This is a genomic window from Neobacillus rhizosphaerae (assembly GCF_050477885.1).
GTDB classification, from domain to species: domain Bacteria; phylum Bacillota; class Bacilli; order Bacillales; family Cytobacillaceae; genus Neobacillus; species Neobacillus rhizosphaerae_A.
Window position 1 is genome coordinate 1 of record NZ_JBCNAC010000117.1, and the last position, 115,343, is coordinate 115,343.

111 protein-coding genes and 4 pseudogenes (1 of these 115 running past the window's edge) are annotated in these 115,343 nt (G+C 36.9%); 90 read left to right on the forward strand and 25 right to left on the reverse strand.

The window, feature by feature from the left end; genetic code table 11:
• The 5 genes and pseudogenes from ABES03_RS15860 to ABES03_RS15880 all read left to right on the forward strand — a co-directional run.
• Positions 1–231 (forward strand): GyrI-like domain-containing protein (locus ABES03_RS15860; protein ID WP_430118400.1); only part of this gene is annotated, 231 nt, incomplete at its 5' end.
• 65 nt (positions 232–296) lie between these two features.
• Positions 297–555: pseudogene (locus tag ABES03_RS15865) on the forward strand (DUF2199 domain-containing protein); the annotation flags it as partial.
• A gap of 299 nt (positions 556–854) precedes the next feature.
• The gene (locus tag ABES03_RS15870) at positions 855–1,661 is read left to right on the forward strand and encodes an aldo/keto reductase (protein WP_430118402.1); all 807 of its coding nucleotides are present in this window, start codon (positions 855–857) and stop codon (positions 1,659–1,661) included.
• A 435-nt stretch (positions 1,662–2,096) separates the two neighbouring features.
• A complete protein-coding gene (locus tag ABES03_RS15875) occupies positions 2,097–2,585 on the forward strand; it encodes a CBO0543 family protein (protein WP_430118404.1) in 489 nt (162 codons plus the stop codon).
• Positions 2,586–2,804: 219 nt separating this feature from the next.
• Entirely contained in the window at positions 2,805–3,080 is a 276-nt protein-coding gene (locus ABES03_RS15880) for a hypothetical protein (protein ID WP_430118406.1), read from the forward strand.
• Positions 3,081–3,311: 231 nt separating this feature from the next.
• On the opposite strand, the gene ABES03_RS15885 is transcribed toward ABES03_RS15880, so the two are convergent.
• Entirely contained in the window at positions 3,312–3,479 is a 168-nt protein-coding gene (locus tag ABES03_RS15885) for a hypothetical protein (protein ID WP_430118408.1), read from the reverse strand.
• A gap of 325 nt (positions 3,480–3,804) precedes the next feature.
• Here ABES03_RS15885 and ABES03_RS15890 point away from each other — a divergent pair, with 325 nt between their 5' ends.
• The 12 genes and pseudogenes from ABES03_RS15890 (at position 3,805) to ABES03_RS15945 (ending at position 11,599) form a co-directional block, all read left to right on the forward strand.
• Positions 3,805–4,293 carry a hypothetical protein gene (locus ABES03_RS15890; protein ID WP_430118410.1) on the forward strand — a complete coding sequence of 163 codons (489 nt, stop codon included), beginning with the start codon at positions 3,805–3,807 and terminating at the stop codon, positions 4,291–4,293.
• 564 nt (positions 4,294–4,857) lie between these two features.
• Positions 4,858–5,804, forward strand: a pseudogene (locus tag ABES03_RS15895) (helix-turn-helix transcriptional regulator).
• A gap of 276 nt (positions 5,805–6,080) precedes the next feature.
• Positions 6,081–6,485 carry a VOC family protein gene (locus tag ABES03_RS15900; RefSeq protein ID WP_430118412.1) on the forward strand — a complete coding sequence of 135 codons (405 nt, stop codon included), beginning with the start codon at positions 6,081–6,083 and terminating at the stop codon, positions 6,483–6,485.
• Between the two features lie 255 nt (positions 6,486–6,740).
• The gene (locus ABES03_RS15905) at positions 6,741–7,202 is read left to right on the forward strand and encodes an N-acetyltransferase family protein (protein ID WP_430118414.1); all 462 of its coding nucleotides are present in this window, start codon (positions 6,741–6,743) and stop codon (positions 7,200–7,202) included.
• 57 nt (positions 7,203–7,259) lie between these two features.
• On the forward strand, positions 7,260–7,553 hold the full coding sequence (locus ABES03_RS15910; protein ID WP_430118416.1) for an RNA polymerase alpha subunit C-terminal domain-containing protein: 294 nt from the start codon (positions 7,260–7,262) through the stop codon (positions 7,551–7,553).
• A 108-nt stretch (positions 7,554–7,661) separates the two neighbouring features.
• Complete coding sequence (locus ABES03_RS15915) at positions 7,662–8,159, forward strand: DinB family protein (protein ID WP_430118418.1); 498 nt, start codon at positions 7,662–7,664, stop codon at positions 8,157–8,159.
• A gap of 207 nt (positions 8,160–8,366) precedes the next feature.
• A complete protein-coding gene (locus ABES03_RS15920; protein ID WP_430118420.1) occupies positions 8,367–8,489 on the forward strand; it encodes a hypothetical protein in 123 nt (40 codons plus the stop codon).
• A 149-nt stretch (positions 8,490–8,638) separates the two neighbouring features.
• Entirely contained in the window at positions 8,639–9,295 is a 657-nt protein-coding gene (locus tag ABES03_RS15925; protein WP_430118733.1) for an HAD family hydrolase, read from the forward strand.
• A gap of 127 nt (positions 9,296–9,422) precedes the next feature.
• Positions 9,423–10,148: an alpha/beta fold hydrolase gene (locus tag ABES03_RS15930; protein ID WP_430118422.1), complete on the forward strand. Its 726-nt coding sequence runs from the start codon at positions 9,423–9,425 to the stop codon at positions 10,146–10,148.
• 37 nt (positions 10,149–10,185) lie between these two features.
• Positions 10,186–10,479: an antibiotic biosynthesis monooxygenase family protein gene (locus tag ABES03_RS15935; RefSeq protein WP_335544106.1), complete on the forward strand. Its 294-nt coding sequence runs from the start codon at positions 10,186–10,188 to the stop codon at positions 10,477–10,479.
• A gap of 156 nt (positions 10,480–10,635) precedes the next feature.
• A complete protein-coding gene (locus ABES03_RS15940; RefSeq protein WP_430118424.1) occupies positions 10,636–10,824 on the forward strand; it encodes a DUF4926 domain-containing protein in 189 nt (62 codons plus the stop codon).
• 145 nt (positions 10,825–10,969) lie between these two features.
• Positions 10,970–11,599 (forward strand): immunity protein Imm33 domain-containing protein, encoded by a 630-nt coding sequence (locus ABES03_RS15945; protein ID WP_430118426.1) that lies wholly within the window; start codon positions 10,970–10,972, stop codon positions 11,597–11,599.
• 69 nt (positions 11,600–11,668) lie between these two features.
• Here ABES03_RS15945 and ABES03_RS15950 read toward each other — a convergent pair whose 3' ends face one another.
• From ABES03_RS15950 to ABES03_RS15960, 3 genes are all read right to left on the reverse strand, one after another.
• Positions 11,669–12,187 carry a hypothetical protein gene (locus ABES03_RS15950; RefSeq protein ID WP_430118428.1) on the reverse strand — a complete coding sequence of 173 codons (519 nt, stop codon included), beginning with the start codon at positions 12,185–12,187 and terminating at the stop codon, positions 11,669–11,671.
• Between the two features lie 323 nt (positions 12,188–12,510).
• Positions 12,511–14,568: a LysM peptidoglycan-binding domain-containing protein gene (locus ABES03_RS15955; protein ID WP_430118430.1), complete on the reverse strand. Its 2,058-nt coding sequence runs from the start codon at positions 14,566–14,568 to the stop codon at positions 12,511–12,513.
• Positions 14,569–14,926: 358 nt separating this feature from the next.
• Positions 14,927–15,523 (reverse strand): hypothetical protein, encoded by a 597-nt coding sequence (locus ABES03_RS15960; protein WP_430118432.1) that lies wholly within the window; start codon positions 15,521–15,523, stop codon positions 14,927–14,929.
• Positions 15,524–15,755: 232 nt separating this feature from the next.
• On the opposite strand from ABES03_RS15960, the gene ABES03_RS15965 reads away from it, so the two are divergent.
• The 5 genes from ABES03_RS15965 (at position 15,756) to ABES03_RS15985 (ending at position 20,217) form a co-directional block, all read left to right on the forward strand.
• Complete coding sequence (locus tag ABES03_RS15965) at positions 15,756–16,253, forward strand: AAA family ATPase (RefSeq protein ID WP_430118434.1); 498 nt, start codon at positions 15,756–15,758, stop codon at positions 16,251–16,253.
• Between the two features lie 732 nt (positions 16,254–16,985).
• Positions 16,986–17,453 carry a hypothetical protein gene (locus ABES03_RS15970; protein ID WP_430118436.1) on the forward strand — a complete coding sequence of 156 codons (468 nt, stop codon included), beginning with the start codon at positions 16,986–16,988 and terminating at the stop codon, positions 17,451–17,453.
• 121 nt (positions 17,454–17,574) lie between these two features.
• Positions 17,575–18,795, forward strand: coding sequence for an aminopeptidase (locus tag ABES03_RS15975; RefSeq protein WP_430118438.1), 1,221 nt, complete (start codon positions 17,575–17,577; stop codon positions 18,793–18,795).
• A gap of 115 nt (positions 18,796–18,910) precedes the next feature.
• Positions 18,911–19,456, forward strand: coding sequence for a type II toxin-antitoxin system HicB family antitoxin (locus tag ABES03_RS15980; protein ID WP_430118440.1), 546 nt, complete (start codon positions 18,911–18,913; stop codon positions 19,454–19,456).
• A gap of 557 nt (positions 19,457–20,013) precedes the next feature.
• The gene (locus ABES03_RS15985) at positions 20,014–20,217 is read left to right on the forward strand and encodes a hypothetical protein (RefSeq protein ID WP_430118442.1); all 204 of its coding nucleotides are present in this window, start codon (positions 20,014–20,016) and stop codon (positions 20,215–20,217) included.
• Positions 20,218–20,392: 175 nt separating this feature from the next.
• Here the strand turns inward: ABES03_RS15985 and ABES03_RS15990 are convergent, their stop codons facing one another.
• A complete protein-coding gene (locus ABES03_RS15990; protein WP_430118444.1) occupies positions 20,393–20,842 on the reverse strand; it encodes a GNAT family N-acetyltransferase in 450 nt (149 codons plus the stop codon).
• A gap of 182 nt (positions 20,843–21,024) precedes the next feature.
• Between ABES03_RS15990 and ABES03_RS15995 the strand changes: the two genes are divergently transcribed.
• From ABES03_RS15995 to ABES03_RS16015, 5 genes and pseudogenes are all read left to right on the forward strand, one after another.
• Entirely contained in the window at positions 21,025–21,507 is a 483-nt protein-coding gene (locus ABES03_RS15995) for a hypothetical protein (RefSeq protein WP_430118446.1), read from the forward strand.
• A gap of 165 nt (positions 21,508–21,672) precedes the next feature.
• Entirely contained in the window at positions 21,673–22,038 is a 366-nt protein-coding gene (locus tag ABES03_RS16000) for a hypothetical protein (RefSeq protein ID WP_430118448.1), read from the forward strand.
• 131 nt (positions 22,039–22,169) lie between these two features.
• Complete coding sequence (locus ABES03_RS16005; protein ID WP_430118449.1) at positions 22,170–22,523, forward strand: hypothetical protein; 354 nt, start codon at positions 22,170–22,172, stop codon at positions 22,521–22,523.
• 94 nt (positions 22,524–22,617) lie between these two features.
• A complete protein-coding gene (locus ABES03_RS16010; RefSeq protein WP_430118451.1) occupies positions 22,618–23,079 on the forward strand; it encodes a hypothetical protein in 462 nt (153 codons plus the stop codon).
• Positions 23,080–23,433: 354 nt separating this feature from the next.
• Positions 23,434–23,562 (forward strand): annotated as a pseudogene (locus ABES03_RS16015) (IS110 family transposase); the annotation flags it as partial.
• A 541-nt stretch (positions 23,563–24,103) separates the two neighbouring features.
• Here the strand turns inward: ABES03_RS16015 and ABES03_RS16020 are convergent.
• Together ABES03_RS16020 and ABES03_RS16025 are read right to left on the reverse strand one after the other, a co-directional pair.
• On the reverse strand, positions 24,104–24,496 hold the full coding sequence (locus tag ABES03_RS16020) for a hypothetical protein (RefSeq protein WP_430118452.1): 393 nt from the start codon (positions 24,494–24,496) through the stop codon (positions 24,104–24,106).
• 258 nt (positions 24,497–24,754) lie between these two features.
• Complete coding sequence (locus ABES03_RS16025) at positions 24,755–25,330, reverse strand: dihydrofolate reductase family protein (RefSeq protein WP_430118735.1); 576 nt, start codon at positions 25,328–25,330, stop codon at positions 24,755–24,757.
• Positions 25,331–25,866: 536 nt separating this feature from the next.
• Here ABES03_RS16025 and ABES03_RS16030 point away from each other — a divergent pair.
• Positions 25,867–26,256, forward strand: a complete 390-nt coding sequence (locus tag ABES03_RS16030; protein ID WP_430118454.1) for a hypothetical protein — start codon at positions 25,867–25,869, stop codon at positions 26,254–26,256.
• A gap of 117 nt (positions 26,257–26,373) precedes the next feature.
• Here the strand turns inward: ABES03_RS16030 and ABES03_RS16035 are convergent, their stop codons facing one another.
• The gene (locus ABES03_RS16035; RefSeq protein ID WP_430118456.1) at positions 26,374–27,390 is read right to left on the reverse strand and encodes a DUF3231 family protein; all 1,017 of its coding nucleotides are present in this window, start codon (positions 27,388–27,390) and stop codon (positions 26,374–26,376) included.
• A gap of 317 nt (positions 27,391–27,707) precedes the next feature.
• On the opposite strand from ABES03_RS16035, the gene ABES03_RS16040 reads away from it, so the two are divergent.
• Both ABES03_RS16040 and ABES03_RS16045 read left to right on the forward strand, forming a co-directional pair.
• Positions 27,708–28,727 (forward strand): DNA/RNA non-specific endonuclease, encoded by a 1,020-nt coding sequence (locus tag ABES03_RS16040; protein ID WP_430118458.1) that lies wholly within the window; start codon positions 27,708–27,710, stop codon positions 28,725–28,727.
• Positions 28,728–29,279: 552 nt separating this feature from the next.
• Positions 29,280–29,408: pseudogene (locus ABES03_RS16045) on the forward strand (excalibur calcium-binding domain-containing protein); the annotation flags it as partial.
• 183 nt (positions 29,409–29,591) lie between these two features.
• Here the strand turns inward: ABES03_RS16045 and ABES03_RS16050 are convergent.
• Both ABES03_RS16050 and ABES03_RS16055 read right to left on the reverse strand, forming a co-directional pair.
• Positions 29,592–29,747: an HU family DNA-binding protein gene (locus tag ABES03_RS16050; RefSeq protein WP_430118460.1), complete on the reverse strand. Its 156-nt coding sequence runs from the start codon at positions 29,745–29,747 to the stop codon at positions 29,592–29,594.
• Positions 29,748–29,859: 112 nt separating this feature from the next.
• Entirely contained in the window at positions 29,860–30,249 is a 390-nt protein-coding gene (locus ABES03_RS16055) for a nuclear transport factor 2 family protein (protein ID WP_430118462.1), read from the reverse strand.
• Between the two features lie 164 nt (positions 30,250–30,413).
• On the opposite strand from ABES03_RS16055, the gene ABES03_RS16060 reads away from it, so the two are divergent.
• Together ABES03_RS16060 and ABES03_RS16065 are read left to right on the forward strand one after the other, a co-directional pair.
• Positions 30,414–31,304 carry a LysR family transcriptional regulator gene (locus ABES03_RS16060; protein ID WP_430118464.1) on the forward strand — a complete coding sequence of 297 codons (891 nt, stop codon included), beginning with the start codon at positions 30,414–30,416 and terminating at the stop codon, positions 31,302–31,304.
• Between the two features lie 352 nt (positions 31,305–31,656).
• On the forward strand, positions 31,657–33,726 hold the full coding sequence (locus ABES03_RS16065) for a GAF domain-containing protein (protein WP_430118466.1): 2,070 nt from the start codon (positions 31,657–31,659) through the stop codon (positions 33,724–33,726).
• A 36-nt stretch (positions 33,727–33,762) separates the two neighbouring features.
• On the opposite strand, the gene ABES03_RS16070 is transcribed toward ABES03_RS16065, so the two are convergent.
• Both ABES03_RS16070 and ABES03_RS16075 read right to left on the reverse strand, forming a co-directional pair.
• Entirely contained in the window at positions 33,763–34,698 is a 936-nt protein-coding gene (locus ABES03_RS16070; protein ID WP_430118468.1) for an acetamidase/formamidase family protein, read from the reverse strand.
• Positions 34,699–34,794: 96 nt separating this feature from the next.
• Positions 34,795–35,622 (reverse strand): GNAT family N-acetyltransferase, encoded by an 828-nt coding sequence (locus ABES03_RS16075; protein WP_430118470.1) that lies wholly within the window; start codon positions 35,620–35,622, stop codon positions 34,795–34,797.
• A 129-nt stretch (positions 35,623–35,751) separates the two neighbouring features.
• On the opposite strand from ABES03_RS16075, the gene ABES03_RS16080 reads away from it, so the two are divergent.
• Positions 35,752–36,531: a nitroreductase family protein gene (locus ABES03_RS16080; RefSeq protein ID WP_430118472.1), complete on the forward strand. Its 780-nt coding sequence runs from the start codon at positions 35,752–35,754 to the stop codon at positions 36,529–36,531.
• A 113-nt stretch (positions 36,532–36,644) separates the two neighbouring features.
• Here the strand turns inward: ABES03_RS16080 and ABES03_RS16085 are convergent, their stop codons facing one another.
• Positions 36,645–37,394 carry a hypothetical protein gene (locus ABES03_RS16085; protein WP_430118474.1) on the reverse strand — a complete coding sequence of 250 codons (750 nt, stop codon included), beginning with the start codon at positions 37,392–37,394 and terminating at the stop codon, positions 36,645–36,647.
• 321 nt (positions 37,395–37,715) lie between these two features.
• On the opposite strand from ABES03_RS16085, the gene helD reads away from it, so the two are divergent.
• The 3 genes from helD (at position 37,716) to ABES03_RS16100 (ending at position 42,532) form a co-directional block, all read left to right on the forward strand.
• Positions 37,716–40,022, forward strand: a complete 2,307-nt coding sequence (helD, locus tag ABES03_RS16090; RefSeq protein ID WP_430118476.1) for an RNA polymerase recycling motor HelD — start codon at positions 37,716–37,718, stop codon at positions 40,020–40,022.
• Positions 40,023–40,282: 260 nt separating this feature from the next.
• Entirely contained in the window at positions 40,283–40,573 is a 291-nt protein-coding gene (locus ABES03_RS16095; protein WP_430118478.1) for a RyR domain-containing protein, read from the forward strand.
• Positions 40,574–40,576: 3 nt separating this feature from the next.
• On the forward strand, positions 40,577–42,532 hold the full coding sequence (locus ABES03_RS16100) for an NAD-binding protein (protein WP_430118480.1): 1,956 nt from the start codon (positions 40,577–40,579) through the stop codon (positions 42,530–42,532).
• A 100-nt stretch (positions 42,533–42,632) separates the two neighbouring features.
• On the opposite strand, the gene ABES03_RS16105 is transcribed toward ABES03_RS16100, so the two are convergent.
• The gene (locus tag ABES03_RS16105) at positions 42,633–45,719 is read right to left on the reverse strand and encodes a tetratricopeptide repeat protein (protein ID WP_430118482.1); all 3,087 of its coding nucleotides are present in this window, start codon (positions 45,717–45,719) and stop codon (positions 42,633–42,635) included.
• Positions 45,720–46,176: 457 nt separating this feature from the next.
• Here ABES03_RS16105 and ABES03_RS16110 point away from each other — a divergent pair, with 457 nt between their 5' ends.
• The 15 genes from ABES03_RS16110 to ABES03_RS16180 all read left to right on the forward strand — a co-directional run bounded on the left by ABES03_RS16110 (position 46,177) and on the right by ABES03_RS16180 (position 64,908).
• Entirely contained in the window at positions 46,177–46,989 is an 813-nt protein-coding gene (locus ABES03_RS16110; RefSeq protein ID WP_430118483.1) for a formate/nitrite transporter family protein, read from the forward strand.
• Between the two features lie 61 nt (positions 46,990–47,050).
• Positions 47,051–50,023 carry a formate dehydrogenase subunit alpha gene (fdhF, locus tag ABES03_RS16115; protein ID WP_430118485.1) on the forward strand — a complete coding sequence of 991 codons (2,973 nt, stop codon included), beginning with the start codon at positions 47,051–47,053 and terminating at the stop codon, positions 50,021–50,023.
• Complete coding sequence (locus ABES03_RS16120) at positions 50,023–50,502, forward strand: DUF1641 domain-containing protein (RefSeq protein WP_430118487.1); 480 nt, start codon at positions 50,023–50,025, stop codon at positions 50,500–50,502. The genes fdhF and ABES03_RS16120 overlap by 1 nt, the downstream gene beginning before the upstream one ends.
• 81 nt (positions 50,503–50,583) lie before the next feature.
• A complete protein-coding gene (locus ABES03_RS16125) occupies positions 50,584–50,940 on the forward strand; it encodes a DUF2294 domain-containing protein (RefSeq protein ID WP_430118489.1) in 357 nt (118 codons plus the stop codon).
• 16 nt (positions 50,941–50,956) lie between these two features.
• On the forward strand, positions 50,957–51,772 hold the full coding sequence (gene fdhD, locus ABES03_RS16130; protein WP_430118491.1) for a formate dehydrogenase accessory sulfurtransferase FdhD: 816 nt from the start codon (positions 50,957–50,959) through the stop codon (positions 51,770–51,772).
• Positions 51,773–52,204: 432 nt separating this feature from the next.
• On the forward strand, positions 52,205–53,476 hold the full coding sequence (locus ABES03_RS16135) for an amidohydrolase (protein ID WP_430118493.1): 1,272 nt from the start codon (positions 52,205–52,207) through the stop codon (positions 53,474–53,476).
• 63 nt (positions 53,477–53,539) lie between these two features.
• Positions 53,540–55,132 carry an ABC transporter substrate-binding protein gene (locus ABES03_RS16140; RefSeq protein ID WP_430118495.1) on the forward strand — a complete coding sequence of 531 codons (1,593 nt, stop codon included), beginning with the start codon at positions 53,540–53,542 and terminating at the stop codon, positions 55,130–55,132.
• A gap of 176 nt (positions 55,133–55,308) precedes the next feature.
• A complete protein-coding gene (locus ABES03_RS16145) occupies positions 55,309–56,262 on the forward strand; it encodes an ABC transporter permease (RefSeq protein WP_430118497.1) in 954 nt (317 codons plus the stop codon).
• Positions 56,263–56,290: 28 nt separating this feature from the next.
• Complete coding sequence (locus tag ABES03_RS16150; protein WP_430118499.1) at positions 56,291–57,193, forward strand: ABC transporter permease; 903 nt, start codon at positions 56,291–56,293, stop codon at positions 57,191–57,193.
• Between the two features lie 49 nt (positions 57,194–57,242).
• Positions 57,243–58,244, forward strand: coding sequence for an ABC transporter ATP-binding protein (locus ABES03_RS16155; protein ID WP_430118501.1), 1,002 nt, complete (start codon positions 57,243–57,245; stop codon positions 58,242–58,244).
• The gene (locus tag ABES03_RS16160) at positions 58,234–59,289 is read left to right on the forward strand and encodes an ABC transporter ATP-binding protein (protein WP_430118503.1); all 1,056 of its coding nucleotides are present in this window, start codon (positions 58,234–58,236) and stop codon (positions 59,287–59,289) included. The genes ABES03_RS16155 and ABES03_RS16160 overlap by 11 nt, the downstream gene beginning before the upstream one ends.
• 34 nt (positions 59,290–59,323) lie before the next feature.
• Positions 59,324–60,649 (forward strand): amidohydrolase, encoded by a 1,326-nt coding sequence (locus ABES03_RS16165; protein WP_430118505.1) that lies wholly within the window; start codon positions 59,324–59,326, stop codon positions 60,647–60,649.
• A 34-nt stretch (positions 60,650–60,683) separates the two neighbouring features.
• Entirely contained in the window at positions 60,684–62,042 is a 1,359-nt protein-coding gene (locus ABES03_RS16170; protein ID WP_430118507.1) for a CapA family protein, read from the forward strand.
• 34 nt (positions 62,043–62,076) lie between these two features.
• Entirely contained in the window at positions 62,077–63,519 is a 1,443-nt protein-coding gene (locus ABES03_RS16175; protein WP_430118509.1) for a M20 family metallopeptidase, read from the forward strand.
• 165 nt (positions 63,520–63,684) lie between these two features.
• Positions 63,685–64,908, forward strand: coding sequence for a threonine synthase (locus ABES03_RS16180; protein WP_430118510.1), 1,224 nt, complete (start codon positions 63,685–63,687; stop codon positions 64,906–64,908).
• 23 nt (positions 64,909–64,931) lie between these two features.
• Here the strand turns inward: ABES03_RS16180 and ABES03_RS16185 are convergent, their stop codons facing one another.
• Entirely contained in the window at positions 64,932–65,828 is an 897-nt protein-coding gene (locus tag ABES03_RS16185; protein ID WP_430118512.1) for a LysR substrate-binding domain-containing protein, read from the reverse strand.
• A gap of 197 nt (positions 65,829–66,025) precedes the next feature.
• Here ABES03_RS16185 and ABES03_RS16190 point away from each other — a divergent pair, with 197 nt between their 5' ends.
• From ABES03_RS16190 to ABES03_RS16200, 3 genes are all read left to right on the forward strand, one after another.
• Positions 66,026–67,180 (forward strand): M20 family metallopeptidase, encoded by a 1,155-nt coding sequence (locus ABES03_RS16190; RefSeq protein ID WP_430118514.1) that lies wholly within the window; start codon positions 66,026–66,028, stop codon positions 67,178–67,180.
• Between the two features lie 302 nt (positions 67,181–67,482).
• A complete protein-coding gene (locus ABES03_RS16195) occupies positions 67,483–68,061 on the forward strand; it encodes a class I SAM-dependent methyltransferase (RefSeq protein WP_430118516.1) in 579 nt (192 codons plus the stop codon).
• 207 nt (positions 68,062–68,268) lie between these two features.
• Positions 68,269–69,882 carry an Ig domain protein group 2 domain protein gene (locus ABES03_RS16200; RefSeq protein ID WP_430118737.1) on the forward strand — a complete coding sequence of 538 codons (1,614 nt, stop codon included), beginning with the start codon at positions 68,269–68,271 and terminating at the stop codon, positions 69,880–69,882.
• A gap of 112 nt (positions 69,883–69,994) precedes the next feature.
• On the opposite strand, the gene ABES03_RS16205 is transcribed toward ABES03_RS16200, so the two are convergent.
• On the reverse strand, positions 69,995–71,032 hold the full coding sequence (locus ABES03_RS16205) for an LLM class flavin-dependent oxidoreductase (protein ID WP_430118739.1): 1,038 nt from the start codon (positions 71,030–71,032) through the stop codon (positions 69,995–69,997).
• A 292-nt stretch (positions 71,033–71,324) separates the two neighbouring features.
• On the opposite strand from ABES03_RS16205, the gene ABES03_RS16210 reads away from it, so the two are divergent.
• From ABES03_RS16210 to ABES03_RS16265, 12 genes are all read left to right on the forward strand, one after another.
• Entirely contained in the window at positions 71,325–71,708 is a 384-nt protein-coding gene (locus tag ABES03_RS16210; protein ID WP_430118518.1) for a J domain-containing protein, read from the forward strand.
• Positions 71,709–71,876: 168 nt separating this feature from the next.
• A complete protein-coding gene (locus ABES03_RS16215; protein WP_430118520.1) occupies positions 71,877–73,247 on the forward strand; it encodes a dipeptidase in 1,371 nt (456 codons plus the stop codon).
• A 129-nt stretch (positions 73,248–73,376) separates the two neighbouring features.
• Complete coding sequence (locus tag ABES03_RS16220) at positions 73,377–73,697, forward strand: ribonuclease E inhibitor RraB (protein ID WP_430118522.1); 321 nt, start codon at positions 73,377–73,379, stop codon at positions 73,695–73,697.
• A 206-nt stretch (positions 73,698–73,903) separates the two neighbouring features.
• Entirely contained in the window at positions 73,904–74,770 is an 867-nt protein-coding gene (locus ABES03_RS16225; protein ID WP_308079431.1) for a MurR/RpiR family transcriptional regulator, read from the forward strand.
• A 188-nt stretch (positions 74,771–74,958) separates the two neighbouring features.
• Positions 74,959–76,020, forward strand: a complete 1,062-nt coding sequence (locus ABES03_RS16230; protein WP_430118524.1) for a DctP family TRAP transporter solute-binding subunit — start codon at positions 74,959–74,961, stop codon at positions 76,018–76,020.
• Between the two features lie 76 nt (positions 76,021–76,096).
• Positions 76,097–76,606: a TRAP transporter small permease gene (locus ABES03_RS16235; protein WP_430118526.1), complete on the forward strand. Its 510-nt coding sequence runs from the start codon at positions 76,097–76,099 to the stop codon at positions 76,604–76,606.
• A 1-nt stretch (position 76,607) separates the two neighbouring features.
• Positions 76,608–77,885: a TRAP transporter large permease gene (locus tag ABES03_RS16240; protein ID WP_430118527.1), complete on the forward strand. Its 1,278-nt coding sequence runs from the start codon at positions 76,608–76,610 to the stop codon at positions 77,883–77,885.
• Positions 77,886–77,998: 113 nt separating this feature from the next.
• Positions 77,999–79,036 carry a zinc-dependent dehydrogenase gene (locus ABES03_RS16245; RefSeq protein WP_430118529.1) on the forward strand — a complete coding sequence of 346 codons (1,038 nt, stop codon included), beginning with the start codon at positions 77,999–78,001 and terminating at the stop codon, positions 79,034–79,036.
• 34 nt (positions 79,037–79,070) lie between these two features.
• Positions 79,071–79,898 (forward strand): class I fructose-bisphosphate aldolase, encoded by an 828-nt coding sequence (locus tag ABES03_RS16250; protein ID WP_430118531.1) that lies wholly within the window; start codon positions 79,071–79,073, stop codon positions 79,896–79,898.
• 17 nt (positions 79,899–79,915) lie between these two features.
• Entirely contained in the window at positions 79,916–81,424 is a 1,509-nt protein-coding gene (locus ABES03_RS16255; RefSeq protein ID WP_430118533.1) for a xylulokinase, read from the forward strand.
• Between the two features lies 1 nt (position 81,425).
• A complete protein-coding gene (locus tag ABES03_RS16260) occupies positions 81,426–82,391 on the forward strand; it encodes a 2-hydroxyacid dehydrogenase (protein WP_430118535.1) in 966 nt (321 codons plus the stop codon).
• A 54-nt stretch (positions 82,392–82,445) separates the two neighbouring features.
• Complete coding sequence (locus ABES03_RS16265; protein WP_430118537.1) at positions 82,446–83,396, forward strand: ribose-phosphate diphosphokinase; 951 nt, start codon at positions 82,446–82,448, stop codon at positions 83,394–83,396.
• 228 nt (positions 83,397–83,624) lie between these two features.
• On the opposite strand, the gene ABES03_RS16270 is transcribed toward ABES03_RS16265, so the two are convergent.
• Entirely contained in the window at positions 83,625–84,620 is a 996-nt protein-coding gene (locus tag ABES03_RS16270; RefSeq protein ID WP_430118539.1) for an LLM class flavin-dependent oxidoreductase, read from the reverse strand.
• Positions 84,621–84,638: 18 nt separating this feature from the next.
• A complete protein-coding gene (locus ABES03_RS16275; protein WP_430118541.1) occupies positions 84,639–84,923 on the reverse strand; it encodes a DUF3219 family protein in 285 nt (94 codons plus the stop codon).
• 441 nt (positions 84,924–85,364) lie between these two features.
• Between ABES03_RS16275 and spxA the strand changes: the two genes are divergently transcribed.
• The 11 genes from spxA to ABES03_RS16330 all read left to right on the forward strand — a co-directional run bounded on the left by spxA (position 85,365) and on the right by ABES03_RS16330 (position 92,370).
• Positions 85,365–85,760 (forward strand): transcriptional regulator SpxA, encoded by a 396-nt coding sequence (gene spxA / locus ABES03_RS16280; RefSeq protein WP_430118543.1) that lies wholly within the window; start codon positions 85,365–85,367, stop codon positions 85,758–85,760.
• 24 nt (positions 85,761–85,784) lie between these two features.
• A complete protein-coding gene (locus ABES03_RS16285) occupies positions 85,785–85,919 on the forward strand; it encodes a BA3454 family stress response protein (RefSeq protein WP_430118545.1) in 135 nt (44 codons plus the stop codon).
• Between the two features lie 135 nt (positions 85,920–86,054).
• Positions 86,055–86,468 (forward strand): RrF2 family transcriptional regulator, encoded by a 414-nt coding sequence (locus tag ABES03_RS16290; RefSeq protein WP_430118547.1) that lies wholly within the window; start codon positions 86,055–86,057, stop codon positions 86,466–86,468.
• Between the two features lie 103 nt (positions 86,469–86,571).
• Positions 86,572–86,910 (forward strand): IDEAL domain-containing protein, encoded by a 339-nt coding sequence (locus tag ABES03_RS16295; RefSeq protein ID WP_430118549.1) that lies wholly within the window; start codon positions 86,572–86,574, stop codon positions 86,908–86,910.
• A 420-nt stretch (positions 86,911–87,330) separates the two neighbouring features.
• Positions 87,331–88,191: a ParA family protein gene (locus tag ABES03_RS16300; protein WP_430118551.1), complete on the forward strand. Its 861-nt coding sequence runs from the start codon at positions 87,331–87,333 to the stop codon at positions 88,189–88,191.
• A complete protein-coding gene (locus ABES03_RS16305; RefSeq protein WP_430118553.1) occupies positions 88,184–88,591 on the forward strand; it encodes a hypothetical protein in 408 nt (135 codons plus the stop codon). The genes ABES03_RS16300 and ABES03_RS16305 overlap by 8 nt, the downstream gene beginning before the upstream one ends.
• A 126-nt stretch (positions 88,592–88,717) precedes the next feature.
• Positions 88,718–89,143 carry a DUF3995 domain-containing protein gene (locus ABES03_RS16310; RefSeq protein ID WP_430118555.1) on the forward strand — a complete coding sequence of 142 codons (426 nt, stop codon included), beginning with the start codon at positions 88,718–88,720 and terminating at the stop codon, positions 89,141–89,143.
• A 349-nt stretch (positions 89,144–89,492) separates the two neighbouring features.
• A complete protein-coding gene (locus ABES03_RS16315; protein WP_430118557.1) occupies positions 89,493–90,263 on the forward strand; it encodes an NUDIX domain-containing protein in 771 nt (256 codons plus the stop codon).
• 13 nt (positions 90,264–90,276) lie between these two features.
• A complete protein-coding gene (gene pnuC / locus ABES03_RS16320; protein WP_430118559.1) occupies positions 90,277–90,972 on the forward strand; it encodes a nicotinamide riboside transporter PnuC in 696 nt (231 codons plus the stop codon).
• Positions 90,973–92,004, forward strand: a complete 1,032-nt coding sequence (gene nadR / locus ABES03_RS16325) for a multifunctional transcriptional regulator/nicotinamide-nucleotide adenylyltransferase/ribosylnicotinamide kinase NadR (RefSeq protein WP_430118561.1) — start codon at positions 90,973–90,975, stop codon at positions 92,002–92,004.
• Positions 92,005–92,022: 18 nt separating this feature from the next.
• Positions 92,023–92,370, forward strand: a complete 348-nt coding sequence (locus tag ABES03_RS16330; protein WP_430118563.1) for a hypothetical protein — start codon at positions 92,023–92,025, stop codon at positions 92,368–92,370.
• Positions 92,371–92,428: 58 nt separating this feature from the next.
• Here the strand turns inward: ABES03_RS16330 and ABES03_RS16335 are convergent, their stop codons facing one another.
• The gene (locus ABES03_RS16335) at positions 92,429–92,671 is read right to left on the reverse strand and encodes a glutaredoxin family protein (protein ID WP_430118565.1); all 243 of its coding nucleotides are present in this window, start codon (positions 92,669–92,671) and stop codon (positions 92,429–92,431) included.
• 168 nt (positions 92,672–92,839) lie between these two features.
• Between ABES03_RS16335 and ABES03_RS16340 the strand changes: the two genes are divergently transcribed.
• From ABES03_RS16340 to ABES03_RS16385, 10 genes are all read left to right on the forward strand, one after another.
• Entirely contained in the window at positions 92,840–92,986 is a 147-nt protein-coding gene (locus ABES03_RS16340) for a hypothetical protein (RefSeq protein ID WP_430118567.1), read from the forward strand.
• Positions 92,987–93,043: 57 nt separating this feature from the next.
• A complete protein-coding gene (locus tag ABES03_RS16345) occupies positions 93,044–93,439 on the forward strand; it encodes a hypothetical protein (RefSeq protein WP_430118569.1) in 396 nt (131 codons plus the stop codon).
• A 277-nt stretch (positions 93,440–93,716) separates the two neighbouring features.
• The gene (locus ABES03_RS16350) at positions 93,717–94,610 is read left to right on the forward strand and encodes an EVE domain-containing protein (RefSeq protein ID WP_430118571.1); all 894 of its coding nucleotides are present in this window, start codon (positions 93,717–93,719) and stop codon (positions 94,608–94,610) included.
• 62 nt (positions 94,611–94,672) lie between these two features.
• Positions 94,673–94,987, forward strand: a complete 315-nt coding sequence (locus ABES03_RS16355) for a nucleotide pyrophosphohydrolase (protein WP_430118573.1) — start codon at positions 94,673–94,675, stop codon at positions 94,985–94,987.
• The gene (locus tag ABES03_RS16360; RefSeq protein ID WP_430118575.1) at positions 94,984–96,831 is read left to right on the forward strand and encodes a DUF2075 domain-containing protein; all 1,848 of its coding nucleotides are present in this window, start codon (positions 94,984–94,986) and stop codon (positions 96,829–96,831) included. Before ABES03_RS16355 ends, ABES03_RS16360 begins: the two co-directional genes overlap by 4 nt.
• Before the next feature lie 425 nt (positions 96,832–97,256).
• Entirely contained in the window at positions 97,257–98,144 is an 888-nt protein-coding gene (locus tag ABES03_RS16365; RefSeq protein WP_430118577.1) for a DNA gyrase C-terminal beta-propeller domain-containing protein, read from the forward strand.
• A gap of 291 nt (positions 98,145–98,435) precedes the next feature.
• The gene (locus ABES03_RS16370; protein ID WP_430118579.1) at positions 98,436–99,803 is read left to right on the forward strand and encodes a DEAD/DEAH box helicase family protein; all 1,368 of its coding nucleotides are present in this window, start codon (positions 98,436–98,438) and stop codon (positions 99,801–99,803) included.
• Between the two features lie 13 nt (positions 99,804–99,816).
• Positions 99,817–99,990 carry a hypothetical protein gene (locus ABES03_RS16375; protein ID WP_430118581.1) on the forward strand — a complete coding sequence of 58 codons (174 nt, stop codon included), beginning with the start codon at positions 99,817–99,819 and terminating at the stop codon, positions 99,988–99,990.
• Between the two features lie 3 nt (positions 99,991–99,993).
• Entirely contained in the window at positions 99,994–101,985 is a 1,992-nt protein-coding gene (locus ABES03_RS16380) for an AAA family ATPase (RefSeq protein WP_430118583.1), read from the forward strand.
• Between the two features lies 1 nt (position 101,986).
• On the forward strand, positions 101,987–102,445 hold the full coding sequence (locus ABES03_RS16385) for a DNA phosphorothioation-associated protein 4 (protein WP_430118585.1): 459 nt from the start codon (positions 101,987–101,989) through the stop codon (positions 102,443–102,445).
• Between the two features lie 21 nt (positions 102,446–102,466).
• Here the strand turns inward: ABES03_RS16385 and ABES03_RS16390 are convergent, their stop codons facing one another.
• The 6 genes from ABES03_RS16390 to dndB form a co-directional block, all read right to left on the reverse strand.
• Positions 102,467–104,365 carry a hypothetical protein gene (locus ABES03_RS16390; protein ID WP_430118587.1) on the reverse strand — a complete coding sequence of 633 codons (1,899 nt, stop codon included), beginning with the start codon at positions 104,363–104,365 and terminating at the stop codon, positions 102,467–102,469.
• Between the two features lie 71 nt (positions 104,366–104,436).
• Complete coding sequence (locus ABES03_RS16395) at positions 104,437–105,555, reverse strand: cysteine desulfurase family protein (protein ID WP_430118589.1); 1,119 nt, start codon at positions 105,553–105,555, stop codon at positions 104,437–104,439.
• Between the two features lie 9 nt (positions 105,556–105,564).
• Complete coding sequence (gene dndE, locus ABES03_RS16400) at positions 105,565–105,936, reverse strand: DNA sulfur modification protein DndE (RefSeq protein ID WP_430118591.1); 372 nt, start codon at positions 105,934–105,936, stop codon at positions 105,565–105,567.
• Positions 105,933–107,915 (reverse strand): DNA sulfur modification protein DndD, encoded by a 1,983-nt coding sequence (gene dndD / locus ABES03_RS16405; RefSeq protein WP_430118593.1) that lies wholly within the window; start codon positions 107,913–107,915, stop codon positions 105,933–105,935. The genes dndE and dndD overlap by 4 nt, the downstream gene beginning before the upstream one ends.
• A 22-nt stretch (positions 107,916–107,937) precedes the next feature.
• Complete coding sequence (gene dndC / locus ABES03_RS16410) at positions 107,938–109,530, reverse strand: DNA phosphorothioation system sulfurtransferase DndC (RefSeq protein WP_430118595.1); 1,593 nt, start codon at positions 109,528–109,530, stop codon at positions 107,938–107,940.
• Position 109,531: 1 nt separating this feature from the next.
• Entirely contained in the window at positions 109,532–110,629 is a 1,098-nt protein-coding gene (gene dndB / locus ABES03_RS16415; RefSeq protein WP_430118597.1) for a DNA sulfur modification protein DndB, read from the reverse strand.
• A gap of 204 nt (positions 110,630–110,833) precedes the next feature.
• Between dndB and dptF the strand changes: the two genes are divergently transcribed.
• The 3 genes in view from dptF to dptH are tightly spaced (at most 5 nt apart) and all read left to right on the forward strand, a layout consistent with a single transcriptional unit that may run on beyond the window.
• A complete protein-coding gene (gene dptF, locus ABES03_RS16420) occupies positions 110,834–113,164 on the forward strand; it encodes a DNA phosphorothioation-dependent restriction protein DptF (protein ID WP_430118599.1) in 2,331 nt (776 codons plus the stop codon).
• A 5-nt stretch (positions 113,165–113,169) separates the two neighbouring features.
• Complete coding sequence (gene dptG, locus ABES03_RS16425; RefSeq protein WP_430118601.1) at positions 113,170–114,585, forward strand: DNA phosphorothioation-dependent restriction protein DptG; 1,416 nt, start codon at positions 113,170–113,172, stop codon at positions 114,583–114,585.
• A protein-coding gene (gene dptH / locus ABES03_RS16430) for a DNA phosphorothioation-dependent restriction protein DptH (protein ID WP_430118603.1) crosses the window boundary here: on the forward strand, positions 114,566–115,343 show its start. 4,523 nt of this gene lie beyond the right edge of the window; only the first 778 of its 5,301 coding nucleotides appear in the window; it begins with the start codon at positions 114,566–114,568; its stop codon lies off the right edge, out of view. The genes dptG and dptH overlap by 20 nt, the downstream gene beginning before the upstream one ends.

Here is a 115,343-nt window from a genome sequence, read left to right on the forward strand (position 1 = left end):
CCTGATAACTTTTCAAAACTGGAAGTTTCTGCCTTAACATGGGCGATATTTGAAACAACAGGACCTTTCCCTGGTACGCTACAGGAAAGTTGGGGAAGGATTTATTCAGAGTGGTTTCCGTCTTCCAATTATCAGGTAACCGAAGGACCCGAAATCTTGTCGATCAAAACCAAAGATTTAACATCACCATCTGTGACGTGCGAAATTTGGATTCCAGTTTTAAAAAAATAACTTAAAAGGACCATAGGGACGGTTCTGGTGGTTTTTTTATCAAGGTTGATATTAGAGAGCCAAGAGAACCGATGTTTGGCTGGCTATCTACTGATTTAGCTTGTTATCCTGATACCCCAAACTTAAAAACAATGGTGCATCCTAGACCAGGTGGCATTCGACCTTTCATTGAACTTGAACCATTCGACCATCCTTTTATCGGTGGAATTCAGAGAGGGTATAACCATAGAACGGGTACAAGAGATTGCTGACAGCTTTGTATTAATAACGATAACTAAGAAAAAAGGCATTGAATCGAAATCAATGTTCTTTTTTACTAGATAGACTGAGCCAGTATACTTATATATGACTGGCCTTTACATTGTTTCCTAACCACTTTTTCAAACCATATTTGATACTTCGTAAACCTCTGAGAATAAGATAGAAAGGAATTTAACTTTGAAAAAATCGTAGCCTGGAATATAGACAATAGTTTGTGAAAGAATGTACTTAAACTAAAGGGGGCGTTTGATCTAAATAGGATTAATGCCTTCTCTCGTATTACTTTTTGAAAATTCTATAATTTGTTATGATGTACATTGTAAGTAAAGTAATTAGAGTATGTAGAGGGAGTGCTTAAAAATATGGAATACATAACACTTAATAATGGGTTGAAAATGCCAATTTTAGGTACAGGTACTAATACTTATGGCAAAGAAAATAACGAGTATAACGGTGCGTTAACAAATGAAATTCCAGAACTTGTTTCAGCACTTGAGTTGGGTTACCGTTCTATAGACGCAGCCATTATGTATCGAAACGAAGAACTTGTCGGAAGAGTTTTAGCAGAAAGCACTGTGCCTCGAGAAGAGTTATTCATTACGACAAAAGTTCCAGCCAACGAAGAATATACTTCTTCAAAGGAAGCTACTCGAGCAGCTATCGATAACAGTCTAAAAAACCTCCAAACAGACTATCTGGACCTGCTTCTTATTCACTTCCCTATCGAAGACAAAGTACAACTTAAAAACACGTGGGAAGTCTTTGAAGAATATTACGAAGCGGGCAAACTAAAAGCAATCGGTGTTTCAAACTTTGGAAAAAATCATCTAGATGAAATGAAAGAATTCGCTAAAGTAAAGCCAGCTGTTAATCAAATACAAGTTAACTTAAAAGAACCTAACAAAGAGCTCCTTGCCGTATTAAAAGACGAGGGTATTACACCTGTTGCATGGGGACCTATGAAAGCCGAAGCCTATCAAAAAAAAGTTTTGGATGAAATCGGTAAAGCCTATAAAAAGTCTGGTGCACAAGTCTTATTAAAATACCAAATCCAACGCGGTGTGATTGTTATTCCTAAATCTCACAATCGTGAAAATCAAGCATCTAATATAGATCTGTTCGATTTCGTATTATCTGCAGAAGATATAGAAAAAATTGAAAGCTTATAATTAGTTAGTCCTTCATCCTAGTGAATAATATCGCTAGGATTTTGTATTTTTCAAAACAATGAGATTGGAGTAGTACCGTTTTTTATTGAACTAAAGGGGCAGGGGCAGGATAGTTCAATAAAAATTCATTCTTTGTAAGCAAATGTGTACCAGTAATTGGTATTCATATCTTTGCTAACGATACAGCAATAAAATAACGAGCCTTAATGTGTTTTTCAACAAACGGGTTCTTTTGTAAAGGATGATGATCGCTGTGGCGGTCATTTTTTCTTGTTAGACTAACGGGAGGTTAGTTGAAGAAGTGAAAGCATTAATCCATAGGACCATTTTGTTAGTTTTCGTTTAAAAAATTAGTAAAAGAGGCTACAGGTATTAAAGATTAGTTATGGGTAATATAAAAATATCGTGTTACATCAAATGAGAGGATGTTAATAAGTGGAGAAAAAATTGTTAAACTTACTACTAGCAGTATGTATAGCCGCTTTTCCATTTTTATTCAAGGGACCAAAAATGAGAGAAAATCTTTTAATTTTTTTCTCAAAGGGTGTTATTGCTACTCTAGTTGATGCTTATGTTGTTGGAAAACAAAAACTTGAATATCCAGTTCGTCCTTTTCCGAAAATTTTTAAAACGAATATTATTTATGACATGCTATTTTTCCCAATTTTAAGTGTGATATGGGTGAAAATCTCGTATAATGATAATTTTGGTAAAATTTTATTAAAGAGTTTGATATTTAGTGTTCCAATGAGTGTTGGGCAATGGTTTATGGAAAAGAACACCGGTTTATTTAAATGGAAAAAATGGTCAGCTTTCCATACATTTGCCAGTGTTAATTTCACTTTGTTTATAATTAGAGGGTTTGTTGGGTTAATAAAAATTGTAGATAAGTTAAAAGGTAAGCAAGATATAACCGAATCTTAAAGGTTGATATTATAAAGAAAACGTATAAGTTAGAAGCAATTCTCTGGAGTGGTGCTTTTCCAGGCTTTGGTCAACTGTTAAATGGTCACCTTATTAAAGGAATTTTGTTTATCATTTTAGAATTCACTAATAATGTGAACAGTTTGTTTAACCAAGCTATCATGTTTAGTATTCTTAGGAAAATATTGAAGCTTCAGCAGTGGTGGATACCAATGGCTTATGTTTTATCCTTGTGTTTATATGTTTGCTATGAATGATGCCTATAAATTTGCGGAAGGGGAAATTCCTCGCTTATCATTTGTTCCATTTGCTTTTGGAGCGTATTTTATCACAATAGGTCTTATGTACTCACTAAACATCATTTTTGGTATATCATTTGGTCCAATTTGGCTTCCAATGTTGTCTTTGATTCCTGGATTAGGAGTTGGATTTATTATTCGTTATATTTTAATAAAAATTTCTTTTAAAGCTAATTTTAGTGGCAGACCTTCCTAGTATCCAAAGTACAAAGGGCGGGTCTTTTTGGAATTACTTATGGTTGCTATGGCAGCCCTTTTTTATTATGGAAGTAATATATGTGAAATAATGTACTTAAACTAACGAGTGCTTGAGCTCAAGAATGATCGCAACGGCGGTCTTTTTACTTTTTGTGCTAACGGTGCAGGTTAATTGAAGATGAACGAGGTAATAATTCCCCTCTAGTCGGCTTGACACCAAATTGTGCATTTATCTTTCTTTCTTGTCAATATATTTCCAACTATAGTACGTAATCCAAAAGACTATTAATAATAAAAAAGCGTAAAATCTTTTTTCGGCTGGAAGGATAATTATTAATGCAAACGCAGCAATAGCAAATGGTGGCATTAGTATCCAATATTTCTTATCGAACTTCATAGTCAACTCTCCCATATGGATTATTACCAATTAGTATATATTACCAGCCTAATCTAGTAAATCAAAAAACATCACGAATAGGTTTCCTTTTGACAAATAGGGCTATAATTAAGGGTCGGCTACTTCAAAAATGTCCCCTTTTATTGCGGTAACGGTGCGTTATTCTAAGAAGGATTAACGTCTCTTTTTGTTGAACTTTATTGAAGTAACGGTGCAGTTTAGTAGAACAAGTAAGAAGCTCATGTGAATATTTACTTCTATTGCGTATGCAATATAAAATAACATTTAGGCAACCCTAAACTTAAAAAAAGATGGGGTGAATGCCATGAAGAAAGTGACGTTAATGTTTGTTGTTGTATTTTTCTTTATTGTCGGAAATGCTTCTGCTTCTAATGGACCGAAGACAGAGAAGCCTCAAATTATACCAATAGGAAAGGAAGTAGAAGTAAAGGACCAAGCTACAAAGATGTTTATATATGATACAATGCAGGTATGGATGCGTCGCAGCTTAGACGATTTTTATCATAATAAATACCATGCAAACTCCATAAGTTGGAGAGGTCCCAAACCAGAAGGAATACGCATTTGGATACAACAGGTCGTTGCACCAAGCGAGTATGATGGAGTATATACCCATCTTATAAAAATCTCTTTACAGCGTGATGAATTGATTATTAATGATAAGAAAAAAATGAAAACAGAAGATACATTTACTTATGCGGTTAATGCACATTTACTTTCACTTTGCCCAGAATCAGGAAAATCGGAGAAAGAATTTAAAGTACTTCGCTTTCAACATAAAGTGCGACCTTAACTGGTTGCACTTTTTTAATAGTTATTGACAAAAGCATGTTTTGTTGAAATATCGGGGAGCTATTGGTAAAGAAGATGATCGCTGTGGCGGTCTTTTTTCTTCTTGAACGGGGCAGGTTTGTTGAATAAGGATACTTAAGATTTGTTGAGGATGTGTTGGGAAATGGAAGAGAGTTTTATCAACTGCTCATTTACTTTCGTTATTCGAAGGGAAGATTTAGACCTTGAGGAAATTACAAAAAATATAAAGATTAAAGCATCAAAAGAAAGAAAAGGGTGAACCAATCACTAAGGATAAAAAAATGAAGGATTGTTATTGAGGTTATCGAGTAATATTTTGCGACTATGGCGACTTAAATCAAATGTTTGAGAAATTCTACAAACCCTATGTCCTCGTAAAGACTTTATCCATAAAATCTATAAGGATTGTGATACTTTTATAATTTTTAGCTTTACATCTAATCTAGGACAATTGGTTTTTAATTTGCTTCTAGTTTTACTAAATTATCTTCTCCATTAAGATGTGGTATGTTTATTTTGCAGTAAATATTCAAGGGGGTAACCAATGAACAAAACAGACCGTTTGTTAGCCATCGTGCTGGAGCTACAACGGAAAGAAGTTGTACGGGCCGAAGATTTGGCGACCCTATTTGAAACTAGCGTGCGGACCATCTACCGCGACATCCAGGCGCTGAGTGAAGCGGGCGTGCCGATCATAGGAGCCCCTGGGACAGGATATTCCCTGATGAAAGGCTATTTCCTGCCGCCAATCAGTTTCACGGTACCAGAAGCCGTGAGCTTGCTGATTGGAACGGACTTTATCGAACAAAGATTTGATGATGATTATCGTATCAAGGCTCAAGCTGCCCGCGGAAAAATTGAGGCAATTCTACCGGAGAGCGTACGCAATGAAACATCTCGTGTACGCAAGGCTATGCGTTTGCTCATTTCTGATAAACAGGTTAAGCAGTCAAAAGAAAAAGAATATCTAGAAAAGATCCGTCGGGCGATATTAGACGAGAGAAAGATCAGCTTTCATTATGCAAAAAGACTTGCAGATTCCGACGGGAATCGCCATAGTTTTCGTACCGTTGCTCCCTATGGATTGGTGCTCGTTCAAGGATCATGGATGCTCGTTGCCCGGTGTGATCTGCGCCAAGACATTCGCCATTTCCGCTTGTCCCGAATGATGGAACTTATCGATCTGGGAGAACGATTCGAACTACCAACACATTTTAACTTAGGAGAGTATACCCCTCCGGATGATCGACACTTGCTAGTTCGCCTTTTATTTAACCATGATATCGCAGATAAGGTGAAAGATCGAACAATCATTACATAGAGGATATGGAAGAGCATCAAGATGGATTGCATGTGATCTTACGCGTTCGTCAACTCGAAGAATTGTTGCAATGGGTGCTTGGCTGGGGAGCTGCTGCGATTGTATTGGAGCCTGAATCATTACGAAATCGGATTCGTGAGGAAGCCCAAAAAATGTTTAAACGCTACTGACATACTGCTGTCAGTAGCGTCATTTTATAATAGGAGTAATTAAACATAAAGGGGTGAGAGATAAATGCTAAGTATGTCTTGCTTCAGTTTGTGCACACCGCCATTCAACGTCCACAGGAATTAATTCATTTCACTATGGATCAATTGAGCAACAGTCAGTAGAACCAAATGGTTCAGTTTCTGATTAAATCGGGCCTTTACGGAAACTTCACTGGTTCTGGTCCAAAATGATATGATACGATATTGTATCATTTATTATAGGAAGGATGGTATCTCGTGAATTTTGCTTCTGTACGCATCATTACCGACGACGTGGATCGTCTTGTCAAGTTCTATGAAAAAGTCATGGGTGTTTCGGCGGAACGCCCCGCGCCAGTCTTTGCCGAATTCATTGTTCCATCGTGCACCCTTGCGATCGGCCACTCGCAGACGGTGCCACTGTTTGGCGCTGGTTCCGCGGTGGCGGCCGATAATCACACTGTCATCATCGAGTTCCGCGTTCACAATGTCGATGGCGAATACGAGCGCTTGAAACCGTTTGTCGATGAGTGGGTAAAGGAACCGACCACTATGCCGTGGGGGAACCGTGCTGCGTTGTTCCGTGATCCCGACGGAAACCTCGTTAACCTCTTTGAGCCGGTGACCGAGGAAGCTATTAAACGGTTCAGCGGAAGGGGTTGAAAGACAGTTGAAGTGAGTGAGGCTTCAATTTTGTGAAGAATTACACTTAAAGTAACAGGTGCAATAATTGAATATAACCGGCACTGATCCAAGCAGGATTAGTGCCTTTTTTGTTGAAGTAAATAGAAGTAGAATATCGGCAGTTACATAAGAGAAACTTATTAGAATTCATAAAATAATCACAATTACCTTATAATGGGAATTCGGTTAGCATAGAAAGTAATAAAAGGTTCACTAATTAAAGGGGGTATTTTAATGGGGACAGATATAAGGTTTAGGGAGGCTACTGAAAAAGACTTAGATGCTATTGTTGCCATGCTTGCTGATGATGTTTTGGGAAGTAAACGTGAGCGGTATGAGCATCCACTTCCTACTAGTTACATAAAAGCATTTGAGGCCATTACAGCTGACCCCAATATCGAGTTAATAGTGGCTTGTGACGGCCAGGAAGTGATTGGGGTTCAACAAATTACTTTTACTCCATATTTAACACATCAAGGTGGGTGGAGAGCTACTATTGAAGGAGTGAGAACATCCACTTCTGTAAGAGGTAAGGGTGTAGGAACTAAACTCATAAAATGGGCCATTCAACGTGCAGAAGAACGTGGTTGTCATTTAGTACAATTAACAACGGATAAAAACAGACCAGATGCTTTACGGTTTTATGAAAGGTTAGGTTTTAAAGCAACACATGAAGGTTTAAAGCTGAAGTTATAATGATTTTTATTAAACTGTCGGGTGCGTTGATTTCATAAAGCAAGGAGGCGTTTATATATGAAAACTTTCAATGAAAATATAAGGACTTGTAACAAAGGGCATAAATATTATAAAAGTAGCGAATGTCCAACCTGTCCTATTTGTGAGCAGGAACACAAGCCTGAAAATGGATTTCTTTCATTGCTTTCGGCACCAGCAAGACGAGCATTGGAGAACAATGGTGTCACTTCTTTAGAGGAGTTATCTTCCTATAGTGAAAAAGAGATTTTGAAATTTCACGGTATGGGGCCAGCCTCTTTACCAAAACTTAGGTCTGCTTTGAAGGAAAAAGGGTTATCTTTTAAAAACTAATGTTCTATCATTTAAATAAGTAGTCATAGAATAAAAGAGTAATTACATTTTGGTTATCCATTGTTTTAACTTTGAAGGACGACACTTAACAGGGAGGAGAGTGGTTATATGCAAGTTGTAGCCAAAATGTTTTTAGAACAACTCGACATGCATTGCTATGAGAATGAGTGGTTTGCATCCATGGATCAGGCGCTTCAGGGAGTCACCGCAGCGGAGGCAGCATGGACAAGTTCGGGAAACAGCAATTCGGTTTGGCAGATTGTCAACCATTTGATATTTTGGAATGAAGACGTGATCCATCGAATGAAGGGCACAGAGAATCCGCATAAAGCAGAAAGCAACGAAGAAACCTTTGGAAATCCAGGGGATCCTGAAGACGAAATTGGTTGGTCCCAGACAGTGCAGCGCCTTCATGAAGTCATGAATAATTTAAAAACGGTCATTGCGGACCTTGATGATGAAAAGTTAACAGCTCCGTATGCAGCTAACAGTTACTCTATTGAGCGTTTACTTAGCAATATCATGATGCACGATACATATCATGTCGGCCAAATTGTTCTGTTACGAAAGTTGCAATCCGCTTGGAGTGGCGTTGATTGGTCTTAACGAAATGTTAATGCAGAACTTATATTAAAAAACACTGCGAACAGATAAATAAACCTGTTTGCAGTGCTTTTTTATTGTGCTAAACCAATTAAGTTTTCAGGAATGCTTAGGCTCTGGTATTATTCTGTGAAAGTTGGTCGAAGAAGGATTTACTATGATTGTAGGAGAATAGGTAAGGAATGGTAATGATCATTAGGAGGTACTTTAATGGATATATTTTATTATTTTTTTCCTAAAATTAGACCTTTCCTTGAAGTAACCAATACAGTTGCTTTAGTTTGGATTGTTGTTTTATTAAAGCAACTTGTTAAGTATTTGAATAATAAATAACTGGTCAAAGGCGACCTAACGTGAAGAATGTACTTCAAATAATGGGGACAAGAACTTAAGAAGGATCGTAGCGGTCCTTTTTTCTTATTGAAGTTGAACTACCGTTAAAATGAGAAAGGCTGTGGAGTTATTTGAGTGGTTATGAAGCCATGCTATTTGATTTAGATGATACCTTACTTAATAGGGATCATGCAGTAGATAACCTGTTTTTGATGATTTTAGAAGAGTGCTATGAAGATATTAAGCATTCAGCAAGAATTGAGATGCTAGAAAAGTTTAGAGTATTTGATAAAAGAAGCTATGGAAATGGTGATAAAACGAAAGTCTTGGAATCACTTTTTGATGAATTTCCACCCAAGTATAGATTGCCACACAATGACATTCAAGACTTTTGGAATAATCATTTTCCCCGTTGTTTTTCTATCAACCAAAATACTATCAATATCGTAAACTCTATAAAGAGGCAAGTGAAAGTAGGGATTATTACAAACGGCTCAACGCAGAGACAAAAAGCTAAAATACTTCAAACGGATTTAAATCACTCTTTTGATATAATCATTATTTCTGAAGAAGTGGGATTTAGTAAACCTGACAAACGCATATTCGAATTAGCATTAAATAAGATGAATGTGCAACCAGAGGCCGTATTATTCGTTGGAGATGACATAGAAAGAGACATTGCTGGTTGTCAAAATGCAAATATAAAAGGCATATGGTTCAATCCTCATATGAACAAGAATGATACCGAAATAAAACCATATGCCGAGATCCATTCTTTTGATAGTTTATTAAGATATATTACATAATGAGGGACCATGGGGACGGTTCTGGTGGTTTTTTTATAAAGGTGGTTATTATAAATCGGGAGAACCTTCCCCGTGGATTCCCCGTGGTTCCCTCGTGTTTTATTGCAAAATGAGAGGAATGGTCTAAATGACTGAAGAAATGTTTGTGCAAATAAGTGATTGTAAGCTATATGCAAAATTAGTTGGAGAAAATACTGGAAAACCAACAGTCATAATGGACGCTGGATATGGGGATTTTTCAAAGGCTTGGGATTCAGTAATTGAAGATATTTCAATACTCTCTAATATTCTAATTTATGATAGAGCAGGACTTGGAAAAAGTGAAAAAGGTTCTAATCCAAGAACTAGCCGTGAGATGGTAAAAGAATTGAAGGAACTTCTGATTAAAGCTAAGATTCAACCTCCTTACATATTAGTTGGTCATTCATTTGGCGGAGTTAATATGCGTATGTTTGCAACTGAGTATCCCAATGAAGTTTGTGGACTGATTTTAGTTGATTCTACTCCTGAAGATTACAGAGAAAGATTTCTCTCAACGATGTCACAAGAATTTCAACAAGCATACAACAAGCAATTCGTTTTGGAAGGCAATTATGATGAATTTATGGAAAGCCTAAAGCAGTTAAAAGAAACTAGACTTAAATTACATATCCCATTAATTGTTCTATCAGCGGGTAAGAAGGCTCATTATTCTATTGAATCACAAGAATTATGGAATGAAATGCAAAGAGAAATCCGTGAAATATCCTCTAATGGTGAATGGGTGATTGCTGAAAACAGTGCTCATTATATACAAAATGATGAACCAGAAGTGGTAGTCAGTGCGATAAAAAAGATGATTGACCTTATCTAAGAAAGTAACAGTATAAAAAGGGTGGGGTGGGAAATCAATGATTTTAGAAGCTGTAATGTTACAAGTTAAGCAAGGTATGGAAGGGGAATATGAGGTAGCATTTCGAGAAGCATCAAAAATTATATCATCAATGAAAGGCTACATATCTCACGAATTACAACGATGTATGGAAGTTAAGGGAAAATATTTATTGTTGGTGAAGTGGGAGACATTAGATGACCATACAGTAGGATTTAGACAATCGAAAGAGTATCAAGAATGGAAAAAGCAACTACATCATTTCTATGACCCGTTCCCGATAGTTGAACACTTTGAGAATGTTCTATTTTAATAGGTTATTTAAGTAACGGGTTCAAGAGCTTAAGATCCGAGCTGCCATTTCTGCGGCTTTTCTTATTGAAGTAACGGCGCAGGTTAGTTTAATAAAGAATTTCTAAAATATGATAATATCAAGTTAGATAAATGAAAGAGCAGGAGAGGAAAATATATGGAACAGTATGATAAATTCAGGATTTTAAAAGACTTGCCTGAAGAGGGAATTATCAAGGGGCAAACTGGATGTATATTAGAAGTTTGGGATGAAAATCATTTTGAAGTAGAAATATCTGACCCTAGTAATGGTTTCACCTTATTTTTGGGTGCATTATCTAGAGATGTACTTGAGGTGGTTAAATAACTAACGATGGCGTTGGTCCAACTAGGGTTAACGCTTTTTTTGTTGAACCTTATTAAAGTAACGGGGCAGGTTTGTTAAAGAAGATAGGAAGTTCCATTTTCTGTTATATAAGAGGTTTGAGAACAAATAAAGGTGGAATTCAAGCATGTCATGGTACTTAGACAACGTTTACGAAAGAAATGCAGAGTCCCCTTATACTTTCTATATACCAAGCAAACAAGTAATCGACATATTAAGTATAGGCGACATTGTTAAATTAAGATTTATGGGTGAGACAGAGAAAGATGGTCTTGCAGGTGAAAGAATGTGGGTTGAAATTACAGAAAGAATTGGTCAAAACTTCAAAGGTTTATTAACTAATGACCCTTATGACTTGAAAGATTTGAAAATAGGACAAGAAATTTTATTCAAGGTGGAAAACATTTGCGATACTGAATATCAAGACCCAAATTCATCTAAATGGGATTTTTATTTTGATACCTTAGTAACGGTTAGCGAGGATGTACTTGAAAAAAGAGAATTCAACTTTTTACTAAGGGATAATCCAAAAGGCGAAGACGATTCTGGGTGGTCAATTTTAAGCGGCTATGAAGATGTTGAGTTTCTATGTGACTCCGAAAACTTTCAAATTGTCTCTATTGGAGTTGTCTTGAATATCGACGATTCCATTTTGGAATTTATCCAAGAACCTCCTTTATGTGCATATGAAAGAAATGAGGAAGGCGAATTTTATAAGATTGATGATTATGATTGGGAAGGTTATTTAAACGGGTAATCCTTTCTCTTACCTAACTAATAGGCGAGGATAATAAAATACCATCCAAGAGTGCATCTCAAGGATGGTTTATTTTATCAGTTTGTCTAAACATTCTTTGGTAGGAAGTATTTTTCTTCCAGCTACCTTTTGTTTACTTATCACTCCCCAAGCTTTATCGCTTCTTCTTAATTTAATCATAACATTTGTGCCATCTGTCTGTTTGTATACCATATAACCAATAAACGAGTTATCATATTTTGGAGGTAGAGCTTCTTCTCCACTAACAATGAACAGATGTCTATTGCCCAGAGAAGTGCCAGAAAATAGAGATAATAGCGATTTAATATGGGTAGTTTCTCTACCCTCAATAATGATTGCCTTATGAAAATCATAATAATCATATTTTGTTACTTTCCCTGTTTCTTGTTTCTCTTGTAGATTTTTTAATTCGGGGAAACTTCCTTTTATATCGTCTAAAATCCTTTTGTTTAAATTACTCGAACATTCATCATTATTTAAAGAGTTGTTTGAGGCATATGTGACATTAAAATTCAAAAAAATGTTCATCAATATGAGTGTTAGTAATATTGAAAGTTTTTTAATCATTTCTAACTCCTTCCTTCTCTAATAGTCTCTCAAAATGGAAACAATGTTATAACAACAGATTGTTTGTTCATTAACCTAATGTTTACTAAAAGATTGTGAAAGAGTGTGATTAAACGAACTGGTACGTAACCACATCAAGAGTAAAGCTGTTCCTAATTGAAATAAATGGGGAAGGTTTCTTCAAGGTCTATTACACAATACCAAAAAAAGAAGGTTTATCAAATCAAAACAGATGGGAAGCAAAAGCAAAATCTTTATTAGTAAAAAACTTATTAGCAATGAAAAAGGTAAGCGGGATTGTAATGTTCGCTTACCTTTTACTATTACTGTTTTGCTGGAATAATTAGCTTTTGGCCAATATAAAGATATGCTGTTGGTTCTAGTTTATTAGCATCGACAATAGCTTGGGTGGTTACGCCGAATTTTTGAGCAATCTTCCAAAGCGTATCACCGGAAACAACTACATACGTGGTTATCGTAGGTGGTTCAGGCTGCGTCACACTCGGAATGATTAGCTTTTGGCCAATATAAAGGTAGGCAGTTGGTTCCAGTTTATTGGCATCGACAATAGCTTGGGTGGTTACGCCGAATTTTTGAGCAATCTTCCAAAGCGTATCACCAGAAACAACAACATAAGTGGTTACCGCTGGCAATGCGGGCTGCGCTACTCCCGGAATGATCAGCTTTTGGCCAATATAAAGATATGCAGTTGGATCCAGTTTATTGGCATCGACAATAGCTTGTGGAGTTACGCCGAATTTTTGAGCAATTTTCCAAAGCGTATCACCGGATACAACAGAATAAGTGGTTGCCGCTGGCTGTTCAGGTTGAGGTGCAGGCGCAGGGACTTTTAATTTTTGTCCTACATATAGATAACTGTTTGGATCAAGGTTGTTCAAGGTAACAATTTCAGAGCTGGTCGTGTTGAACTTGGATGCAATCTTCCAAAGGGTATCGCCACTAACGACTATATAATCAGTCGTTTCCTTTGCCGAAGACGGTTCAGTGACAAGTTCAACATCACTCACACTGATTGTTCCTGTGACCCCTTCTTTAACAAGAACGGTGTATTTTCCATTCTCTATCGCTTCCGACATAAGCGGGAAAGTGTCTCCTTTTATAGCAGTGTATCCTTGACCTGCAGGATCAACGCTCATTTTTGCGGTTTCGCTGATGACGCGTACTCTTTTTTCAGGCTGCATCGGTTTGATTTCGTACATGTTTTGCACTTTCACAGCGCTTGGAAACGTAATATAGCCGCTATTTGGGCCTTCTACCACATTGAGCTTGATAAAGTAGCTTCCGTTTGGTACTTTTCCGCCCATGATGTCTGAGCCATCCCATTCAAACGTGTGAGTACCCGCTGCAAATGTTTGTTCACTTACTACCAAAGCGGCGTGGGCTCCGGCGGCATTTGCGATATAAATGGATAATTTCGCAGGTACTGCCAGTGTAAATTGTCCAGTGACCTTATCGTTTATTCCATCTCCATCAGGAGTAAAGGATGGGGATTGGAAGGAAGCATCTGTAACAATTTCTTTTAATCTGGATACCGGAATATAATAATCGGCGTCTTTGATTGTAATCGTGCCGGATCGCCAGATTAACGGTGTTGTGGAAGGATAGTTATAGGCTGTTTCGATTGTTTTAAAAACAATCTCATAACTACCGTCCAATACAATCCTTCCTGTTTTATCTGTGCCATTCCAGCTTACAGTACGGCTTCCAGGAGATAGGATTTCCTTGCTGCCGGTGTATATTTCATCTCCGTTTATATTTCGGATTGTCAGCTGAACTTCAGCAGGACGGTTTAAGTTGAAAGGAATTTGGACCGATGTTGTTTGTGTTTGTCCGTATTTAGGTGAAAACACTGCTGGATTTGGAGAAACGCCATCAATCAATGGCTTGGGACTTGATTCAGAGACAACTGTGAGGTTCCCAAGCGGATATCCTTGTATTTGATTGTATTCCTGGTCCGTGAGATATCCCTTGATTTGGTATATACCTGCGGGAAGAGGTGCTTTTTTCGTATCATCCCATGGCACCCAATCCACTTTGTGTACGGTTTTATAGGCCGTAGTCGATAAATTAATTTTTGTTTGTACGTTATTCCCAACAATAAGAAGATACCCGCGCGTTGGCACGCTGGTTTGCAACTCAATTGTTGTGTAGCCAGGAACGCTGCTGCCTTGGTAGGCAACGGTAGAAGCAGAAAGTTTAAATGAAGTAACCTCAATTATTCTATACGCAGGCCGGTATCCGCCATATCCCATTCTGTAACCTTCGAAACCCATTCTAGCGGAACCGCCGTATCCCATCCCATAACCTCCGAAACCCATTCCGGGATAACCGCCGTATCCCATTCCGAATAATCTTTGCATGTTTCACTCCTCCTCGATTGTTCGTAATTAGTGTATGTGTCCATTTTGAAGAAGGCGTAGATACTTGCCTATATAGATAAATGGGACTTTTTAAATAGAGCTTAAAAAATAGATGAAGAAGCCTTAGATATGTCTTTGGTGGATTTATTGTTATTTTTGATTTATTGCAAACCAAAAGGATTGAAAAAGATAATAATTTTACAAATTAATTAAGTGGAAAATTTAGTTAGTATTAAGCCAAACGGGGGCAATTCTTCAAGAAAGAAAAATGCTCGTTTTTATGAATGAAAAAGTACAGTTAACAGGGCAATTAAAGTGATGATTAAAGGAAAGTCCGAAAGCCAATGCTTTCGGACTGTCAGACTTTTCCTTCAAGTATTTGCTTCCGGAGTTGGACGGCCGTCAGTAATTTATAACCTCTTAACTTAGGTATCATTTTTTCTAGCAGCGCAACCGCCTCATGCCTTTTCCCATCATAAACAGCTTGATCGACTTCCAGCATGTTTAAAAGAAACGCGTCATTTATCTTCTCTTTATATAGTTTGATTGAATTGGCGTCCTCTTCCTGAATAGCGATATCCGCCAACATGTACCACTTGGTCTTATGTACACTCATTTTCGCAAGGAGATCTTTTGCTTTTCCGTATTCTTTTCTTTCCCTTAAGAGCATCAATTCTGAGTGCTGTTTCGCTTTTTTCGAGCGGATATTCCCCAGCTCATGTTCTGCCGCCGACAGGTCCCCCTGAAGAAAATGGTACAGGAATTGCAATTGCGGCGCTTTTGATTTTTTTAGGTACGCCACCATTTTTTCAGGATCTTTTCCAAATACAAGCGGGTTTCGGATGAAAAAGAAAACAATCATGATCGCCAATACGCCAAACATAATCCAAATCGGAACCTGGAAAAATCCCATTACTAAAGCAAAAATAAAAACAAGCAACAAAAGCCAAATCATAGCCATCCTCCATCAACGGGTTTTATCCCTATTTTACCACATTGTTTTTTAGAACCGCCGAATTATAACCAAACGGTTCAGCTCTGTTAAAAAAAGGAATTTAAGTGAAATTGGTAGAATAAGTAAGTTTGGTGGTAAATCTTAACGTCTAAATATTAATAAGAAGAGAAGGTCTAAGGGAACTAACGAAGTAAAAATTTTAAACTAAAATAAGCGCGGGGGGTTAAAAAATATGAAACAATTGGGGACGCTATACTTTTTTTGTGGAAAAATGGGAGCTGGAAAATCAACTAAATCAGAACAATTGGCTATTGATAAACATGCGGTACTGTTATCTGAGGATGAATGGCTTTCATCTCTTTATCCCAATCAGATTGCATCATTTGAGGACTATCTAAAATTCTCAGCGCAGCTCAAACCGTTGGTGAAAAAACATGTCCAAAACATATTAAGTGTGGGTACAGATGTAGTGATGGATTTTCCAGCTAACACTCAAAAACTGCGAAAGTGGTTTTTGGATATGGCGTCAGAGGTCAATGCAAGCCATCAACTAATTTTCCTTAATCTAAATAACGAGCAATGCTTACGTCAAATTGCACAAAGGCGTAACGAACAACCTGAAAGAGCAGCTTTTGACACGGAAGCGGTGTTTATTCATGTTACTAAATTTTTTGAAGCACCAGAGGAATCTGAGGGTTTAAATATTTTAGAGTTTAGCGCAAAAGAATAACAAGGATTTCAATGATTCGTGTGTATAGAGTACATCTTGTTCTGGGAGGTGCTCTATATGATATAAATTGAAATGTGAGTAAGAAAAGTTTCAATGTATATATATGAAAAAAGTTGGTGAACAGTTTGGAAAATGATTTTGTCCTTTTGAATATATGTTCTACTCCTGAATGGAAACATATTTTCAGTTCGATTCTTAACTATTGCGACCAGTTTGAAGTTGTATTCCCCGATGGCGAATTTGATACAGAAAATCCCTTAATGGGGTGAAAGTTCGAATTTGAAAAGGTAGAAGGGACTTTTGTTAAACCCTGGGATGGAATGGAAAACAGTATAAGTATTTTGGGAGAGATGACCAGTCTTTCAAGGAGGATATTTTACAAATTAGAGGAACCTTCTTTTGAAGGGCTTATACCCGAACTGTGGTGTTTCAAGTTATTTAAAAATGGAACCTTATTTCTATCTGTTGAGGATTTCTCTGTTTGCCTTCTGGGAAAAAATCAGGAAGTGATTTCGTTATTAGTAAAAAAAGGTATAAGCATTGAAATTTTTGATTGATAATAGCAAGTTTAAACGGAGTTGCGAGTTGAACTACCGGGGGCTTTGGCCAAGGATGGATCGCTGCGGCGGTCTTTTTCTTTTTGTGCTAACGGAGCAGGTTAGTGGAAGAAGGAATTACGAGGTAATACATCGAATAAAGGAAAAAAGCAACCTGCGATTGAGGAGAATGTGAATGAACGTGAAGAAAATAATTTTGTATTGCTTTATTTTTCTACTAATTATGAATGTTGGTTGTTCCAAGAATGAACTTCATAATGCAAAAGCTGATTTAAATACAAAGGAAAGGTCTCAAATATTTTATTTTGGTGAAGGTAAAGAGTGGTTTGGAACCGTTACAATATCTAAAGTAAAGACATCTTATTTCGAATCCTTGTATATTCAGCATATTATTGAACGTTCTACAACCGGTAAGGAACAACAAGCATCGAAAAATGTAGGCAAAATAGAGTATGTATTAAATCTTGGCAATCATAATTCAACTCGGAGTAGTTATCCTCAAGCCTTACAAGGTATTGGTAGCTTTCACGTAGCAACTGAAATTAATGCAGAAACATTTGATTTGAAACCATCTGATGAAATTACTTTAGAGATAAAGTGGGCAGATAAGAAAGAAACTATACAACTTAAGAAACAAGAATGATTTTTCTTCTTCAACTACCGGATGCTTGAGCAAAAGATGGGGACGATGTCACGATTCATTATTAAAAATACAATTTTTCAAAAAATTCATGATAAAATAACAATAAATGGAGGGGATATTTTTGAAAACGTTTGAGGAAAAATTAAAAAGCTATGCAGAATTGGTTGTAAAAGTGGGATTAAACGTTCAACCGAACCAAATCCTTTATGTAAGAGCTAGTGTGGATACGATTCCATTTGCTAGAGCTGTCGCTCACGAGGCTTATAATGCAGGTGCAAAAAATGTGTATGTGGACTATAGTGATCCTGAAATCACACGCTCACGCTATTTGAGAGCATCAGATGATGTTTTTACAGAGTTTCCTGAATGGGAGCGAATTCAACGTGAGAAGTTGATTGATAAGGATGCGGCCTTTTTATTTATCGTTTCCGACGATCCGGATTTATTGTCCAAAGCTGATCCAAATCGTATTGCGAATTACCAAAAAGTAAGCGGAGAAGCCATGGTAAAATGGCGAGAGCAGCATGATGATGTTAGTTGGGTCATCTGCGCATCTCCAAGTCAAGCGTGGGCAAATAAGGTTTTTCCAGGAGAAACAAATAGCTTGGACAAACTTTGGGATGCAATCTTCAGTTCAGTACGTATAGGGGATGTTGAACCTGTACAGGCATGGAAAAATCATATTGAAAACTTGCTTCAAAAGGGTACTTATTTGAATGAAAAGAAATATAAGAAGTTACATTACAAAGCTGAAGGCACAGATCTAACGATTGAGCTTCATCCCCTACATCTATGGAAAAGTGGTGGAAGCCAAAATCGACATGGTGTTCAATTTGTTGCGAATATGCCAACTGAGGAAGTATTCACTTCGCCATTACGTTCAGGTGTGAATGGTTTCGTTTCGAGTAAAAAACCACTTAGCTATGCAGGTAATTTAATTGATGAGTTCAAATTAACTTTTAAAAATGGTCGAATTGTTGAAATTACAGCTAAAAAGGGAGAAGAAGTATTAAAGAACCTAGTAGAAACAGATGAAGGCTCCCATTATCTTGGTGAAATAGCCCTGGTTCCACATGATTCTCCTATTTCTAACACAAACGTACTGTTCCTAAATACATTATTTGATGAAAATGCTGCAAACCATTTAGCATTAGGATTCGGTTTCCCTAACTGTATTGAAGCTGGAGAGAAAATGACGAAGGAGCAGCGTGAGGAAGTAGAACTTAATTCGAGCATAACTCATGTTGATTTCATGATTGGTTGTGCGGATATGGATATTGATGGTGAATTACCTGATGGTACACGAGAGCCAATCTTCCGTAAAGGGAATTGGGCTTTCTAATTGATTTTGTTGGAAACCCCTTATTCGTTAGTGCATAAGGGGTTTCCGGATTGTAGGGTCGATTTTTTACTTACAGGCGGGTTAAAAGAACCCTTATCAATAGGATGTGAGGTTTATGATAAGTTTTGGGGAATTAGTGTATCCAGCATTCGTACAACAGGAAGATGAAGGAGGAATGTTTGGTGTTTACTTCCCGACTCTTTTTCCGGAAGCTGGGTGGGATTATCCGTTATCACGAGGAAAAACAAGAAGTAGAGCACTAAAAAATGCAGAAAAAGATTTAGCTTTCTCTTTGGCAGGAATCTTATATGACAATGAAAAACTTCCTGAACCGATCCCTATCCAAAGCAATAAACTTTCTCAAGGGATGGAATTAATTGATGTGGAGACTTCATTTGACCAGTATGCTGAAGAAATACTGGAACATTTAAAAGGTCGCCATTGGCATATTGGCTATTACATCGAAGAAAAAGTTGAATACATAGAAGCTATTGGATTCAAAAATGACAAAGGAATGTGGGACATTTTTTTTGAGGATGACTCAGAGGAAGAGGGCCACCCGGAGGAAACTTTACTTTTTACCGTAAGACTACATTCTGAAGCCGAGGAGAAATTCAAGCAATTTGTTGAGGATGTTATTCTAAAGCGTCGAGGAGATTAAAGAAGATTGAATCATAGTTGAACAACGAGTGCGTTGATCGAAGAAGGATTAACGCTTATTTTATGAATTAACGCTTATTTTTGCGGAAATTCCCCAACAACAGTCGGTTTAGTGAGAGAATTTTACCGCATCCAATATTAAACAATTGGGCCATTTATCTGAATAACACTTTAAAGAAAATTGGATAGGGATGTTAGAGTTTTGAGAGATTGTGAAGTTTTGTACTTAAAGTAACGGGGGAAGTTAGTTGAAGAAGGAAAATATTGGGGAGTGGTAGAATTAGTTATTTAATGAATATGCTGGTAAAAATTCAATGGAAGAAGGCTGCTACATAATGACTTATCCTACTTGTGTTGTATGTTAACTGCCTAAAAAAATTAATAGTTATATATATGATGTATTTGAAAATATGTACTGGATTTGTTTCCATTATGAGCTTGAACACGGTTTGTAGACTATGTTTCGAATCAAAATAAAAGGCTGTTTTGCAAACATTGTTGTTTTTCATCTCTTTTTTTAAAAAATGTAAGTCTTATTACGATTAAGGGGTTTTGATTTTGAAGGAGTTTCAACAATTCTTAATTGAACTTAGCTTTGGTTTAGTTCTATTACTCAGTCTTTTTTACGTTCCTCGTTTATTTCATAGCAATTGGTTTCAAGAAGGAACGAAAAGTCATTCCTATGCGTTAGGGATTGCTTTATTGGGTACCTACTTGATACGATATCTATTTAAATTAATGAATAAACGACCAAAGAAGTAATAACCAGTACGAGGAATAATGTACTTAAAGTAACAGGGGCATTACTGAAAGAACGGTAATGCCTTTTCTAATTGAAGTAACGAAGCAGTTTGGCTTAATAAGCAATTCAAATGGTTACCAAAGATATTAAAAGGACGTGCCTTTACTTGTAAGTCCTTGTTTCAAAAAAATAAAATTACTTACTTAATTGCCATAAGTACATATTATCCTTGCTTCCAATTCTTTTCATATTTAATTTTTCTAAGACTTTAATTGAGGAAATATTATCAATCAAACATTCTGCAACTATTTTTTTAACATTACCTGATGAAAATGCCCACTTTAAAATTTCATTTACTGCTTCTGTTGCAAATCCCTTGTTTTGTGCTGCAGGTACAATTCCATATCCTACCTCAACAATATTTTCTGAGTCAGGCTTGCCTTTAAACCCGATATCACCAATGATTGTATTATCATCTTTATTTATAACAAGCCATACACCCCATCCTAAAAGGGAAGGTTCGTCCGTTAATTTCTTCAAGTAATTATTTATATGGCTACCCATTTTAAATTCTTTGGTTGCATACATAGATAATGATTCATCAGTGCAAGGGACAATTTTTAGTCTTTGAGTTTGAAGTTCCATATTTTTCTCCTTGTTTACTTAATTTTTATCACTTCTGTATACAAAACTATGTTCGCCAATCATATTCATTTCTCCTGCTTATTGAACAAACGGAGCAGTTTAGTTTAATAAGAATCGACTTTTATAATAAAAAATAAATTATAATTAGGATAACGTTTACGGATAGTAGGTGATGGTTTCTAATGCTTGATGGTGTAGGTCCAACGTTATTAGCCTATTCAGACTTGTTTCTTGTTCAGTGTCCTAAATGTAGGAGTTGTGCTAGAATTTTTACTCCAAATAAAGCAAAAGGTAAAGATAATCCTAGATATTTGGGACATGAATCAAAACGGTTGTTATGTGTCAAATGTGGCTACACCAAAGATATTCATCCGAAACAAAGATGGGATAATCATTGGGCTTTTAGCCACGAATTATATGATGTGAAACAAGGAGTGGATTGGTACTTTGGCTTGCCATTGTATCTTCAAACTCAATGTTGCGGACATAAACTTTGGTTCTTTAATTATGAACATCTTTTCGATATAGAAAATTATATTAAAGAACGAGTGAGACCTTCTGGCTTATATTATTTAAGTGCTGAAAGTAGACTACCAAAGTGGATGAAACTTTCGAAATATAGAGGAGATGTCCTTAAAGCAATAACAAAATTAAAATGTCATTAATGGAGGTCTCATGATCACCAACGGGTGCAAGAGTTAAAGAATGGGATGGCTGGCTGCGGCGATCCTTTTTCTTGTGGTACCAACGTGCAGGTTACTTTGAGAAGGGGAATTTTTCCTCAAAGCGAATATACAATACATTCAATCAAAATTTAGGGAGTAAATTAAATGTTTGAATCAGTAGATTGGCGAATATTTATTAATGCATTATCAAAAGAAATGGCACAAAAAGTAATAAACAGACTTTCAGAAGTAATTGGAGAAATTGAGATATTAAAATTAGAACAATACTGGAAAGATAAATCGCAATATGAACTTGAATGTAAAACAAAATTAATAATTCAAGAGCCAGAAAAGGCAGTGTTTTATGTACTTCAATTAGTAAGTCAACTTGGAGGAGAAATTAATGTGATTGGTCCGAATCCTCACGGAAGTAATAATGTAGTATTCGAAGGTGTATGTTCATCCCCTACATTAGTTGGGTTAAGTTGGTTTTATTTTTATATTGATAATTATGGTTCTTTGTTCGACTAACAGGTGCGATTCTTTACTAACGAAGGATCGCCTTTTTCCTTATTGAAGTAACGGAGCAGTCTAGTACAAGAAGGATTCCAAATTCGAGCTGCCGAATTGTATAGTTAAACTTTGATACAAGGGTGAGTTAAATGGATAAATACAACCGATTATTCGACCTGAATAGATATAAAGATGAAGCTGATGTTTGTTTTCCAATTAATGGGGATTTAGAGGATAATGCATACTACTTGGCCGAATCACTATGTTCAAGAATCATATATCTCGGAAAGGCATATGAGTTACACTATCTCCAACTGATTGATATTTATAGTGATATAAAATTAAATAAAACCCAAGTTTACTCACTAATTGAAGAATTGTTTTTTATACAATCTGTTGTAAAAGATACGTTAATTGACCACTTTGTTTCCTCCATAGTTGAACTCTTAGAGAAGATAACTCGTAGTCAAAACGAGGATACTTTATGGATTATGGGGAATTAATTTGCTTCTTTCTTATTCAACAAACGAAGCAGGATAGTGAAAATAAGAATCAAATCAGAAACCAAATAATGCTCAAAGATTAGGAGGGAGCTTCTTGGCAATATGGGATTATCAACTAATACTATTTCCAAAGGGGAACATAGCTGAATTAACTGAAGAAGGGATGGATTTCATAGGACCATATTTTTTTGAATTTAATCAAGCTATTAATATTCTTGAAAGAATAGATGAAGTAAAAGGTGATAAATCTTTAAAATCCTGGGACTCTTTCGATGATGAATGTTACTTTCTTTATGATGATGGAACATACAAAGTTGAGATTGAACTGAATACAGGAACTAAGTCTCAAAATGCAGACTGTATCTCTATTAGAACTAACATAGATAAAGGGGATGGATGTATAGTCAAAGCATTAAAGATATGTAACATACTATCTGAATCCTTAAATCTATCTTGTTGGAATATGAAGCTAGGAGGACTAATTGAATTAAATAATAATCAAGATGTAAAAAAAACAATAAACCATTTTAACAAGCTGAAGAGCCGAACGTTTTAATAAAATAATTCTTCTTCAACCCATAGGAATTAGAATTAAAAGGTGATTTTTCTGTGGTAATTCATAAATTTCAAATAAAGTTTGTGAAGTATTATACTTAAGCTAACGGGTGCTTTCGTATTATAAGGTTAACCAGTTTTTACTGGTTGACCTTTTTTTAATAGAATCTATTATATCAGCAGCCAGGGGAGGACGTACGGGTGCGTGGGGCATTGATCCCGTCAACTAAACTGTCCGCCCCCTACTTGTAGAAACATGTTTGGGACATTGATCTCGTATAACAAGTGAAGCTATGATACTTCAAGATGGAATAGGGGTTACTGGTGAGTAATTTGAGAGAGGAAGAGATAAATAATGAATCCAGTAGTTGGTCTGGATGTATCGAGTGGGGAAAGTGAAATTCAAGCCTTTTTAGATAAGGGAAAACCGTATGAAAAAAGTTTTAAGGTATCGCATACCAAGGAAGTTACGTCCGGACTTTTGTGTCAGATTTGTCCGAACTTTTGTGTCACTCGTCACTCAAAAACTCTTTCTAAATAGGGAAGAGTTTTCTAATTTCACAACTATTCGTATAATACCAATTAACGCTTTCATACATCAAGTAATAAAATGCCATAACCCTTGGTATATATGGGTTTAGGCATTTTTTTATTAATACATAATTAAGGTTAAGAAGGATTAACGCTTATATTATGAATTAACGCTTATTTTTGCGGAAATTCCCCAACAACAGTCGGTTTAGTGAGGAGCATTTGACCGCATCTATTATGAAACAATTGGGCCATTTAATTGAATAACACTTTAAAGAAAATTGGATATGTATGTTAGAGTATTGAAGAGATTGTGAAGTTTTGTACTTAAAGTAACGATGCAGTTTAATTTAAGTGTAATTATGCACAATCTGTATTATTAAATGTCCTTTTCCTCCACACAAAAAAACTCCCACCACATGAAAAAGGAGAATGAATTCATTATGGAATCATCCCCTCAAACAGTTTGAATATGCTTATACTTATATTACTGATCAATCACTCGCTAAACGTTTTTCAAAATCCGCCTTAAACAACAGAATAGCATCAATATTTACAGCAAAATCATGGTCACTGATATTAAAATTAGTTACAAACTCGTCAGATCTCTCACGAACCATAATTGTCGGACGGATATTTTCTCCAATAGCGTCCTTAGTTACAGCACTTCCATAGAAATACCAGTTAGTTTGAGTAGGCGCATTTGCTGCATTCTTAGATAAGTCATTTTTTATTAATTCGCATAATTGATCCATAAAATTTTCATTAAGCTTAATAGTTTTTCCATGGTGACCATCAACAGATATATCAGCATATCCATACCAAATATTCCTGCTTGTAAGCTTTCCGTCTTTTGAAGTGTATGTTTCATCAAACAAAATCTTCATTTCATACCCTCCGTTAGTATAAAATTTCTTCACACTATTATACACCGATTAGAAAATGTAAAATAGCTTGCTGTTAGTCTCACTATACTTGTAAGAGTTAGGCAAGCTAACTTCATGGTAGGGTTCCTCCTAAAGTTGTGAGTTAGAGTGGTGTCTATACTCATATCTTACTGAGGGGCTTTATTTTTTTCAAACCTGATATTTAACGATCTACAGGAATGCTATCGTATCTTACGTAATCTGCTTTAAGAGACAAGGTCATCTCACCGTCTGGTAAACGAGGGCTATGGCTCCAGAATCAAATGTCTTGTTTTCGATAAGTTTAAGATTGATCTTCTCCTTGTGACCTTGGAATAACGGCAACCCGCTGCCGATCAGGACGGGAGAAACCGTAATTTTATACTCATCTATTAAATCAAGCTGCATAAGGTAGTGTGCTAACCTAGGACTACCGAGGATGACCATATCCTTGCCTGGCTGCTGTTTGAGGTTCTTGATCTCTTCCTCGACATCTTCTTTCACCAGTCTGGAATTGTTCCATTCAACTTTCTCCAGCGTCGTGGAAAAAACGATTTTGGCTGTCTTTTCGATCCACTCGGCATGATTCCGTTCATGCTGCGAAGCTGAGGGGTTCGAAGGCACAGATGTCCAGTAACTGTGCATCATCTGATAAGTCCCACGCCCCCATATGACAGTGTCGGCAGTACTCAGAATTTCTTTCGCGTGTTTCTCCAAGTCAGAATCGTAGGAAACCCAGCCGATGTCCATTTCACCGTTCGGACCTTCTACAAAACCGTCAAGCGATGCGTGCAGAAATAGAACGAGTTTTCTCATTTTTAGTTCTCCTTTGTTCATGAGGGATATTTTTTTCATACTTCTTTACCTCCAATGTAAGTATAACCAACTTTTTATAAATTTTGGGAAAAAGGTTCTATAAGTTACACTAATTTTAAAAAAAAACAGGCAATTCCTGTTTTTTGCTTTTATCCAATATTCCAGACTGTTCGATTTCATACTAACGCGTTCTTCATTTCAAGGAGTGCAGCCGTATCGTCTTTTTGCCATAAAAAAAAACACTCTCCTTGGGAAATTGTTATATTATTTATGCTATTCCCAATTCTTATGTCAACCACTTTATCAAAAATATTTGATTTATTTTTCAGACGGAAATAAAATGGGAAGAGCAAATCATATTTAAGTCAAGTTTGTGAAGGATTACACTTAAACAAACGGGGGCAAGAGTTAAAGAAGGTGATCGCTGCGGCGGTCTTTTTTCTTGTTGAGCTAACGGGGCAGGTTAGTTCAAGAAGGAGAAGTAAGCCTTTTAGGTGAAATATATCATTCTCACAAACGAGAGAAGGATTAAAGGTGTGGCAATGAAACAAATTCAGGATATTAGTGTTGAAGGAGTCAAGTACATTAATGAATCAGGGGAATCTAGATTTATTGGATTAAAGGAATGCAATCAGAACTGGATAAAGTACAGAAGCAGAACTGAGAACCTAAAGACTGATGAAGTACAAGAAATTATAAGAAAAGACAAAACCATTGGACAAAGGGTCATTGATGCAAATCCACCCTATTTTGAGTTTTTACAAGACCCTTTACACGAATTGAATTTGAATCTAAAAACGCATTTCAACAGTTTAGAGATTCTATCGCAGAAACTGGCTGGAGTACAATTGATTTATCTTAAAAACCGTTCTTCTTCAACTATAGTTGGCATTACTAGAACAAAGGTAATGCTTTTTTCTTATTGAAGTAATGGGCAGGATAGTTGAACAAGAATATTTGATTTTATGCTGTCTTTGACTCATGAGGTGCATTACATTAAAAAGCTAGGAATTTATCCTAGCTACGAGTTTCTGGAATTTTATTTATTGATCCTTTCTGTTGGCAAGCGATTCTCGGTCACTTGCTGTTGGAGGCTGTTCAAACCATCCATTTTTTATCATTAGATTTGCTCCATCTTCAGCATATTTTAAAAGTTCTAAACTTAATCGTGTGTAATTAGCACCTAAATCCCTTCTTGCATTGACACTCAACGCAGAACCATAATATGAAAGGGATAATTGTGTAGACAATTGAATTTGGTACATCATATATTTATCTGAAAAGGTCATAGAAGTAGAGTTAGTAATCATAGATTGCCAAGAAATAGGTGAATTTAATTTATCTTCCTTAAATACCGATTCAAATATTTTTATGTGTTTATTGGCAATGTCAAGCCCCCTCATGAAATGTTGACGAATCTCTTTTGATTGGGCTACTTGGATGAACCCTACTTTTAAAGCAGCATGTAAATGCATTTTTAGCATGTTGAAAGTAATATCTCCAATCTCGATAGCATTAAGTGGACGACGATCTCCCAACCAGCCAGTTAAAAAACTTTGGTGCTTTACAAAATCGATCGAATCGGGGGGTGTAATAATAGGAGGTCGTGTAAAAAGCCCTTTTGAAAGCATTAAATCAATGGATTGTTCAAAAAGTTCCATCGTTTCGGACATACAGGTTATGTAATACTTCCGTAAGTCAGAACGAATTGAAGTACTAACAGACAATGCATATCCAGTCATTCCTTGCAGAGTCATGATATAAATATAATTTAGGTAGAAAGGGTCTTGAAAAAGACGTGGTGCGTGAATGTTTACGTCGTCTTTTTCTGTAAACCCACGTGGAATAGGATAATTTTCTTTTAACATGAATAATGTAATTTCTTGGACATGCTTTTTGGATATTTCAAGGGAAGTTTGGTAGATTGATTTGACTTGGTGATCTTCGATATGTTCGAGTGCATAACGAAAGAAACAAATGGACATTGTATCAAAAATATATTGAGTCCAAAGGCTTGCAATTTCCGGAGCAGTTAATCGAATTGGGCTATTGGTCTCCAAGGTTCATCCTCCGATTTACGATATTATTTAATGTTTATTATTGTTTTCTCAGATAATGAAAAATATGTAAAAAGTTAGAAACTTCAGCGTTCCCAATATTTTACGGATAAGAAGCAAGTATAGAAAAAAAGTTTGTGAAGAATTGTTCTTAAAGTAACGGGGCTTTTGTTAAGGATGGTGATCGCTGCGGCGGTCATTTTTTTCTTGTTGAATTAACGGCAGTATAGTTGAATAAGGATTCAAAACCAAAGATAGATATATTCCAACAAAAAATCTAAATGTGTTATTCTTATAATATGAGTGTCTATGGTAGAAACATGAGAAAGGTGTGCAGAAGTGTGAACAAAAGAATATTTTTGATTTTATTTACTGTGATTTTAATAACTGTATTTGTGGGTTGCGGAAAAGTCACTGAACATACTTCGTCAAAAAAGGTGCAATCCGAAGTGACCACGGTTTCTAAGACTGTTGAAGCAAATAAGAGTACATCTGCCATTGACACAGAAAAACCAACGAGTGATAGTGAATCCCATAAAAGTGTTCCTGCATCTAGCACTATAAAGGCAACAGGTACAACGGACGGGTTTGATTACAGCAAATATACTCTAATTGTAGTAAACGGCGGGGATATGTCAGGATATAGACAGCCGAATGTCAAAGTAGATGTCGGATTTGGAGAACGGGAATATTGGGCATATACAAATGAATACGGTCAGCTAATTCGTGTTGAAGCGAAAAATGTAACTCTTCAAAATCCGAATACTGAACATGTTTTATCGTCTGGGAGATATTATTCTGATGAAGCAAAGGTGCCAGGTACAGAGAGTCCAGAATTAGATCAAGGGCATGTGATTGCTGACTCACTTGGAGGAGTATCTAACGCATATAACATTACACCTCAAAACAGCATTCTCAATAGGCACGGCGACCAAGCTTATATGGAAAAAGTGATTCGAGATGCAGGAGGTTGTACTGATTTAGTAGCAGTGATTCAATATCCAAATACTCAGACGCAAATTCCTAACCATTATAAATTCACCTACAAACTACAGGGCAGATCAATTACAGATGAATTTGACAATGTAAACCCAGATGAAGTGAATAAAAATTTAGGGGAAACGACAGGTACGAGCAGTACACCACCGAAAACAGAAGTTGTACCTGCAAACGAAATGGTAAGTAGTAATGAAGATGTTAGTAAGGTGGATACCAATCATAATGGAAAAGTTACGATTGCTGAAGCCAAAGCTGCTGGCTTTAAAATGCCAATTACGAGAGATTCATGGCTCTATAAATATATGGATGATCGAGATGGTGATGGCTTAGTAGGTGAATAAATGGGGGTATGATTCCCATGCGATTATGGAGCGTCCTTTTTTATTTAAAAAAACAAAGTGTATTGTGAATAAATGTACCTAAACTAAAGGGGGCATTACTGGAACAACGGTAATGCTTTTTCTTGTCAACATTAATATTAATTAGGTAGATTTTAATTAAGTAATATGTTTTTGCAAGGACATTATTTATTTAACTAAATGGACTTTACTTGAAGAAATGACTGCTAGAAATTATAACTAAGTTTTGTGAAATAATTCAAAATATTACAATATATGATATTGTTATAAGTATAGAAAAAATAGTATGGGGGTTTTGAATTGAAAAAATATTTAGTAGGTTTATTTGCTTTATTATTAATTTTTAGTTTAGTTGCTTGTTCATCTGAAAGTTCGAAAACCTTAAAAGCAGAGGATAAGAATGAGGAAAAGAGTTCTGAGGCCAAAGCAAAGGCAGAAGCCAAAGCCAAAGCGAAGGCAGAAGCAGAAGCTAAAGCGAAGGCAGAAGCAGAAGCGAAAGCAAAGGCAGAAGCAGAAGCCAAAGCAGCTTCAAGTGGAGGATCAGAGTTCTTTGCCAATTGTACTGAACTAAGAAAGAAATATCCTAATGGCGTACCTTCTGATCATCCAGCCTATCAATCTAAAATGGATAGAGATAAGGATAATTTTGCTTGTGAAAGATAGTGTATTATCAGTTAGTAGACCTTTCTAAGGTATTGAATTATGAATGATCCCTTCTCAAATAATGAGTTGGGATTTTGCCGAATTTAATATGAGCTTTGTTAAGTTTGAGTAGAGCCAAATAAAAAAGTGATGTATAATACCATCACTTTTTTTGTTGTGTAATAAGAGTAAGTTATTTTAAAGCTACTGCTTAAATACCGGTACTTTTCTGCATTGGATGTTTATTTCTTCTCTAGATTGTGGGTTACGCCCCTTATGAGCAGCAAGTCCATGAAACATAAAATTGTCGATACCAATTGATTGAAATCTGTTGCCATTTATTAAAACTGCATTTGCCATATTATGTCTACTAATAAAATATCAATAAGTTTTTCAATTTATTCCTGGGAACAACTGAGAAACTGTTGCACGTTATCCTCAGTCGCACCATAGATTTTAACCGTCTTAAATTCTATTTTATAAAATATTGTTCCATACCTGCTACATCTGAAAGGTAGGTGTCGATTTTTGTTATAAGTCCAGATTCAATGGATAGCACCGTCGCTAATTCTTCTTCTAGGACACGCCCATCTTCTGAGACAGCTGAATTGTGCAGTGCTAATGTCAGCCCAAATTGACCCACAAGTATTCCATGAAGTTGTGTATTCACTTTTCCATCGACAATTGACTTGACACGGTTAATAACAGCATCTATTCCTTCAGCTGTCCCCGAAATTGCTCCGTCACCTGGAAGAGTCCATTTCACAGTTGGATGTAATAACTTTCGAATACCTTCCCAATTGTGTGCGCTGTATGCAGACAGAAATTGTTCGCCAATTTCAACATTTGATTGATTAATCATATTGTACCTCCTAAAAAATTCTTTTATAGCTTCATAAGGTAGATGAACGGAAATGTTCTCATTCCTCAATTTACGATAATTGTACACTCGGAAAATGTTCATGTAAAATGAATATAAATGATATATAGATTCATTTTTAATGATAATAATTTGAGGTGTCAAAAATGGACATTAATGAATTACGAATTTTCCGGGCTGTTGCAAGTGAGGGGAGCATTACAAAAGCCGCTCAAATACTTGGATATGTACAGTCAAACGTTACTACAAGGGTGCAACAATTAGAAGCGGAGTTGAATACGCAACTTTTTTATCGCCAACGAGGGATGTTATTAACGCCAGCCGGTGAGAAGTTATTGAGTTATGCGGAGCAAATTATCCATTTAGTTGACGAGGCACAAAAAGCTCTTGATGATTCGATAGAACCCACTGGTCGGCTTATGCTTGGAGCAACTCATACCGCCTCTGCAATGTATCTTCCTTCCATACTAGCTAATTACTTTAAACTTTATCCAAAAGTAGAGTTGTCGTTAATGACAGATTATTCAGGTGAATTGGTGGAAAAGGTTCGTCATTTTCAACTTCACGGTGCATTAGTAAAATCGCAACTTAATGATGACAGCATCGTGCAGGAGCTTGTATTTGAAGAACAACTCGTATTAATCAGTGCTCCAGAAATGAAAGATATTCAAGATGTATGTTATCAACCTTTTCTCATGAATACAAAAGGTTGTCCACATCGAGAACAACTTGAAAATTGGTTGAAAACAATAGGGATTGGTAACATTCGATATTTAGAATTCAATCACCCGGACGCTATTATTCAAGGTGTGATTTCTGGACTTGGAGCCTCTTTGGTGCCAATGTCTTCGATTCTATCACCTAAAATAAAAGGGTTAGTACATTCTTTTGAAATTCCAGCACAATACAGCACTGTCAAAACTTTTTTCATTCGACACAAGGATAGTCTAATGACAAGCGCGCTTTTAAAGTTTATTGAGATGTTAAAGCAAAGTTGCCTGCAATTAACGGATTTAAAAAGTGAGAATCCTTATTAAACTAAATGGGGCATTAGTTCAATTCGACTTGAAAATTAATTCGGTAAGGAGCCTTAGTTCATTATCGAACTGGGCTTTATTATAAAAAAGCAACGCAAATACGGTGCAACTTGATAAGCAATTTACTATACATTTGTTGCTGTAAATTAACCTTTTGTGATAGGAAACCGAATTCCCAAGAAGAGTAGCCCAAGCCTCCTATTTATTGAATTTATTAATCGCTCCCTAGACCAAAATCATGCAAATATTGTAAAATGAAAATATTAAGATAATTTGTCGGAAATTGTACAGAACGAGTTCGGTTGTAGATAAACCTAACGAACGTTCATGCCAATGGATTGGAGCACAAGCGATGCTAAAGGAACAAACGAGGTATTCTCGACTTGCAAACATAACCAAATTAATAAATACCAAGCTCGAATTACGAGATGTATTGGAGCAAGTAACAACAGCCATCTCGGAAGAAATCGTTCAATGTGATGCGGTTGGTATTTATTTGCCACAAGAGGATGGAACCTTCAGAGGATATGTAGGTAAACCAGAGTTCATCAACGACTGGACATTAGATATGCATGTGATCGACGCGGAAATTGATTTACTTGCAAAAGAAGTCATTGAGACCCAAAGAGCCATCTATATACCTGATACGTCAAAGGATCCTCGACCTGATCCTAATGCGGTAAAAGCATTCAAAATTAACTCGTTGTTAGTGCTTCCTATTTCTTTTGAACAGGAATTATATGGTCTCGTATTCCTATTTGATGTGGGGATACCCATGAATTTAACAGATTCAGAGATTCAAACCGTGGAGTCCTATGTAAATATGGCAGCCGTGGCCATTCGAAATGCCCTTAATTTAGCCGAAAAAGAAAAGCTGATTTCTGAAAAGCAGCTATTGCTCGATGTCACGCGCGATCTCTCCATGTGCTTGTCCATGGAAGAAAGCTTGGAGACTTGTTTCGGTTACTTAAAAAGGGTTTTAAATTACGACCATATCGGGGTCCACATAATAGGTACGACTGTTGATGGAACAGTAAGGCAATGGAAGGAGAGTAACAGGACGGAGATAAGCTGGAAAAAGACCTTCGAAAAAATGGGTCCCTGTAGTGATCAAGTAATTGCGTCGGTCATGAGAACAAAAAATGCTATCTTAATCCCTGATGCAGCGGCTGATGAGAGACTAAACCAAGAGATTTGCCGACAGTTTTCCATAAAAGGTCTGTTTATGATTCCACTCGTTTCAATGGGGGAAGTCCTAGGGATTATAGGTGTGGCTGATACCGGAAAAAATTCTCTTGTTTACACGGAATCACAACTCCAACTGGCCCAATCGATCGTAGATGCTACTGCTTCCACATTCTCAAGCCTTCTATATATGAATAAGCTCGAGAACATGATTGAAGCACAGAATAGAGAGCTAGCCATTGCTAATGAAAGAAATCATAATGTATTAGAAAGTATTAAAGATGGTTTCATCGTATTAAGCAAAGAATGGAGATATATTTATATCAATAAATATCAACACCTTCCATTAAATAAAACAGCTGAAGATATTTTAGGTAAGGTTATTTGGGAGGAATTCCCTAGATATATGAATACAGACTTCTACAGGGAGTTTCAAAAAGTAATGTCAGATCGCTTACCGGCCCATTTTGAAACACGTGCAGTCTATACAGATAAATGGTTTGACGTGGTAGTCTACCCGTATGGTGATGGCATCTGTAGTTTGATTAAAGACATTACGGAGAAAAAGAGATACGAGAGGGAGTTTAAACGATTATCGGGACTCGATTTAATTGGGCAAATGGCAGCGGGAATCAGCCATGAAATCCGAAATCCAATGACAACCGTCAGAGGCTTTTTGCAGATTTTACAAAAAGAAGAAAAATTTGAAAGTTATCAGCAGTATTTACATATCATGATTGACGAACTGGACCGCGCGAACAATATCATTTCAGAATTCCTATCGATGAGTAATACCAGGTCGTCTGATTTACAGAAGTTAAACCTAAATACAATCCTCCATGATATGACTCCATTAATCCAGGTGGATGCGTTCAACCAAAATAAATACGTGGAGATTGATACGAAGGACATACCGGTATTATTGTTAAATCGGAATGAAACACGGCAGCTAATTATTAATCTCTATCGTAATGGGTTGGAGGCAATGAGCGAAGGAAAGGTACTCACGATTAAAACCTATATGGAAGAAGATTGTGTTGTTTTGGCCATTCATGATCAAGGAGAAGGGATCAAGCCAGAAGTATTAGAAAAATTGGGTACACCGTTCTTCACGACAAAGGACAAGGGAACGGGTCTTGGGTTAGGGGTTTGCTATGCGATTGCTGCCCGTCATCAGGCAAAAATCGATATCCAGACTGGACCAGAAGGAACTATTATTTTTGTTAGGTATAAATAGTAAAAGGTGGCGAGTAATCCTCGCCACCTTTTTGTATTATCTAATGGAGCCATGAGGCAAAACTGCATGCACACCTTTTGCACCGTTCACCACTTGTGTTATTCTAAGGTCAACTGCGACACTAGCCAAAGCCATAGCCTCTACCTTTTCAATACCATAAAACTCTTGGATAAGTTCCACCATGTCATTTAAGGCAGTGGCAGCGGCCACATTCAAATCTTCATCAAATCCAAAAGTAATCCAGCCTGCTGGAGTTTTTGCACGAGGCATGGTTAATTCCAAATCATCTCTCACAATCAACGTGACATCGACTAAATCCATCGGACACTCGATCGCTGTCCCGGAAACCTCGCCATCACCCTGAAGGGCATGTCCATCCCCAATCGAAAATAATGCACCATCTACGCCAATCGGCAAATACAGGGTACTGCCTTTGACTAATTCCTTGCAATCAATGTTACCGCCGCAATAACGAGGAGGGGAGGTGACATGGACGCCTGATTCAGAAGGAGCAACACCCATTAATCCAATGAAAGGCTCCAGTCCAACGTGAAATTGCCTCCCACCAATTTGGGCAGTTCCAGTCAACGTGGTAGCATTTAACTCCCAGTCCACCTGAATTCTTTTCGTTTCTGATATGCCAACACTATCATTCTGCCAATTCTTGAACCCACCAGCCCAATTGCGCCCATACCAGCCTGGCACGACATCATTTAACTTCACTTCTAACACCATTCCAGGCTTTGCCCCGCGAATGGCGATTGGACCAATCATAGGATGTCTACGATCTTCTTCATTAACCGCTGATTCAAAAACTACTCTTTCCTCATTTTTAGAGCTTGAATATCCCCATTCAATATCAGGTGTTTTTACCAGTAAGGTGTCACCTGAATCAATCGTTAAAATTGGTTGATAGTCTTTACTGAAGGATCCGTGTAGGCTCTCGGATTTTAATTCCAGTTTATGTATCATAGATGTTCATCTCCAGTGTATATATTTGCAATATTTATAATAGTACTATAACACTTTTGGATTCATTGGCAAATACAGGCGATCCTTCGATTGAAGCTAGATCTTATATTTATAGTAATCCTGTGAGTGGTAGCTTCTAAAACCACACGATTCATACAGCTTTAAGGCATGTGCATTTTTAGCCTCGACCTCGAGAAAAACGGACAGCCCTTTTTGAACTTCTGTTTTAACAACCTTTGTTAATGCCTTTCTACCAATTCCTTTTCCCTGCAATTCCGGAAACACAGCAAAGCCATAAATCCAAGCTTCTCCATTGGCTTCATCCACGCGAATTTTTCCGGCTGTTTTTCCATCCGCTTCAATAATGAAGTTTTGATCATTTCCATTTTCCCTAATCTGTTGATTAAACCTTCGTGCATCGTCCTCTTTAAACCCAAAGGCTAGGACTTCAAGCTGTATTTCTGCTTCGAAATCCTCTGTTGTGGTAGAAGGCCTAAGGGTAACCGAAGGATCCTCGGTAAGCATCGCTTTGTGCCACTTCATTTGGTATTCTGCTACGTAAAAAGAACAAGGAATCGCTGCTAAGAAATTTTTCGCCGATTGGGAAGAGGTTGGAGCATTTAATAATATCTTCTTGATATTTCGTCTCTTAGCTTCCTCAATTCCCTGTTCTAATAATCTTGTGAAAATTCCTCTTCTGCGGTAATCGGGATGCACCATTCCGCAAAGCTCAACTTTATTGCCAAAATCATAACTACCAAGGAAACCGACAAGCTTGTTATCTTCATAATGAAAAAAATCTTCCTTTTCCTGTCCTGCTCTATTTTTAAGCATGTCATAATTAAGCTTTAGTTGAAATCCTCCATCTTTCTCACAAATCTCCTGAAGTTCTTTTATGGCTGCTAATTCTTCTTGTGTTAACATGTTTTTCACCTCTAATTATAGAATTCTTTATTCTAATTCTTTTAGCACATACTATTTTCCTCCTTTTAGTGATATTGTAGATTTGAAAATAAGGGTTTGCTATTGTTATATAAAAAAGGAGCGATTTCTTTGGAATTTAACGATGTTATACATGGGCACAGATCGATACGAGAATATGAAGACAGGGAAGTAAGTCAAGAATTACTGGATCAAATATTAGATGCGGGCATTCGTGCTTCTTCAAGTGGTAATATGCAATCCTATTCGATTATCGTCACAAAAGACAAAGAGTTGAAGAAAAAATTATACACCGCACATATGGACCAATCGATGGTGATTGATGCACCGATCCTATTAACCTTTTGTGCTGATTTTAATAGAATGAGAAAATGGCTTTCTCTCAATGATGCACCTGTCCATTTTGATAACTTCATGAGCTTTATGATTGGTGCCATTGATGCGACGTTGGCAGCACAAAACTGTGCTTTAGCAGCAGAGAATGCTGGGCTGGGTATTTGCTATATGGGCTCAACACTAGCCAATTGCGATCAAATCGGCGAACTACTGAACCTCCCACCAAATGTCGTACCAGTTGTGGGTTATTCATTAGGATATCCAGCTGAAAATCCAGCTCCACGTGATCGACTACCAAGGCATGGGCTTGTTCACTATGACAAATATCGTGATTATTCGGATGAAGAAATTCTTGAGATCTACAAAGAAAGAGATGAAAAGGGCTGGAAACGCTACATGGATGTCCCTAGGCTTAAGGAAATGACAGAACGATTAGGCTTAAAGAATCTTGCTCAAATCTATACCATGGCCAAGTATACGAAAGAATCTCATTATGAGTTTTCACAGACTGTCCTGAAATACTTGGAAAGCCAAAATTTTATGCATAATGAGTAATACATATTAGACATGAGGGTGGGATTGATGTAACCAATTCCACTCTACGATTTCACCATTAATCAATAATCGTAACGGTTGATCTTTGATGAAACCTGCTTCACGCATTTCGTTCAGCCTCTGGTTATAAAACTGGACTTCTCTTTTAAAATTCCATAGAAATAGGCGATAGGCTTTTTCACGCTGCTAGTAAATTTTAGTTTTCGAATCAATTGTTTAAAGGATTGAATAGCTAGTTCGATGGCAGAATTCTTATATAGCTCAAAGTTATGTGCGACAATTTGAGCCATATGCCAATATTCTTCAATGAGTTTTGCTTCAGGAAAGAAGCATTGGACCAATTGGACAAACGGCTGTGGAACACAGTCACTCACAAAAGTGTGGTCCAATTCAGACTGTGTTTCTTTACGTTTATTTATCTCTTGCTCTTTTTCAGTTTTTAAAAGATTAATAGTTTCTTTAGGGCGGTCCATGATTTCCTGTATTGGTGGTTCACTGGTAGGAAAGCGATTAAATACATAGAGATTGCTGGTCTGGGATCCGTTTTTTCGTTCGGTTTCATAGACAGTGAAAATCCCGAATTTTTTCCCTTTAAGAATCATCCGCTTAAAAGTGGAACGGGAAAGAATGTTTTCCTTGGACTCTTGATTAATCGCTTTTAACATAGTACCGATTTTAGCATTACAAACACCAGGGATTTTGGCAGAAAACCGCAATAAACATTTCAAACCAATTAACTCACCCTTTGTAAAATCTTTCTTGTGATCGAGCAACCACATTTCCATATGGTGATTAAACTCCTTTAAACTTGCAAATTGCGAAAACTTTTCAAATCCCTCAATATTTCCAGATTTTAGATTCATGCTTGAAACACCCTTATCCTATTGATTTTTGCCTTCTAACGTGAGCCATCCCACACTTCAGGCATGTTTAGGATATCGGGTTTGGCTAACTGATTCGAATCGATAAAATTCATTTTTGAAGTGTTTTTTTAACCTAAACTCTTATTTTTGCCTCCAAAAATGAATTTTGAAGCCGAATTTTGCATTTTTCTTCATTTTTTATATCATTTTTTTCACCCTACAATTTGTCATTGTTTTTATGACTTGACTAGAATTTAAGATTTAGTTTATTCTAATAATTCATGCTTCCCAAATTGTATGGAGAGGTGGCGAAAGAATCGAATGAGTGCCAAAGATCAAGTGACTGTCCGTGACCATAAAGATTATCAAGCAGAAGTAGAGCGCCTTGAGTTTACAAAGGAATACATACGAACTGTTTTAGACATTTCGAAAGGGAATAAAGAATTTTTCGTTGAAAATATGAAACAATCTTTTGCCGAGCTTAACTCTGGTGATAGTAGTTCGAGTTACACGGATCTCCTTGCGAATGCCAGTTTTCTTGAATTAGCTGAAAGTGAACTGAAAAGGTTAGAAAGCGTAATTGGAAAGCCTTATTTTTCAAGGATTGACTTTAGGAGTCACTCTACGAATAAGGAAGAAGTTTTATACATAGGTAAAGTATCCTTGTTTGACCGGGTGACTCAGCAGCCCATTATTGTGGATTGGAGATCCCCGATTGCCAATGTCTACTATGACGGACGGCTAGGAGAAGTGTCCTATGAAGCATATGGTGAGGAACAATCAGGTTACCTCTCCTTAAAGAGGCAATATGACATCGTCGAGGGATTATTAAAAGACATAAGAGACATCGATTTAACCACCCACGATGAGCTTCTGCAGAAATCTTTGTCTGGAAAAGCAGACAATCGCTTAACAGAAATCGTGGCGACGATACAAAATGAGCAAAATGAAGTGATCCGGGCATCTCTGAAGCACCCGATTATCGTTCAAGGGGCCGCCGGAAGCGGGAAAACAACCATCGCACTCCATAGAATATCCTACTTTCTCTATTCCTTTGGATTTCAATTTCCTCCTGAAAAATTAATGATTCTCGCACCAAACCGACTGTTCATTGACTATATATCAGCTGTCTTACCTGAACTAGGGGTCAACAAGATCAATCAAACCACTTATATTGATTTTATGAGAAGCTGCCTAGGGCAGAAAATAAAACTATTTTCCCCAAACTCTAAGCTGATGAAACTCCTTGAAAATAAAGGACCAAATAAGTCGATCCAATGGGTTTCTAGTTATAAGGGTTCACTGGAATTTAAGGAAGTAATCGAGCTATATGTAAAAGAATTGCAATATAAGCTTGCCCCACAAGAAGATTTTGTCGTGGAAAATTCCGTTCTGATGAAGGGGCTTAAACTAAAAAATCTTTTTCTAAAAGAATATACGTACTTACCAATCTATAAAAGGGTTGGAAAGATAAAGAACCTATTAGAAGAGGATTTGAAAAAAAAGAAATTGCTGATGTTATCGAATCTTAATAAAAAATATGAAGAGGCACTAGAGAAAGCACTTTATAACACAAAGCTGAGTCCAGAAAAAAGAAAACAAAAAGTTGTTTCATTAATGGAAAAGAAGGAAAAAAGACAAAAGAGGGTGGAGCAGGAGGCAAAGGTCGCAGTAAAAAAATATATGGATGCGTTTGTCATGAAAGATATTTTCTCCTTGTATAAGGAACTAATGTCTTCTCCTGAAAAGATTAAAGAGCATTCCACTACTCTTACAGATCAAGAATGTAGGGTTCTAAGTAAATATTGTCAGCGAATCTTTAATCGAGGAGCCTACGAGCTCGAAGATTTAGCACCGTTGTTTTTTATGAAGGCAAAACTGGAAGGAATCGATGAAAAATATAAGATGCGGAGTATTTTCATTGATGAAGCGCAGGATTACAGCTATTTTCAATTTGCTGCATTAAAAGAGGGTTTTGAAACGGATTTGTTCACCATCGTTGGAGATTTAGCACAAGGCATTCATTCCTATCGCGGCTTAAATAGCTGGAAAACCGTATTGGAAGAAATCTTCCCTAATGCGAATTATCAAGCCTTACAAAAAAGCTACCGGACAACCGTTGAAATTATGAATCTGGCAAACGATATCCTGATGCTAATTGACCAAGACCTGCCAAAGGTAGTACCAGTTATTCGACATGGTGACAAACCACGCTTTCAAAGGATTGATCCTGCGAATCTAGAGCAGGTGAGGCTGAAGCTAGAACAAGATATATCGTCTTTTAAAAAGGAAGAACTGCACTCCATTGCGATTATTGGACGTACGGATAAAGAATGTAAAAGAATCCACCAGCTTTTTGAAGATAGTGATCTACCGATTCAGTTGTTGGAGGAAAAAGAAGAAATGAAGAAGGGACATATTGTGATTTTACCTTCTTATTTATCAAAAGGGTTGGAGTTTGATGCTGTTTTGCTCGTCTGCTTGGAGGAACCGTATTCCGAGGAAGATCTGGACATCAAATTGTTGTACGTTTCGATGACTAGGCCGATGCATCGGTTGTATTTATATGGGAAAGAGCCGGCAGACTTTTTATTAAATAGAACGGACTCTCTGCATTTCGAACTTTAATGGTAGGCAAGTAACATAGTTATGTAAGGATATTAATGGAACGTCCAAATGTGGAAAAAGTGCCGCTTCAATTTTGAAGCGGCACTTTCTATAATCCATCCAGCAAAAGTAATTTTCAATACGAACATGTCCCAAATAGTGAAAGTAGAAATGCCGTGTTTCTTATTCAACGGAGCTGTTCTCTTTCTTACTCTTATGGTTAACTATTAAAAAAATGTGTATAATAATAGTAAATTTCATAGATATTAGGAGCTGCTAAGATGAAATATTACCCTACACCAATTGATACGTCGAAAATAGAATTAAGTTCTGAAATTCAGGAACTTACTGAAGTACTAGCTGAAAATACACATGATTTATGGGCTCAGCAAAGAATCAAGGAAGGCTGGAAATATGGGACTAATAGAGATGATATTCAAAAGACACATCCTGGGTTAAGACCATATAACCAATTAACAGAAACTGAAAAAGAATACGATCGAATTACAGCAATGAATACGTTAAAAGCTATGATGGCATTAGGATACAAAATAGAAAAGAAAGAGAATTAATGCATGAAACGCAATAAAAAATTATTATTAGCATTTAGTTGTTTAACCATATTAGGATTAATCCCTTGCTATTATCCACTGTTTAATAGTTACATAAATAAGCTAGTTACTCTTGTTTTTTTACTTTCTGGAATAGTTGGACTTGGAAATATATTGCTAGGAATATTAAAACCAACATTCAAAAATAAATCTCAAATTATTCTATTTTTGATGTCAATCATTTGTGGTTTTATAGGATATTCAATAGCTTTAGAGCCGAATAACTACCTAAACATTCTCTATTATACTGCTAAGCTATTTACCATTAGTGTAGAACCAATCGGTTCACCTAAGAATCAAATAGGATATCAATATTCACTTTGGATTGAGTTAGCAAGATGGTCCGCCGTTTTATTTATTACCTCAGCAGTGCTCTCTAAATTATATAATGTTACATCAGATTCATTCGGGCGAATAAAGATTGTTATCTATAGAATGCTATTAAATAAACGGCATGTAGTCATTAGTGGTATAAATGAAGCTTCTGTGTTATTAGCAAAGGATTTGAGACGTAAAGAGGAATTAGTGGTGATTATTACGAGTCAAGTTGATCATCCCCAAATCCCTTCACTCCGCGAAAATGGCGTCACTTTTGTATTTGGTGAAGCGCTAGAAACATCTGTTTTAAAAAAGGCGAATGTGTTGGAATCGTCCCACTTAATACTTATGGATCACAATGAAGCAAAGAACATTGATGTTTTTATGAAAGTAAAGTCACTTATTAAACAGGAAAATAAAATCAAGAAACATAAGGTAAACTGTTTTTTACATATTAAAGATGATACATTTCATTCCATATTTGAAGAAATTGAGAACGAGATTATTGAGCTGGACGTACTAAGGCAGAGCTTGGATTTTCATTTGTTTAATCTTAACAAGCTTAAAGCAAAAATTTTATTTGAAGACCATCCGCTATATGAAAGCGGTAAAGTCAATATTAAAAGCAAGAATGAAAATGATGTTGCCCATCTATTAATAGTCGGCTTTGGGAATACAGGACAACAAGTTCTTTTACAGGCAGCAAGGTTAGGTCATTTTATCAATCGACAAAAACTCCATGTTACCATTGTGGACAAGAATGGAGAGGCAAGAAGAAGTTCATTTCTTCGTCGGTATAAATTCATAGAAAAAGTGTGCAAAATCAACTTTATTACAATGGATATTGATAGTGAAGAATTTAAAAAAGAAATGTTTGAAGTGAATGAGAAAGAGATTACGTATATCGTTATCTGTTTAGAATCTGACCACTTAGATTTCATCAGTAGTATGTTCCTACATGAAGAATATAAAGACATTCCAATTTTACTGGAGGTAAGAGATGATATTAAACTGGCAAATTGGATTCATATCAACTCTAAGAAATTTCAAAACCTCTATTGTTTCGGTGATTTACGGGAGATTGTGAGTAAGGAAGTTATTATTGATGAAAAACTTGATAATCTAGCAAAGGCAATCAATGACTTCTACTGTCAGGAAAATAGTAACGGGTTTGAATGGGATCAGTTAACCACATTTTTGAAAGATTCCAACCGTTCACAAGCCGATCATATTAATACGAAACTTAGAACACTCGGACTTGAAATGAAAGAAAAGAGTCAAGTTTTAGGGGATGATCTCATTTTAAATGAAACTAAATATCTCCAGATTTGTCGTCCTTATTTAGAAGATTTGGCGATTGCTGAACATAATCGTTGGTGTGCGTTTCATTATCTCAAGGGGTGGAACACGAAAATGACCGATTTATCGGTTGGAAGCCATCGTGACGAACACAATAAATTACATGCTGGACTTGTTGAGTGGGAAAGACTTGTTGAATTGTCTAGTGCAGACAAAGATTACCAGGATAATAACAGGGACACAATAAGAAATATTTATAAAATATTAGATAATAATGGCTATGTCATTTGTGCCAAAGAATAATTTATTTGCCAAATGGAAGCAGGAAAAAAATAAAAAATAAACAGCTAAGTTCTATTTGTTTAGAACTTAAGCTGTTTATTTTTGTTAGGAGAGAAAAGTGCTAAGATATTAAGTTGAAAATATTAGTAAAATCTCTTTCTGTTTTTTGAAATTCTGGATGAGAAGGCCCTAATAGTGATTGCCTGCGTCTAAATGCATGATCCAGCTGTTCTTTTCTCTCTAAAGATTGATCCAAAATAAACTGAATTTTTGCCAATTCATATTCACATGCTGATATAAAATCCTCATGGGAGGGAAGGGTAGCTTTACATTGATGAATCGCTTGAAGTAATAAATCTACTGCTTCTTCAAAACGGTTTGTAGTTGCATAGACAATTGCTAAATTCTTGACTATATGAATTTGATAGGCAATTTCAGTTTTCTCTTGTCTTAATAAACTTTCGTTAGCTTCGATTAATAATAGCTCTGCCTGCTCAACTTCACCCATTTTATAAAGTGTTTCTGCAACATAGTTCAGAATAAAAGCCGTATATGGATGCTTTCTTCCGAGAGTCGTTGTGTAATTATCTAATGTCTGATTAATCAGATCATAGGCTTCATTAAACTTTTCTTCCTGTAATCTAAGTTTAGCTAATGTTCCAATACTTTTAGCGGCCCGGTGATGATTTTCGCCTAGAACCGTCTTAAATGTATGGATCGCTTCCAAAACCAGTTTTTCCGCTTCTTGATACTTGCCTAACCAAATATTGGTCTGTGCTAAGCTATCTTTGGTGATGGCTGTTTCAGGGTGTTCCTCCCCAAATAGCTTGCGCTGCATAATATAGGCATCGTTTAAGTTTTGAAACGCCTCTTCATACAACCCGTAATACATTAATTCACGACCAAGTAAATATTTAGAAGCTGCCAGCTCTGGGGTAGGATAATCATATAATTCCTCTTGGATTTCAATGGCCAGCTTGACTTTTTCTTCACTTCTTTTGTAATTTCCACTTTGACTTAGAACATCTGAGAGTTGAAAAGCTGCTCTAGCCGTTTGAATCGTATTTTTTCCGAGTTTTTCGAACGTTAAGGAAAAAACCTTTTCTGCAAACTCAACTGCTTGATCAAGCTGGAGAGTCATCATTAGTGCATATAATAAGTTTTTACTTAATTCACTAGTAAGTGGATCCTCTACAACAAATAGGGACTCAAATTGGCGAAGAAATGGCTGATTTAATGATACAGCTTCATTGTATTTCCCCATTTTAATAAATAAAGATGTAATTCTATTTATATGCTGTAGGTGTAGAGTGTCTAGATCATCCTTTATTTCTAGACTTGCAACATAGCTTTCTACAGGATCATACTTTTTAGAAAGGATTGACCAATATTGCAATATTTCATATTCCTTATTAGCTTGAATATGACTGATAAACTCTTTATCCGTCAGGCACTTTTTCAGTCCATCGTAATCTTCTGATTTTAAATAGTGGTATGGTAATTCCTCTAGCACTCTTTGGCTCATCTTTTCGTTTCTAAAATAGGAAGCTAGGATTTTATGATAGAAAGAGCTATCCGATACCTGATTAACATATCTATTTTCCACAGCTTTTCTAAAGTAATCATGAAAGAAATCCAATACACCATCTTTATTCATAAAGTGATAGTCTAATACTAATAAGATTCTAGACAGGTTCAAACGGGTTAAGTGTTTCCCATTATCAATTGAGATTATTTCATTTTCAGATAGACCCCTGCGAGATGTGAAAATATACATCATCAATGACTGGATCATTTCTTTTCCATAATCATTTTCTAATCGTTCCAATACAATCTGAAAAAGTTCATCTGTAGAACTTACACTTAAGTAATGGTCAATTCTTTCGTTAATCTTTTCAAAGTTTCCAAAGATTCTTAGTTCATCTAGTATCGTTTTAAGGAAAATTGGGATGGAGCACTTTTCATCCTTAATAATTTTATTAAGCTGTTTACTAGTGAGTTTTTTTCCATACATATTTAAATAAGAGGTGATTAATTTCTCTTTTTCCATGTCTGTTAATGGATGCAAATTCAACTTCTCCCAATCTTCATAGGAGCCTTTACTTTTATCAGGAATGGTACTAACAATTAGCTTAACATGTGATGGTAATCGATCAGGTAACCAACTTAATCCTTTTTCATTCGATTCCAATTGATTTACAGCATCAATCATTAAAATAATCTGCTCACCCTTGGAATACAACAGCCAAGTAGACAATTTGCTCTTTAACTCTTCTAAGGTATCAGGAATTGATTCGTGAATATTGTATCGTTGTTTAAGCTCTACGAAGATACGTTTCATAATATCCGTTGCCCAATAACCAGATGAAACAGCTCCAACATAATGGGTAAAAATAAATAGATTATCAGATTGATTGCCCAAGCGATGAGCCCAATTGGCAATTAACGCACTTTTTCCCGTGCCTGATTCACCTGTAATTAAAAGCTTAGAGGATTTAGATTGTAAAAAATAATCAAGCTCACGATAGTATGATTCATTGTCAATATAGATAATTCTTCTTGTATGAGCAAAAACATTATGAAGTCGTCTCTCTTGCTCTACAGCAGAAACGACTTGATTGAGATTTGGATATTCCCGATCAAGCATTTTGACAAAATGATCAATCACCGCATTACTTAGTTCTTGAACATTTGTAATTCCAGCTTTATATGGGTAGCCTGACACTTTGATTTTATTAATCAGCTGTTCCAGCTTGGAACTTGCCAGGTTGGTATCGTTCATCTCTTTAATATAGAAGGATGCTTCGCTCTTCTGTGCCTTTTGAAGTGCATACATAAATTCCATCTCAGTAATGGACATTTCTTCATTAACATATTCTTTTATGTATTCAGTATACTTTTCTAGCAGTAATGGGTCTTTTTTTACATCTGCATCTGTTGGGATCCATCCATATCGGTCGCCTATTATACCTATAAAATAAGGTCTGCATTTGTCAATTTCTTCAAAACAGATACGGATGACTTGGCCGTTCTCTGCTTCTTCCTCAGGAATACCCCAACGCAGGTCTACGTCGACTAAAGTAAGCCCTCTTTCCAAACAGATTCTACGAAGTTCAGGAAATGTATTTTTACTCAAATAGTCCCGTTCTCTTTGTAAATCTTGAAAGGTGGAAGAGATAAACAGCCTAATTTCATTCTCATTATTCACACCAAATTCACCTCAATAAAGAATCTATCTATAAGACATTTTACCCTAGTTTATGTGGATGTGCACGCTTTAATGAGCTAAAGGTGAAGCCAGTTTTTCTTATATTCACTGTTTTAAACAAAGAATGGAATACCGAAAAAATTCGTAAAATGTTCACAAATTGATGAATCCATGTTACTATAAAAAAGGTTTATAGAGTATGGAACGTTCATTGATGCAAGTTAATATATATTGACTGTACATCCTGTTCTTCCATTGTGTCTATAGCGGGATGGATTGCTAGTATAAAAATGCTTAGTTATCAGCCCACTGTAAAACGGTACATGCATTCGCATGGGGACCGATTTATGGTGGGCTTTTTTGCGTTTTCTCACAAAATGCAGTAGGCAAAGAGACCAGCAATTGTCCCATTGTATAAACAAAGGTTTTTTATATTTAACTAATTGGAGGAAAAAATATGGCGTTTCATAGTTCGCAGCGTATTGCGGAATTAGCAGTGGATGCAGGTGCGAAAAAGGCATCAATGCGTGCTGAACATGCACTATTATTAGGATTTTTAGGTGGAGCATTTATTGCACTTGGATTTTTATTAGATATTCGAGTTATTGCTAATCTACCGAAAGAATGGGGGACCTTCAGCTCTCTATTAGGAGGAGCGGTTTTCCCTGTAGGTCTCATGTTAATCATTATTGCAGGTGGAGAATTGTTAACTGGGAATATGATGGCTCTTCCGATTGCCGTCCTGGCAAAACGCGCTACCCTCGGACAACTAGCGAGAAATTGGTTATTAGTATTAGTAAGCAACTTTATTGGGGCCATCTTCGTCGCTTATTTCTTTGGTCATATCCTTGGATTAACGGAAACGGGGCCCTTCCTAACCAAAACCGTTGCCATCGCACAAGCTAAAATGGACGAAACCTTTATACAAAGCGTGATTTCCGCAGTCGGCTGTAATTGGCTTGTATGTTTAGGCGTTTGGCTTGCGTATGGGGCAGATGATATCGGTGGAAAAATACTTGCTATTTGGTTCCCAATTATGGGATTTGTAGCGATTGGTTTCCAGCACGTGGTAGCCAACATGTTTGTCATCCCAGCTGCGATCTTCGCAGGGCACTTTACATGGACAGATTATGTAGGGAACTTTGTCCCTGTTGTCATTGGAAATGCGATTGGCGGCGGTGTTTTTGTAGCCTTCATCTATTGGATGGTTCATAAGGATTCCCTTCAATCACAAGCTAAAACAAAATCTAGTATCAAGAAAGCTAGTTAAAAACTTTTAATTTTAACAGTTTGATAGATTTCTCTGTTTTTTTACCTAAGGAGGACTTAAAGTGAACGAAAAAGTGAATGTTCTTATCAACGGAACAGCACATGAAGTGGAAAAAGGAACACGTATTTTAGATTATTTACTAAAACAGGAAATGGAACATCCTCACATCTGCTATTCAGAAGTTCTTGGACCGGTCCAGAGCTGTGATACGTGTATGTGTGAAGTAAACGGTAGCATTATGCGTGCCTGTTCCACTGTGGTCGAGGACGGCATGGACATTTTGACTTCTTCTGAGCTTGCAAAAGAAGCCCAAGAGGAAGCCATGGACCGTATTCTTGAAAACCATCTATTATATTGCACCGTATGTGACAATAACAATGGAAATTGTCGTGTACATAATACCGCAGAAATGATGGGAGTAGAACATCAAACACGCCCACATCGCTCGAAGGGCTATGAAGTAGACATGTCTCACCCATTTTATCGCTATGATCCGGATCAATGTATTTTGTGCGGCCGCTGTGTGGAAACCTGTCAGGATCTTCAAGTGAATGAAACCTTAACCATCAACTGGGAAACTGGTCAGCCCCGTGTCTTATGGGACGGCGGGAAAAGCATTAACGAATCATCCTGTGTCTCCTGCGGTCAATGTGTGACTGTTTGTCCATGTAACGCATTAATGGAAAAATCAATGCTTGGAAATGCAGGATTTATGACAGGTATTTCCGATGACTTGCTTACCCCTATGATTGACATCGTTAAGGCAGTAGAGCCTGATTATCAAACCATCATGGCCGTGTCGGAAGTAGAAGCAGCCATGCGTGAAGAGCGAATCGAGAAAACAAAAACCGTTTGTACGTTCTGTGGAGTAGGTTGTTCCTTTGAAGTATGGACAAAAGACCGTGAAATTCTTAAAATTGAACCATCTGAAAATGCTCCAGTAAACAGTGTTTCCACCTGTGTAAAAGGGAAATTTGGATGGGATTTTGTCAATTCACAAGAACGAATTACTTCTCCATTAATTCGTAAAGGGGATGTTTTTGTAGAAGCAAGCTGGGATGAGGCACTTACTCTCGTTGCAGAGAAGCTAGGCGGGATTAAAGAAACGTATGGCAGCGATGCGATAGGTTTTATTTCTTCATCTAAAATTACGAACGAGGAAAACTACCTCATTCAAAAAATGGCTCGTCAAGTGTTTGGAACGAATAATGTGGACAACTGTTCTCGTTATTGCCAGTCACCTGCTTCATGGGGATTACAGCAAACTGGAGGCATCGGCGGCGACTCTGGAACGATTCAGGATATTGCGGGTGCAGGGCTTGTCATGCTCGTAGGTTGTGCACCTGCTGAAGGACATCCTGTTCTTGCCACTCGTATTAAGCGTGCACAAAAACTTCATGGGCAAAAATTAATTACCGTGGACGTGCGCAGACATGAAATGGGTGACCGTGCAGACCTGTTTGTTCGTCCAAAACAAGGAACGGACTATGTATGGCTTTCCGCCATTACGAAGTATATCATTGACCAAGGTTGGCACGATGTGAAATTTATCACAGATCATGTCAATCACTATGATGAATTTTTGAAAATGATGGATCCTTATAGTTTGGAAGAGGCCGAGAAGATTACGGGGATTGCGAGTGAAACATTAATCCAGATGGCTGAAATGATTCGTGATGCGGATGGAACCGTGATTTGTTGGGGAATGGGAGTCACTCAAAATATCGCGGGATCACACACATCTGTTGCGATTGCGAACCTACTTCTTGCAACAGGCAACATGATGCGTCCGAACGCTGGTGCCTATCCATTACGTGGACATAACAATGTGCAAGGTGCAGCTGACATGGGAACCATGCCAAATATCTTCCCTGGCTATCAATCAGTAACTAATGTAGAAATCCGTGAAAAATTTGAGAAGGCGTATGGTGTGAGTATCTCTCCAAATCCTGGTCTTGATAATATTGAAATGCTTGGAGCTGTTGATAAAGGCGAGATGAAGGCAATGTACATCGCAGGTGAGGATATGGCATGGGTCGATGCGGATTCCAATCATACACAAGCGATGCTTGCGAAGTTAGATTTCCTTGTCGTACAAGAGATTTTCTTAACAACAACCGCCCAATTTGCTGATGTTATTTTACCAGGCGCTCCTTCTCTTGAAAAAGATGGAACGTTCACCAATACCGAGCGTCGTGTACAGCGCTTGTATCAGGCATTGCAGCCACTAGGTGATAGTAAACCGGACTGGTGGATTCTTACACAGCTCGCGAAAAAGATGGGCTTTGATTGGAATTATACCCATCCAAGTGAGATTTTTGCCGAAATGGCAAGCTTAACCCCATTCTTCAGCCAGTGTAACTATGAGGTTCTTGAAGGATGGAACAGCTTCCACTGGGGTTCTCTTGATGGATCAAACACACCGTTGCTTTTCCAAGACGGCTTTAATTTCCCTGATAAAAAAGCTCGATTCGGCTTGTTCGATTATGTGCCGCCTATGGAGTTCCCGCAGGAATTCGATCTCGCGTTGGATAATGGACGTCTGTTGGAGCACTTCCATGAAGGAAACTTAACTCAGAAATCAGAAGGACTGAACTACAAATTCCCGAAAGTGTTCGTAGAGGTATCACCGGAGCTTGCGAAGGAACGTGGTGTCAAGGACGGCTCACTTGTACGTCTTGTATCACCGTACGGAGCGATTAGACTACCGGTTCTTGTAACTGATCGTGTGGAAGGAAAAACGGTTTATGTGCCAATGCATTCGTCAAGCCACGAGAGTGCGGTAAACCTTCTAACTGGTGGCGCAGTAGATGTCGTGACACATACACCAGCCTACAAACAAACGAAAGTACGGATGGAAGTCCTTGAACTGAATGGTGAAAATCCACTTCCAAGGTATAATCCACGTAATGCCACTCGTACACCGCAAATGGGTCTTGAAATCTACCGCAAGTGGGAACGCGGTGATTACACACCGATTGCAGATGTAAACGAGCATATTAACCCTGGTTTCTACGACAGGAGGAATGCGTAATGGCACAACCGATTAAAGTCATTCAAAAGACAGAACTGACAGAAGAACAAAAAAAAATGCAATCCCTGGAGAATCTTCTCTCTGGGGTTGCGGAAAATAAAGATTCGCTTCTTGAGACATTGAATCTACTCCAGGAATTGCATGATAGCGGGATCTTGGACGCTTTTGGTAGTCTGCTAAAAGCAAAAGAAAAAGCAGCAAAAATTGCAGTTGGCCAGTTTACACGCCAGCCGGTCACAAACATGATCAATAATGCGATGGCGGCGGGTGGTATTTTGACAGAGCTGGACCCGGAAACAACAAGTAAGCTTGCCAAAAGCTTGATGGCTGGATTGAAAAAAGCTGAACAGGGATTAAAAGAGGATTCGAAGATAGGAATCTTTGATTTAATGAAGGCCTTAAAGGATCCTGATATTAATCGTGTTTTAGGCTTTGGATTTAACCTGTTAAAAGGCATGGGTGAGGGATTAAAAGAGTAAAACTTAAACCCATTCGTTGAAGTCATGAATGGGTTTCTCTTTTAGAATCAAACTAAATGTATGGATAGGGAGGGACAAACCTTGCCAAAGAATCTGGAGCATCAATTTAGTATGCTTGTGCGTGAAATTAGAAAAGAATATGTCGGCAATGGTCCGAAGGAAATCACCACCAAATTTATCGGTTCTTGGGCGGTCAGTGAAATGAAAGGGAACCTGACAAATGTAGAGAAATTTATGATTACTTCAGAACAGGGCGAACAGATGGTCCATGAAACGAGAACGCGATTTGTGAAGGAAATCTATAAAAAGTCAGAGGTTCTTTTACGGTTTGAAAATTTAATGGGGGCAAAAGTAATACGGTTATTTTCTGATATTAATATAAAAGAAGATATTGCTATGACTGTATTTGTTTTTGACCATCCGATTGAGGGAAAGTAACTAGGAGTGAAAAAGTATGGATCAGCCAATGAAAAGGGAAAGCAATATATGGCGGTATGAGGCAGGGGCCATACACAAAGTAACGGATACCATCGTTACGGAATATCCGATTACCATTATCCTAAATGAGCAAGAATTTGCTACACTTGTTTGCAGCCCTGAGCACATCGAAGAATTAGTCGTTGGATTTTTGGCTTCAGAAGGGATCATCAGAAGTATTTCAGAAATTAAGGAGCTTACGATTATCGAGGCGACTGGCCGCGCCATTGTCAATACTCATAAGGTCAACAAACTAAACGAACTGTTCCATTCCAAACGAGTCGTTACATCCTGCTGTGGAAAAAGCCGGCAAAGCTTTTATTTTTATAATGATGCTAGAACCGTTAAACCACTAGAAAACGTAGAGGCGACGATTTCTATAGACCAATGCTTTCATTTAATGCGACAAATGCAGGAGTCGTCTATTATCTTTCAGGATACAGGGGGCGTCCACAATGCAGCCCTTTGTGACACGAACGGCATCATTGTCGACAGAACGGACATAGGTCGACACAATGCCCTGGATAAAATTTATGGTCATTGCTTACAAAATTCAATCTCCCTTTCAGACAAGATTATTGTTTTTAGTGGTCGTATTTCCTCGGAGGTACTACTAAAAGTAGCTAAAATAGGATGCGGCATCGTTCTGTCAAAATCAGCTCCGACCGAATTGGCCCTCAAGTTGGCGGAAGAACTTCAAATTACGACTGTTGGTTTTCTCCGCAATCATTCTTTAAATATTTATACAAGACCGGATCGTATTGAAGTACAGGGGATTCAATCACTTACTTAAAGAAGTGCCGTTTCAACTTTGAAGAAAACAAAAAATATGATGTAAACCTTATACGAATGCATGCACCTTATAAAAATAAGGTGCTTTTTTTTATAACACCTAGTAATAAATAACTATATTTAATGGTAAAATCCTTCTGTTTTTTTATGAAACTATAAAATCCTACAATAATGATGCACTTACCTAATTCTACAAATAGGCAAACCCATCTCTTTTCGCCCATTACCTCGTAGGAATTCCTGCGGTCCTCTCAATTACTTATTAATTCTATAAATTCAGTTCCATGATTAAAAAAACTAATTATGAATATTTATAAAACTAATTTTATTTATTTTCTTAACTTTGTTAATATTCTAATAAATCAGGAAACTATTGTCAAAAAGTCTTACATAATGATATCTTTCACCATATTTTTTCTGTGTTTTTTAAGAAATGGAGGGATTTTTCGTGAATGTCATAGATTTAAGAAGAGATTTTCATCGTTATCCTGAACTGGGTTTTACTGAATTCAGAACCGCTTCCAAGGTGGTTGAGGTCCTAAAGTTTTTAGGGTATAACGTTTTATTTGGCGAGGATGCAATCGATTCTAACTCTCGTCGTGGGGTTCCATCTAAACGTGAATTGGACGAGGCGTATGCAAGAGCATTAAAATACGGTGCCAATCTGGAAATAATTGAAAAAATGAAAGGCGGTAATACCGCAGTCGTAGGAGAATTGAAAGGAAAAAAAGAAGGGCCAACAGTAGCTTTCCGATTTGATATGGATGCTTTACCTATTCATGAGAGCAGCGATGAGGATCATTATCCGCACGCGGAAGAATTCTCTTCTGAATTCTCTGGAAATATGCATGCATGTGCGCATGACGGCCATACGGCCATGGGGCTGTTACTGGCTGAAAGATTAGCAGACCGAGAGTTTGCTGGTACCTTGAAGCTAATTTTTCAACCTGCTGAAGAAGGAGGACGAGGCGGATATGCGATGTCCCATAAAGGGGTTGTCGATGACGTGGACTTTCTGTTTTGCTCCCACCTTGGATTAGATTTGCCACTAGGAGAAGTTCATGGGGGAAACTCAAAATTTTTAGCTTCTTCCAAAATGAAGGCCTATTTTTACGGTGTTCCATCCCATGCTGGCGGTACTCCTGAAAAAGGGCGAAATGCCTTACTAGGAGCAGCTACTGCTCTATTAAATATTCATGCTATCCCTCGTTTCAGCGGTGGGACCACTCGGGTAAATGTAGGAATATTAGAAGGCGGAACAGCAGCAAATATTATTCCTAGCGAAGCTTCTATGGTCATTGATGTCCGTTCTGATAAAGCAGAAATAAAAGACGAACTAGAAGAACGGGTGAAGTCAATTGTAGAACATAGTGCCTTGATGCACGGTTTAACATCTAAGATAGACACGATTGGTGAAGCAACCACAATCCAACCTGATCCAGAGTTGGTTTCCGTGGTACTCGAAGAGGCAAAGCAAATAGCTGGGTTTACATCCTTCAAAGAAGATTGTGACATTAGCCTAGGCAGTGAAGATGCTTCCTTCCTTATCAAAAGGGTGCAAGATAGAGGAGGAAAGGGAACTTACATGAATATAGGTTCCCCATTACCGGCACCGCATCATCATCACAAATTTGATATTGATGAGGCTGTACTACCGCTAGCCGTTCAACTATTAGTAAGAATTGGAAAACGGATGTTAACTTAGAAGAATAGTTCTAAATTCAACATATCGATTTCCGAATTTTTATATAAAAAAGGGGGTTTTTTTATGACAAAAAGGTTTAAAAAGCTCAGTTGGTTAATCACATGTCTGTTATTGCTCTCAATGGCCTTAATCGGGTGCAGTACTGATTCAGACAAAGAAACGAAATCTGCTAGCGGTGAGGCTGTAACGAAAAAAGGGGGAGATCTTCACGTTGCGATTGATGCTCAGCCGCCAACATTAGACCCCCAAATCTCTACAACCACTGCTACCAAAGAAATCGCCAGACACATCTATGAAACCTTATTGGTGTTAAACCCGGATTATGAAGTGCAACCGATGTTAGCAGAATCATATGAAGTAAGTGAGGATGGTTTAACTTATACCTTCAAATTAAGACAAGGGGTTAAATTCCATAACGGTAAAGAGATGACAGCAGAAGATGTAGTTGCATCGATGAACCGATGGTTAACTAAATCAACACGGGCTGCTAATGCGATTGGAAAAGGTCAATTTGAAGAAGTAGATAAATATACGGTTCAATTAAAAATTGAAAAGCCGACCATTGGAGTATTAGATGTCATTGCCTCCACCAACCAGTTTGCTGCCATCATGCCGAAGGAAATTATTGATAATGCTCCCAAGGACGGGATAACCGATATAGTTGGGACTGGACCATTTAAATTTGTTGAATGGAAACCAGACCAATATATTAAAGTAGCAAAATATGATGATTACAAACCTGTAGATGCACCATCTGATGGACTAGCAGGTAAAAAGGAAGCTTTGGTAGATAACATTATTTTTGAAGTGGTTACAGATAGCTCTACTAGACTAGGTGGAATTACAACAGGTCAATATCAAATTGCTTATCAAATCCCTTCCGATAACTATGAACAAATTACCAGTTCCTCTGATATGAAACCGATCTTAAATTTATATGGGGGCCTTACCTTCGTATTTAACAAAAAACAAGGGCCATTTACGGACGAAAAACTACGTCAAGCAGTCAACACAGGGATTAATAATGAAGACGTATTGATTGGAGCGTATGGGAATAAGAAATTTTACCGTTTAGATAATGGATTAATGTATAAAGACCAGAAAAAATGGTACACAGATGCCGGGAAAGAGTATTATAACCAAAACGATAAGGCAAAGGCTAAACAGTTAGTGAGTGAATCCGGCTATAAGGGAGAAGAGGTCCGTATTCTAACAACCAGGGATTATGAGTATAACTATAATTCTGCTGTTGTCATGAAAGAAGAGTTAGAAGCGATTGGAATTAAGGTGAAATTGGACGTCGTGGACTGGGCAACATTAACTTCTAAGCGGAATGATGCAGCTGCTTGGGACGCATTTATTACTGGATTTTCCCCAGTATCTTTGCCAACTCAAACATTACCATTAGACCCTAATTACGCAGGCTGGCCAGCGGATGAGAAACTTCAACAATTCACAGAACAAATTCGTACCGCTGCATCTGATAAGGATGCTTATGCCAAATGGGAAGAAATGCAGGAATATGCTTGGAAAGAGTATGTACCTTACATTAAAATCGGTGATTATTATACCTTCCATGTTTATCGAAATAACGAAATTAAAGGAAACACTTATTTTGAAGGTATGATTCTATGGAATACAAGTCTAACAAAATAATAACTTCTTAGAATAACAAAAGGTTGACTGTAAGGGGGACCTCACTAGTAAGGCAAAGACCGGAAAGGTGTTCAAACATCTCAATCTGGTAATTGTACAGTGAGGTTGCCCTTTACTATTACAAACCCTACTTGTTATCTTCCATTACATACTCTGCAGAAGGAGGCTTGTTTGAATTGAAATCGTATATTTTAAAAAGAATTCTTTCTCTTATTCCAGTTCTTCTCATCGTTTCGATTGTCGTTTTCATGATTATCCATTTAACACCTGGAGACCCTGCATCTGTGATACTTGGTCCTGAAGCAAGTCAAGAAGATGTCAAGCAATTGCAAGGGGACCTAGGATTAAATGACCCCGTTTACCAGCAATATTTCCATTGGGTTGAAGGTGTTTTCCAGGGAGACTTGGGCGATTCATTTTTTATGGATAAACCGGTGACGGAGGCGATACTTGAACATCTTGGTCCTACCATCTCATTAGCGATTTTGTCTCAAATTACAGCTATTCTTATTGCCCTGCCTTTAGGAATTATTGCTGCTAGAAAGCGTGGAACTATGACCGACCAAACTTTTATGGGTCTTTCCTTGCTGGGCATTTCTATTCCCCATTTCCTCTTCGGATTATTTTTAATTATTATTTTAGCTATTAATTTAAGGTGGCTTCCGGTAGCGGGGTATCAGCCATTGAGTGCCGGATTTTGGGAACATATTAAATATCTTATTATGCCAGCTATTGCCTTAGGTACCGGCCAAGCCGCACTTATTGCACGAATGACTCGGTCTTCCATGGTCGAAACGTTGAATTTAAACTTTATTAAAACGGCTCGATCAAAAGGACTTCATGAGAGGAAAGTCATCTATAAGCACACGTTAAGAAATGCATTTATCCCGATCTTAACAGTTATTGGGCAAACTTTTGGAACGCTCGTTGCCGGAGCTGCCGTAACCGAGACTGTGTTTAATATTCCTGGCATTGGCCAATTAATCATCAATTCTGTTGAACGAAGAGACTATATGGTCATCCAGGGCACGGTTTTAATGGTTACTTTAACATATGTTTTGATCAATTTATTAGTTGACTTACTCTATGGAGTCATTGACCCTCGGGTACGACTAAAGAAAGAATCGTAAAAAATTTGCTCTGACAGGAGGAAATCGAATGGAAGTAGCTGTTGAAAAGAGACGAGAATTGAGCGATTTTAGACGAGATATTAACCGAGAACGGAGACGTTTGTTTGTCCGCCGTTTTTTTTCCAATAAATTGACGGTTACCGGAAGTGTCATTATCCTTCTTACCTTACTGGTTACCTTATTGGGGCCTTTACTTTCGTCCTATAGTCCCTATGAAATGGTAGTAACTAGCAGATTAAAAGCTCCAAGTGCAGATCATATTTTTGGAACAGATAACTTAGGCCGGGACTTATTTGCACGAGTCGTATACGGGGCAAGGGCATCAATGGGTGTTGGACTTTCTGTTGCCATCATTACATCTGTATTAGGTATGATTATCGGTCTATATTCCGCTTTTTATAAGGTATTAGATCATGTATTAATGAGGATTTGTGATGGATTAATGGCTTTTCCTGCTATTTTATTAGCGATCGCATTAATGGCAGCATTAGGAACGAAAATTGAAAATGTCATTATTGCTTTGGGCGCAGTATTTACCCCTTATGTTGCTCGGGTAGTACGTTCAGCAGCGTTAGTAGTTAGAGAACAAACCTATATTGAAGCGATGAAGGCACAAGGGGCTTCCTCCTTGAGAATTATTTGGGGGCATATAGCTCCTAATACACTATCCCCTTTAATTGTTTACTCTACTTTTATCTTCGCTGATGCGATTATTATTGAAGCCGGTTTGAGCTTTTTAGGTGTGGGTGTACCGGCACCGGACCCGAGCTGGGGCAACATCCTTTATGATGGCAAATTAGTTATTTTTAATGCTTGGTGGATGACATTTTTCCCAGGGGTGGCCATTATTTTAGGTGTATTAGGCTTGAACCTGTTTGGTGATGGGTTGAGAGACTTGTTAGACCCGCATACAAACCATGCCAAGAAATAATCGAACAATCTAGGTTTGAAAAGCTAGTTTTGAAAGGAGGATACGAAAAATGGGAGACCACTTATTAGAAGTAAACAACCTTAAGACTCATTTCCGAACCGAAAGAGGGAAAGTTACCGCAGTTGATGGGATTTCCTTTCATGTCGATCGTGGTGAAGTGTTAGCCATTGTTGGGGAATCCGGATGTGGAAAGAGTGTTACAGCACAGTCGATTTTACGATTGTTTGAAGAAAATGGGGTAACAACATACGATGGTGAAATTAATTTTGAAGGAAAAAACCTTTTAAAAATATCGGATCATGAAATGAGAAAGATAAGGGGAAATGACATTTCTATGATCTTTCAAGATCCCTTAAGTTCTCTCAATCCTGTTTTTACGATTGGAGATCAAATCATGGAGCCGATTATGCTTCATCAGAAACTATCGAAGAAAGAAGCCTACAAACGAGCGATTGAAATGTTGAAATTAATTGGCATTCCGGCACCTGAACAAAGGGTTAATGAATATCCTCATCAAATATCAGGCGGGATGCGGCAGCGGGTCATGATTGCCATTGCTCTTGCCTGTCAGCCCAAACTGTTAATTGCAGACGAACCGACTACGGCATTGGATGTGACGATCCAATCGCAAATTTTGGAACTTATTGACAGTCTAAGACAGAAATTAGATATGGGTATTATGCTGATTACTCATGATTTAGGTGTGGTGGCTCAGCATTGTACACGAGTAGCCGTTATGTATTTAGGGGAAGTGGTGGAAGAAGGAGATGTGGAATCCTTATTCGAAAATCCGCTTCATCCATATACACAAGGGTTAATCAGCTCGATACCCCAGCTTTATGGCGATCGAAATAAAAAACTCTCCATTATTAAAGGAATGGTTCCATCCCTTAATGAAATTCCAAAGGGATGCAGATTCGCCCCAAGGTGCCCCTTTGCAGATGCAAAATGCATGAATGAAAAGCCAGAATTAGAAACGCTGGATCATAATAATAAAATTAAGTGCTGGCACTATCAAACAATAAAGGGGGCTGTATCGAATGCAACATGAAGCATTGAAACTGGACAGAGACGATGGGGACGGATTTTATGGAACCGCCGCCTTTGGAGCCCAGCCAGAAAAAGAGAATGCAAGAGAGAAGCTACTTGATATTAAAGGAATCAAAAAATACTTCCCGGTGAAAAATTCGATTGGGTTTACCAAAAAATATGTGAAAGCAGTGGATGATGTTACCTTTCATTTATATGAAGGCGAGACTTATGGATTGGTGGGCGAATCTGGTTGCGGTAAAAGTACTCTTGGTCGTACCATTTTACGGCTGACTGACCCTACGGATGGCGAGGTGCTTTTTGGGGGAACCAACATTCTTAATCTATCAAACTCAGAGTTTAGAAAACAACGGCAAAATTTACAAATGGTTTTTCAGGACCCATATTCCTCTTTGAATCCCCGTAAAAGGATTGGAGACAGTATTGCTGAACCGATGGTGATTCACAATATTGGCACCAGTCAAGAACGGATGGAAAGGGTATTCGACATTCTCGAAAAAGTAGGATTACATGCAGACACTTATTATCGCTTTCCCCATGAATTTTCTGGCGGTCAGCGACAAAGGATTGGTCTGGCGCGTGCATTAGTAGTGAACCCAAAGCTTGTCATCTGTGATGAACCAGTTTCTGCACTTGATGTATCCATTCAATCACAGATCATCAATCTTCTCGAAGATTTACAAGAAGAATTTGGGCTGACCTACTTATTTGTAGCACACGATTTAAGTGTTGTAAGACATATTTCCGATCGAATTGGTGTCATGTACTTGGGAAAATTGGTCGAGGAAGCCGAAACAGATGAACTTTTTGCCAATCCGCTTCATCCGTATACCAAAGCTTTGTTATCTTCCATTCCGCATCCAAATCCAAAAATCAAACAAGAAAAGATTATCTTAAAAGGAGAAATTCCTTCTCCTATTAATCCTCCTTCAGGGTGCAACTTTCATACTCGTTGTCCTTTAGCAACGGACATCTGTAAACAAGCAGTTCCGAAAAGAGTAGAGAAGGCATCAGGACATTTTGTGGCATGCCATTTAGTAGAGTAATCGCAACTCAAAATGATATGAAATGGGTGATGAAATGAACGCAAAGATTAATGGTTTAGTAGAAGAAATTTATTCTGAGATGGTGGAATGGAGGAGGGATTTTCATAAACATCCCGAATCGGGCTGGCTTGAGTTCCGTACTTCTTCATTAGTTGCTGAAAAGCTGGAAGCATGGGGATATGAAGTGAAGATTGGGAAACAAGTCATTGACTCCAATGCAAGAATGGGTGTTCCACAAGAGGAGATCTTACGACAGCATGAACAACGGGCGCTGAAACAAGGAGCGAATGAAAAATGGCTGGAATATGTAAAAGGCGGTCATACAGGTGTAGTAGGTATACTGGATACCAAACGCCCTGGTCCAACGATTGGCCTACGATTTGATATGGATGCACTCGATTTAGTGGAAGCCAACGTTCCTGAGCATGTACCCGCTGCAATGGGATTTCGTTCGGTGAATGAAGGTATGATGCATGCATGCGGCCATGATGCCCATACCTCAATTGGATTAGGATTAGCTAAATTATTTTCGCAAATTAAGGATCAACTTTCTGGGAGAATTAAGCTGATTTTCCAGCCGGCAGAAGAGGGCGTCCGGGGAGCTAAATCAATGGTGGTGGCTGGTGTTCTAGATGATGTGGACGTTTTCCTTGCCAATCATATTGGCACCGGTGTGCCACTAGGAAAGTATGTGTGCGCCAATAACGGCTATTTATCCACCACTAAAATCGATGTCACCTTCACTGGAGTCGCTTCCCATGCAGGCAAATGTCCGGAAGAGGGTAGAAATGCCTTACTTGCTGCGGCATCGGCGGTCCTTAACTTACACGGAATTCCCCGCCATGGCAACGGTAATTCACGTATTAACGTCGGTGTCTTAAATGCAGGAACAGGAAGAAATATTATTCCGTCCTCTGCAAAACTTAAGATTGAGACCCGAGGTGAAACCCTTCAAGTGAATGAATACATCTTAGCTAATGCCATCAATATTCTAAAAGGAACAGCAATGGCTCACCAGGTGGATGTAAACATTGACATCGTAGGGGAAGCCAAATCTGTAGAATGTAGCGAGGAACTGGCAGAATTTGTTCAAAAATCCATTCAAAATGTAGAAGAAATCAGTCAAGTTCAGTTACTTTCTAATAAAAGTTCTGGCTCTGAAGATGCAACCTACATGATGGAAAAGGTCAAAAGCAACGGGGGATTGGCAACATACGGTATCGTGGGAACAACCATTGCAGCCGGCCATCATAATGAAAAATTTGATATTGATGAACTTGGTATGAAGATTGGCGTAAAGGCATTAGCACAAGTGGTATTAAACTCTACTAAACTCAATGTTAAAAAGGCATTAGTATAAGTTTTTTCCTAACGAAAGAATAAGGGGTGTCACTATGAAGAGTACGATTTCATTTGCAGCCACCGGGGATTATTTACCGACACGACGAATGCCAAGTTATGAGGAAGAAAGCTTTAAGACGATCGAAAAAATTATCAAACAAGCGGATGGAAGAATCACAAATCTTGAAATTAGTATTTTGCAAAATGAAGGTACCCCCGGAGCAATTCCAGGCGGTACTCACATCCGAACGACCCCCGATCGTTTAGACGATCTAAAAGCCTATGGCTTTAATCTTGTTGGCACAGCAAACAATCATGCCTTTGACTATGGGTATGATGGACTCGAAGCAACGAACCGTCATCTGGATGAAGCAGGAATACTCCATACAGGTACTGGAGAGAACTTATATGAAGCAGGAAAGCCGATTTTCGTGGATACAAGCGCTGGTCGTATTGGATTTATTTCCGTTTCGGTAGTTTCTCATTTGACACACATGGCCACAGAACAAAGGCATAATATTAAAGGTAGACCCGGAATTAATGGTCTTCGCCATGTTCGTAAACATATTATTAGCTCTGAAGAACTTGCGGTGTTAAAAAACATTGCCGATAAAACAGAGGTAAATGCCTTCACTCAAATGTCAATTAAAGAAGCCTTCATTCTACCTTTTCCTGAAGGGATTTTACCTTTTGGAAGGGATCAATACGGCTATCCAATGTTATTTGAAGTCGGGGAGGAACAGGGCCTCGTAACTGAACCAAATGAAAAAGACATGCAACGTATTGAAGGGGTTATCGATGATGCTTTACGACAAGCGGATTATGTAATGGTTAACTTCCATGCCCATGAAATGAAGGGGACTAATAAACGAATCGCAGCTGATTTTGTAGGAAAAGCTGCGAAACGATTTATTGATGCAGGTGCCCATAGTGTCATTGGCCATGGGCCGCATACAATGAGGGGCATTGAAATATACCGGGGAAGACCGATTTTTTATAGTCTAGGAAACTTTATTTTCCAAAATGAGACCCTGGACGCCCTGCCGCAGGATTTTTATGATAACCATAATATTCCTAACGAATATGGCGTGATGAAGGCAATGGACAAGAAATCCTTTAACGGCACAAAAGGATTATTGAGTATACCGGAAATGATGGAGTCTGTTCTTCCCTTCTGGACCATGAAAGACGGAGAGTTAGTCGAATTAACCTTATATCCGATTGAACTTTCTCATGGAAAGAAACGTCACCAAAATGGGTTCCCGGAAGTTACAAAAAATGAATCCATACTAAAAAGACTCCAAGATTTATCGAAACCGTTTGGGACCAACATTATCATCGAAGATGGCATTGGCCGGATTTATGGGCAAGTAACCTTAGATAAAATGAAATCAGAAGTGAAATTTGTGTAGAAAAAAATAGCAGTAAATGGAGGGAGAAGTGGTTTTGAATCCAGTAGATTGGGTAAACGAATATATTCAACAAACACAGGAGAAATGGAAGGAAATCAGTGACTTTATCTGGGAAAATCCTGAAACAAGATTTGAAGAATACGTTTCCAGTAAGTACCTATGTGAAAAGTTAGAAAAAGAGGGATTTAAGGTCACAAGTGGTGTTGCAGGAATCGAAACAGCTTTTATTGGTGAATTTGGTGAAGGGAAACCAGTAATAGGTTTCTTGGGCGAGTATGACGCATTATCCGGATTGAGTCAAACATGTGATGTAGACCATCAGGAAGCAATTCAGCCTGGTGGCAATGGTCATGGTTGTGGTCATAATTTATTAGGGACCGGTGCTTTAGCCGCAGCTTCCGCATTGAAAAAATATATTGAGGAGAATAAATTAGAAGGAACGGTTCGCTTCTATGGCTGTCCTGGTGAGGAAGGCGGATCAGGAAAAACCTATATGGTCCGAGAAGGGTTATTTGATGATGTGGATTTCGCACTAACATGGCACCCAAATTTCCGTACAGGTGTTCAGGGCTGCAGTTCATTAGCCAACATTCAAGTCTATTTTAAGTTTAAGGGTAGAAGCGCTCATGCTGCATCCAATCCACACTTAGGAAGAAGTGCTTTAGATGCCGTGGAACTCATGAATATTGGGGCAAACTATATGCGTGAACATGTCAGCCAAGAAGCACGGATCCACTATGCCATCACCAACTCTGGAGGAATTTCACCAAATGTGGTTCAGTCTGAGGCAGAGGTGCTATACCTTGTGCGTAATAAGAATATGACCGAAACCAAGAAAATATATGACCGTCTTTGTAAGATTGCTAAAGGAGCAGCTTTAATGACGGAGACCGAAGTCGAGATTAATTTTGATAAAGCTTGCTCCAACTATAACCCTAATAATACGTTAGGAAAAGTGTTGGAACAATCTCTTCAAGAGGTGGATATGCCTTCCTATTCTACAGAAGAATATCAATTTGCCAAACAGATTTGGAATACATTAACGGATGCGGAAAAACAAAATGGTGAGTATATCCAGGCGGTTAGTACCAAAAGATTCCCGATTAGTCCAGAAGGTCCTTTTCTCTCTGCTGAGCCTATTCCTTGTGACGGAAAGGGATTCCTCTCTGGCTCTACTGATGTAGGCGATGTAAGCTGGATTACCCCAACGGCTCAATGTATGTATACGACTTCTGCTTTGGGGACAGTGCTTCACAGCTGGCAAATGGTCACTCAAGGAAAGTCTTCCATTTCCCACAAAGGGTTGTTACAGGTATCTAAAGCATTGGCGTTAACAGCCATTAAAGCTTTGGAAGATCAGGAAATCATCGAGCAAGCCAAAAAGGAATTACAAGCACAACTGGTGGAACACCCATACCAATGTCCGATTCCTGCTGGAGTAACGCCTACTAAATTAAAGGAAAGTCTATTAGTGTAAGGATGAGGGACTGCTTAATAGTGAATTAAGCAGTCCTCTTTTATAGCTGCTAGCCTGTTTTGTCATTAAATTTCTAAATGATTTCTATTAATATTATTAATTTCAATTATCAAAAACAATCAAGTATGATGTTTTACAAGAACAATTAAGAATGGAGTGAGCCCTATGAAATACAGTTACATTTCTCATTTATATTGTCCTAAGTGCAGCAACACTTATTCACATGAACAGAAAAATCAGTTATGCACCTGTGGATCACCGTTATTAGTTGAATACGATTTAGAACAACTAGGCAAGGTACTCTCCAAAGATGATTTAGTAGGTAGAGTATCCAGCTTATGGCGGTATCATGAACTGCTTCCTGTTAGTGATGAGAAAGATGTCGTCACATTAGGTGAAGGGATGACTCCGCTTATTAAGATGCCAGCTATAGGTAAAGATATGAAAATAGCAAACTTGTGGATGAAAGACGAGGGAATCATTCCGACGGGAACATTTAAAGCCCGAGGAGCGGCAGTGGGAGTATCCAAAGCAAAAGAATTGGGTGTAACAGAACTTGCCATGCCTACTAATGGAAATGCAGGAGCTGCTTGGTCACTTTATGCAGCAAGAGGAGGAATTCAATCTACCATTGTCATGCCAATTGATGCACCCAAAATTACTAGAAATGAATCAGCTATCTCGGGTTCAAACCTATATCTAGTTGATGGACTAATCAGTGATGCAGGAAAAATTGTGGCGCACTCGGTTACTGAACATGGTTTATTCGATGCATCTACCTTAAAGGAACCATACCGAATTGAAGGAAAAAAGACCATGGGACTCGAGATTGCCGAACAAATGGACTGGAAGCAGCCGGACGTCATTTTATATCCAACAGGAGGCGGCGTAGGGATAATTGGTATTTATAAAGCACTTACTGAATTGAAAAAGTTGGGCTGGGTGGAAGGAGAACTTCCTCGCTTGGTCGCTGTCCAAGCAGAAGGCTGTGCACCAATTGTTAAAGCATGGGAGGAAGGAAGGTCAGAATCAGAGTTCTGGAATGATTCTGAGACGGTTGCCTTCGGAATCAACGTTCCAAAAGCATTGGGGGACTTTTTAGTCCTTGAAGCCATTTATGAAACAAATGGTTGTGCAGTTGCAATTGAGGATGAGGCGCTTTTGGAGGAACAAAAGAAACTAGCCAGCCTTGAGGGAGCATTCGTTTGTCCAGAGGGAGCTGCAACGTTTGTAGCAGCTCGCAGATTAAGAGAACAAGGGTGGATAAAAGAGCAAGATATCGTTGTTGCCCTGAATACGGGAATGGGAATTAAGTATCCCGATACCATTTCCGTTGAGGTCCCGATCTTACAAAAAGGGGACGCTATTATGAAGAGTATTAAATCATAAGCTAACCATGCTGATAACTAAAATTAAACGAAAATGTCTAGGGTTGAGTAGTTTTCTAGGAAGGATAAAAATAAACTAACGGATCTAGGTTGAAGGTCGGTCTTAGGGATGACATAGCAAAAATTACGAATGATCGGGTTATTCTTAATTCTTAAGGTATGTAAGGATTTGAGTTCCATTTCTTTACGAATGGTATGAATGGATAAAATAGAAATCCCTAAACCGGCTTCAACCGATTCTTTAATAATCTGAGAGCTTCCAAAGGAGCGAATTTCGTTAGGTGAGAGGTTATTTTCTGAGAAAAGTTGATTGATAGCTTGACGGGTCGCAGAACCTTTCTCCCGAATAATCCATGTTTCATCTTTTAAATCTTGCAGTTCCACTTCTTGTTTTGAAGCAAGACGATGTTTAGGAGAGACAATCAGGACCATTTCATCTTGGGCAAATGGATGAATATGCAATTTAGGATTCTCTACTATACCTTCAACAATACCTAAATCCAATTCGCCACGAAGCAGCTGTGAAATAATTCGATGGGAGTTTCGAATGGCGATATTAGGCTTAATAAGTGGAAATTCATCTATAAATTCTGAAATGATTCTTGGAAGCAAATATTCTCCGAATGTATAGCTGGAACCAATAGTAAGAATCCCGCTTGCTGAGTGAGACAGGTCATCAATTAATCGATTCATCCTGTCATAAAGGGATAGAATTTGCTTTGCATGATGGTACAAGATTTCTCCAGCCTTTGTTAATCGCACATATTTATTACTTCGGTCAAGTAACTTTAACTCATATTCTTTCTCCAGTACTTTAATGGATAAAGTAACGGCTGATTGAGAAATATGTAGCGTCTCGGCTGCACGAGTAAAGTTTTTTTTTTCGGCAACAGTAACAAAAGTGAGAAGATGATAATCCATTGTTACCTCCTTTAGTTAATATATTTTTAAAATTCACAGAATTTACACCCTACTTAGAATAGTATAATAACATTTTTTTGATAGAAATAGGAATAAAGTCCTGTAATGTAAGTTTGAAAGAATGAAGATGGTGAAAAAAGTTTAAATTCCCCATCATGCCAAAGGAAATTATTGAAAAAATGTTAGGGGTTGAGAGATTGATTGATTTAAAAGAGAAGATGGAGGAAATGTTGAGGCTCTTAAAAAAGCTGGTGAATTTGGATAGCGGAAGTTATTATAAGCAGGGGATTGATGAGATAGGTGCTGTTTTATCCAAAGAATATGAATCAATTGGTTTTAATGTACATGTCCATCCCCAAGATGAACGAGGAAATAACCTCGTTATCAGGCACCCTGAGGCCCTGGATCCTAAGGTGATGATTGTTGCTCATATGGATACAGTTTTTCCAATAGGGACTGCAGAAAAGCGACCATTTATGATAGAGGGGAATTATGCTTATGGACCTGGTGTAGTCGATATGAAGGCAAGCTTAGTATCTGTACTATTTGCCATGAAAACATTGGTTGAGCTGCAATTTGATGCGTATAAGAATGTAGAAATTGTTCTCAATAGTGACGAAGAAATTGGCTCGAGACACTCAAGATCTCTAATCGAACTGGTTGGAAAAGAAAAAGAGTATGCCCTCATTATGGAAGCTGCAGGTAAAGATGGTTCTATAGTAACGCAGCGTAAAGGCGGAGCAAGGTACAAAATTAAAGTAGAAGGAGTGCCTGCTCATTCAGGGTCTGAACATGAAAAGGGACGCAGCGCTATAGAAGAAATAGCTTATAAAACAATAAAATTGCATAAAATGACTGATTATAAAGAAGGCATCACTGTAAATGTCGGATTGTTAAAAGGAGGAACTTCCGCCAATACGATTGCCCCTATTGCTGAAGCTGAAGTGGATGTAAGGATTACAAATCTGGAGCAAATAAAAGAAGTGGAGCGGAAAATGAAAGAGATTTGCTCTGTACCTACTATAAAAGGTACAAAAATTAAAATAGCAGGCCAGTTAAACCGGCCGCCAATGATGAAGAGCAAAAAATCGATAGAACTGATTCGGTTAGTACAGGAAATCGGAAAGGAAATGGGGTTAGAGATTAAAGAGGCATTTAGAGGAGGATGTTCAGATGGCTCTTTCACCAGCTCTATGGGCATAGCAACGGTTGATGGCTTGGGGCCAGTAGGCGGGAATGGCCATAGGGATGACGAGTACTTAGACATTTCATCACTAACTGAGCGAACGGAATTGCTGGCAGAAACCATCAGAAGATTGACACATGTGCATCAGACTACTCAGATTAAGTAAAGATGATAGTGTAATGCTTTTAAAAATAGGATAAATAATCACAGGGATCATGTTTTGGTTATAAGTACCGTTTCAGTCATTGAAGCGGTGCTTTTTTATGTTGTATTTAAACCTTTCTTAAAAAGGCTGTAGAGGAATTTTATATTCTTGACTTTTCATCCAGACATTAAGATAATAAAAATGCATTCATTAATTGAATGTATTCTGTGGGATAGATACCCGATTGAGTATTTTTCTTTAAATATTAAAAAGTAAAAAACTATTACACTCTAAAGCTTACTCAACAAAAGGAGGACATCAACATGAACCAACCACAAGAAACATGGAAAGAAATTTGGACCAGAAAAGGGAAAGCATCCGGCTCGCAAGAAGATTTGCTTGCATATAATGGGTATGAAGCGACACAAGTTGATATGGATGAGGTAGCGGCCCAAATCATAAAAGCTCTTGATATCAAACCAACCGATAAAGTCCTTGAAGTGGGCTGTGGTGCAGGTGCTTTAGCACAACGTTTAAATTGTGAATATGTAGGAATCGACTATTCACCTACACTTGTTCAACGGCACATTGAAATCCTAGGTAATTCAGTTCTAGTTGGAGAAGCGAATGATCTTATTTTTAAGGATAATAGCTTTGATAAAGTCATTTGTTATGGAGTATTTTTGTATTTCGATTCCGACGAATACGTACAACAAGCTATTAGCGAATTAAAACGCGTAGCCAAAAAAGCTGTTTTGATTGGTGAACTCCCAATGCGCTCTCATAGATCTGAACATAAATTATATAAAAAGGAAGACTTTTCTGATTGGACCATTACAGATGGATTTTATGACCCATACCGAAAAGATCGTTTTAATGCAACTATGTTCTTTCAAAATTAAAGTACATACCAATAGGAAAAGCTGCTTCCCCATATAGGTAAGCAGCTTTTTAATTGCGAGTCTGAGAAAGGGAAACAAAGTGGGGGTCTTACATGTTGGGAAATTTTTAAATTTTATGAATTCTCAACACTCCTTTAATAGTAGTGTGGTAATTTAATGAGGAACACACTAAAAGGAGTGATTTGATTGACACGTCAACGCTTTTCAATGATTGCCTTAGTTCTTCTATTAATCTCCTCCCTGTTTTATGTTACACCGAATGTTTCAGCCGAGAATGCACTTGATCCTGCTCCACAACTGCAGCCAGTTGGAACGGCTAATGGGAAGAAAATCTTATTTGATAATACCCATGGGCAAACAGCTGGCGCTGCAGATTGGGTTTTGGATGGGGGATTCTCTGACTTTGCTAATGCTTTAGCAAACAAAGGCTATTATGCTAAAGAGCTGCGAAAAACTTCCCCGATTACCTATGAAGATTTGCAAGGCTATAATGTATTTATTATTGGGGAAGCAAATATCCCCTACAAAACGTCTGAACAAGCTGCCATGATCCAATACGTGCAAAATGGCGGAAGTATCTTTTTTATCGGCGATCATTATAATGCGGACCGCAACAAAAACCGTTGGGATGCTTCGGAAGTCTTTAATGGTTATCGAAGAGGTGCCTATTCCAATCCTACAAAAGGAATGAGTACAGAAGAGGCTTCGTCTGCAGCCATGCAGGGGTTAACAGGTTCTGACTGGCTTTCAACCAATTTCGGTATCAGATTTCGTTATAACGCGATTGGCGATGTAACAGCCAATGATATTGTCGCACCAAGTCAAGCCTTCGGAATTACAACGGCGGTCGCTACTGTTGCCATGCATGCGGGGTCAACATTAGCTATAACCGACCCGAATAAAGCAAAAGGCATTGTCTATCTTCCTCCAACATCCGTGGCATGGGGGAACGCTGTCGATCAAGGTATCTATAATGGCGGAGGCAGAGCGGAGGGGCCTTATGCAGCGGTTGCTAAACTAGGATTAGGAAAAGCTGCATTTATCGGAGATTCTTCTCCTGTAGAAGATGCGACTCCAAAATATTTACGTGAGGAGACGGGCTCAAAGAAGACAACATACGATGGATTTAAAGAACAGAATGACGGCACTTTACTTGTGAATATAATCGATTGGTTATCAATACAGGAAAGTTATACCTCATTAACCCAGGTTAGCGGGTTGCAGCTTGATACGCCGACTTCTTTATTATCGATGGAAAATCCACAAACATCTACGGAGCCGGTAGCGGAACCGTGGGCTGCACCAGCAACAGGCTATAAATGGTATGATTCATCAACCTTTAAATCTGGCTCCTATGGTTACGGTTCTAGCGGAACCGGCGGGACAACCGTATTGAATGAAAAGTTTGAATCGGGTACCAAAACAGCATACTCGTCAGGGAATGTAACACTAGCGTCTGGCTCTTGGTATTTCGATAATGCGCTCATTGGCAATTTATCAGGAGATAAGAAAACGGGCTTGCAGTCTGCACGTGTACGAGCATCCGGAGCCCTTACCATGAACTTCGATGTAAGCGGGGCAAAAAGTATACAGATTTCCCATGCTAATTTCAGCACCGATAGTGGAGCAATCTGGCAGCTTCAAATGTCTACTAATGGAGGTTCGTCATGGACAAACATAGGAAGTACAAATACTAGTTCATCCACTTTAACAGTTAAAACTTTTACCATTACCCAAACAGCTCTAGTCCGTTTCCGAATTGTCGTTTCAGGTACATCGGGGAAAAGAATCAATTTTGATGATATGGTGATAAGTAATTAGATAAGGTCATCCAGTGTCTTAAAGCTATCCTGATTAACGGGATGGCTTTATTTTTTTTTGGAAAATTTTTAAACGCTGAGCCTTGCTCAACATTATGTCTTATTAGTAATATTCATTTTCTTGTTGCTTTTCGTATAACGGGAGCAACTTCTGTTGCCAAGCGCTCAATATTTTCGGCAACCTTTTTAAAGGGCATACCACCTATATCCATTTGTGCAATAAACCGCTGGTGACCAAACAGCTCGTATTGGCGCATGATTTTTTCAATAATCTGCTGTGAGCTTCCAACAAAAAGGGCAGATTCATTTCTAGCCAGTAGCTCAAATTCTGCTCTCGAATAAGTCTTATTTACACCATGCTGACGATTGAGATGGTGCCAATAATTTGAATGATATGGGTAAAATTCTTCTATTGCCTGTTGATACGTTTTTGAAATATAAGCGTGTCCGGTAACTGCAACCTTCAAATTTTCCAGAGCATGACCATTTTGAGCAGCTGATTCTTGGTATCGGTCAATAAACGGTTTAAATAAGCTTGGATCCCCGCCAAGTATTACCAATGCTAATCCAGTACCTAATCTACCCGCTCGTTCTGCACTTTTCAGTGTCCCTCCAACACCTACCGATATTGGGATTTTCTGTTGAATAGGACGGGGAGCGATTTCTGCATCCTTTATTGATGAACGATAACGACCATTCCAAGTAACCAATTTCTTCTCGTTAAGCTTTAGAAAAAGCTCCATGTGTTCTTCAAACAATTCATCATAATTATTAATATCGTATCCGAAAAGTGGGAATGATTCTAAAAATGCCCCACGTCCCGCAATGATTTCAGCCCGCCCATTTGATATCAGATCCAGTGTTGCAAACTCCTCGAATAAACGAATAGGATCTACGGTAGGTAATATGGTCGTAGCACTTGTTAGTTTCAATCGCTTAGTGACTTGTGAAATCGCTGACAAGACGACTGGTGGTGAGGACACTGCATAATCTAAACGGTGATGTTCTCCCACACCAAATACATCCAGCCCTGCTTCATCCGCCATTTTGGCAGCTTCGATTATTTCATCTATTCTCTGTTTTGCGCTGATGGTTTTCCCTGTTAGTGGATCTGGGTATAAATCCGCTAACGAATAAATTCCAATTTCCATACCATTCTCACAAGCATTCTTCAAATTCCTCTCCTCCAAAATGTTGATAATATCTTTTACTTAATATTATTCAATCTTTATAAAAAAGGAATTTAATTATAAACTTAAGCACTAGATGTATGTTAAAAAGGCGAACAGTGACTGAAACTGTTCGCCTTTTTAATGTCTAAAAAAACCACCAGAACCGTCCCTTTAGTCCTGCCTTTGGTCTTTTTAATATAAAAGTAGAATATTATTTTGAAAGGATTTAAAAGGAAGATAAAGCTATTTAAACCGAAAGAGGGTGGAAATCATGGGATCCTTTGGTAATTACTATCGTATTTTAGATGTACCCTATGATGCAACATTTTTTGAGATTAAAGAAGCTTATCGAAAAAAGGTAAAGGAAGTTCATCCGGATATAGTAAAAGGGAATGCTGAACAGTTTAAAAGAGTGAAAGAAGCATATGAAGTTCTTAAAAATGTTGAAAAAAGAAAGAGGTATGATAATTTACTTTTTAATGAAGCACATGACAAAACACGTAATCAAAAACAGGAATCTACAGCTAAAACGAATCCTAGTATAAAAATCGTAAAGATAAAAAGTAAAACTCGAAAACAGTTTAGTTTATCATCTGTAACCTTAAATGCGTCTCTTTTTATAATTGGAGTTTATCTAAACAAAAAGAGAAAGTAAAAAGTTCTGCGGCGTTCGACGAAAGCAATATCAGGGAAAATATTTAATTTATTACTGGAAATATTGATGGTTTTTGTTCAAACTAAAAGAGACCAAAGAATACATAACATCTAAAGTCAATCCTCTCTAATCAAACAGAATTGAAAATAAACGAGAAAAGGTGAGAACATGAGTCAATTATCAGAATTAGTATCCAATGAACATACTCAAAATGTCGAGGAATTAAAAGATTTACTAAGAATTCCAAGCATTAGCTCTTTATCCGAACATAAAGAGGATATTCAAAAAGCAGCGTCTTGGATTGCCAAAAAGCTAGAATCCATTGGAATGGAACACGTTGAAATCATCCAGACAAAAGGTCATCCTATTGTGTATGCCGACTGGCTTCATCAAGAAAATGCCCCAACCGTCTTAGTATACGGACATTATGACGTACAGCCCGTTGATCCTTTTCATCTATGGGAAACGCCACCATTTGAACCGACGATTCGTGATCAAAAGATTTATGCAAGAGGGGCAACTGACGACAAGGGCCAAACATTCTTACATATAAAAGCAGTGGAAACACTATTAAAATCAGAAGGTAAATTACCAGTAAACGTTAAATTTTGTATAGAAGGGGAAGAAGAAATCGGAAGTCCTCATCTTCCGCCATTTTTAGCCGAAAACAAAGAGAAATTAGCCTGTGATGTAGTTGTCATTTCTGATTCAGATATGTGGGACAGGGGTGTACCTGCGATTACCTATTCTTTAAGAGGTCTTTGTGCATTAGAATTTTCACTAAAAACCGCTAACTCTGATTTGCATTCCGGCATGTATGGCGGTGGAGTTCAAAATGCCAACCATCTATTGGTACAGCTTCTTTCCACACTTCATGACGAAAACGGAAAAGTAAAGGTTGAACATTTCTATGATGATGTAGTGGAACTCACCGAATTTGAAAAGGAACAAATTAAAGCATTAGATTTCAATGAAGAGAAGCTAAAACAAACATTAGGGTTAACGGAATTAACGGGAGGGGAAAATAACGATTTTCCTTATTCTGAAAGAATCAATTCACGTCCAACATTAGAAATAAATGGGTTATGGGGAGGATTTCAGGGAGAAGGGACAAAAACAGTAATCCCAAACGAGGCTCATGCGAAAATTACCTGCCGTCTCGTCCATAATCAAAACCCGGTAAAAATTCAGGGATTAATTAAAAAGCACCTGGAAGAACATGCACCAAAAGGATGCACGGTGAATGTGACCTTGCAAGATACGGGTAATCCATTTTTAACGCCGATCGATAGTCCGATGATTCAAAAAGCGGCAGCAGCATATGAAACCGTATATGGGAAAGCGCCTGTTTACAAAAGAGAAGGTGGTTCGATTCCAATTGTATCGGATTTCAGCCATTCACTACATGCACCTGTTGTCTTAATGGGATTCGGTTTGCCAGACGAAAATCTTCATGCACCAAACGAACACTTTAACCTAGAAAACTTTGATAAAGGAATCTTAACTATTTGTTCCTTCCTAGGTCTTCTTAATAAGTAAAATAGTGCCGGTCACTACCAGTAGAATCGTCTACCAAATCTATAAAATCTTAAAACGATCATTAGTAAAAAAGAAATAATTGAATGACAATGACACCATTGAATGTAATAGAATATGGAGGAAAAACAAATGAAATTCCCAAATGATGCTGATGGACAGGCATTGCAAAGCCTATTTAAAGATGGAGTGAATTTTAAGAAACCACAATCTGTCGAGTTTTTTGTAGCGGTTCCAGATCAAGCCACCGGTGATAAATTATCGCAAGTACTTAAAGGTGAAGGCTACAATTGTTTCTTAGAACAAGACGATGAAACGGATGAGTGGGCATGTAGTTGTTCTAAGAAAATGGTATTAAATTATAATCAAATAGTTAAGATTCAAAAGGAATTGGATAATTTATGTAAACCATATGGTGGTTATTCTGATGGTTGGGGCGTTTTTGTAGATTAGAGAGCAAGGGAATGGCGAACAGTGACTATCACTGTTCGCTACCTCTTTCAATGAATCAGAAAAAACTTTATATTTTTTAAAAAATTTAGAAAATGAACGGAATATTTGTTGAGTCATTAAAGTTTGAGTGAAAATCTGGTAGAAAACATGGAATAGTTATAATAGAATAGAAACTATAAAAATTGCTTAGAAGGGTAGGAAAATATGTGAGTGAATTAAACATTAATACGAATCCAGGATTCTTCACAAGAAGTAATGCAGCTATGTCCAAGCTTCGGGATTCAGAGAAAAAGATTGTCGAGTTCATTGAAAAGAACCAGGCGGAAATTATCCATCTCTCTATTACAGAGGTTGCCGAGAGAAGTGAAACGAGTGAATCCTCGGTCGTCCGTTTGTGTAAGCGACTTGGCTATAAAGGCTTTCAAGACTTAAAGATTCATTTAGCAAGGGAAGTCATCGCACCTGAAAAGCAAATCCATGAAGTGATTGAAAAAGGCGACGATGTGGTGATGATCAAAAAGAAGGTATTTCAGTCCAATATTCAAGCTTTATATGACTCTATCGAAGTTTGTAGCGATGATGAAATACAGAAGGCAGTGGATGCGATTACTAATGCCCGACTAATTGAGTTCTATGGAACGGGTGGGTCTGGAACGGTTGCCCTAGATGCACACCATAAGCTTTTAAAATTAGGGATTAAATCATTTGCTTATAATGATAGCGTTCTACAGGCGATGTCAGCTTGTGTCCTTACCGATCAAGATGTAGTGATTGGAATTTCCCATACAGGCTCCAATACCGATGTTTTAGATGCGATGAGACTGGCAAAAGAAGCGGGTGCCACCATTATTTGTATTACCAATTCATCGAAATCACCGATTACGAAAATATCGGACATTGTCTTACAAACGGCATCAAAGGAAACCCTATTCCGTACCGATGCCATTTCTTCAAGAATCGCTCAATTAACGATTATTGATATTTTAGTCGCCGCAGTGGCCAATCAAGCGTATGAATTGTACTTTGCCAACCTGCAGAAAACACGTAAGTCTACCATTGATAAAAAGATGTAAACTTGCCTTTTTGATCCCCTTTGAAGAAATAATTCATTTTTTTTAAAATAATCTTGAAGGAAATTACCACCATGTGCTATGATGGGGGTACGAACAAAGTTTTCAGAAAATTAAGTTTGTAATGAATATTCTTTTTTTATAACGAAAAAAGAAAGCGTTAACAAACGAACAAGGGGGAGAAAGAGTAAATGAAGAAGCTTTTATCTGTAGTATTGATGGTTGTTCTAATGTTATCTGTAGCAGCATGTAGCAGTTCAACAAGTGGGGATGGGAAATCTGAAGCGGGAAAATCAGGTGAATCAGGAAAAACAGGTAAGACGGTAACGTTTAATCTTTCAACTCCTGATCCCGACACAGCATCTGTATCAGTTGCTGCAAAAGAGTTTGCTAAGGTAGTAGAGGAAAAAAGTAATGGATCCATTAAGATTGAGGTTCATCCAAACGGAACGCTGTATGGCGGAGACCCATCGGCGGCCGTCAAACAACTTGGAGCGGGAAGCCTTGATATGCTGGTTCTTTCCACATCGCTTTACGCCAACTTTGAACCAAAATTTAGTGCGATTAGTATCCCATATCTATTCGATGATAAAAGTCAATTTGTCTCCTTTTTAAATAGTGACCTAGGGGCAGACCTATTAAGTTCCGTTTCGAAATTAGATATTCATGGATTAGGATATTGGACGCGTGATTTTAGACAAATTACGAACTCAAAGAATCCTATTACCAAACCTGAAGACTTAAAGGGAATTAAATTACGCGTTCCAAACAACCCATTATGGGTAGAATTCTTCAAGGGTACTGGTGCTGTTACCACTCCAATGGACTTCGGTGAAGTTTATAACGCATTGCAGTTAAAAACAATTGATGGTCAAGAAAATCCTATCGGTGTGGTAACGTCGGCAAAATTATATGAGGTTCAAAAATACGTAACCATTTCAAACCATATGGCAGATGGTTGGGTAGTAGGAATTAATCAGAAGAAATTCGATGCCTTAACTGACGAGCAACAACAAATCTTAACAGATGCTTCAAAGGAAATTCAAAAGTGGGCATTGGATTACGATACAAAAGAAGCCGATTCGGCGATTAAACTTCTTAAGGACAAAGGAGTGAAAGTCAACGAGTTAACGAAGGAACAGCAGCAGCTCTTCGTGGAAGTTTCAAAGAAAGCATATCCAACCTTCAAGGGCTTAGTGAAAGATGATGAGTTCTTCAAGAAAATATTAGAATTTGTTGGTAAGAGTGAATAAGTAAGTGATTAGGGCGTTAGGGCGGTCCAATGTGGCAAGCGGACCGCCTCCCACATTGAACTAAAGGAGAAAATACATGGTTAAGGATGAAAAAGGTAAACTTAAACGTTTCTTTCAAGTCATTAACAATATTACGGATACAGTGGCGTCCTTGACTGCCATGACCATTTTTGTGGTGGTTATCTGGCAAATCTTTGGGAGATTAATAGGGAAGCCTGCGCCATGGACGGAAGAGTTAACTCGTTTTGCCTTTATCTGGCTAATATATCTGGGGATTGGGATTGGCTATCGTAAAGTAGAATCCGCCAGAGTTACCCTATTATTGAAACTGCTACCCAAATTTATTCAAAAAGGGTCGGTATGGATTTATACACTCGCTTCGATTGGATTCTTTGTCTTTATGTTGATTTATGGTGTAGAGCTTATGTCACAGCAGATCAATACAAGTGAAAAAAGCTCGGTGTTACTATTACCGATGTGGATTATTGGGTTGTGTATGCCTGCTTCCGCCATCATTGGGATTCTTAATATCATTCAGTCATTACTTTATGACCGTGCACTCATCCAAGAGGAGGTGAAGCAATAGAATGTCGATTTTTCTATTAATATTATTCTTTATCTTAATGTTCATTGGTATTCCTATTGCTGCCTCTCTAGGTATTTCAGTGGTCGCCACCATTCTTCTTTATACAGATGTACCGATCAGTATTGTCACCCAATCGATGTACAGCTCCATGAATAGCTTTATTATGGTAGCTGTTCCATTATTTATCTTAGCCGGAATCATTATGGACGAAGGGGGAGTAGCAGAGAAGATATTTGATTTTGCCAGAAGTGCAGTAGGTTGGATGACCGGTGGTTTAGGTCACGTCAATATACTAGCAGGTCTTATCTTTGCTGGTATGGCAGGCTCTTCCGTTGCAGATATCGCTAGCATTGGTCGTATCACCATATCTGCTATGACAAAAAACAAATATCCATTGGAATACGCTTCGGCACTAACCCTTATCACCTCTATGCTAGCGACCATTATTCCACCTAGTATTTTGATGGTAGTTGCTGCTTCAACAGCTGGTGTTTCGATTGGTGCAGCCTTAGTCGGCGGTCTTGTTCCAGGGGTACTCATTGCGATTATCTTTATGTGCTACAACTTCTATTACAGTAAGAAACATGGCTATGGAGTCCGACAAAAGTTTGAATGGAGTGTGTTTAGAAAAGAATTTGTTCACGCCATCCCAGCCTTGCTTGCACCCGTTATTTTACTGGCTGGTATTTTGAGTGGGGTATTTACACCAACGGAGGCAGCTGCCATCGCTGTGCTATATACCTTAGTAGTGGCGCTGTTTGTTTACAAGGGTTTAACCTTCAGGAAACTACCGAATATCTTTTTTAGAACAGCTAACCTAACAGGAACGATTCTTTTTATCGCCGTCACTGCCAAGGCAGCAAGCTGGGTGTTCGAGTATGATGGTCTCCCGTCAAAGATTGCTACATTTATCGGAGGAATAAGTGATAGTCCACTGATCATTATGTTGTTGTTGTTTGTATTCTTTATCATTGTGGGGATGTTTATGGATGCGACAGCCGCCATCTTTATCCTAGTACCGATATTAATGCCGACGGTTTTAGCGGTTGGAATTGACCCAGTGTTCTTTGTTGTATTCTTAGTTATCCTTCTTTCAGTAGGATTGGTGACACCACCAGTAGGTGTCTGTTTATACGCAACCTGTAATATAACGGGATTGAAAATTGAGAAGTTAAGTAAAGCAACATTACCATGGATACTCGTTACCTTTGCGGTCTTGCTTGTTTTTGTTTTCATTCCACAGATTATTACGGCTCCAATCAGTTGGTTTAATTTGTAAAAATAGAAGAAAACATGAAGGAAAGTTTTCTTCTTATTTTTTTAAAAATTTATGAAGGAAATTACCACCATATGTTGAATAGTACATTATAGGTATGAAAGGAGATAGGCAATATGAAGGCAGCGGTATTTCATGGACCTAATCAATTAAAACTTGAAGATGTGGAAAAACCAGAAATAAATGATTTTGAGGTACTTGTAAAGGTGAATGCAAGTGCAGTATGCGGTACCGATGTACGGATTTTTGAAGGAAAAAAGACAAAAGGTGTCAGAACCCCTTCTATTATTGGTCATGAGCTAGTCGGAACGATTGAAGAAGTGGGCGCACAGGTTAAGGACTTCTTTGTCGGAGATCGAGTGGGCGTGATGCCGGTTATTCCATGTCGGAAATGCTATTACTGCTTAAACGGGCGAGAAAATGTTTGCGCCAACCGAACAGCTATTGGCTATGAGTTCGATGGTGGTTTTGCGGAGTATGTAAAGATCCCAATCACGGCATTAGAAGCTGGAAATCTAGTGAGCATTCCTGATCATATTTCCTTTGAAGAGGCAGTTGTAGCAGAGCCGCTTGCGTGCTGTATCAACGGTCAGAGAAAAGCGAATGTCAAAATGGGTGATGTCGTTGTCGTGGTTGGGGGAGGGCCAATTGGACTCATGCATGTCCAATTAGCGAAAATTGCCGGAGCGAAGACGGTCATCTTGAGCGAGCCGATCGCCCATCGTCGTGAAAAAGCGTTACTGGCAGGTGCCAACCTTGCTGTGGACCCTCAGAACGAATCCTTACAGGATCTTGTCCTAAGTGAAACAGATGGGCTTGGAGCAGATGTTGTAATCATGGCCATTGGCGTTCCGTTCATCGTCAATTCCAGTGCGAACCTATTGAAAAAGGGAGGCACCTTAAACTTATTTGCTGGGTTCACTAAAGGTGTCATGTCTGAAATTGATCCGAACGTCATTCATTACAATGAAATTAATGTGAATGGTACATCTGCTTTAACGCGAGCGGATTATTATAAATCCATGTCACTTATAGCTGCTGGTCAAATTAATACAGAAGTATTAACGACAAAAGGATACACCTTAGATGATATTGAGCAAGCGATCGTAGATGTACGAAACGGTAATGGAATGAAATCAGTTATTACTCAATAAAACTATTAAAATATGAGAATGGGAGTGTTTTATTATGGCATTTTTAGGAAAAGAAATTCGGATGAATCGTTTATTGAACCAAGAGTCAGGAAAGCTTTTAGCTGTAGCTGTTGACCAGGCAATGGCACGCGGAATCTTCGATGAGCTTATGCCCATTCAACGGAAAATGGATGAAATTGTAGCCGGAGGTCCTGATGCCATCACGATGCACAAAGGAATTGCCGACCTATGTTATCGCCCGCATGCAGGTAAAACCGGATTTATTCTCAAATGCTCTACGTTTTCGCCTTGGCAACCAAACTATGATGCATGGGTGACAGAAGTAGATGAAGCGGTGCGTTTAGGTGCAGATGCTGTTTCCATGGGTTGTATTGTGGGAGGAGATGACCAACCAGAACAACTCCGAAATTTAGGAATAATCGCGGGTCAAGCAGCGGCCCATGGATTACCAATGATTGCTCATATTTATCCACGAGGAAACCAAATTCCGGAGGATGAAAAGAATAGCTGGAAGCATGTTGCATACGCAGTTCGTGCTGGTGCTGAGCTAGGAGTAGACATTGTTAAAACAAAGTACACAGGAAATCCAGAAACATTCCATAAGGTAGTTGAATCTACGCCCGGGAAGGTAGTTGTGGCTGGTGGAGATAATGGGAATAACATAGAAGACTATTTCCAAATGGTTTATGATGTAATCGATGCTGGTGGAACAGGAATAACTTTTGGTAGAATAGTATGGAATAATCCTAATCCAACTGCAGTGGTAAAAGCGTTTAAAAATATTATCCATCATAAAGGAACGGTTCATGAAACACTCGAACTTTATAACGAGTTAATGAACACACCTGCAAGTGTAAACTAAAAATTAGGTGATAAATGATGTCTCACATTATTGGAATTGACATTGGCACGAGTGGAATCAAAGTCGGAGCAATGAATAAAGAAGGTGTAATGGCTTACCTAGAGTACCAGCCATACTCCCTTCTTTATCCCCAAAAGGGCTGGGTAGAAATTGACTTAAAGGATATTTGGTGTAAGACGAAATCGTTGCTTTTGAAAGTGTGGCATCAAGTAGAAATGGAGGGTACGATTGATGCCGTTTCCCTTTCTACTTTTTGCAATTCCTCTGTATTTTTAAATGAAAAGGGAGAGCCTTTATCTCATGGGATTATGTATTTGGATCAACGAAGTAAAGCTGAAGCAGACTGGATCAAGGATGTAGTGGGTGAAGACCTGCTATACGAGGTAACGAGGAACCGGTTAGAGCCAGGAATGTATACGGTTACAACCCATTTGTGGTTCAAAAAACATCATCCAGACCTATATGAACAGACGCATAAATGGGGAAATCTTTCTACGTTTATTCTACACAAGCTCACTGGTTGTTTTGTCATGGACTGGACTCAGAGCTCTTTCACAGGAATGTATGATGTTGTAAATTATCAATGGTCGTCAAAAATTTATGAGAAGGTCGGGATTGATGGAGAGAAGCTGCCAAAGGTCGTCGACCCTCATTCGATTATAGGAGATTTGATCCTCCCGGGAGTTTCCTCCAAGGGCACCGTTCCGGTTGTTGCGGGGGCTGCGGACACCTCATGCTCTGCCGTGGCATTAGGGGTTGGAATCAATGAAATGTTTGAGTCTGTTGGGACATCCAATGTGTTAACGGTTTGCACAGATCAGCCCGATTGTTTAGATAGTCGCTTTTTGAATAGATGTCACGTGATCAAAGATCGTTGGCTATCACATGGAGCGATGTCGTTTCCAGGTGTATCGATCCAATGGTTTTATGAGCAATGGTTAAAACCAGAGGGACACACAAAAGCTATTTTTGAAGATTTATGTAAACAATCTCCTATAGGAGCCAATGGTGTTTTTTTCCTTCCTTATATGCAAGGTGAACGGTCCCCAATTTGGGACGCCAATGCAAGAGGGGTTTTTGCTGGGATTCATTTGAACACATCGAAGGCGGATATGTTTCGCGCCATTTTAGAAGGCTGTTCCTTTGGACTGAGACAAATCTATGAAATTATTGAAACCAACTACAAACTTCAGGTAGATCACTTTTCTTCCATTGGCGGTGGTTCAAAGAATAAGGACTGGGCTCAAATCAAAGCCAATGTGTTAAACAAGTGTATTCATATTAAGAGCATTTCTGAAACAGGCGTATTAGGTGCCTGTTTAATAGGTGGAACAGCAATTGGCTACTTTTCTTCATTAGAAGAAGCGGTGGGAAAAATTAATAATCCAACGGTTTGTCAAATAGAACCGAAGCAAGATCAGTTACAACCCTATGATCGTTTGTATCATGTCTTTTTGGAATTATATCCTTCATTAAAGACATTTTTTGCGATAAGTGCTGCCCAAAGCTTGAAAGGGGGAGAATGAGTTGAAATGTAAGGTTTATGTAACCAGAAGGCTACCCGAAGAAATGATTGATAAACTTTCAAGCCATTTTGAAGTCACAATGTGGGAGGAGGAAGAAATCCCTGTTCCTAGAGAAGTGCTACTGAAGGAAGTAGAAGAAGTGGACGGCCTTATTTGTCTTTTAACTGATTCCATTGATGAAGAGGTGCTAACGAAAGCCCAGCATTTAAAGGTGATTAGTTCGTGCTCAGTTGGCTACAACCATATCGATGTTCAAGCGGCTGCTAAAAGAGGGATTGTGGTGACCAATACACCGGGAGTATTAACAGAAACGACAGCCGATTTAACGTTTACGCTGTTAATGACTACAGCCAGAAGAGTGGTCGAGGCCTCCGATTTCTTACGTAGTGGGGAATGGGGAGCATGGTCTCTGATGCAGCTAACAGGGCAGGATGTATATGGGGCCACATTAGGTATTATTGGGTTTGGAAGAATTGGGGAAGCATTGGTTAAGCGGGCAAAGGGCTTTGACATGAATGTTCTTTACCATAGTCGGACACGAAAAGAGGAAAAAGAAGAAGAACTAGGTATTCACTATGCGGAGTTGGGGGTTTTGTTACAGCAATCCGATTTTGTTTGCCTACTCTTGCCTTACAGCCCAGAGGTTCATCACTTGATTGGGAAAGAAGAATTGTTGCTGATGAAACGTACAGCCATCCTCATTAATACGGCACGAGGTGGTATAGTTGACGAAGAGGCATTATATCAAGCGTTAAAGGCTGGGGATATCTGGGCTGCCGGGCTCGATGTTTTTGAACAAGAACCCGTTCCGTTAGATCATCCATTGCTTTCCTTACCGAATGTGGTCATGCTACCCCACATAGGAAGTGCTTCTATTCAAACTAGAATGAAGATGGCGAGGTTAGCAGTTGATAATCTAACGAATGTTTTAACTGGTGAGGAACCGATTAACCCAATTTTTGTATAGTAAAACGCATGTGTATAAAGGCTTGATTCATAATGACTTCATGGAGGACTTTAAGTGACTTATCAATTAAATGAACGTTTTAAGATGTTTACCTTAAATTCCAATCGAAAGCTGGCTACGGAGATGGCTCAGCTATTGGGTTGTGAGCTGGGGAGATGCTCTGTATCACGGTTCAGTGATGGTGAAATTCAAATTAATATCGAAGAAAGTGTCCGCGGCAGTGAGGTGTATTTAGTTCAATCCACTTCCCAGCCGGGGAATGAATATATTATGGAGCTTCTAATCATGGTTGATGCATTGAAAAGGGCTTCAGCTAAAAACATTAACGTAGTTATTCCTTATTATGGATATGCTCGCCAAGACCGAAAGGCTCGTTCACGCGAACCGATTACAGCGAAACTTATTGCCAACCTATTGGAGACTGCTGGGGTGACAAGGGTGATTACAATGGACCTTCATGCTCCGCAAATTCAAGGTTTTTTTGACATCCCTGTTGATCAACTAATTGGTGTTCCGATTCTTTCACAGTATTTTGAGAATAAGGGATTGGAGGATATGGTCATTGTGGCACCCGATAATGGCGGGGTTGTAAGGGCGAGAAAAATGGCGAGCCGATTACATGCACCTATTGCCTTTCTTGATAAAAGACGTCCAGAACCGAATGTAGCCGAAATCATGAATATCGTTGGGAATATCGCTGGCAAAAATGCCATTATTATTGATGATTTAATTGATACAGCAGGCACCATTACGTTAGCTTCTAGCGCTCTCATGGAAAATGGAGCAAAAGCGGTGTATGCTTGCTGCACTCATCCTGTTCTCTCTGGGCCAGCAATCAGTAGAATAGAGGCATCGCCAATTACAGAGCTAGTGGTCACCAATACCATCGAACTTCCTGAAGAAAAAATGATTAACAAAATTACCTCCCTATCCGTAGGACCACTCCTAGTAGAGGCAATCGCCAGGATTCATAACGAAAAAGCAGTTAGCCCATTATTTGAATAAATGGGGGTCGTTGGATTAACGTTTTTCATTTGGAGTTGAAGGTAAAAAAACCTATAAGCTTAAACCAAGAAACTGCCTCTTTAAAAGGGGTAGTTTCTCGGAAGGCTAAACTTCTCAATGAAATTTTAGTAGGCAATTAGCATTATAGAATGAAATGTAAAAACCCCCTTATGTTTCAAATTTATGAGGGGGTTATAACTAATTTGAAAAAATTGTTTTTATTAAAAATTATGAAAGCACTTCTGCTGCAATTAGTCTATAAGATTCCATGCGGTCCTTCGGAGAGTGAGTAATCGTCACCAACATGATTTCATCCGCCTTAAATTCAGCTTGTAACTGATAAAGTTTATTAGCGACCTCTTGCGGATTGCCCACAATCATATTTTGTTTCATTTGCACTAATTTTTCTCTTTCTTTTTCATTAAGTTCATAATTTTTAGCTTCTTCGATAGAAGGAACATATTTGCCTTCACCTTTATCTTTTTGCATGGCCCATATAAGTGTACTCAACGCAATTTCTTCTGCTTTTTCCGTAGTTTCTGCACAAATCGCGGAAACTGTTAACAATACTTGAGGAAATGGACCGTGTTTCTTTGGTTCAAAGGCATCTAAATATTGTTCAATGATAGCGGCTCCGTTATTTTCGCTCATAAACTGACCAAATGCATAAGCCAAACCATTTTTAGCTGCAAGTAAAGCACTTTTTTTACTTGTGCCAAGGATCCACGGCATTGGTGGCACTTGTGGCATTGGCGAGGCAGTTATTTTTGAAAACTCATGATCTTCAGGAAAATCATCATGGAGAAAATGAAGCAGTTCTTCCACTAAATTTGGCATTTTCCATACCTGTTGTAAAAAGTTATCTGATAAAGCATTAGTGGCTTCAGCAGAACCGCCGGGTGCACGGCCAATGCCAATATCGATGCGATCCGGAAACAATGTAGCCAGCAAATTGTAAACCTCTGCCACTTTAAAGGGTTTATAATGAGGCAATAGGACAGCCCCGGAGCCGATCCGGATCTGTTTTGTATGAACTCCAATATAACTAAGCATCACTTCAGGGGCAGAGCAGGCAAGTCCAGGAAGATCATGATGTTCGGCAATCCAATACCGCGAATACCCTAGCGCTTCACCAGCTTGCGCTAGCTTCACAGATTCATTCAACGCATCACTAGCAGTTTGATCAGAAGAGATGGGTGACTGATCTAATATACTTAATTTCACTAATCCATGCCTTCTTTCTTAATTTTTCACTTCGCGCAATGATAATGTAAAATCTCCAACCTGTTCTTTTTCATATAAGTTTGTAATTGAAGTGGAATATTGCTGAATTTTCCCTCTAAACGCTAAACCTCTATCAGGAACTTTTACATCAAAGACGCCTTCGTATAACAGTGTCGTAATGTCATGATATTTCTCACTCGTCACTTTGAAACCAATAATAATATTATGCAAACCATTGTCTGTCTCTTCTTTATAATGGTCTACATGAATCGATGTATCATTTAAGATTATTTCTTCTACCATAAAAATCAACCCCTTATGAAGTTTGTATGAAAGATAATAGCATTGATCCAATAGTGGAGCAAATCAAACTGACTATAATAATCAGTTTCAAGTATTTAGTTAATGTATGTTAAAAAAGTTCGGACAATCCAGGAAAGAAATCAGTCCACCTTGTCCGAATAAGGCTGTGATTCGGACAAACCTAGGTGAAATTCCTTACACCCAAATGATGTCATGAATTAAAAAAACTATAAATTTTATTGTTGACATTTTTAACTGTAACGATTAAATTTACAGTATAGAAACTGTAAAATTTTTTATTACATTTAATAAAGAAGCGATAACTCAGCAGTTTAATAATAACTGCGAGGTTTTATCGCCTAATTTCGGGGTAAATACCAAATAACCAAATAGGTATTGTACCGTATATTTTCCAACAAATATTTAGGAGAGTGAGTAAGGATGGTAACTCTTTATACAACCCCTAGCTGTACATCTTGTCGAAAAGCGAAAGCTTGGCTTGAGGAACATTCCATTGATTATATCGAAAGAAATATTTTAGCCAATCCGCTAACAGTCGAAGAGATTAAATCGATTCTTCGCTTAACAGAAGAGGGGACTAGCGAAATTATTTCAACTAGTTCAAAAACTTTTCAGGAATTAAATATAGATATTGAATCTCTTTCGCTTATTGAACTCTATACCTTAATAATGGAGAATCCTAAAATGGTACGCCGACCAATGATCCAGGATGAAAAAAGATTACAGGTGGGATATAACGAGGACGAAATTCGTAGTTTTCTGCCTCGAAAGGTTCGCACATACTTGTACAACGAATTGCAAAAAGCGGCAAATTAATGGTTCTTAAAGGAGGAAAAAGGAATGATCGAAGTATTCGTAACTGTTAATTATAAAGAAAAAAATTACGATACCAATGTTATTGTGAAAAAAGATACAGCATGGGAAAACATTCAACAGTTAGCCGAGGAACAAGTCAAAAAACAATGGGATATTTAAATCACTAACCATGAAAACCCTAATGTTTGACAAGATAATCTGTAACGTATACCATTACAGTACGTCATTAATATTGAAAAGATGCACACAATAGTATTAAGGTTTGTGTCGTTTCATTTCTTAGGAGGCAAGAACATGAATAGTGATTTTACCCTTGCCATTCATAGTTTGACTTATCTTGCGCTACAGCCGGACCGGATGTCAACAAGTGATGCTATTTCAGAAAGTGCCGGCGTCCATCCGGTACGGATTCGAAAAGTGCTGAGTTTGTTAAAAAAACATGAATTTATTAAAACCAAAGAGGGAACTGGCGGAGGATTTATTTTTGCGCTTGATCTAAATAAAGTGAACCTTTGGGATATATATAAGATTACTTCAGAAGGTGCTCTCAAGCCTAAGTGTCCTGAATCGAATCATAAGTGTATTGTCGGCGCCAATATGCAAAGTGTTTTATTCAGCATTTTCTTAGGTGCTGAAGAACATCTGGGTGAATATTTAAAGGATTATACCATGAAAGAGGTTGTCAATCTCGTTAGTAAGCGACTTTGACCGCAAATCTCTTTAATTAAAATGTAATAAAAAAAATTACAGATTTATCTAGTGGGTATATATGATTGGATGAAACTAAGAATAAATAAAGAAGGTGAGACGTATGTTGTCCATTAATACCATCTTACAACCAGGCGATTGGATCAAGGGAGAATCACGGGACGGGGAATTAATCATTGGTTATATTGAATCACTGTCACCTAATACTCCTGAAGGATTAGTAAAAGTAACGGTTGTAACTAGCGATAATAATGAAACGATTGGAAAAACAATCCCAGTTTTAAGCAAACGGGTTAAAAGACTTCCGGTTTCGAATGTGACAAACAAGGTACAAATAGAATTTCTCATAGACTTGGCCTTATCAACAGGGGATAAGGAATGGTTTAAGGAACTTACTTCCGAGTTAAACGCAATGAAGCAGCTTGTTAATGAAATGGAATAACACTTCTTTTTATAAAATGGAGCCAGAGAATGGCAGACAATAAATTCATTAAAATAGCGAACAATGCGAACAGTGCCAGTCACTGTTCGCATTGTTGTCACGCTTGTGGAAAAAGGCTGCGGTATTGTTCTATCTAAATTGCTCTGACCGAATTGGCTCTAATGCTAGCGGAAGAGCTACATTTTATAACTGTTGGTTTTCTCTGCATTCATTCATTAAATACTTTATACACGACCTGATCGTATTGAGGTTCAGGGTGTTCAATCTCTTACTTAATGAAGTGCCGTTTCATCAATTGAAGCGGTGCTTTTTTTCGTCCTATGGAATTACTGTCTAATCAGAAACTTCATATTTGTATGAAATGGGACAAAATATCTATGAATATATTTATGACATGCTACTTAGAATGGGGGAGTTAGTATGTCTAAAGTTATAAGTATTATTAACCTTAAAGGGGGTGTAGGAAAGACTACACTTACCATTGGATTGGCTGAGTTTTTAGTTGTTGAAAAAGACTATAAAGTCTTAGTCATTGATTTGGACCCACAAACAAACTCGACGGTTTCCTTGATAGGAGAAGATGAATGGGCATTGAGGAATAGTTCTAATAGAACTTTGTTTCATTTATTTAAAGACAAAATAGATGATACCAGCGATTTTGATTTAGAAAGGTCCGTTGTAAAAGGATGTTCTAACCTTTATGGAGGATTGTCTAATTTGCATTTATTGCCATCAAGTTTGGACTTCGTTCAAATTCAGGATCGGTTAATTAATATTGGCCAAACCGCTTTAATTCGTCCGATTGATGTACTAAAACGGTCTGTAAATGACTACATAAAAAATTATGATTACGTTTTAATTGATTGCCCTCCAAATTTAGGACTGGTCACACAAAATGGATTAAATATAAGTGATTATTACCTAATACCCACTATTCCTGATCATTTATCTACTTACGGAATACCACAAATCATATCCAGTGTTAACAGTTTTAATAGAAGAACAGAATCAAACGTTCAAGCACTTGGTATTATTGCTTCCATGTATCGTTCCAATGTTACTAGGCACCAAACTACCTTAATGAAAATGCAAACAAAAGCAGCTGCTGGAGAGCTACCAAGGCTGTTTGAAACCAGAATTCCTCTTGCATCCAAAGCGGCTGATGCGACTCATTTTGAAGCAGAAGGGGTAAATACAATAAAACAAAAATATGGTTCATCTGGGTCCCCTTTATTTGAAGCATTTTCACAAATAACAGAGGAGTTTTGTCAATATGTTTGATTATAATAATCCAAATATCAGGAAACAAATTGCAACTATATTTATAGCAATTGCCAAAAAGATCGAAGAAGATGACGAATTCGCAAAAAGTATACTCGGCTGTTTAGACGAAAGATCAAATGACATAAAAAATGCTCAGAAAAAGAAAAAGTCTTCACAGACCATCCCAAAAACCTACGATATGAATATTTTTGAAATGTATCAAAAGGATGGCCCTCATGGCCTATTAGAATTTCTCGCACCCTTAGATTTGAAAGATTTGAAAAGTTTAGTAGTGGAAAATGGTCTAGACCCAGCGCAGAAGGTAAGAAGATGGAGATTAAAAGAAAAGATAATCAAACATATAGTGGAAACAATAGGTAAACAGATGTCAAAAGGAGAAGTGTTTTTTAAGCAATAGGCGGTTCCGTAAAACTTTCTATTGAGGATTGTGGTGGAAGGATGAAGGTTTAAATACTTAAATTGAAAGGATAATAATATTATGTAAACAATCGTATGAACACTTTCATACAGATGAGGTGGTAAATTGATAAAGATTTTAATAGGAATAACGTCTTTAATATTTGTAATTATTGGTATGTTACACGTTTTTTGGGCATTTGGTGGAAGTTGGGGAGTAAATACGGCTCTTCCAACTAAAGATGACAGTGAATTACCAGTTTTACGACCAAGAATGTTAGGCACACTTTTTATCGGATTACTTTGCTTTTTTGCATCTGTACTTCTAATAGTTCAATTAGATTTGTTAGCAGCCATCAAATCCTCCCTTCTTTCAAAATGGCTTTGTATAGCTGGAGGAATTGTTTTCTTGTTACGTGCTATTGGTGAAGGGAAATATGTAGGTTTTTTCAAGAAAATCAAACATACTAGATTTGCAAAACAAGATACCGCCTTCTATTCACCTCTTTGTGTGTGGATTAGTCTCATTTTTTTTCTAGCATCATTTATATGAGGTTTCGACAATCTACATATGGATGAGCGAACTTTCAAGTGGTAAAATACATTTTCAACGGATTACGGATAAATGGCGAAATTCAACAATAAAAGAAATAGAAAATGAATTCCATTGTTTTTTCTATTGCTATATTTATGATAAAAACTATATTTATTTTTTCGGGAAGTATTTACAAATAGTAATGGGGAATGGCGAAAAGTGACTGTCACTTTTCGCCATTTTCATGGCTAAGAACAATCAGATCCGTCCCTATGGTCTAATGGAAAAATATAGTTGACAAAACATGCGGTTAAGGAATATATTGTAATTAACAATTAACAAAACGTTAATTAAAGAGGTGTGGAAAATGAAAACAAACAATAAATTTACAACCCCTGATGGCTATACTAGTGACATTGCTGTCTTTACTATCACATCTGAGATGATTGGTGAGTATAAGCCTCCGCTTAAAACATTGAAAACCATGCTGATTAAACGAAGTGAACACGATCATGAAGGCAATCCAAACGTCGAAGCAGGGAAGTGGGCATTACCAGGTGGATTTGTCCGACCAGAAGAGACTGCTTTTCAAGCAGCAGAACGCAGGCTTTTGGAGGAAACAGGTGTCGGTGGATTACGGATCAAACATTTTGGTGTCTATGATGAACCCAATCGAGATAGTCGGGGATGGATTATCTCCAATGCACATTATGTCATTGCGAAGGAATCAGACTTAAATAGTCCTAAAACAACCTTTGATGCAGCGGAAATTAAGCTATTTTCAATGGAGGAAGCACTAGAACTGGACCTGGCTTTTGACCATCGCAAAATTATTGATGATGCCATTTGGTTTATTCGAAAGGATATGGCGCTAACCACTTTGGCGAAGCATTTTCTACCTGATGAGTTTGTCCTTTCTGAGTTACAAGGGGTGTTATTAACCGTTTTAGATGACCCATCGATCTCGACAGATGCGGCATTTTTCAGGAAGGCTCCTACACTGCCGTTTATTGAAGCGGTATCGGAGAAAGGAAAGCTGAAAAAATCCAATCGCTATTCGAAAACGCCTGCACAGCTTTACCGTTTTAATGAGAGTCAACCGATTGTTTCAGTTTATAGAAATAAACTACAAAGCTAAGGGAGAGATCGAAATGGGCATATTCAAAAATTGGTCGCGATTTGAAATTATCTGGCTGCTTACCTTCACTTTGGTTAACATTTATTTATTCTTTGCATGGGAAGACTCACTCATCGGCTTAATTTCATCAATAACTGGCATGCTGTGCGTGGTTTTAGTCGCGAAGGGGAAAATATCAAACTATTACTTTGGGATCATTCAAACAGGAACCTATGCTTATATTGCCTACGGTTATGGTTTGTACGGAGAGGTGATGCTCAATGCGTTGTTTTACTTCCCAGTGCAATTCATCGGGATTTATCTGTGGAAAAAGAATAAAACAGATCATGGTGTCAAAGGTGAAGATGTAATCGTTAAGAGCCTTACGAAAAAGGGATGGCTATATACCATATTATTGATGTTAACTCTTATAGTGGGTTATGGATTTTTCTTAAAATTCCTCGGCGGTAAAGTTGTTTGGACGGATTCAGCCACAAATGTATTATCGATTGCAGCACAAATCTTGATGTTAAAACGATATACAGAACAATGGCTATTATGGATCTCTGTAAACATCCTATCGATTTTCCTATGGGTAACTGCTCTCGTTACGCAAGGTGGTAATGATTTTTCCATGTTAGTCATGTGGTCAGCATTCCTGGTAAATAGTGTCTACGGGTATATCAACTGGAGAAGATTATCGATCAAACAAGTGCAGGAGGCGGCGTAAATGACAGTTGGTTTTATCGGAGGAAAGTTCCTTCCACTGCATCTTGGCCATGTGTATGCCATTACCTATGCTTCATCCATGGTGGATGAACTTTACGTTGTTTTATCTCATAGCGAGATACGAGACAGGGAGCTATGTCGAGGTACTAAAATGGATTATATTCCAGCTAACATTCGCTTGCGCTGGCTTTCCCATTTAACAAAAGATATGCCGAATGTAAAAGCAATAGCCATTGAAGATGATCAAGATAATGACAACTACAACTGGGCAGAAGGTGCTTACCTCATAAAAGAGAAAATTGGAAAGCCGATTGATTACGTCTTTAGTTCTGAAAATGAATATAATGATATTTTTAAAGAGTTATATCCAACTTCGAAACACATACTAATTGATCCAATGCGTACGCATGTGAACATTTCCGCTACTGCCATTCGTAGTGAAGGCGTCTTTAAGCTTTGGGAGTTTATTCCTACTATTGTTAGACCTTATTTTGTAAAAAAGATTGTAGTGGTTGGTACAGAAAGTTGCGGGAAATCGACCCTGACGAGAAACCTCGCGAAAATTTACAATACCACATACGTTTCTGAATATGGCCGAACACTATGTGAAGAATTAGGTGGCTGCGACGGAATTTTGGTTGCGGAAGATTATCAAAAGATTGCCTATGGTCATAAGATGGAAGAATTTAAGGCCATTGAACAGGCCAATAAGCTAGTTTTTATCGATACAGAAGCCATCGTTACCCAATTTTATTCAAACCTTTACAATAATGAACATCAACCGGTGCTCGATGAAATGGCCAAACTACAAGATTACGCCCTTTGGATATTCCTTGAACCTGATGTGAAATGGGTGGATGATGGGTTAAGAGTGCATGGAGAGGAAACAGTCAGAGACAATAACAATCACCACTTAAAGGCATTATTAAAGAAGCATAACATTGAGTACCATCTATTAAAAGGAAACTATGAAAATCGATTAACAGGTGCAATGGGATTGATTGAAAGGTTGCTATTGAGTTGCAAATTTTAATAAATAGGGGGGATATAAATGGATGTAGAAGTTTTTGTTGGAGATTTAGATGATCCAAATTTTAATTATGTTAAAGGAAATTGGAACGGGAATTGTCCTAAACGAATCAGTGTTTTTTTTCCAAGTGCTTATAAATTATTTTTTGAAATCATAAACAAAATTGATGGTGGTCAATTGGAAGGGAAACAAACGGATTGGGGATCTTGGACGGCTCCTTTATACCCTGAGGAAATAATTGAAGTGATGAAAGAGTATTATGGCGATGAAAAATATTCACTTGAACAATCGATTAGGGAGATTGTTAACTTTTTGAAGGATTTACCCCAGGACAAAAAGTACGGCTTGGTTGCTTGTGAGATGCCTTAATTGTAAATGATAAAATAAATTTTTAAGGCGAACAGTGATATTCACTGTTCGCCATCTTTTATATCCCTAATATCTCAGCCAACTTCGATTGATCAAATCCTAAAACAACTTCTTCACTGTCTCCGTCTTTGATTAAGGTTGCTGGTGTAGCAGCAGCACCAAGTGCAATTATTTCTTGGAGATATTGATCATCTTTACGTATATCTCTTTCTTCAAACTCAATTCCATTTTCTTTGAACCATAATTTTTCCGCATGGCAAGGCGGGCAAGTTTCTTGCGTATAAATAATCACTTTTTTCATTTTGTTATTACCTCCAGTTCATTATGGTTATTGTATCATGGGAACAGAACTTTGGTGTTCAATTAAAATCTACTGGATTATCATTTGTTTAAATTCCCATTTATTTATTTTCCTAAAGGAAAATAATGTTAAAATATAATTACCACTTTTTGAGGGGAATGGTTTTTAGTGTTGAGATTTATTCATGACCTAGTAGGAGCTGTATATGATGTTTTTAAATTTATTATAAGGTCGATTAGCTATTTACTTGCAGGAATGATCATTGTAGCAATTCCGATGTATCTGTTTGTGTGGGTATTCGGTTTATTTCAGTAACATATAAAATTAACAGGGTACCATGGCTTTAGGGACTAAAAATAGAAGGTGAATAAGATGCTTCTAATTCAGATTGGGGCAATTATATTAGCGGTATTTATAGGATATATTCTAGCTAGAAGAGAATACAAAAAATTTACAGCGGCAGAAAAAGAACAGTTTCGAAAAGAACTAAAGAACCCTTTCCTGATCCTATTAAACGTCCTACATCAAATTGGATATTTTATATTTTTCATAGGTATTGTTTTTAATAATGACCCTATAAGATATATCGCATTTTTCTTAATAGGGACAGGTTGGATAATTGATGGAGCAAAGTTATACAACGTCAATAAAAAACGAGGGAAGATTCTGATAGTCATTGGGTCTATGGCGTTTCTAACCACTTCATTTTTTGCCTTAAGATCCTTTTGGGTTTTATCTTTAGATAAAGTCGTTGTACTTTATAGTTAATTCTATACCCGAACACCAATATATACTGAACACTCTAAAATATTGTTTTCTCAATTTTTGTGGGTGTTTTTTGTTTTGGGAAAAGGATAGTTTGAATCAGAATCTTGGGGACGGAACTTTGTTGTTCAATGAAATCTACTAGATTAACTTTTATATAAATCCCATTTTATAACATATTTTCTGTATAATAGAATTGTCGAAATATAGTTCCAAACATATGTATAGTGGATAAATTAAGTCCTAGGCGACAAATAACTATCAGTAGGAGTTTTTGAAGATGATATCAGAACAATCTCAGACTAGGAAACATCAAAATACATGGATTTTCCAAGGAAATCCTGATGATTTTAAAATAGATCAATATATTAGTGAAAACAATGAAATTTGGTGGTCACTGAATCAACAGCATTTTCTTGACCAAATTTCAGAAGGGGATCTTGTTTATATTTGGCGCTCTGATGGCAAGAAAAGAGGTACAGGCGGAATTATTGCAAGAGGGATCGTAAATGGAGAGCCAAGTTTAAATATTTCTCCAAGTAAATATTGGCTAAAAAAGCCAGATGAAAATGAAAAATTTCATATTCCAATTACAGTCGAAAACCATCTAATTAATGAGAATTACATACGAAGAACGGCACTAAAGGTACATCCCAAACTCAATGACTTATTAATACTGCGAATGGCTAACAATACAAATTATTTAGTAAATGATGAACATGCAAAATTACTTCATAAGCTTTGGGAGAAATATATAAAACTGCATACAAAGCAAATAAGAAGAGATGAACTAAAAGATACCGTACGAAATGATTTAGAAGCAGATAAAGCTCAATTTGACTCCTATTATAAAGATGGTGAAACGAAAAGCTATTATGGGAACCGTTATGAAAGGAAAGCAAAGAACCGCTTAAGAGCAATAGAGATACACGGAACTACATGTGCAGTATGTGGGTTTAATTTTGAAGAGGTGTATGGTGAAAATGGCAAAGACTTCATTGAAATCCACCATAAAAACCCACTGAGCACATTAGAAGCAGCAATTGAAATTGATCCAAGAACGGACTTAGTACCGGTTTGTTCAAATTGCCATAGGATGTTACACCGAGATAGGGAGAATGTGTTAAGTGTGGAGGAACTTAGGGTTATGATAAAAAGGAAGGTATTTATCTAATTTATATAAGAGGGATTGTTAATTTAATAACAAATGATAAGTAACTAATAGGAGAGTCTAAAATGAAAGAAATCCAACAAAAAGTGTTTGCTTTTCGTGATGAACGTGATTGGAAAAAGTATCATGATGAAAAAGATTTGGCCATTTCAATTTCACTTGAGGCAAATGAATTGCTTGAAAATTTTCAATGGCGCACAAGTGAAGAAGCAATCGTGGAATCCATACAAAACATAAAAGAAGAAATGGCCGATATTTTAATTTATCTTGTTCAGCTTGCTGATAAGTTGGAGATTAATCTAGAAGAGGAAGTATCAAACAAACTAGTTAAAAACGCTATTAAATACCCAGTAAGCAAAAGTGAGGATAGAGTTAAATGATTATTTATAATGAGACCTCTTCGAACTTTTTAAGCCATATTTATGAAAATAAAATTGGGTACGTTCTCAAGAAAAACGTTCTGGCCAAAATGAATAAAGTAGTTTCTTTGAGTGAATTGAGATCTTGGGAAAACTCCCTTCCCCAAATGGCTAAGGTTCTTAGAGATGCAGATTTAAAAGAAGATACACATGTACTTTTAGAGTATAAGCTGCCCTCATCTGAAAAAAGAATAGACTTTCTCGTCGCAGGACAGGACGAACAGGGGACAAAAAATGCAGTAATTATTGAGTTAAAGCAATGGCAGAAAGCGAAAGTGTCTGAAGGAGATGGGATTGTTCGGACGTTTTTAGGTGGTAGCGAACGGGAAACTGTTCACCCTGCCTATCAGGCATCTTCATATAAAAGGTATTTGCAAAATTTTAACGAGGCCCTATACCAGGACTCAACATCTATTCAGCTTCACTCTTGTGCCTATTTACATAATTATATTATGGCTAGTATCGGGGAGCCACTTTTGGATAAGCGTTACAGCAGATATATACAGGAATCTCCTGTCTACTTTCAATTCGATGATCGGGACTTGGTAAGGAAAATCCGAAAGTTGGTTTCAAAAGGGAACGGAAGGGAAATTGCAGAAAGCATTGAAAATGGAAAAATTCGACCATCAAAAAAGTTGGTGGAAACAGTTGGTTCATTAATAGAAGGTAATGAAGAGTTTGTTTTACTTGATGAGCAAAAGGTTGCCTATGAAAAAGTAGTTAGTAAATATAATCAATTCAAAGCACAGACTGACCAAAAGCATGTCATTATTATAAAAGGCGGCCCTGGTACAGGGAAATCTGTCATTGGATTAAATTTAATGAGTTATATGCTAAAATCGAAAGCTTATGTAGAGTATATCACACCGAATCAGGCTTTTAGGGAAGTACTTCGTAAAAAGTTAATTGGGTCTTCAGGTCATGTGGAAGTTAGAGATCTTTTTAAAGGATCTGCTTCTTACGTGCATGCACCTGAAAATTATTTTGATGTCCTCATTTGTGACGAAGCTCATCGACTAAAAGAGCAAGGACATATGAAAAAGAAGATTGAAGGAGAAAATCAAGTAACACAAATCATTAGATCCTCAAGAATAAGCGTGTTCTTTATTGATGATTTTCAGAAAATCTCTAAAAAAGATATTGGAAGTGTAAAAGAGGTAGAAAAAGAAGCGGCTAGATTTGGAGCAGCTATACATACAGTTGAACTTGAATCACAATACCGTTGCTCAGGGTCAGGAAATTATATCTCCTGGCTAGATAGTCTTCTTAATAATGACCAAGAACCATTTAAGCTAGAAGGAGATTTTGATTTTAAACTAGTTTCTAGTCCTCAAGAATTAAAGGAGGAAATAGTTGAAAAGCGTGGTGGCAGATTGTTGGCCGGTTACGCCTGGGATTGGACAAAAAATCTTGTGGATGGAAAGCTTGTTGATGATGTTGTGATCGAGGAACATAGCTTTGCTTTGCCATGGAATGACCCCAATAGAATTGACTGGGCCATTCACCCAGAATGTGCAAACCAAATCGGATGTATTCACACCGTTCAAGGTTTAGAAATGGATTATGTTGGTGTGATTATTGGTAAAGACCTGGGCTACGACGAAGAAACAAAAAAGCTAATCATAAGACGAGATGAGTTTAAGGACAAGGGAGCAAAACCAGCAAAACCGAAAAAAGGTCAGATTGACCCACTTATTGAGCTTGTTCGGAATACCTATAAAACGTTGATGACTAGAGGAATGAAGGGGTGTTATGTTTATTGTTGTGATAAGGGGTTGGAAGGGTATATTCGATCACATATGTAGTTTGAAAATACGAATTACTAAGCACATCACATTGACGGTTCTAATGGGTTAAATGAGATTAGTTCGTACAAAAAAACTGTGTCAGTTTTCTTTTATATCATGATATTTGGAATTAATAAAAATATGATTGAAATATGTTATCAGTGCCGCTTGAGGTTGTAAAAAATATCAACAGTATCAACTCTAATGTTTGATTAAATGGTGAATTACATTGAACAGAATATGTATTACCTGTTAACGCCTATGATTAAGAATGTCCATAAATTAAGTATGGAGTTAGACTAAGTTCAACAAATTTTAATAAGAGAATATACACCAAAATGTAAACATTGAAGTAAATTTACACTATCTTGGAAGGGGTTTAACAAAAACTTATGATTAGTGTTTCTACTACTATATTCTATTTAACTAAAGAGTATTATTTCATGAAAGTTGACGTAAATAGTACCATCAATTTAAACCGAAGAGACTATTTCCTAAAAGCAGTTATGACAAGAGAAGAACAAATTGCTCTTATTACTTCATTTGGAAGAGTTCTGCTAATAGATTTAAGTAAGTTATCATTTCAAAATAAACTTTCAGATATGAAAATGAATCACATATCAGAATATTATACTTTATATAAATCTGAAGAAATTATAGAAGTATTAAACACCGAACTTAAAAATAATTCACTATTATATTCAGCAACTAAAAAAGGGAAGATATCAATTCAAGTAGTTAATGATATCGAATCAATGACTAAAACGATAGATACCAATGAAGAAGATCCGGTAGTCTCTGTGGGCATAGTATCAGAAACTAAAGGCAAACTTGCATTATTTACAAAAAGCGGAAGGGCACTAGTAACTGGTTTAGATAATATAAGAGCTAAGAATGAGCCTACAAAGGGAATAAAAGGTATAACCTTAGAAGATGGGGATGAGCTATTAGCTGCATTTTCTTTTGATAACATTGAACAAACATATTATTTTTTCATGACAGAGAATGGATATGGAGCAAAAATACCATTAAGCATTTTAAGAGAACAAAAAAGGGGTGGAAAAGGAAAAGTATATATTCATATTACTGAAAAAAACGGTAGACCTATTACAATAAAAAAAATAGTAGATTCTAAAGTCAATTTTATTTATGTAACAGAAAAATGTAAAATCAGTTACTTCAACAGAGGAGGAAGTAAGTCTTTAATTGAGCTACCAACTTTTTATAATATTATTCAAGGAGTTAAGATGATACCCTATGACGAGAAACCCATTTTCCTATCGGACATTGAACTCTTTAAATTAGGGCAAGTTTTAAAGAAGATAGAATAATCAACATATCTAGAATCTTTATTTTGGTTCAACCTATTCATTCTTGCAGACAAAGAATAGAACCTTTATTGGCTGTGTGGCTTAAACCTTTATTTGGGAAATAGTGACTTTTCTCCAGTTTTATAACAATAATATACACCCCTAATATATCAGCCAATTACGATTGGTCAGATTCTAGGATAAGAAATTATTATCTTTATATTATAATGAGTAACTATTAAAATATGGTTATAGAAGCATAAAATTAAAAACCAGCTATTAATAATTATTTTAACAGGAGGTAGAAGTTATTTGCTATATGAAAGTTTTCCTAATATACCACCTGTTATCAAAATAAGAGATTACCAACAAGATGCCATCCGAAATTGGTTTAGGAATAATTGCCAAGGATTATTGGAAATGGCAACCGGCACAGGTAAAACAATAACTGCTCTTAGTGCAACAGCGAAGTTATGGGAGGTAACTAATAGGTTAGGGGTTATTATCGTATGTCCTTACATTCATCTTGTGGATCAATGGGTAAAGGATATTAAACTATTTGGAATGTCACCCATAGTCGCGTATCAATCTAAAAGTTTATGGGAAGATTCTTTATTTACGGAAGTTAGTGCCTTTGAGTCTGGAATAATAAATCATTTTTCTTTAATAACCACTGTTTCTACCTTTTCCTCCAAGACGATGCAAGGTATTTTACAAAAGTTAAATTCTGAAGTTTTGTTTATAGCAGATGAGGCACATCATTTAGGAGCAAAGAAAAATAGAGAGTGTTTAATTTCTAGCATTCCATACCGGTTGGCTCTTTCAGCTACCCCAAATCGATGGCATGATGAAGAGGGAACAGACGAGCTTATTCAGTATTTTGGTAATTCGATCGTTTTTCAATTTGGTTTAGACAAAGCGATCGGCTCGTTTTTAACTGAATACTTTTATTACCCACATATTATTTATATGGATGAAGATGAAAGCGAATACTATTATGAAATTACGAAAAAAATTGCTAGGATCTCTGTTTTATCCGAGTCGGTCGAGGAAAATGAATCATTACAATCTCTATTAATAGAAAGAGCTAGAATTATTAGTAGAGCGCGTAATAAGCTAGCTGTATTAAAAGATCTGATGAAAAACAAAACTGATTCGAAATACAATATCATCTATTGTGGAGATAGCAAAGTTGACGGTGAAAAACAAATAGATGCTGTAGTAAAGTTACTAGGAAATGAACTAGACATGCACGTACATACTTTCACCTCTAGAGAGGATAAAGAAGAAAGAAAAGAATTACTTGATAGGTTTGAAAGTGGAGATCTTCAAGCTTTAGTAGCTATTAGATGTTTAGATGAGGGTGTTGATGTACCAGCAACACAAACAGCATATATATTATCTAGCAGTACAAACCCTAGGGAATTCATTCAAAGACGCGGAAGGGTGCTTAGAAAACATAACAATAAACAATATTCGTATATCCATGATTTTATTGTCATACCAAGGAAGTTAGAAGAATTAGAGACAATTGAACCAACTATCTTTAATATTGAGAGAAATATGATTAAAAGGGAACTAATACGATTTTCAGAGTTTGCTGATTTGGCTATTAATGGACCTACCGCCCATGAAACACTTTATGAATTGAAACATGCTTATAATTTACTAGATATTTAGGGAGAGGAATTCTTTGAGTATTGAAAAAGAACAAGTACAAAATATTTTAATGAAGCTGCCGGAAGAATATGCATTCATATTAAAGGAAATTTTAGAAGCGGAAAAAGAAATATTACACAGAAAAAATCTCCAGGGAACCAACATTATTGGTACGATTATGGATATCGTGAAAGAACGGGTGAAATAGTCCATGTTATTAGAAGAAATTAAATTAAAAAACTTTCGCCAATACTATAAAGAACAAACCATTCAGTTTTCGAAATCTACTAATCGAAACGTAACTGTAATTCATGGTGAAAACGGATCTGGTAAGACGGCATTATTAAATGCATTCAGTTGGTGTTTCTATGGAAAGATTGATTTGCCCAATGCTAACACCATTATTAATGAAAATTCGATTAGAGAGGCAAAGCAAAACCAGGAAATTGAATGCTCTGTAACTATTAAATTTAGTGATCACGATAAAATGTATACTCTTCAACGGAAAGTAGTTGCAAGAAAAGGGGATAACGGGAAAGTCTATTATGGTGAGGAAGAAGTGAAATTGGACTATAAGAAAGATGGTAATTCCGTATCCATATCCAATTCAACCGATGAAATCAATAGAGTTCTCCCAGAAAACCTTAGAACTTATTTTTTCTTTGATGGCGAACGGATTGATAATCTATCAAAGGATAATAGTACTGGTGAGATAAAGAATGCGATAAAAAATATTATGGGTCTAGAAATACTTGAAAGAGCGATTAAACATACTGGGGATGCGGGTACAAGGTTTAGAAGTGAATTAAAGAATTATGGTGATCCTAAAACAATTGATTTAATTGAACAAATCGAAAAAATAGAAGCAGAAAAATTAGAGCTTGAAAAACGGAAAGAGTTACTTGAAACAAATCTTAATGCAACAAAAAGCCAGATTAAAGATACTGAAAATAAATTGAAATTCATTGAAGGCTCTCAAAAATTACAACAAGAAAAAGAAAGTAAAGATGAAGAGCTAGAACGAGTTCAAACAGAAGCCAAGAAACTTCAAAAAGAGATTTTGGAATATGTTAGTAAGAATGGTTATTTAGCTTTTAGTTATACTCCTGTAAACCAGTCAGAAAGTATTATCAATGAAAAACAACTAGAAGGTTTTGGTATTCCAGGTATTCGCTCTTCAGCGTTTATTGATGACTTAATAGAACGTGGAATTTGCATATGTGGTACAGAGATAAAGGAAGATTCAGCTCATTATGAACATCTTCTAAAAATTAAAGAATATTTACCACCGCAAAGTTTAGAAGGAGCCATTATCAACTTTAAGTCGAGTATAAAAATTGTTAAGGATGCTCGCCAACGTTTCTATGATCAACTAAAAGAATTAAAACAAAAAGAAATTAAACTTCAAGGTACTGAGAGAAGATTACAAGAAGAAATAAAAGAAATTAAATCCAAATTAAACGAAAAAGATTCTGAGCAAATTTCTGGTTTAATAACAAAATTAGATAAACTTGAAGAAAGTAATAGCAGCACAGAAAGAGAAATTGGTGCGATTGATTTACAAATTAAGCAAGTAACAACTAAATTAAGAGAATTAGAGAATGAACAGAAAAAAACAAATACATTAGCAGAGAAAGCACAGAGCACCCAAAGACGTGTAGATGCCTGTCAAACCTTAGTCCATGTCATGGGTGAGATCTACAATATTCGAGAAAAATTAGTTAGAATACAATTACAAGAAAGAATTACCGAGGTTTATAAGCAATTCTTAAGGAAAGGATATGAAGTACGACTTTCCGAGCAATATGAATTAAATGTATATAACCAGAACAATAGTAAAGTTGGTATGTCACAAGGTGAACGTCAAATTACAAGTCTTTCCTTTATTGGTGCTATTGTAGACCTTGCCAGGGAACAATATAAGAGAGAAATTAAGGGAACATTTGAAGAAGGTGGCATTTATCCATTAGTCATGGATTCACCATTTGGTGCCCTAGATTCTGATCACAGAGAGAGAATTGCGAAGGGTATTCATAGACTATCAGATCAAGTTATCGTTATCGTTTCTACTTCTCAATGGCGTGGTGAAGTAGAAAAGCAGATGAAGGATTTAATTGGTAAGGAGTACCAACTACAGTACAACGACCCTCGAATTAATAAAGATCAACCATATGAATACACTGAAGCAGTAGAGGTGAAATAGGGTGTATAGAAGAATTAGACGACCAAAAGACCAAGAGGAGTATTATACAAAGTTAACAGACCAAACAGAATTTGGGATCTTTTCAACGTACAAAGATGTGTTTATGGCAGCTGGTGTCTTGGGATTTATGAATAAAAAGAGAAGAGAGTTCACAGTCAGTCTTGAAGGAATAGATTGGCATAGGTTTAATTTAGAGACAGACGAAACCTTAATAAACTCAGTTGCCATTAGTGATACTAATGATCCAAAGTTAGTTAATACTGATGATGATACTTTCGATATTAAAATTAAGATCTTTGAAGAGTATGCTGCAGGTGGAATTGAAATCTTGTATAAAAAGGTAATGGAAGATCCAAAAAAAGCATTAACTTTATATATCGAATTTATTATGTCAATGGAAGCTGAGACAACTGCCAAAGAGCGAAATTTTCGTGAAATAGCAGATTTATTAACATTTTAAAAGGCGGGAGTTCCCCGCCTTTTAATTATTAAAATATGCTTTTAGTGCATCTTCAATAATACGTGATCGACTTAAACCTTTTTTTTCAGAAGTAGTTGTAAGTTGTTTTAATAAGGCAGAATTCATAAAAATTGTTGTCTCAATTTTCTCATTACCTATAGAGGACTCTTCACTTTTCTTTTGCTTCCAGGAAAGTATGATCTCTTTAAGAGTGGAAACTTCTTCAGAATCAAATAATTCAAGTTGTTTTTTTGTAATGGACGATAGTGTTTTAAAATCATTTTTTTCTTCTTCGTCTTCATCTAACAGCATTTGTTCAGTTATGAAAGGAGATTTATTTAATTCTTCTTTAATTAAGTCTCTTCGTAGTTGATTATCTGATATAAGTTTTTTTGAAATTTCTCTTTTATGGTCAACTTGATTATCAAGGGTGGTATATCTAACTCCACTATGTTTTAATTCAATCTCTATTACCTTAATGTTAAGGTTTCTTTCTTTTAGATCTTCAAAGGATACTTTCCCCTCATATAAATCATTTGCTAAATTTCTTACAAGTGTATTCCTATTATCTTTTGTCCAAAATTTAAATAGGGGATCATAACGATAATGAGCCTTTTTTAGTTCTTGCTGTAAGTTCGTAACAGTTGTTTTAAACATCCTTGCAACATTCTTTATAGAATTCCCATTATTTAATTCCTTAATCATTAATGGAAGGGCTTCAGTAGAAGACATCCTTTCCCACTTTTTAAAGTGAGAGTTATATGAATATCTATAAACTTTCAAGTAATTTTCTAAGTAAGATACAAAAGCGATTCGTTCCTTATTACTTTTTACATACTTACCAGATATATCGTAAATAGAAAGGCCTTGATTTAGTTCTTTTACTAAGTATTCACATAATTCTTCTTGATCTAATTTTGTCCAATAATTCATAAAACTGTAGTATTTAAAACCATTTCTAATTAACAAACTTTGCAATTCAGCAATGGGAATATGGTATTGTTTTGAGATTTGTTCAAGTGTTATTCCATCATTTAATAAATCAACTATTATATCAATGCTTATCTTTAATTCAGTTTTATTACTACTAGTATTTGTTATCTTAGGTTCATTTGAACGTTTCCATTTTCGAGAGAATCCATAAAAAGTATAACCGCCATTATGAAGAATCTCCTTGATTTTTTCTTCAGAGTAGTTATAGGATTTCGCTAGTTTTCCAATTGAATGGCCTTTATTTAATTGCGCCGCGAGATCCTTTGCAAGTTGCAATTCATTTTTTAAATCATTAGTAGATTGTTCAGCTTCGCTAGTACGTTTCCATTTTCGAGAGAATCCATAATAAGTATATCCAGTATTATGAAGGGTTTCTATTACTTTTTCTTCTGTGTAATTATGTAATTTTGCTACTTTTTCAATTGAATGACCTGTGTTAAGAAGATTGGCAAACTCGATTGCAAGGTGTTCGTCAGTCTTTGTACTCTGTTGTTTATTAAAGTTTTGAACACCATTTGGATTTTTCTTTTCATAAGAAGCTACAACGTTTCTGTAACCATTGGTTTTCAAAATTTCTTTTACCTTTTCAATAGGGTACTCGTATAACTCTGCTATTTTATCAATAGATTGTCCTTTATTTAAAAGAATAACGAACTCGTTAGAAAGTTGTAAATCATTCTTAGTATTAATTGCATTACTTTGAACTCCCTGAGCCGAATTTGCACTTATCCCTTGATAAGAAGTGCCACCATTTTTGTTCTCACTATTTTTTATTAATTCTGTAACTTTTTCAATAGGGTACTCATATAACTTTGCTATTTTTTCAATTGACTGACCTTTATTTAGGAGGATAGTAAACTCATTAGCGAGCTGTTCATCCGTCTTATTGTTTTTTATATAGTCATTCAACATACCCAGTATATCCATTCTTATCGCTCCTATTAGTAATCGATACTATCTACAAATATATTAATAATGTAGGAGGGGAGAGCCCCTACCTACAATTGATAAAATATTTCTAGGTCTTCTTTATTAATAAAACTTGACATAGAAAAACGAAGCGTTGATCGTATTTGTTCAATCGACATTCCAACTGCAGCTAGAACGTGTGAAGGCTTACTTGTACTGCAGGCTGAACCTGTAGAAGCAGCAATAATAGGAGCTAGGTTTTTAACTAATAACTCATTATTTATTCCTATGAAAAGGACACTCATTACACCAGGGATCTTATTATCACTATCGTTATTTATTACGATTTGATCTTTAAATTTACTTGTAAGAATTTTAGTAAGATAACTTTCTAGTTCACGTAATTTATTTATATTAGCAGCTAAGTTTGAATTAGCGATTTCGGCAGCTCTGCCAATACCAACAATGTTATGAACCGCTAATGTACCACTTCTGATCCCTTGTTCTTGTCCGCCACCGTGCAAGAGGGGAGTGAACTTTGTTAAAATATCATATTTATCTTTACGTATAAAGGTACCACCAATTCCTTTTGGTCCATGAAATTTATGACCGGAAAAAGATAGAAAGGAAATTCCAGGATAATCCATTAAATCAAAATCTACTTTACCAATAACCTGAGTAGCATCGGTGTGCAGGAATATATTTTTCTCAAAACATAGATCTGCTATAGCTTCCATATTATTCAAGGAACCTAATTCGTTATTACCCCAGATTAACGATACAAGGATAGTACTAGGTTTAATTGATTTCTCTATTTCATCAACATTTATTCTTCCATATTTATCAACATCTATATAGGTAACTTCAAAGCCTTTTTCTTCTAAATACTTACAAGTTTCCAATACAGATGGATGTTCTACTGTAGAAGTAATAATATGATTACCCTGATTTTGATAATAATCAGCTACACCTTTGATAATCATGTTATTACTCTCTGTAGACCCACTTGTAAAAATAATTTCTGATTGATGACATCCCAGTAAGGAAGCAAGAGAATTTCTTGCTTTCTTAACTGCGTTTTTTGCATTTTCCGCAACTGTATAATACTTACTTGAAGGGTTACCAAATTCCTCCATTAAGTAGGGGAGCATAGCATCCTTTACATCAGGATGTACTTGTGTTGTAGCACTATTATCTAAATAAAGCATATTCATCACCTAGTTATCCATTTTTAATAGGTTTTGTAGCAGCTTATCGTAGTTTCCTGCATGCTTGTACTCATTTTCCAACAGGACAATCCCTCTTTCCAAATGAGCATTAAATAAATCAGGGAAGTACTCTTCATCAGAAATATTTCTTTGAGCATGCTGCCGAATTAAGGCCTTATAAATATAATCATGTTCTCCAGTCATTGCGTTTCGATGAATATCGACACCAGACTTATTTTCAACTAAATCTGGCATAGAAAGTTCTCTTAATGAAAGGGAGACGGCAATCCTGGATAATATGTTCCAAGTTAACCCAGTTGTAGCTTGAAGAGAGACTAACTTTTCACCAGTATCTTTGGAGGTTTTTAATCGAAAGTTCATATTCCCAACTCCATTTGTTCGAAAGGAAAATAACGGTTTATAATTTGAGTTTCTTGTTTTTTAACGTTAAACTCTAACATATATTCCTTTGCGATAGTGTGTTCCAATAACCCATAATGCTGTTTATCAATTTCTGAATCAGTTGATAAAATAATGGCTTGACGGCCACAATTAGGTATAAATTCAGTTAAAACAGCTGCCTTATGTGTCTTATCTAATCTTCCAAGGAGAGTATCAAAGATAAATGGGACCTTTCTTCCAGAACATTGGAAAATAGCCCAAATAATTGATATAAGTAAGAGCTCTTTTTCTCCAGCTGATAGAGTAGATTTTTCAATATGATCTTTATTCGCATCCAACAAGATTACATCGTAAGACTCATGATCAATCAGTATAGAGGATACATAGTTGTGTTTTCTAAAGATCCTTTTAAGCATAGATGATGCTTCAATTTGAACTTGTTGCAACTTTTTCTTTAATTGAAGTTCTCTATATCTACGACTTAATGTTATGATTTTTTGTGATTCTAGGAAAGAACTTTTTGTTTTAGTGCTATCTTTAAGTGTAGATTGGATTTTGGCTGTCGCAGCAATTATTGCTTCAACATCAGCTTTCCATTCTCTTAACTGAGTTTCATGCTCTTGAATCTCTTGGTCTAATTTTAGGATGGACTGTTGAATGTTTTCCATTTGTTCTAACATGTCACTAAATTCATTGGTTGTATCATTTAATGATAACTTAGAACGAAGATTTTGATGTTCAACTAGCTTATCTTTGTTTTCTTGGATAAGATTTTGACACTCTTCATTTGCATTACTAGAAACCTTCAAATAGATATTTTCTATTAAACTATTCTCTGAAAAAGAAGCACCATGTATTTGGTAAATTTCCTTTTCTGGTTTCATTAAGTTAAGCAAATGATCTCTTAATAATTGTCCGGAAGCTTCGTTATCAGATCCTATTGTGGTAAGGATCTGACTTAACTTATCTTCAGTAAGTTTAAAATCAAGCTGTTTAAACAGTTGCATGGACTCTTCGTTTTGAATTTGTTCTCTTGTTTCTAAAAGAAGGTTCTTCGACAAATAGAAGGGAAGGAGATTAGCAACAAAATCTTTAATTCTTTCTATATTTTGTTTTCTACTAAACTCAATCGTATTCATATCTTTTACGATCGCTTCTCGTTCAGATTTAACTAAGCCACCATACTTTTCAAAGTCATCCTTAAGACGTTGGTACTCATCTTTTAAATCAGCTCTTTGTATTTCTAATTCCTTATGTTTAGCTATTGCAGAAGCTATTTTATTCTTTAAGTCCTTTTCACGCTGATTTAACTCAAAGAGTTCTTTTTCCAATGACTCCATTTTTTCAAAATCTAATGATTGACTAGAGTACTGATCAAGGTCATCTTCTAGCTTTTCAAATAGATCAAGATTAAATACGATTCTTGATAAATTCTGAAGATAATTGGAAAGGAGATCCTTACTTACTATTCTCGCGATTTCCTCACCATCAAACAGGCACAAATCTAATAATTGAGGGGGCATAACCTCTTTTAATTTTGATTGAAATAGCTCTTTTTCATATTCAGAAAGATGTTTACCGTTTGCGATAATATCAAGAGATTCTTTTATGTTTTGATTTTTGTATCTCCAGTATCGATAGAGGATATAATCAAATTTTTCAAAGTCATCAACTAGAGAGAATTCAAGTTTAATTCTAAAGTTATTTTCATTTGTCTTCTTCGCATTATGGTTTAGAATGCTTTGAACTTTTTTGTAGTATTCAGCACTTTCTGATTTATATCCATATCCATAAGAACCAAATAATCCAAGTTTTATGGCATTTAGTAATGTTGTTTTCCCGGCACCATTTTCTCCACCAATTAAAATGACATTTTTATTAGCATCAGTTCGAAAATCAAAGGAGTTGGTTCCACGATATGCACCAATATTCGTTAATTGGATTTCATTTATAATCATGTTAAGACCTCATTTTCTACTATTATAAATGTAAATAGTCTTGCTTTAATGCTTTTCCGATCTCATCCATTAAACCTCGTCTTACTTTGTATCCTGCGTAATCTTTCTCAATTGAAATCAGTTTTTTGATAACTTTGATATCTACTTTATATTGGTCCGCAAGAAGTTCGAGATCAGAAATTTGTTCCTTATCAAATAATGGACGATCATCAATTTCCCAATCCAAAGAATATCCCATAACCTCGTTAAAAATAGCAGGGACTTGATCTTCCCAGTCTCCTTTTTTGAACCAAATTTTACGGATAGCTTTTAACTCTTCAACACTTATTAGTTCATAATGAGGATCTTCAGGGTGTACTAAGCCTTTCTGAACCTGTAATAATTTTGTAAGAATTTCTTTACGAGCTTCCATTGTAAAAGGGCCTAAGCCTAGTTGCGCATATTTTGTAACTTGTTGACCATCTAAAGTTTCCTCTTCATAGGTAACTAAGATCTTTTGGTCCTCAGGAAGACTTAAATCTATATTGTTTTGTGCAATATAAGCTTTAAGGTCGTCTTTTGTAATAATTTCAAATTCAGTCATTTTGATTAGTTGTTTTGCTCTACTTGATTTTTTAGGAATTAAAACGTAGTTAACCCCATCAATTTCTTCAATTTTGACTTCTTTATAATATATTTGACCATTCATTCTATATCGCATTCTTTTCGTACGGTCATCTCTAATTCCAGATAGCCAATTTCTAAAGTCTAATAGAGGTTTCATCCAATCATGTCCACTCTGGATAAAGCCTGTTAAAGCCTTATCTTCGTTAACTACAGTACAAACCCAACAACCAAAGCGACTGTTTCCACAAGAACCAGCACTTTCTTTAATATTTTTATCGATAACTAGTGGACATTCACCGCTATTTGAATCTTGATACAGTCTGTGTAAGTCACTATTATCATCGCCCCAAGGAGATTGGTGGTTTAATAGGTAATTCCAGACATCATCAAGTGAAAAACTTCTGATTGGAGCATATACATAAGCATTTGAAAGGGTGGAATGTCTCATAAATGTTTTTCCATCAACTGTATGTGACCGTATAACATTTCCACGCGTTGCACTTTCATCCTCACGAACACCCAATACCATTATTACTTCACCAAATGAAGATACCTTGTCCATAATAAACTGATTTGCTGGATCAATTTTTAATCTATCTGTACACCATCTAAATTGCTGGTTTGGTGTAGGGTAGCCTTTTCCAATGATATTAACCCAAAATGATTTCTCTATTTCAGGCTTAACTTTATAGGTTTCGATAGGTAGATTCCTTTTTAAAGCTTCATCTTGAATTCTTCTAAGTGTTTGGTTAATCGAGTTGATAATCAAAGGTGTTTCAACTAATGTATCAGAAGATATTACATAAACTTTTTTATGTAATTCTTCTTTTGGCATTTCATTAAGAGCCTCAAAGACGAGCTGCACAACGACAGTAGAATCTTTTCCTCCACTGTATCCAACCACCCAAGGACGGTTATCTTCTTTATAAGCTAGTTTTATATTTTCTTTTGCTTCATCAACAAAGGACATTTGCTTCGAAAGCATATTACTGATGATTCCAATGCTCATTCTATACTACCCCTTGAAAAAATTTATTTTCTAATGTTTGTTCAGCTTCCGTTAACGGTAGATTAATTAAGTGTTTAATTCTAATGGCGGTTAACTGAATCGTATACGTCGTTTTTTGTATTCGTCCATTTTGACTAAATGCACGTCCTAACCAATCATTGGTATTACTTCTATTCCAATCTATTTTTGAAAGGCTAGTAATATATGATGTCCAATTATTCTCATGAAAATCCCGTAGGTATTTACCAACAAGACCAACAGCTTCTAGAAATACGCCGTGACCTACAATAAAACTCTCTCTGAGTTCACGTGGAGTTAATTCTTTTTTTAAGACCAAATTCCATTCTACAATAGAATCACATAATACGATCCAAAATTGCTTTAAAAATAATTCATCATTTTCTGTGATTGAATCACCTTTGTTTTTTCCTAATAATTTCAAGTTAGTATTATAGATATGATTTAAAGCTAGCATCTTAGGTGAATTCTTTGAGAGTGAAACTCTTTCTTTATCCGTATATCTGTTTAACAAAGGAGTAGATGCAATAATATCCTTTGTAATCATAGATAATTGATCGCGATGATCATAAAGAATACCTATTGAAGAAGTAGTATTAACTGCATGTCTATTTAAATCTGAAAATATCTGTTGTGATTTCTTTAGGCCTTCATCATGGAAGAAAACAACTGAAATAGTTTCGTTTCCAAGTTCGGGAGATATCTTTAATGCATCCTCAATAGCAGCTCTTCGGTGCTGTCCATCATTAATTAAGAATCTGGCCTCTAAAGAAATTCTTAAATGTCCAATATCCTTTGAAGAGGTCTCACTACTAAAAGGAAGGAACTCAATTTCACCATCAATTGATGCAGTAATCGATGAAAAGACATAATCATGTTGATTTTCAACTATATAATTAGTCATTTCAGGGATTCTTGCTTTGTTCAAGATTCTTTGGGATCTGTGTTCTGGTGGAATTTCTTCTTCATCAAATAAAAATATCTTAGGAATAATTCTTAAAGGACACATTGCAACAAAGTACTCTTTGCCAGCTTGTAAACCTCTAATAGCAGTAAAGTTATAACTAAACGTCGCGTCCATTGTAATACCTCCTATTTACGTACGTAATATTATAATTTGATTATATCATTTTTGGACAAGTAATCAACAAAAAAGACCGAACTTTTATTCGGTTTTTCATCAAATCACTTTAAATAAAAGTAAAATTGAGAGCTAATTAAAACTTTTGGTCGAAATATGGTAAAATTGTATTATTATTTAAATAAAATGTATCGGGGGATCAAAATGGATTTTCAGGAAGATGTCTCACTTTTTAGTTTTTTAGAAAAAATTAATCCTACCGCAGCAATTAATGCTAATAAAATGGAAGATCTTATATATGAAGACCCAAGTAGCGCTATTATTAAAGCGAGAGTTTTTGCTGAGCAAATACTTATTGAAGTATTTAAACAGGAAAAAATTGAAATGCCTTATCAATCTACGTTATATGACAAGATATCTCTGCTGACAAGAGAGGAGTATATTAAACGTGATATCCAGCAAGCGTTTGATATTATCCGTTTATCAGGAAATAAAGCAGCACATGATGGGAATTTCAATGATATTACAGAGGCATTCAAGCTACATAAAGAAATGTATAAAATTGGGGTTTGGTATTTGGAGGTATATTCCTTAGAACAATTAAAGGTTCCACCATATAGAATACCGAAGCCACGTCGAAAAGAAAACATAGAAAACCTTGTTGAGAAAAAAATATTTGAGTTATTGGGTACAGGTCAATTTGATACTGTAAAAAATATTACAAGCAATAAACCAATGATGTCCGATAATGATGATTCACAAGTTATAACGAAGGATACATCCAAAACTGAATCCTCATATGTAACAGAGGATTCTGGTATATTAATGAAGAATTTATCACCTGGTGAAAGTTATTTGTTAAGAGAATTAAGAAGACTAAAAGACTCTGCTCAAGAAGCGATAGAAAATGCAAGTCAATTTAGTAAGTTTAAGGATTATATCCACGTTGACCGAAAGATACAACTAGACTTACAAAGTGTTCTTGAACAAAAATCAGCAGAATCCAAAGGGAATTTAATACTTTTATGCGGAAGTGTAGGAGATGGAAAGTCCCATTTACTTGCATACCTAAAAGAGAAAAAGAATGAACTAATAAAGGATTACACAATATTCAATGATGCAACTGAAAGTTTCTCTCCTAACAAGAATGCAATGGAAACACTTGAAGATGTCCTTAAAAACTTTTCAGACCAAAGAATTAGTGAATCCAATGAAAAAATTATTCTCGCAATAAATATGGGTGTATTGCACAATTTTATCAATACAAAACATAGCACTTATACCTACAATAATTTAAATGAATTTGTGGAAAAAAGTGGATTATTTACACAAGATATAACTACCCATTATAGTGATAACACTTTCGATTTATTTAGCTTTAGTGATTATCATTCTTACGAGTTAACTGAAAATGGACCTAAATCCTCATTCTATTCTGCATTATTGGAGAAGATCTTTGTTCAGTCCGATCATAACCCGTTTCATTTAGCTTTAAAAGAGGATGAAGAAAATCATATTGAAACGATGATGCACCAAAATTATCGGTTACTACAAAACAAGTTTGTTCAGGAACAAGTTGTTCAACTAATTATCCAAACAATTGTAAAGAAAAAATTGGTGATATCCGCCCGGGCGTTTCTTAACTTTGTGGCCGATATTTTAATTCCAGGAAATCTTCAAAACGTTCAATTGTTAAACGAGTTTGATGTATTAGAGTTAGCTCTACCAAATCTTCTTTTTAATAGAAGAGATCGTTCCAACATTTTGAATGCTATGAGTCAGTTAGACCCAATTCATCGCAGATCTGTATTTATCGATCAAATAGTAATTGATTTAAATACATTAAATGACTGGAATTCAATTATAGAAAAAAATATACAAATTGAAAGCGCTAGAGAATTGTTTAATTCTTTTAATTCGAAAAGTAACTTAACTGGGTATTCTTTTAATATTTTCTTTGAGTCCTTCTTAAGAATTGCTTATTTAACAAATAAAGAATTCAACCAAAATCTTCGAGACTCAAGTTATCTTAAGTTTGTGAAAAACCTTTATTATTTTAATGTTGGTGATAAGAGAAGTATCAGGGCTTTTTATGATGAAATTAAAACGGCTATTTTCAAATGGAAGGGTAGTCCTAAAAAAGAGTATATATTTATCAATAAGCCATCCGATAAATATAGATTAGCTCAAAAGTTAAACTTAAAACCAACGATTGCACATCTAAAATCTAGTGCAAATTTGGAATTGGACACTTTTAAATCTTCTATTGTTTTGGCTTATCATGATGGTAACCCTGAAAACACAATTTATTTAGATATTGATTATCCTCTGTATAAATTATTAACAAATGTACAACAAGGATATCGCCCTAATAAAAAAGATAAAGAAGACGCCATTAAATTTGTAGAATTTATTGAAAAGCTAATGAGCTTTGGAGAAAAGAAAAAAGAAATGCTTGTATTTTTCCCACGTGATAATAGATTTTACACCATCAAGCGTGATGACTTTGATTCTTTCGTTTTTGAAAAGGAGTAATTTAAATGGTTCAGACCTTAAAGCGTGATGATCTTAAAACACTTTTATATGAAAAGAAAAAACATGATACGGGTGATGTGTTTCCTATTTTACCCTTCCTTTCAAAAAGGACTAGAGCCATTCGCCAATTTAACAAGGTTCTCGGAGAATTTATTCGCAGTATCAGTGGTGTTGAGTTTAATGAGAAGGCATTAGGAAATAAAGACTTTTATCTCTCAAAGGAAGAAAATGATTTAAGTGAATATATTGCAAGTCAAGTAGAATTTTCAAATGAAGATGATGAATCGGATTTTGTTCGATTTTTAAATGAATATTTATTTAACCAAGAAGAAATTAAGCCTATTCATCCATATTTATTTAACTACATTAAATTGGATAAAAACTTAAAAAATGAATTTGGTAAATATGCACAGTTTATGAATGAGACACTGATAAAAAATCATCCTGACATCAAAAAAATCTTTAGTAATAAAGATTCTGATGATATTTTAACGGAACTCATTCTTGAAAAGATGACTACACTAGAAAAAATGAAAAACTCAAGTGAAACTCAAAAACAATATCAATCACTTCTTGGGGCATTCACGGAATTATACCAAGAGGACATCATCTATTTAAGTAAATACAAAGATTATTTTTTAGCGAGCTTCCCACTTTTAACACATTACTATGTCTTTATGTACGTATGCCAGCTTCTACTGAAATTTGAGCAATTTACTGAAGCTGATTATCAAAAGGTTCAACCTTTATATTTTGCGCTAGATTGGGAAGCTATTAGTAAGAGAAGGAAAGCAGCTGATGATTTAGAGGGGTTTAGCTATTTAAAAGAGAAGTTAGTCCATCTATTTCCCCATATTCATACAATTTCTCATTTAAGTCATAATTCATTTAATGAGATGAGAATAAATGAAGTTAATAATATTCAATTTATACCTTATGCTGATTTGTATGCTGAAATCCAAAGTAAAGGTGCTCAATATGAAGAAGCTTTCTTGAATGACCTTAAACAATGGATCAAAGAGTACTGTGTTTGGGCAAAAATAGAAATTACTGATGATTCTACAACTATTCCTGACGCATTTAAAGTACTATTTACCTGTCTAAGGGAAGGTATGAGCACGGGGGTTTGTGTTAAATATGGTCAAAACTTGGAAGATTTAGGTTCCAGTCAATTTCTAAAAACAAGAGGAAGCTTAGGCCAGGTATTAAATATTAAGCATGAATTCTTACTTTTATTAACAGCTGTTTCAGTAAAAGATCAACGTATCCCATTAAATGATTTATTCGTAGAATTTGAAAAACGAGGAGTCGCTTTTGATCGTTACTCCAAAAAAGAAATTATAACCTTATTCGATAATCTTAATATTATTGATAAAAAAAGTGATAGCGGTGATGCACAGTATGTCAAACCAATTCTATAGTTATATTGCTACTTTACTTACAGATTACTTTAAGGCTGTAGGAATCAAATCTGGAGATCGATATTATCTTCAACTAGATAGTGAAACTGAAGTTTCACAACTAGTTAATGCCTTAAATGAAATCAATGGTTCAAAAGTATTTAAATATCAACATGAGAGAGGGGAAGAATACCAAACTTTTTCTCTTCCCTTTCAATCATTAAATTTAGTTATAGCCTTTACTTCAAAGGACGTGAAACCAGATTTTCTTGTAACTTTAAGAAATTTAGTTGGTGAACAAAAAGGTATTTGGAATGAAACTGCCTTACTTAGTATTGTTTCTGAACAACTTGATTCTATCCAGGGGGGGAGTAGTGATCTTCAGAAAGAAGGAATGCCACTACATTCCTCATCAATTTTCTCCAATTTAAAAAATGAAATTGAAAATAGTGTATTGGAAAAAGTAGATCAACTAATTCTATTGGACAATCTTGAGATTTTAATGTTGGAACAATCCTTCCAACAAATTACTTTCTTTGAGTTCGAAGATATTTTTACAACCTTGCAAAAGGGCTCGATTGAAGATCACGAATACTATAAATTTGGTTTGTTTAAAGATCCTGACTTAGATACATTTAAAGGTAAAGACCAAAAGGACCGGCTAAAGGAAAACAGAGAATTATTTGATTTTGTTAGAAAGGTTCATGACATTGGACTTGGACAGGAGGAGTTAGAGAAGCGATTTACTGCAGAAGGAGCAAAAGTTCTTTTTGATGATG

What these genes read in the sequence shown, in the direction of transcription:
- ABES03_RS15870 (WP_430118402.1), top strand. Translation starts at nt 855, where the DNA reads ATGGAATACATAACACTTAATAATGGGTTGAAAATGCCAATTTTAGGT.
- ABES03_RS15880 (WP_430118406.1), top strand. Translation starts at nt 2,805, where the DNA reads ATGTTTTATCCTTGTGTTTATATGTTTGCTATGAATGATGCCTATAAA.
- ABES03_RS15885 (WP_430118408.1), bottom strand. Translation starts at nt 3,479, where the DNA reads ATGAAGTTCGATAAGAAATATTGGATACTAATGCCACCATTTGCTATT.
- ABES03_RS15890 (WP_430118410.1), top strand. Translation starts at nt 3,805, where the DNA reads ATGAAGAAAGTGACGTTAATGTTTGTTGTTGTATTTTTCTTTATTGTC.
- ABES03_RS15905 (WP_430118414.1), top strand. Translation starts at nt 6,741, where the DNA reads ATGGGGACAGATATAAGGTTTAGGGAGGCTACTGAAAAAGACTTAGAT.
- ABES03_RS15910 (WP_430118416.1), top strand. Translation starts at nt 7,260, where the DNA reads ATGAAAACTTTCAATGAAAATATAAGGACTTGTAACAAAGGGCATAAA.
- ABES03_RS15915 (WP_430118418.1), top strand. Translation starts at nt 7,662, where the DNA reads ATGCAAGTTGTAGCCAAAATGTTTTTAGAACAACTCGACATGCATTGC.
- ABES03_RS15920 (WP_430118420.1), top strand. Translation starts at nt 8,367, where the DNA reads ATGGATATATTTTATTATTTTTTTCCTAAAATTAGACCTTTCCTTGAA.
- ABES03_RS15925 (WP_430118733.1), top strand. Translation starts at nt 8,639, where the DNA reads ATGCTATTTGATTTAGATGATACCTTACTTAATAGGGATCATGCAGTA.
- ABES03_RS15930 (WP_430118422.1), top strand. Translation starts at nt 9,423, where the DNA reads ATGACTGAAGAAATGTTTGTGCAAATAAGTGATTGTAAGCTATATGCA.
- ABES03_RS15935 (WP_335544106.1), top strand. Translation starts at nt 10,186, where the DNA reads ATGATTTTAGAAGCTGTAATGTTACAAGTTAAGCAAGGTATGGAAGGG.
- ABES03_RS15940 (WP_430118424.1), top strand. Translation starts at nt 10,636, where the DNA reads ATGGAACAGTATGATAAATTCAGGATTTTAAAAGACTTGCCTGAAGAG.
- ABES03_RS15945 (WP_430118426.1), top strand. Translation starts at nt 10,970, where the DNA reads ATGTCATGGTACTTAGACAACGTTTACGAAAGAAATGCAGAGTCCCCT.
- ABES03_RS15950 (WP_430118428.1), bottom strand. Translation starts at nt 12,187, where the DNA reads ATGATTAAAAAACTTTCAATATTACTAACACTCATATTGATGAACATT.
- ABES03_RS15955 (WP_430118430.1), bottom strand. Translation starts at nt 14,568, where the DNA reads ATGCAAAGATTATTCGGAATGGGATACGGCGGTTATCCCGGAATGGGT.
- ABES03_RS15960 (WP_430118432.1), bottom strand. Translation starts at nt 15,523, where the DNA reads ATGATTTGGCTTTTGTTGCTTGTTTTTATTTTTGCTTTAGTAATGGGA.
- ABES03_RS15965 (WP_430118434.1), top strand. Translation starts at nt 15,756, where the DNA reads ATGAAACAATTGGGGACGCTATACTTTTTTTGTGGAAAAATGGGAGCT.
- ABES03_RS15970 (WP_430118436.1), top strand. Translation starts at nt 16,986, where the DNA reads ATGAACGTGAAGAAAATAATTTTGTATTGCTTTATTTTTCTACTAATT.
- ABES03_RS15980 (WP_430118440.1), top strand. Translation starts at nt 18,911, where the DNA reads ATGATAAGTTTTGGGGAATTAGTGTATCCAGCATTCGTACAACAGGAA.
- ABES03_RS15990 (WP_430118444.1), bottom strand. Translation starts at nt 20,842, where the DNA reads ATGGAACTTCAAACTCAAAGACTAAAAATTGTCCCTTGCACTGATGAA.
- ABES03_RS15995 (WP_430118446.1), top strand. Translation starts at nt 21,025, where the DNA reads ATGCTTGATGGTGTAGGTCCAACGTTATTAGCCTATTCAGACTTGTTT.
- ABES03_RS16000 (WP_430118448.1), top strand. Translation starts at nt 21,673, where the DNA reads ATGTTTGAATCAGTAGATTGGCGAATATTTATTAATGCATTATCAAAA.
- ABES03_RS16005 (WP_430118449.1), top strand. Translation starts at nt 22,170, where the DNA reads ATGGATAAATACAACCGATTATTCGACCTGAATAGATATAAAGATGAA.
- ABES03_RS16020 (WP_430118452.1), bottom strand. Translation starts at nt 24,496, where the DNA reads ATGAAGATTTTGTTTGATGAAACATACACTTCAAAAGACGGAAAGCTT.
- ABES03_RS16025 (WP_430118735.1), bottom strand. Translation starts at nt 25,330, where the DNA reads ATGAGAAAACTCGTTCTATTTCTGCACGCATCGCTTGACGGTTTTGTA.
- ABES03_RS16040 (WP_430118458.1), top strand. Translation starts at nt 27,708, where the DNA reads ATGAGAAAGGTGTGCAGAAGTGTGAACAAAAGAATATTTTTGATTTTA.
- ABES03_RS16050 (WP_430118460.1), bottom strand. Translation starts at nt 29,747, where the DNA reads ATGGCAAATGCAGTTTTAATAAATGGCAACAGATTTCAATCAATTGGT.
- ABES03_RS16055 (WP_430118462.1), bottom strand. Translation starts at nt 30,249, where the DNA reads ATGATTAATCAATCAAATGTTGAAATTGGCGAACAATTTCTGTCTGCA.
- ABES03_RS16060 (WP_430118464.1), top strand. Translation starts at nt 30,414, where the DNA reads ATGGACATTAATGAATTACGAATTTTCCGGGCTGTTGCAAGTGAGGGG.
- ABES03_RS16065 (WP_430118466.1), top strand. Translation starts at nt 31,657, where the DNA reads ATGCTAAAGGAACAAACGAGGTATTCTCGACTTGCAAACATAACCAAA.
- ABES03_RS16070 (WP_430118468.1), bottom strand. Translation starts at nt 34,698, where the DNA reads ATGATACATAAACTGGAATTAAAATCCGAGAGCCTACACGGATCCTTC.
- ABES03_RS16075 (WP_430118470.1), bottom strand. Translation starts at nt 35,622, where the DNA reads ATGTTAACACAAGAAGAATTAGCAGCCATAAAAGAACTTCAGGAGATT.
- ABES03_RS16085 (WP_430118474.1), bottom strand. Translation starts at nt 37,394, where the DNA reads ATGAATCTAAAATCTGGAAATATTGAGGGATTTGAAAAGTTTTCGCAA.
- helD (WP_430118476.1), top strand. Translation starts at nt 37,716, where the DNA reads ATGAGTGCCAAAGATCAAGTGACTGTCCGTGACCATAAAGATTATCAA.
- ABES03_RS16095 (WP_430118478.1), top strand. Translation starts at nt 40,283, where the DNA reads ATGAAATATTACCCTACACCAATTGATACGTCGAAAATAGAATTAAGT.
- ABES03_RS16100 (WP_430118480.1), top strand. Translation starts at nt 40,577, where the DNA reads ATGAAACGCAATAAAAAATTATTATTAGCATTTAGTTGTTTAACCATA.
- ABES03_RS16110 (WP_430118483.1), top strand. Translation starts at nt 46,177, where the DNA reads ATGGCGTTTCATAGTTCGCAGCGTATTGCGGAATTAGCAGTGGATGCA.
- ABES03_RS16120 (WP_430118487.1), top strand. Translation starts at nt 50,023, where the DNA reads ATGGCACAACCGATTAAAGTCATTCAAAAGACAGAACTGACAGAAGAA.
- fdhD (WP_430118491.1), top strand. Translation starts at nt 50,957, where the DNA reads ATGGATCAGCCAATGAAAAGGGAAAGCAATATATGGCGGTATGAGGCA.
- ABES03_RS16135 (WP_430118493.1), top strand. Translation starts at nt 52,205, where the DNA reads ATGGAGGGATTTTTCGTGAATGTCATAGATTTAAGAAGAGATTTTCAT.
- ABES03_RS16140 (WP_430118495.1), top strand. Translation starts at nt 53,540, where the DNA reads ATGACAAAAAGGTTTAAAAAGCTCAGTTGGTTAATCACATGTCTGTTA.
- ABES03_RS16150 (WP_430118499.1), top strand. Translation starts at nt 56,291, where the DNA reads ATGGAAGTAGCTGTTGAAAAGAGACGAGAATTGAGCGATTTTAGACGA.
- ABES03_RS16155 (WP_430118501.1), top strand. Translation starts at nt 57,243, where the DNA reads ATGGGAGACCACTTATTAGAAGTAAACAACCTTAAGACTCATTTCCGA.
- ABES03_RS16160 (WP_430118503.1), top strand. Translation starts at nt 58,234, where the DNA reads ATGCAACATGAAGCATTGAAACTGGACAGAGACGATGGGGACGGATTT.
- ABES03_RS16165 (WP_430118505.1), top strand. Translation starts at nt 59,324, where the DNA reads ATGAACGCAAAGATTAATGGTTTAGTAGAAGAAATTTATTCTGAGATG.
- ABES03_RS16170 (WP_430118507.1), top strand. Translation starts at nt 60,684, where the DNA reads ATGAAGAGTACGATTTCATTTGCAGCCACCGGGGATTATTTACCGACA.
- ABES03_RS16180 (WP_430118510.1), top strand. Translation starts at nt 63,685, where the DNA reads ATGAAATACAGTTACATTTCTCATTTATATTGTCCTAAGTGCAGCAAC.
- ABES03_RS16185 (WP_430118512.1), bottom strand. Translation starts at nt 65,828, where the DNA reads ATGGATTATCATCTTCTCACTTTTGTTACTGTTGCCGAAAAAAAAAAC.
- ABES03_RS16195 (WP_430118516.1), top strand. Translation starts at nt 67,483, where the DNA reads ATGAACCAACCACAAGAAACATGGAAAGAAATTTGGACCAGAAAAGGG.
- ABES03_RS16200 (WP_430118737.1), top strand. Translation starts at nt 68,269, where the DNA reads ATGATTGCCTTAGTTCTTCTATTAATCTCCTCCCTGTTTTATGTTACA.
- ABES03_RS16205 (WP_430118739.1), bottom strand. Translation starts at nt 71,032, where the DNA reads ATGGAAATTGGAATTTATTCGTTAGCGGATTTATACCCAGATCCACTA.
- ABES03_RS16210 (WP_430118518.1), top strand. Translation starts at nt 71,325, where the DNA reads ATGGGATCCTTTGGTAATTACTATCGTATTTTAGATGTACCCTATGAT.
- ABES03_RS16215 (WP_430118520.1), top strand. Translation starts at nt 71,877, where the DNA reads ATGAGTCAATTATCAGAATTAGTATCCAATGAACATACTCAAAATGTC.
- ABES03_RS16220 (WP_430118522.1), top strand. Translation starts at nt 73,377, where the DNA reads ATGAAATTCCCAAATGATGCTGATGGACAGGCATTGCAAAGCCTATTT.
- ABES03_RS16230 (WP_430118524.1), top strand. Translation starts at nt 74,959, where the DNA reads ATGAAGAAGCTTTTATCTGTAGTATTGATGGTTGTTCTAATGTTATCT.
- ABES03_RS16235 (WP_430118526.1), top strand. Translation starts at nt 76,097, where the DNA reads ATGGTTAAGGATGAAAAAGGTAAACTTAAACGTTTCTTTCAAGTCATT.
- ABES03_RS16240 (WP_430118527.1), top strand. Translation starts at nt 76,608, where the DNA reads ATGTCGATTTTTCTATTAATATTATTCTTTATCTTAATGTTCATTGGT.
- ABES03_RS16245 (WP_430118529.1), top strand. Translation starts at nt 77,999, where the DNA reads ATGAAGGCAGCGGTATTTCATGGACCTAATCAATTAAAACTTGAAGAT.
- ABES03_RS16250 (WP_430118531.1), top strand. Translation starts at nt 79,071, where the DNA reads ATGGCATTTTTAGGAAAAGAAATTCGGATGAATCGTTTATTGAACCAA.
- ABES03_RS16255 (WP_430118533.1), top strand. Translation starts at nt 79,916, where the DNA reads ATGTCTCACATTATTGGAATTGACATTGGCACGAGTGGAATCAAAGTC.
- ABES03_RS16275 (WP_430118541.1), bottom strand. Translation starts at nt 84,923, where the DNA reads ATGGTAGAAGAAATAATCTTAAATGATACATCGATTCATGTAGACCAT.
- spxA (WP_430118543.1), top strand. Translation starts at nt 85,365, where the DNA reads ATGGTAACTCTTTATACAACCCCTAGCTGTACATCTTGTCGAAAAGCG.
- ABES03_RS16285 (WP_430118545.1), top strand. Translation starts at nt 85,785, where the DNA reads ATGATCGAAGTATTCGTAACTGTTAATTATAAAGAAAAAAATTACGAT.
- ABES03_RS16290 (WP_430118547.1), top strand. Translation starts at nt 86,055, where the DNA reads ATGAATAGTGATTTTACCCTTGCCATTCATAGTTTGACTTATCTTGCG.
- ABES03_RS16295 (WP_430118549.1), top strand. Translation starts at nt 86,572, where the DNA reads ATGTTGTCCATTAATACCATCTTACAACCAGGCGATTGGATCAAGGGA.
- ABES03_RS16300 (WP_430118551.1), top strand. Translation starts at nt 87,331, where the DNA reads ATGTCTAAAGTTATAAGTATTATTAACCTTAAAGGGGGTGTAGGAAAG.
- ABES03_RS16305 (WP_430118553.1), top strand. Translation starts at nt 88,184, where the DNA reads ATGTTTGATTATAATAATCCAAATATCAGGAAACAAATTGCAACTATA.
- ABES03_RS16315 (WP_430118557.1), top strand. Translation starts at nt 89,493, where the DNA reads ATGAAAACAAACAATAAATTTACAACCCCTGATGGCTATACTAGTGAC.
- pnuC (WP_430118559.1), top strand. Translation starts at nt 90,277, where the DNA reads ATGGGCATATTCAAAAATTGGTCGCGATTTGAAATTATCTGGCTGCTT.
- nadR (WP_430118561.1), top strand. Translation starts at nt 90,973, where the DNA reads ATGACAGTTGGTTTTATCGGAGGAAAGTTCCTTCCACTGCATCTTGGC.
- ABES03_RS16330 (WP_430118563.1), top strand. Translation starts at nt 92,023, where the DNA reads ATGGATGTAGAAGTTTTTGTTGGAGATTTAGATGATCCAAATTTTAAT.
- ABES03_RS16335 (WP_430118565.1), bottom strand. Translation starts at nt 92,671, where the DNA reads ATGAAAAAAGTGATTATTTATACGCAAGAAACTTGCCCGCCTTGCCAT.
- ABES03_RS16345 (WP_430118569.1), top strand. Translation starts at nt 93,044, where the DNA reads ATGCTTCTAATTCAGATTGGGGCAATTATATTAGCGGTATTTATAGGA.
- ABES03_RS16350 (WP_430118571.1), top strand. Translation starts at nt 93,717, where the DNA reads ATGATATCAGAACAATCTCAGACTAGGAAACATCAAAATACATGGATT.
- ABES03_RS16355 (WP_430118573.1), top strand. Translation starts at nt 94,673, where the DNA reads ATGAAAGAAATCCAACAAAAAGTGTTTGCTTTTCGTGATGAACGTGAT.
- ABES03_RS16360 (WP_430118575.1), top strand. Translation starts at nt 94,984, where the DNA reads ATGATTATTTATAATGAGACCTCTTCGAACTTTTTAAGCCATATTTAT.
- ABES03_RS16365 (WP_430118577.1), top strand. Translation starts at nt 97,257, where the DNA reads ATGAAAGTTGACGTAAATAGTACCATCAATTTAAACCGAAGAGACTAT.
- ABES03_RS16380 (WP_430118583.1), top strand. Translation starts at nt 99,994, where the DNA reads ATGTTATTAGAAGAAATTAAATTAAAAAACTTTCGCCAATACTATAAA.
- ABES03_RS16390 (WP_430118587.1), bottom strand. Translation starts at nt 104,365, where the DNA reads ATGGATATACTGGGTATGTTGAATGACTATATAAAAAACAATAAGACG.
- ABES03_RS16395 (WP_430118589.1), bottom strand. Translation starts at nt 105,555, where the DNA reads ATGCTTTATTTAGATAATAGTGCTACAACACAAGTACATCCTGATGTA.
- dndE (WP_430118591.1), bottom strand. Translation starts at nt 105,936, where the DNA reads ATGAACTTTCGATTAAAAACCTCCAAAGATACTGGTGAAAAGTTAGTC.
- dndD (WP_430118593.1), bottom strand. Translation starts at nt 107,915, where the DNA reads ATGATTATAAATGAAATCCAATTAACGAATATTGGTGCATATCGTGGA.
- dndC (WP_430118595.1), bottom strand. Translation starts at nt 109,530, where the DNA reads ATGAGCATTGGAATCATCAGTAATATGCTTTCGAAGCAAATGTCCTTT.
- dndB (WP_430118597.1), bottom strand. Translation starts at nt 110,629, where the DNA reads ATGGACGCGACGTTTAGTTATAACTTTACTGCTATTAGAGGTTTACAA.
- dptF (WP_430118599.1), top strand. Translation starts at nt 110,834, where the DNA reads ATGGATTTTCAGGAAGATGTCTCACTTTTTAGTTTTTTAGAAAAAATT.
- dptG (WP_430118601.1), top strand. Translation starts at nt 113,170, where the DNA reads ATGGTTCAGACCTTAAAGCGTGATGATCTTAAAACACTTTTATATGAA.